This is a genomic window from Actinomadura chibensis NBRC 106107 (assembly GCF_001552135.1).
Lineage (GTDB): Bacteria > Actinomycetota > Actinomycetes > Streptosporangiales > Streptosporangiaceae > Spirillospora > Spirillospora chibensis.
The window spans coordinates 168,798-281,791 of record NZ_BCQP01000004.1 but is presented as its reverse complement, the minus strand read 5'-3'; the positions used below and the strand labels follow the sequence as shown (position 1 = coordinate 281,791).

Annotated in this window: 108 protein-coding genes and 2 riboswitches (2 of these 110 cut by a window edge); of the genes, 33 read left to right on the top strand and 75 right to left on the bottom strand. The window is 74.2% G+C overall.

Translation table 11 applies throughout. From position 1 onward, the window contains the following. The 10 genes from ACH01S_RS03165 to ACH01S_RS44270 all read right to left on the bottom strand — a co-directional run. Positions 1–43, bottom strand: partial view of a riboflavin synthase gene (locus ACH01S_RS03165; protein ID WP_067885074.1) — the start only. It extends 551 nt beyond the left edge of the window; the window shows 43 of its 594 coding nt (coding positions 1–43); the start codon lies at positions 41–43; the stop codon falls past the left edge of the window. A 73-nt stretch (positions 44–116) separates the two neighbouring features. Further along, positions 117–247, bottom strand: a riboswitch (FMN riboswitch). A 79-nt stretch (positions 248–326) separates the two neighbouring features. Further along, complete coding sequence (locus ACH01S_RS03160; protein WP_067885072.1) at positions 327–974, bottom strand: HAD-IA family hydrolase; 648 nt, start codon at positions 972–974, stop codon at positions 327–329. After that, positions 971–1,648 carry a ribulose-phosphate 3-epimerase gene (gene rpe, locus ACH01S_RS03155; RefSeq protein ID WP_067885070.1) on the bottom strand — a complete coding sequence of 226 codons (678 nt, stop codon included), beginning with the start codon at positions 1,646–1,648 and terminating at the stop codon, positions 971–973. Before rpe ends, ACH01S_RS03160 begins: the two co-directional genes overlap by 4 nt. Before the next feature lie 12 nt (positions 1,649–1,660). Then, complete coding sequence (locus ACH01S_RS03150; protein WP_067885068.1) at positions 1,661–2,608, bottom strand: phosphatase PAP2 family protein; 948 nt, start codon at positions 2,606–2,608, stop codon at positions 1,661–1,663. Positions 2,609–2,621: 13 nt separating this feature from the next. After that, positions 2,622–4,031: an RsmB/NOP family class I SAM-dependent RNA methyltransferase gene (locus tag ACH01S_RS03145; RefSeq protein ID WP_067885066.1), complete on the bottom strand. Its 1,410-nt coding sequence runs from the start codon at positions 4,029–4,031 to the stop codon at positions 2,622–2,624. Further along, the gene (gene fmt, locus ACH01S_RS03140; protein WP_067885064.1) at positions 4,031–4,957 is read right to left on the bottom strand and encodes a methionyl-tRNA formyltransferase; all 927 of its coding nucleotides are present in this window, start codon (positions 4,955–4,957) and stop codon (positions 4,031–4,033) included. Before fmt ends, ACH01S_RS03145 begins: the two co-directional genes overlap by 1 nt. Next, positions 4,958–5,503: a peptide deformylase gene (def, locus tag ACH01S_RS03135; protein WP_067885062.1), complete on the bottom strand. Its 546-nt coding sequence runs from the start codon at positions 5,501–5,503 to the stop codon at positions 4,958–4,960. A gap of 135 nt (positions 5,504–5,638) precedes the next feature. Further along, positions 5,639–7,447: a hypothetical protein gene (locus tag ACH01S_RS03130; protein WP_067885060.1), complete on the bottom strand. Its 1,809-nt coding sequence runs from the start codon at positions 7,445–7,447 to the stop codon at positions 5,639–5,641. A 16-nt stretch (positions 7,448–7,463) separates the two neighbouring features. Further along, complete coding sequence (locus ACH01S_RS03125) at positions 7,464–9,539, bottom strand: primosomal protein N' (protein ID WP_083980239.1); 2,076 nt, start codon at positions 9,537–9,539, stop codon at positions 7,464–7,466. A gap of 146 nt (positions 9,540–9,685) precedes the next feature. Then, positions 9,686–9,823: a hypothetical protein gene (locus ACH01S_RS44270; RefSeq protein WP_169809190.1), complete on the bottom strand. Its 138-nt coding sequence runs from the start codon at positions 9,821–9,823 to the stop codon at positions 9,686–9,688. Between ACH01S_RS44270 and ACH01S_RS03120 the strand changes: the two genes are divergently transcribed. Continuing rightward, on the top strand, positions 9,813–11,363 hold the full coding sequence (locus ACH01S_RS03120) for a DUF8823 domain-containing protein (RefSeq protein WP_246236750.1): 1,551 nt from the start codon (positions 9,813–9,815) through the stop codon (positions 11,361–11,363). The genes ACH01S_RS44270 and ACH01S_RS03120 overlap by 11 nt on opposite strands. Positions 11,364–11,455: 92 nt before the next feature. Here the strand turns inward: ACH01S_RS03120 and metK are convergent, their stop codons facing one another. The 13 genes from metK to pyrR all read right to left on the bottom strand — a co-directional run bounded on the left by metK (position 11,456) and on the right by pyrR (position 26,179). Next, positions 11,456–12,649, bottom strand: a complete 1,194-nt coding sequence (gene metK / locus ACH01S_RS03115) for a methionine adenosyltransferase (RefSeq protein ID WP_067885056.1) — start codon at positions 12,647–12,649, stop codon at positions 11,456–11,458. A gap of 125 nt (positions 12,650–12,774) precedes the next feature. After that, complete coding sequence (coaBC, locus tag ACH01S_RS03110) at positions 12,775–14,016, bottom strand: bifunctional phosphopantothenoylcysteine decarboxylase/phosphopantothenate--cysteine ligase CoaBC (protein ID WP_067885054.1); 1,242 nt, start codon at positions 14,014–14,016, stop codon at positions 12,775–12,777. 86 nt (positions 14,017–14,102) lie between these two features. Continuing rightward, entirely contained in the window at positions 14,103–14,357 is a 255-nt protein-coding gene (rpoZ, locus tag ACH01S_RS03105; protein ID WP_067885052.1) for a DNA-directed RNA polymerase subunit omega, read from the bottom strand. 38 nt (positions 14,358–14,395) lie between these two features. After that, positions 14,396–14,983 (bottom strand): guanylate kinase, encoded by a 588-nt coding sequence (gmk, locus tag ACH01S_RS03100; protein WP_067885293.1) that lies wholly within the window; start codon positions 14,981–14,983, stop codon positions 14,396–14,398. A 94-nt stretch (positions 14,984–15,077) separates the two neighbouring features. Beyond that, a complete protein-coding gene (gene mihF / locus ACH01S_RS03095) occupies positions 15,078–15,404 on the bottom strand; it encodes an integration host factor, actinobacterial type (RefSeq protein WP_067463056.1) in 327 nt (108 codons plus the stop codon). A gap of 755 nt (positions 15,405–16,159) precedes the next feature. Continuing rightward, a complete protein-coding gene (pyrF, locus tag ACH01S_RS03090) occupies positions 16,160–16,891 on the bottom strand; it encodes an orotidine-5'-phosphate decarboxylase (RefSeq protein WP_067885050.1) in 732 nt (243 codons plus the stop codon). Then, positions 16,888–17,868: a dihydroorotate dehydrogenase gene (locus tag ACH01S_RS03085; RefSeq protein WP_067885049.1), complete on the bottom strand. Its 981-nt coding sequence runs from the start codon at positions 17,866–17,868 to the stop codon at positions 16,888–16,890. The genes pyrF and ACH01S_RS03085 overlap by 4 nt, the downstream gene beginning before the upstream one ends. Further along, a complete protein-coding gene (locus tag ACH01S_RS03080; RefSeq protein ID WP_067885047.1) occupies positions 17,865–18,752 on the bottom strand; it encodes an iron-sulfur cluster-binding protein in 888 nt (295 codons plus the stop codon). Before ACH01S_RS03080 ends, ACH01S_RS03085 begins: the two co-directional genes overlap by 4 nt. Before the next feature lie 78 nt (positions 18,753–18,830). Continuing rightward, positions 18,831–22,220: a carbamoyl-phosphate synthase large subunit gene (gene carB, locus ACH01S_RS03075; protein ID WP_067885045.1), complete on the bottom strand. Its 3,390-nt coding sequence runs from the start codon at positions 22,218–22,220 to the stop codon at positions 18,831–18,833. Then, complete coding sequence (carA, locus tag ACH01S_RS03070; protein WP_067885043.1) at positions 22,220–23,338, bottom strand: glutamine-hydrolyzing carbamoyl-phosphate synthase small subunit; 1,119 nt, start codon at positions 23,336–23,338, stop codon at positions 22,220–22,222. The genes carB and carA overlap by 1 nt, the downstream gene beginning before the upstream one ends. Further along, positions 23,335–24,624 carry a dihydroorotase gene (locus ACH01S_RS03065; protein ID WP_067885041.1) on the bottom strand — a complete coding sequence of 430 codons (1,290 nt, stop codon included), beginning with the start codon at positions 24,622–24,624 and terminating at the stop codon, positions 23,335–23,337. The genes carA and ACH01S_RS03065 overlap by 4 nt, the downstream gene beginning before the upstream one ends. After that, the gene (locus ACH01S_RS03060) at positions 24,621–25,562 is read right to left on the bottom strand and encodes an aspartate carbamoyltransferase catalytic subunit (protein WP_067885039.1); all 942 of its coding nucleotides are present in this window, start codon (positions 25,560–25,562) and stop codon (positions 24,621–24,623) included. The genes ACH01S_RS03065 and ACH01S_RS03060 overlap by 4 nt, the downstream gene beginning before the upstream one ends. Next, positions 25,559–26,179: a bifunctional pyr operon transcriptional regulator/uracil phosphoribosyltransferase PyrR gene (pyrR, locus tag ACH01S_RS03055; RefSeq protein WP_246236748.1), complete on the bottom strand. Its 621-nt coding sequence runs from the start codon at positions 26,177–26,179 to the stop codon at positions 25,559–25,561. Before pyrR ends, ACH01S_RS03060 begins: the two co-directional genes overlap by 4 nt. A gap of 442 nt (positions 26,180–26,621) precedes the next feature. Between pyrR and bldD the strand changes: the two genes are divergently transcribed. Then, on the top strand, positions 26,622–27,116 hold the full coding sequence (bldD, locus tag ACH01S_RS03050; RefSeq protein ID WP_021597992.1) for a transcriptional regulator BldD: 495 nt from the start codon (positions 26,622–26,624) through the stop codon (positions 27,114–27,116). Here the strand turns inward: bldD and ACH01S_RS03045 are convergent. From ACH01S_RS03045 to ACH01S_RS03020, 6 genes are all read right to left on the bottom strand, one after another. Beyond that, complete coding sequence (locus ACH01S_RS03045; RefSeq protein ID WP_067885034.1) at positions 27,012–28,550, bottom strand: MFS transporter; 1,539 nt, start codon at positions 28,548–28,550, stop codon at positions 27,012–27,014. The two genes, bldD and ACH01S_RS03045, sit on opposite strands and share 105 nt — an antisense overlap. Before the next feature lie 33 nt (positions 28,551–28,583). Next, positions 28,584–29,768, bottom strand: coding sequence for a CoA transferase (locus ACH01S_RS03040; protein ID WP_067885032.1), 1,185 nt, complete (start codon positions 29,766–29,768; stop codon positions 28,584–28,586). Beyond that, the gene (locus tag ACH01S_RS03035; RefSeq protein WP_067885030.1) at positions 29,765–30,850 is read right to left on the bottom strand and encodes a Zn-dependent alcohol dehydrogenase; all 1,086 of its coding nucleotides are present in this window, start codon (positions 30,848–30,850) and stop codon (positions 29,765–29,767) included. Before ACH01S_RS03035 ends, ACH01S_RS03040 begins: the two co-directional genes overlap by 4 nt. Positions 30,851–30,873: 23 nt before the next feature. Further along, positions 30,874–32,292 (bottom strand): aldehyde dehydrogenase family protein, encoded by a 1,419-nt coding sequence (locus tag ACH01S_RS03030; protein WP_067885028.1) that lies wholly within the window; start codon positions 32,290–32,292, stop codon positions 30,874–30,876. Positions 32,293–32,669: 377 nt separating this feature from the next. Then, a complete protein-coding gene (locus ACH01S_RS03025; RefSeq protein ID WP_067885027.1) occupies positions 32,670–33,185 on the bottom strand; it encodes an SAV_6107 family HEPN domain-containing protein in 516 nt (171 codons plus the stop codon). Between the two features lie 263 nt (positions 33,186–33,448). Continuing rightward, positions 33,449–34,243 carry a L,D-transpeptidase family protein gene (locus ACH01S_RS03020; RefSeq protein WP_067885025.1) on the bottom strand — a complete coding sequence of 265 codons (795 nt, stop codon included), beginning with the start codon at positions 34,241–34,243 and terminating at the stop codon, positions 33,449–33,451. 23 nt (positions 34,244–34,266) lie between these two features. Between ACH01S_RS03020 and ACH01S_RS03015 the strand changes: the two genes are divergently transcribed. The 5 genes from ACH01S_RS03015 to ACH01S_RS02995 are packed head-to-tail and all read left to right on the top strand — an operon-like array spanning position 34,267 to position 36,969. Beyond that, positions 34,267–34,731 carry a YbaK/EbsC family protein gene (locus tag ACH01S_RS03015; RefSeq protein WP_067885023.1) on the top strand — a complete coding sequence of 155 codons (465 nt, stop codon included), beginning with the start codon at positions 34,267–34,269 and terminating at the stop codon, positions 34,729–34,731. Positions 34,732–34,745: 14 nt separating this feature from the next. Then, a complete protein-coding gene (locus ACH01S_RS03010; protein WP_067885020.1) occupies positions 34,746–35,096 on the top strand; it encodes an arsenate reductase family protein in 351 nt (116 codons plus the stop codon). A 57-nt stretch (positions 35,097–35,153) separates the two neighbouring features. Beyond that, positions 35,154–35,981, top strand: a complete 828-nt coding sequence (locus ACH01S_RS03005) for a hypothetical protein (protein ID WP_067885018.1) — start codon at positions 35,154–35,156, stop codon at positions 35,979–35,981. A 42-nt stretch (positions 35,982–36,023) separates the two neighbouring features. Next, the gene (locus ACH01S_RS03000) at positions 36,024–36,356 is read left to right on the top strand and encodes a hypothetical protein (protein WP_067885016.1); all 333 of its coding nucleotides are present in this window, start codon (positions 36,024–36,026) and stop codon (positions 36,354–36,356) included. Positions 36,357–36,366: 10 nt separating this feature from the next. Continuing rightward, on the top strand, positions 36,367–36,969 hold the full coding sequence (locus ACH01S_RS02995) for a GNAT family N-acetyltransferase (protein ID WP_067885014.1): 603 nt from the start codon (positions 36,367–36,369) through the stop codon (positions 36,967–36,969). Here the strand turns inward: ACH01S_RS02995 and metF are convergent. Further along, positions 36,906–37,841 carry a methylenetetrahydrofolate reductase [NAD(P)H] gene (gene metF, locus ACH01S_RS02990; RefSeq protein ID WP_067885012.1) on the bottom strand — a complete coding sequence of 312 codons (936 nt, stop codon included), beginning with the start codon at positions 37,839–37,841 and terminating at the stop codon, positions 36,906–36,908. The two genes, ACH01S_RS02995 and metF, sit on opposite strands and share 64 nt — an antisense overlap. A 158-nt stretch (positions 37,842–37,999) precedes the next feature. Here metF and ACH01S_RS02985 point away from each other — a divergent pair, with 158 nt between their 5' ends. After that, the gene (locus ACH01S_RS02985; protein ID WP_067885010.1) at positions 38,000–39,052 is read left to right on the top strand and encodes a polyprenyl synthetase family protein; all 1,053 of its coding nucleotides are present in this window, start codon (positions 38,000–38,002) and stop codon (positions 39,050–39,052) included. 101 nt (positions 39,053–39,153) lie between these two features. Further along, entirely contained in the window at positions 39,154–39,924 is a 771-nt protein-coding gene (locus ACH01S_RS02980; RefSeq protein ID WP_083980237.1) for a protein kinase domain-containing protein, read from the top strand. A gap of 22 nt (positions 39,925–39,946) precedes the next feature. On the opposite strand, the gene ACH01S_RS44265 is transcribed toward ACH01S_RS02980, so the two are convergent. The 4 genes from ACH01S_RS44265 to ACH01S_RS02965 all read right to left on the bottom strand — a co-directional run bounded on the left by ACH01S_RS44265 (position 39,947) and on the right by ACH01S_RS02965 (position 42,633). Next, entirely contained in the window at positions 39,947–40,108 is a 162-nt protein-coding gene (locus ACH01S_RS44265; RefSeq protein ID WP_169809194.1) for a hypothetical protein, read from the bottom strand. Between the two features lie 64 nt (positions 40,109–40,172). Then, positions 40,173–40,841, bottom strand: coding sequence for a thiamine phosphate synthase (thiE, locus tag ACH01S_RS02975; protein WP_067885008.1), 669 nt, complete (start codon positions 40,839–40,841; stop codon positions 40,173–40,175). A 127-nt stretch (positions 40,842–40,968) separates the two neighbouring features. Continuing rightward, positions 40,969–41,343, bottom strand: a complete 375-nt coding sequence (locus tag ACH01S_RS02970) for an Rv2175c family DNA-binding protein (protein WP_067885292.1) — start codon at positions 41,341–41,343, stop codon at positions 40,969–40,971. A gap of 78 nt (positions 41,344–41,421) precedes the next feature. Then, positions 41,422–42,633 (bottom strand): NAD(P)/FAD-dependent oxidoreductase, encoded by a 1,212-nt coding sequence (locus ACH01S_RS02965; RefSeq protein ID WP_067885289.1) that lies wholly within the window; start codon positions 42,631–42,633, stop codon positions 41,422–41,424. Positions 42,634–42,831: 198 nt separating this feature from the next. On the opposite strand from ACH01S_RS02965, the gene thiO reads away from it, so the two are divergent. From thiO to ACH01S_RS02935, 6 genes are all read left to right on the top strand, one after another. Then, positions 42,832–43,971 (top strand): glycine oxidase ThiO, encoded by a 1,140-nt coding sequence (thiO, locus tag ACH01S_RS02960; protein WP_067885005.1) that lies wholly within the window; start codon positions 42,832–42,834, stop codon positions 43,969–43,971. After that, positions 43,968–44,168 (top strand): sulfur carrier protein ThiS, encoded by a 201-nt coding sequence (gene thiS, locus ACH01S_RS02955; protein WP_067885003.1) that lies wholly within the window; start codon positions 43,968–43,970, stop codon positions 44,166–44,168. The genes thiO and thiS overlap by 4 nt, the downstream gene beginning before the upstream one ends. A 3-nt stretch (positions 44,169–44,171) precedes the next feature. Next, complete coding sequence (locus tag ACH01S_RS02950) at positions 44,172–44,945, top strand: thiazole synthase (RefSeq protein WP_067885001.1); 774 nt, start codon at positions 44,172–44,174, stop codon at positions 44,943–44,945. Between the two features lie 148 nt (positions 44,946–45,093). Next, positions 45,094–46,062 carry a DMT family transporter gene (locus tag ACH01S_RS02945; RefSeq protein ID WP_067884999.1) on the top strand — a complete coding sequence of 323 codons (969 nt, stop codon included), beginning with the start codon at positions 45,094–45,096 and terminating at the stop codon, positions 46,060–46,062. A gap of 36 nt (positions 46,063–46,098) precedes the next feature. After that, positions 46,099–48,051, top strand: coding sequence for a Stk1 family PASTA domain-containing Ser/Thr kinase (gene pknB / locus ACH01S_RS02940; protein ID WP_067884997.1), 1,953 nt, complete (start codon positions 46,099–46,101; stop codon positions 48,049–48,051). An 80-nt stretch (positions 48,052–48,131) separates the two neighbouring features. Continuing rightward, positions 48,132–48,995, top strand: coding sequence for a deoxyribonuclease IV (locus ACH01S_RS02935; RefSeq protein WP_067884995.1), 864 nt, complete (start codon positions 48,132–48,134; stop codon positions 48,993–48,995). 465 nt (positions 48,996–49,460) lie between these two features. Here ACH01S_RS02935 and ACH01S_RS02930 read toward each other — a convergent pair whose 3' ends face one another. The 5 genes from ACH01S_RS02930 to ACH01S_RS02910 all read right to left on the bottom strand — a co-directional run bounded on the left by ACH01S_RS02930 (position 49,461) and on the right by ACH01S_RS02910 (position 54,814). Continuing rightward, the gene (locus tag ACH01S_RS02930) at positions 49,461–51,179 is read right to left on the bottom strand and encodes a sodium:solute symporter family transporter (protein ID WP_218010124.1); all 1,719 of its coding nucleotides are present in this window, start codon (positions 51,177–51,179) and stop codon (positions 49,461–49,463) included. Continuing rightward, a complete protein-coding gene (locus ACH01S_RS02925) occupies positions 51,176–51,661 on the bottom strand; it encodes a hypothetical protein (RefSeq protein ID WP_067884993.1) in 486 nt (161 codons plus the stop codon). The genes ACH01S_RS02930 and ACH01S_RS02925 overlap by 4 nt, the downstream gene beginning before the upstream one ends. Beyond that, positions 51,658–52,461: a LytR/AlgR family response regulator transcription factor gene (locus tag ACH01S_RS02920; RefSeq protein WP_067884990.1), complete on the bottom strand. Its 804-nt coding sequence runs from the start codon at positions 52,459–52,461 to the stop codon at positions 51,658–51,660. Before ACH01S_RS02920 ends, ACH01S_RS02925 begins: the two co-directional genes overlap by 4 nt. Positions 52,462–52,536: 75 nt before the next feature. Further along, a complete protein-coding gene (locus ACH01S_RS02915; protein WP_067884988.1) occupies positions 52,537–54,081 on the bottom strand; it encodes a histidine kinase in 1,545 nt (514 codons plus the stop codon). A 109-nt stretch (positions 54,082–54,190) separates the two neighbouring features. After that, positions 54,191–54,814, bottom strand: a complete 624-nt coding sequence (locus ACH01S_RS02910; RefSeq protein ID WP_067884986.1) for a sulfite oxidase-like oxidoreductase — start codon at positions 54,812–54,814, stop codon at positions 54,191–54,193. Positions 54,815–55,096: 282 nt separating this feature from the next. Between ACH01S_RS02910 and aroF the strand changes: the two genes are divergently transcribed. The 3 genes from aroF to ACH01S_RS02895 all read left to right on the top strand — a co-directional run bounded on the left by aroF (position 55,097) and on the right by ACH01S_RS02895 (position 58,290). Next, positions 55,097–56,143, top strand: a complete 1,047-nt coding sequence (gene aroF / locus ACH01S_RS02905; protein WP_067884984.1) for a 3-deoxy-7-phosphoheptulonate synthase — start codon at positions 55,097–55,099, stop codon at positions 56,141–56,143. Positions 56,144–56,384: 241 nt separating this feature from the next. After that, the gene (locus tag ACH01S_RS02900; protein WP_067885285.1) at positions 56,385–57,350 is read left to right on the top strand and encodes a DMT family transporter; all 966 of its coding nucleotides are present in this window, start codon (positions 56,385–56,387) and stop codon (positions 57,348–57,350) included. A gap of 40 nt (positions 57,351–57,390) precedes the next feature. Next, positions 57,391–58,290 carry a DUF5954 family protein gene (locus ACH01S_RS02895; RefSeq protein ID WP_067885283.1) on the top strand — a complete coding sequence of 300 codons (900 nt, stop codon included), beginning with the start codon at positions 57,391–57,393 and terminating at the stop codon, positions 58,288–58,290. Between the two features lie 13 nt (positions 58,291–58,303). Here ACH01S_RS02895 and thiI read toward each other — a convergent pair whose 3' ends face one another. From thiI to ACH01S_RS02870, 5 genes are all read right to left on the bottom strand, one after another. Beyond that, positions 58,304–59,530: a tRNA uracil 4-sulfurtransferase ThiI gene (thiI, locus tag ACH01S_RS02890; RefSeq protein ID WP_067884982.1), complete on the bottom strand. Its 1,227-nt coding sequence runs from the start codon at positions 59,528–59,530 to the stop codon at positions 58,304–58,306. A gap of 100 nt (positions 59,531–59,630) precedes the next feature. Further along, on the bottom strand, positions 59,631–60,656 hold the full coding sequence (locus ACH01S_RS02885) for a 6-phosphofructokinase (RefSeq protein WP_067884981.1): 1,026 nt from the start codon (positions 60,654–60,656) through the stop codon (positions 59,631–59,633). A 105-nt stretch (positions 60,657–60,761) separates the two neighbouring features. Further along, the gene (locus ACH01S_RS02880; RefSeq protein WP_174564852.1) at positions 60,762–61,433 is read right to left on the bottom strand and encodes a response regulator; all 672 of its coding nucleotides are present in this window, start codon (positions 61,431–61,433) and stop codon (positions 60,762–60,764) included. A gap of 264 nt (positions 61,434–61,697) precedes the next feature. Then, positions 61,698–62,867, bottom strand: a complete 1,170-nt coding sequence (gene macS / locus ACH01S_RS02875) for a MacS family sensor histidine kinase (protein ID WP_067884976.1) — start codon at positions 62,865–62,867, stop codon at positions 61,698–61,700. An 18-nt stretch (positions 62,868–62,885) separates the two neighbouring features. Next, on the bottom strand, positions 62,886–63,620 hold the full coding sequence (locus tag ACH01S_RS02870; RefSeq protein ID WP_067884974.1) for a lysophospholipid acyltransferase family protein: 735 nt from the start codon (positions 63,618–63,620) through the stop codon (positions 62,886–62,888). A 342-nt stretch (positions 63,621–63,962) separates the two neighbouring features. Here ACH01S_RS02870 and ACH01S_RS02865 point away from each other — a divergent pair, with 342 nt between their 5' ends. Next, complete coding sequence (locus ACH01S_RS02865; protein ID WP_067884972.1) at positions 63,963–64,799, top strand: hypothetical protein; 837 nt, start codon at positions 63,963–63,965, stop codon at positions 64,797–64,799. Here ACH01S_RS02865 and ACH01S_RS02860 read toward each other — a convergent pair. The 6 genes from ACH01S_RS02860 to ACH01S_RS02835 form a co-directional block, all read right to left on the bottom strand. Then, on the bottom strand, positions 64,796–65,500 hold the full coding sequence (locus ACH01S_RS02860; RefSeq protein WP_067884970.1) for an endonuclease/exonuclease/phosphatase family protein: 705 nt from the start codon (positions 65,498–65,500) through the stop codon (positions 64,796–64,798). The two genes, ACH01S_RS02865 and ACH01S_RS02860, sit on opposite strands and share 4 nt — an antisense overlap. 16 nt (positions 65,501–65,516) lie before the next feature. Further along, positions 65,517–66,485 carry an ROK family glucokinase gene (locus tag ACH01S_RS02855; RefSeq protein ID WP_067884968.1) on the bottom strand — a complete coding sequence of 323 codons (969 nt, stop codon included), beginning with the start codon at positions 66,483–66,485 and terminating at the stop codon, positions 65,517–65,519. A 46-nt stretch (positions 66,486–66,531) separates the two neighbouring features. Further along, on the bottom strand, positions 66,532–66,876 hold the full coding sequence (locus ACH01S_RS02850; protein ID WP_067884966.1) for a hypothetical protein: 345 nt from the start codon (positions 66,874–66,876) through the stop codon (positions 66,532–66,534). 53 nt (positions 66,877–66,929) lie between these two features. Next, positions 66,930–67,364, bottom strand: coding sequence for an SRPBCC family protein (locus ACH01S_RS02845; RefSeq protein ID WP_067884964.1), 435 nt, complete (start codon positions 67,362–67,364; stop codon positions 66,930–66,932). Positions 67,365–67,424: 60 nt separating this feature from the next. Continuing rightward, positions 67,425–68,192 carry a metallophosphoesterase family protein gene (locus tag ACH01S_RS02840; RefSeq protein ID WP_067884962.1) on the bottom strand — a complete coding sequence of 256 codons (768 nt, stop codon included), beginning with the start codon at positions 68,190–68,192 and terminating at the stop codon, positions 67,425–67,427. A 71-nt stretch (positions 68,193–68,263) separates the two neighbouring features. Next, positions 68,264–68,959: a copper homeostasis protein CutC gene (locus tag ACH01S_RS02835; RefSeq protein ID WP_067884960.1), complete on the bottom strand. Its 696-nt coding sequence runs from the start codon at positions 68,957–68,959 to the stop codon at positions 68,264–68,266. A gap of 153 nt (positions 68,960–69,112) precedes the next feature. Between ACH01S_RS02835 and ACH01S_RS02830 the strand changes: the two genes are divergently transcribed. Beyond that, on the top strand, positions 69,113–70,903 hold the full coding sequence (locus ACH01S_RS02830; protein WP_067884958.1) for an AMP-dependent synthetase/ligase: 1,791 nt from the start codon (positions 69,113–69,115) through the stop codon (positions 70,901–70,903). A 10-nt stretch (positions 70,904–70,913) separates the two neighbouring features. On the opposite strand, the gene ACH01S_RS02825 is transcribed toward ACH01S_RS02830, so the two are convergent. The 7 genes from ACH01S_RS02825 to ACH01S_RS02795 form a co-directional block, all read right to left on the bottom strand. After that, positions 70,914–71,588 carry an NAD(P)H-binding protein gene (locus ACH01S_RS02825; protein ID WP_067884956.1) on the bottom strand — a complete coding sequence of 225 codons (675 nt, stop codon included), beginning with the start codon at positions 71,586–71,588 and terminating at the stop codon, positions 70,914–70,916. Between the two features lie 137 nt (positions 71,589–71,725). Next, positions 71,726–72,931 (bottom strand): DUF1996 domain-containing protein, encoded by a 1,206-nt coding sequence (locus ACH01S_RS02820; protein WP_067884954.1) that lies wholly within the window; start codon positions 72,929–72,931, stop codon positions 71,726–71,728. A gap of 35 nt (positions 72,932–72,966) precedes the next feature. Then, a complete protein-coding gene (locus ACH01S_RS02815) occupies positions 72,967–73,542 on the bottom strand; it encodes a DUF4142 domain-containing protein (protein ID WP_246236746.1) in 576 nt (191 codons plus the stop codon). A gap of 165 nt (positions 73,543–73,707) precedes the next feature. Next, positions 73,708–75,198, bottom strand: coding sequence for an NADH-quinone oxidoreductase subunit NuoF family protein (locus ACH01S_RS02810; RefSeq protein WP_067884950.1), 1,491 nt, complete (start codon positions 75,196–75,198; stop codon positions 73,708–73,710). After that, positions 75,195–76,049, bottom strand: a complete 855-nt coding sequence (locus ACH01S_RS02805; protein ID WP_148344435.1) for a ferric reductase-like transmembrane domain-containing protein — start codon at positions 76,047–76,049, stop codon at positions 75,195–75,197. The genes ACH01S_RS02810 and ACH01S_RS02805 overlap by 4 nt, the downstream gene beginning before the upstream one ends. Before the next feature lie 16 nt (positions 76,050–76,065). Continuing rightward, positions 76,066–77,946, bottom strand: a complete 1,881-nt coding sequence (locus tag ACH01S_RS02800) for a M23 family metallopeptidase (protein WP_067884946.1) — start codon at positions 77,944–77,946, stop codon at positions 76,066–76,068. 329 nt (positions 77,947–78,275) lie between these two features. Then, on the bottom strand, positions 78,276–79,817 hold the full coding sequence (locus ACH01S_RS02795) for a penicillin-binding transpeptidase domain-containing protein (protein WP_083980233.1): 1,542 nt from the start codon (positions 79,815–79,817) through the stop codon (positions 78,276–78,278). Between the two features lie 377 nt (positions 79,818–80,194). Between ACH01S_RS02795 and ACH01S_RS02790 the strand changes: the two genes are divergently transcribed. After that, complete coding sequence (locus ACH01S_RS02790; RefSeq protein WP_067884942.1) at positions 80,195–80,806, top strand: YciI family protein; 612 nt, start codon at positions 80,195–80,197, stop codon at positions 80,804–80,806. Positions 80,807–80,824: 18 nt separating this feature from the next. On the opposite strand, the gene ACH01S_RS02785 is transcribed toward ACH01S_RS02790, so the two are convergent. From ACH01S_RS02785 to ctaE, 5 genes are all read right to left on the bottom strand, one after another. Continuing rightward, the gene (locus ACH01S_RS02785) at positions 80,825–81,946 is read right to left on the bottom strand and encodes a glycosyltransferase family 4 protein (RefSeq protein ID WP_067884940.1); all 1,122 of its coding nucleotides are present in this window, start codon (positions 81,944–81,946) and stop codon (positions 80,825–80,827) included. A gap of 70 nt (positions 81,947–82,016) precedes the next feature. Further along, on the bottom strand, positions 82,017–83,645 hold the full coding sequence (gene qcrB, locus ACH01S_RS02780) for a cytochrome bc1 complex cytochrome b subunit (RefSeq protein WP_067884938.1): 1,629 nt from the start codon (positions 83,643–83,645) through the stop codon (positions 82,017–82,019). Then, positions 83,642–84,757 (bottom strand): cytochrome bc1 complex Rieske iron-sulfur subunit, encoded by a 1,116-nt coding sequence (gene qcrA / locus ACH01S_RS02775; RefSeq protein WP_067884936.1) that lies wholly within the window; start codon positions 84,755–84,757, stop codon positions 83,642–83,644. The genes qcrB and qcrA overlap by 4 nt, the downstream gene beginning before the upstream one ends. Continuing rightward, positions 84,754–85,665: a cytochrome bc1 complex diheme cytochrome c subunit gene (qcrC, locus tag ACH01S_RS02770; RefSeq protein WP_067884934.1), complete on the bottom strand. Its 912-nt coding sequence runs from the start codon at positions 85,663–85,665 to the stop codon at positions 84,754–84,756. The genes qcrA and qcrC overlap by 4 nt, the downstream gene beginning before the upstream one ends. Positions 85,666–85,715: 50 nt before the next feature. Beyond that, positions 85,716–86,372 carry an aa3-type cytochrome oxidase subunit III gene (gene ctaE / locus ACH01S_RS02765; protein WP_342787047.1) on the bottom strand — a complete coding sequence of 219 codons (657 nt, stop codon included), beginning with the start codon at positions 86,370–86,372 and terminating at the stop codon, positions 85,716–85,718. A gap of 93 nt (positions 86,373–86,465) precedes the next feature. Between ctaE and ACH01S_RS02760 the strand changes: the two genes are divergently transcribed. Both ACH01S_RS02760 and trpD read left to right on the top strand, forming a co-directional pair. Next, on the top strand, positions 86,466–86,891 hold the full coding sequence (locus ACH01S_RS02760; protein ID WP_067884932.1) for a type 2 periplasmic-binding domain-containing protein: 426 nt from the start codon (positions 86,466–86,468) through the stop codon (positions 86,889–86,891). A 23-nt stretch (positions 86,892–86,914) separates the two neighbouring features. After that, the gene (gene trpD / locus ACH01S_RS02755; protein ID WP_067884930.1) at positions 86,915–87,961 is read left to right on the top strand and encodes an anthranilate phosphoribosyltransferase; all 1,047 of its coding nucleotides are present in this window, start codon (positions 86,915–86,917) and stop codon (positions 87,959–87,961) included. 181 nt (positions 87,962–88,142) lie between these two features. On the opposite strand, the gene ACH01S_RS02750 is transcribed toward trpD, so the two are convergent. Genes ACH01S_RS02750 through ACH01S_RS02735 form a run of 4 tightly spaced genes read right to left on the bottom strand, consistent with a single transcriptional unit; the run spans position 88,143 to position 92,110 of the window. Further along, positions 88,143–88,952, bottom strand: a complete 810-nt coding sequence (locus ACH01S_RS02750) for an ABC transporter permease (RefSeq protein WP_067884928.1) — start codon at positions 88,950–88,952, stop codon at positions 88,143–88,145. Next, a complete protein-coding gene (locus ACH01S_RS02745) occupies positions 88,953–89,858 on the bottom strand; it encodes an ABC transporter permease (RefSeq protein ID WP_218010122.1) in 906 nt (301 codons plus the stop codon). Further along, on the bottom strand, positions 89,837–91,045 hold the full coding sequence (locus ACH01S_RS02740) for an ABC transporter substrate-binding protein (protein ID WP_067884924.1): 1,209 nt from the start codon (positions 91,043–91,045) through the stop codon (positions 89,837–89,839). Before ACH01S_RS02740 ends, ACH01S_RS02745 begins: the two co-directional genes overlap by 22 nt. A gap of 39 nt (positions 91,046–91,084) precedes the next feature. Further along, the gene (locus ACH01S_RS02735) at positions 91,085–92,110 is read right to left on the bottom strand and encodes an ABC transporter ATP-binding protein (RefSeq protein ID WP_067884922.1); all 1,026 of its coding nucleotides are present in this window, start codon (positions 92,108–92,110) and stop codon (positions 91,085–91,087) included. Between the two features lie 80 nt (positions 92,111–92,190). On the opposite strand from ACH01S_RS02735, the gene ACH01S_RS02730 reads away from it, so the two are divergent. Continuing rightward, the gene (locus ACH01S_RS02730) at positions 92,191–92,898 is read left to right on the top strand and encodes a FadR/GntR family transcriptional regulator (RefSeq protein ID WP_067884920.1); all 708 of its coding nucleotides are present in this window, start codon (positions 92,191–92,193) and stop codon (positions 92,896–92,898) included. Positions 92,899–92,915: 17 nt separating this feature from the next. Then, positions 92,916–93,632, top strand: a complete 717-nt coding sequence (locus ACH01S_RS02725; protein WP_067884918.1) for a cache domain-containing protein — start codon at positions 92,916–92,918, stop codon at positions 93,630–93,632. A 47-nt stretch (positions 93,633–93,679) separates the two neighbouring features. Here the strand turns inward: ACH01S_RS02725 and ACH01S_RS02720 are convergent, their stop codons facing one another. Genes ACH01S_RS02720 through ACH01S_RS02710 form a run of 3 tightly spaced genes read right to left on the bottom strand, consistent with a single transcriptional unit; the run spans position 93,680 to position 96,616 of the window. Further along, on the bottom strand, positions 93,680–93,967 hold the full coding sequence (locus ACH01S_RS02720; protein WP_067884916.1) for an Lrp/AsnC family transcriptional regulator: 288 nt from the start codon (positions 93,965–93,967) through the stop codon (positions 93,680–93,682). Between the two features lie 39 nt (positions 93,968–94,006). Continuing rightward, a complete protein-coding gene (locus ACH01S_RS02715; protein WP_067884914.1) occupies positions 94,007–94,756 on the bottom strand; it encodes a rhomboid family intramembrane serine protease in 750 nt (249 codons plus the stop codon). A gap of 45 nt (positions 94,757–94,801) precedes the next feature. Beyond that, a complete protein-coding gene (locus ACH01S_RS02710) occupies positions 94,802–96,616 on the bottom strand; it encodes a DEDD exonuclease domain-containing protein (RefSeq protein WP_067884912.1) in 1,815 nt (604 codons plus the stop codon). Positions 96,617–96,664: 48 nt separating this feature from the next. Here ACH01S_RS02710 and ACH01S_RS02705 point away from each other — a divergent pair, with 48 nt between their 5' ends. From ACH01S_RS02705 to ACH01S_RS02680, 5 genes are all read left to right on the top strand, one after another. Next, a complete protein-coding gene (locus ACH01S_RS02705) occupies positions 96,665–98,251 on the top strand; it encodes an NYN domain-containing protein (protein ID WP_246236744.1) in 1,587 nt (528 codons plus the stop codon). A gap of 324 nt (positions 98,252–98,575) precedes the next feature. Then, entirely contained in the window at positions 98,576–99,514 is a 939-nt protein-coding gene (locus tag ACH01S_RS02700) for a C40 family peptidase (protein WP_067885277.1), read from the top strand. Between the two features lie 497 nt (positions 99,515–100,011). Further along, a riboswitch (cyclic di-AMP (ydaO/yuaA leader) is annotated at positions 100,012–100,210 on the top strand. Positions 100,211–100,406: 196 nt separating this feature from the next. Next, positions 100,407–101,246: a CHAP domain-containing protein gene (locus ACH01S_RS45700; protein ID WP_067884908.1), complete on the top strand. Its 840-nt coding sequence runs from the start codon at positions 100,407–100,409 to the stop codon at positions 101,244–101,246. 39 nt (positions 101,247–101,285) lie between these two features. Beyond that, positions 101,286–102,560, top strand: coding sequence for a hypothetical protein (locus tag ACH01S_RS02685; protein ID WP_067884906.1), 1,275 nt, complete (start codon positions 101,286–101,288; stop codon positions 102,558–102,560). Beyond that, a complete protein-coding gene (locus tag ACH01S_RS02680; protein WP_083980225.1) occupies positions 102,557–103,942 on the top strand; it encodes a M48 family metallopeptidase in 1,386 nt (461 codons plus the stop codon). Before ACH01S_RS02685 ends, ACH01S_RS02680 begins: the two co-directional genes overlap by 4 nt. Positions 103,943–103,972: 30 nt before the next feature. Here ACH01S_RS02680 and ACH01S_RS02675 read toward each other — a convergent pair whose 3' ends face one another. From ACH01S_RS02675 to ctaC, 4 genes are all read right to left on the bottom strand, one after another. After that, positions 103,973–105,274 carry a L,D-transpeptidase gene (locus ACH01S_RS02675; protein ID WP_246236742.1) on the bottom strand — a complete coding sequence of 434 codons (1,302 nt, stop codon included), beginning with the start codon at positions 105,272–105,274 and terminating at the stop codon, positions 103,973–103,975. 223 nt (positions 105,275–105,497) lie between these two features. Further along, entirely contained in the window at positions 105,498–105,908 is a 411-nt protein-coding gene (locus ACH01S_RS02670) for a cytochrome c oxidase subunit 4 (protein WP_067884903.1), read from the bottom strand. A gap of 3 nt (positions 105,909–105,911) precedes the next feature. Continuing rightward, positions 105,912–107,579, bottom strand: coding sequence for an aa3-type cytochrome oxidase subunit I (gene ctaD / locus ACH01S_RS02665; RefSeq protein ID WP_067884900.1), 1,668 nt, complete (start codon positions 107,577–107,579; stop codon positions 105,912–105,914). Further along, complete coding sequence (gene ctaC, locus ACH01S_RS02660; protein WP_067884899.1) at positions 107,576–108,367, bottom strand: aa3-type cytochrome oxidase subunit II; 792 nt, start codon at positions 108,365–108,367, stop codon at positions 107,576–107,578. Before ctaC ends, ctaD begins: the two co-directional genes overlap by 4 nt. A 163-nt stretch (positions 108,368–108,530) precedes the next feature. On the opposite strand from ctaC, the gene ACH01S_RS02655 reads away from it, so the two are divergent. Beyond that, entirely contained in the window at positions 108,531–109,826 is a 1,296-nt protein-coding gene (locus ACH01S_RS02655; RefSeq protein WP_083980223.1) for a cysteine desulfurase family protein, read from the top strand. Beyond that, on the top strand, positions 109,823–110,131 hold the full coding sequence (locus tag ACH01S_RS02650) for a sulfurtransferase TusA family protein (protein ID WP_083980221.1): 309 nt from the start codon (positions 109,823–109,825) through the stop codon (positions 110,129–110,131). The genes ACH01S_RS02655 and ACH01S_RS02650 overlap by 4 nt, the downstream gene beginning before the upstream one ends. 72 nt (positions 110,132–110,203) lie before the next feature. Here the strand turns inward: ACH01S_RS02650 and ACH01S_RS02645 are convergent, their stop codons facing one another. Both ACH01S_RS02645 and ACH01S_RS02640 read right to left on the bottom strand, forming a co-directional pair. Further along, positions 110,204–111,190 (bottom strand): carbohydrate kinase family protein, encoded by a 987-nt coding sequence (locus ACH01S_RS02645; RefSeq protein WP_067885269.1) that lies wholly within the window; start codon positions 111,188–111,190, stop codon positions 110,204–110,206. 147 nt (positions 111,191–111,337) lie between these two features. After that, positions 111,338–111,700 (bottom strand): HesB/IscA family protein, encoded by a 363-nt coding sequence (locus ACH01S_RS02640; protein WP_067884897.1) that lies wholly within the window; start codon positions 111,698–111,700, stop codon positions 111,338–111,340. Positions 111,701–111,939: 239 nt separating this feature from the next. Here ACH01S_RS02640 and nadA point away from each other — a divergent pair, with 239 nt between their 5' ends. After that, on the top strand, positions 111,940–112,994 hold the 5' portion of the coding sequence (gene nadA / locus ACH01S_RS02635; RefSeq protein ID WP_067884894.1) for a quinolinate synthase NadA. Its footprint extends 100 nt past the window's final position; the window shows 1,055 of its 1,155 coding nt (coding positions 1–1,055); it begins with the start codon at positions 111,940–111,942; its stop codon lies off the right edge, out of view.

The following is a 112,994-nucleotide window of genomic DNA, read 5'->3' as shown; positions in this document are numbered from 1 at the left end:
TCGCCACGATCTCGCCGAGCTCCTCGACGATGCCGGTGAACATCTCCCGGGCCTCCCATCCAAGGCTCCGGGGAACGCACAAATGCACCGACACCACGCCCCTGGCAAGGGGCGTGCCGCGCGCTGCCTCCCATCCGGACTTTCACCGTCGGTCCCGGAGTTCCACCGGGTCAACCGGCCGATGGACTCGGCCGGGTCGCGGACTGTCACCGCCGGTTCGGAATTTCACCGACCCCGGAGCACGCTTTCATGCTTGCCAACCAGTGTGCCATGCGATGCATTCCCGCCCGGTGTGACCATCGCCACGAAACGTGGCCGGGCGTCCGCTACGCCGGTCCCGCCGGGACGACGCGCAGGCCGGACGGGGTGGCGGTCACGCGGGTCAGGTCGTCCACGATGTGGTGGGCCCCGGTCAGCGCCTCCCGGGGATGGCTGGTGAGGACCGCGACGACCGTCGCCCCGGCGGCGCGGCCCGCCGCTACGCCCGCGGGGGCGTCCTCGATCACGACGCACGCGGACGGGTCGACGCCCAGGCGCCGTGCGGCCTGGCGGTAGCCGGACGGGTCGGGTTTCCCGTCCGGGACGTCCTCGGCGGTCACCACCACCTGCGGGAGGGGCACCCCGGCCACGCCGGAGCGCACCTTCAGTTGGGCCCTGTCCATGGAGGTGACGAACGCGTAGGGCAGGCCGCTCATATTCGCTAGAAGGTCGACGGCTCCGGGCAGGGCGGTGATGCCTTCGGTGCCCTTCGCCTCCAGTTCCTCCAGGCGGGCGGTGGCGTCGGCGACCTGGTCCGCCGGGAGGAAGTCGGCCACGCGGTCGCCGGTGCGGCGTCCGTGGGCGTCGGAGAGGAACTCGTCCGGGTCGATGCCGTACTCGGCGCCCCATTCGCGGGCGGCGCGTTCGATGAGGGGCGTGGAGTCCACGAGGGTGCCGTCCACGTCGAACAGGACGGCGGCGCAGGAGAGGATCACCAGCCCGCCTTCGCGGTCGCGTCCTCGGCCTGGCCGCGCAGGCGGCGGACGGCCTCGGCCGGGTCGTCCGCGCCGTAGACGGCGCTGCCCGCGACGAACACGTCCGCGCCCGCCTCGGCGCACCGCTCGATCGTCTCCGCGCTGACGCCGCCGTCCACCTGCAGCCAGACGGGCAGGTCGCGGCCCTTGATCAGCTCGCGGGCGCGGCGGACCTTCGGCAGGACGACGTCCAGGAACTTCTGCCCGCCGAACCCGGGCTCGACCGTCATGAGGAGCAGCATGTCGATCTCGCCGAGGAGGTCGGCGAAGCCGTCCACGGGGGTGGCCGGGTTGACGCCGAGGCCCGCGCGCGCGCCCGCGGCGCGGATGGCGCGCAGGGTGCGGATCGGCGCCTTCGCCGCCTCGGCGTGGATGGTGACGCTCTTCGCCCCGGCCTCGGCGTACTCGGGGGCCCAGCGGTCCGGGTCCTCGATCATCAGATGGCAGTCGAGCGGCAGCGGGCTGTGCTTCAGCAGCGCCTGGACGACGGGCAGCCCCAGGGTGAGGTTCGGGACGAAGTGGTTGTCCATGACGTCGACGTGGACCCAGTCGGCGGAGTCGGCGATGCGCTCGACGTCCTCGGCCAGTCGGGCGAAGTCGGCGGACAGGATGCTGGGTGCGATCTGAGGTGCCATGATGCCCCGAGTCTATTGGGGCCTATCGGCGCGTTCCTCCCGCCCGCCACCGGGCCGAGTGAGTGCGGGGGCGGGCCTCGCGGCCAGTCCGAGCCGGACGAACGCCTCCGGCGCCCCCGCCGTGACCCAGAGCCCGAGCACCGCTTGGACGATGAACCCCTGGACGAGGTGGTTTCCGCCGAACAGGCTCACGATGGCGGCCCCCGCCATGCCCACGGGAACGCGCGCGACCCGGCGCCAGAGGTCTCCGCCCGGGTCGAACCAGCCTCGGGCGGCGAGCAGGGACAGCCCCGCGAGGACGCCGAAGAGGCCGCCCGCGGCCTTGGCCGATTCGACCAGGTCGAGGGGTTCGAGGTGGCCTCCCGCCGCGTGGATGGCGTGGACCCAGGCGTCCGGCCAGTGCCAGCCTTGGAGCGGCCGCAGCGCGCCCCAGGCCGCCGTCAGCAGCAGCAGGGAGATCGCCAGGGCGAGTGCGGTCTGCACGGCGAGATGACGCCGCGCCCACCACGGGACGACGATCGGCTCCAATCCGAGGGCGGCCACCAGGATGGCGAGTCCGATGGCCCACCCGCCGAGGACCTGCCCGACCGAGTGGACCCCGAGGTAGACCCGCGACACCCCGATCAGGACCACGAGGGCCGCCGCACCCGTCCAGACGTACCAGCGCCGGGTCTGGACGGCGAAGAAGCCCCAGAACACGGGTGCGTTCTGGGAATGGCCGGACGGCATCCCGAACGACGACAGCGACTCCCTGCCCTTGACCGAGGGGTCCGTCCAGTAGGGACGGGGCGCGTGGAAGACGAGCTTGAGCAACGCGTTGAGAAACGCGCCGAACAGCAAGACGACCGCGACCCGCGCGGCGAGGCGCGGGGCCGCGCACCAGAAGAGGACCACCAGCACCGGGAGATAGAACGCCGCGCTGCCCAGGAACGACATGACATGCATGAAGTCGGTCAGCACGGATCCCCCGGGGTCAGGTGCGACGTAGGAGCGCCAGGAACATCGCGTCAGTGCCGTGCCGGTGAGGCCAGAACTGCGCGTCCGGGCCGTCGCCAAGGCCGGTGAGGTCTGGGGCGATGGACGTCAGCACGGCCGGTGCGTCGAGCCGTTCGACGTCGCCGCCGCGGTCGCGCAGGACGCCGTCCACCACGGCGCGGGTCTCGGCCAGGTGGGGCGAGCAGGTGACGTAGGCGACGACGCCGCCGGGGCGGACGGCCTCCAGGGCGGCGGCGAGGAGGCCGCGCTGCAGGACGCCCAGCTCGGCGACCGCCTCCGGGCCGCGCCGCCAGCGCGCCTCCGGGCGGCGGCGGAGCGCGCCGAGGCCGGTGCAGGGCGCGTCGAGCATGACCCGGTCGAACGACGCGGGCCGCCAGGCGGGCGCGGTGCCGTCGGCGGCGACGACCCCGGCGCGGTCGTCGACGGCGCGCCGGACGAGCCCCGCGCGGTGCGGCTGGACGTCGGCCGCGAGCAGCCGGGCGTCCCGCTCGGTGGCGAGCGCCGAGAGCAGGCCCGCCTTGCCGCCCGGCCCTGCGCAGAGGTCGGCCCAGCGGGCGTCGGGTCCGTCCAGGGGCGCTTCGGTGAGGGCCAGGGCGACCATCTGGCTGGCCTCGTCCTGGACGGCGGCGCGTCCTTCCCGGACGGCGGCGAGCGCGGCCGGGTCGCCCTCGCGCAGGAGGGCGGCGTAGGGCGAGTACTGGGCGGGCTCCGCGCCCGCGTCGCGCAGCTCTTCGACGGTGGCCCGCCCGGGGCGCGCGACCAGGGTGACGCGCGGGCGGGCGTTGTCGGCGGCCAGCAGCTCGTCGATCTCGCCTTCGCCGACCGCGTCGCGCAGGGCGGAGACGATCCACTTCGGGTGGCTGTGCCGGATGGACAGGCGGGACGTCGGGTCGGCGTCGGCGGGCGCGACGATCTCCAGCCAGGAGTCCATGTCGCGGGTGGCGACCTTGCGGAGCACCGCGTTGGCGAACTTGGCCTGGCCCGGGCCGGAGACGGAGCGGGCCAGCTCGACCGCCGTCCCGACCGCCGCGTGCGGCGGGATGCGGGTGCCGAGCAGCTGGTGGGCGCCGAGGCGGAGGACGTCCAGGAGCGGGGCGTCGATGCGGCGCAGCTCGCGGTCGCTGCACAGCGCGAGCACCGCGTCGTAGGTGCCGCGGCCGCGCAGGGTGCCGTAGGTGAGTTCGGTGGCGAGGGCGGCGTCGCGTCCGGTCAGGTTCCGGTCGCGCAGCCGCGCGGGCAGCAGGAGGTTGGCGTAGGCGTCGCGGGTCTCGACGGCGCGGATCACGTCGAACGCGGTGCGGCGGACGAGGTCCTGCGGGCGCCCGGTCTTGCGGGGGCCGCCCGGCCTGCGGTTCTGGGTGTGTCGGCGATTCCGGCTCGGCGGCATCAGTGCAGCGCGTCCTTGCCGATGAGGTTGACGCCGCGGATCCAGTCGGCGGCGGCCATGCCGCGCTTGCCCTGCGGCTGGACCTCGCCGAGCGCGACGGGATGCGTGGCCGTCCCTACCAGCACCTCGTTCTTGCCTGGCAGCAGCGCCCCGGGCGACAGGGTCTCGGCGTCCGGCACCGGGCGGACCGGTCCGAGCTTGAGGCGGGTGTCGCGGAAGTTGGTCCACGCGCCGGGCGCGGGGGTGCAGGCCCGGATCAGGCGGTCGATGTGCAGGGCGGGGCTGTTCCAGTCGACGTGGCCGTCCTCCGGCGTCAGCTTCGCCGCGTGGGACACGCCCTCCGTCGGCTGGGGCCGCGGTTCCAGGACGCCCGCCTCGATCCCGTTCATCGTGTCGAGCAGCAGGCTCGCCCCGGCCTCGGCCAGGCGGCCCAGCAGGTCGCCCGTGGTGTCGGTCGGTTTGATCGGCTCGGTGAGGACGCCGTAGACCGGGCCCGTGTCGAGTCCCTCCTCGATCTGGAAGGTGGCCGCGCCGGTGACGTCGTCGCCGTGCAGGATCGCGCGCTGCACCGGGGCGGCGCCGCGCCAGGCGGGCAGCAGCGAGAAGTGCAGGTTCACCCAGCCGTGCCGGGGGATGTCGAGCGCCTCGCGGGGCAGCAGCGCCCCGTAGGCGACGACCGGGCAGCAGTCGGGCGCGATCTCGCGGAGCCGGTCGAGGAACTCCGGGTCGCGCGCCTTGGCGGGCTTGAGCACCTCGACGCCCGCCTCCGTGGCCAGGGACGCGACCGGGCTGGCGCTGAGACGGCGCCCACGGCCCGAACGCCCGTCCGGGCGGGTGACGACCGCCACCACCTCGTGCGAGGACTCCAGAAGCGCTCTGAGGGCCGGGAGGGCGGTCTCGGGGGTGCCCGCGAACACGAGCCGCATCTAGATCGCCTTCCCGAAGGTGCGGTGCGGCGACTCCTTGACGACCGGCGCCGTGTCGCCGAACCACTCGGCCTGCCTGATCGCCTTCATCGCGGCCTTGCGCTGCTCCGGGTCCATCCGGTCGATGAAGATGACGCCGTCGAGGTGGTCGGTCTCGTGCTGGACGCAGCGGGCCAGCAGGTGCGTGCCCTCCAGCGTGATCGGCTCCCCGTGCATGTTGAAGCCCTTCGCCACGGCGCGGACGGCGCGCGCGGTGGGGAACGACAGGCCGGGCAGGGACAGGCAGCCCTCGTCGTCGGTCTCCTGCTCGTCCGACAGGTCCAGGGTGGGGTTGACCACGTGCCCCAGCCGGTCGTCGACGTAGTAGGTGAACACCCGCAGGCCCACGCCGAGCTGCGGTGCGGCGAGGCCGACCCCGGGAGCGTCGATCATCGTGTCGGTGAGGTCCTTGACGAGCTGGCGCAGCTCCTTGTCGAAGTCCTTCACCGGCTCCGCGGGCGTGCGCAGCACGGGGTCGCCGAAGAGGCGGATGGGCTTGACGGCCAACGAGGACTCCGTTTCGTACGAGGTTTCCTGAGGGATTCCCGGGACGGTCTCCAGGGGACGGGACGATCCCTCCAGTTTACGGAGACGTCCCAGAGAGCTTGACACTCCGCGACCCGCTCGGCGGCACGGGACGCGTCACACCCCGCGCCGCGCCGCCTGGTGCGCGGACCGCGCCTTGTAGGCGGCGGTGCGCGCGGCCTTGGCGGTCGCCCTGTCGGGATGGTGCGCGCCCAGGGCCTCCAGTACGTCGGCCACGCCGGGATGGTCGGTGCGCCACAGCTCGTCGACCATCTCCTCCATCTCCGCTCCCGGCGGGGTGTCGGCGAGGGCCGCCTCCACCGCCTCTTCGGGTTCGGCGGTCTCCAGCATCCCGGCGACGGTGTCGACGAACACCCAGAGGTACTCCTCGCGGGCGAGCTCCCGTCCGGACGGGTCGCCGGTGGCGTTCAGCCAGAGCGCGGCGTAGGGCGATACGAGCGGATGCTCCTGCGCGGCGCGGACGACCGGGGCCGCCTCCGGGCCGATGCGGTGCAGGACGGCGGCGGCGAGGTTGCGCGCGCCGGGCCCGCCGGTCCGCATGACGTCCAGGAGGTCGGCGGCGGCGTCCTTCGGGTCGTGGCGGGCGAGCCAGCCGTCGACCTCCTCGTCGGCGGCGTCGGGCCGGTACCAGGTGAGCCCCGCGATGAGGTCGGACGCGCGGGCCTTGGCCAGTTCGCCGATGACGGGGGCGGTGAACCCGTCCGCCAGCAGCAGCTCGCGCACCGCCCACACGCCGAGCGGCGTCAGGGCCCGCCCCTCTCCGGCCTCCTCGACCACGCCCCATTCCCCGAGCGTGGCCAGTTCGAGGTGGAAGGCGTCCGTCACCAGGGCGGTCATGGCCTCCGAGTCGCCGAGGTCGTACGCCTCGTCGACGTGTTCGAGCAGGGCGCCGACGAGCGTTTCGGGCTCGGTCGGCTCCTCCTGCTCGTACAGGTGGATGAGCACGCCGGTCAGCTCGTTCTGGACGAGTTCCACCGCGTCCAGGCCGTCGGCGTAGTCGTGCCCCGGGACGACCAGCGCCTCGAACAGGGGCAGCCAGGCGGCCAGCAGGGTCGAGTCGTCACCGGAGCGGAGACCGTCCAAGGACGGACCCGGGGCGGCCCTCCCCTGCTCGGCGGCGATGACCTTCGCCTCGACGGCGGCCCACCAGAGCCTTTCGAGTTCGCCCGCGTCCTCCATCGCGCCGTGGCGGCGCGGGGTCCGCAGCCCCATGGCGAGGGCGGCGGCCTCGGCGTCGGCCTCCGTGAGCGTGTCGTGCTCGGTGAGGGCCCGCTCGCCCGTCCATTCGGCCAGGGCGAGGACGTTCTCCGTCAGCCGCGAGTGGCGCACGGCGTCGGCCAGGTCCGCCGCGGGGGCGAGCCGGACGGGCGGGACGACCAGCTCCTCCGCCTGCCGGAGGTACCCCTCCGTGCGGGCGTAGCGCTCGTCCTCCGGCAGGGCCTCGAACTCGCGGACCCACGCGTCGACCGCGTCCTGGTCGTCCAGGGAGACGCCGTCCGCCTGCATCAGCCCGCCGATGACCTCTGCGGCCGCCTGGCGCTCCTCTGTGTCGACCTCCGCGACGAGGTCGGCGAACTCGGGGCCGGTACGGTCGAGCTCCGCCGTCAGGGCGGCGGCGTCCTCCGCGGTGACGGCCCCCGTGTCGTCCAGGTAGGCGATGATCCGGCGGAGCGCCTCCAGGACCGTGGGGACGTCCTCGCGGCCGGCCACCACCGACTCGGGGAACACGCCGAGCAGCAGCTCGCGCAGTTGCTCCGGGGTCAGCGCGTCCGGGCCCGGCAGGCCCATCTCGTCCCGCACGAGCTCCAGCAGGATGCGGGTCCCCTGCTCGTCCAGCGCCTCGTCGCGCTCGTCCGCCCATCGCCGCAGGTCGCCCGCGATGGTCTCCACCCAGTTGTCGGCCACGCGAGAACCCTATTGGTCAGATCAACTCCAGGGGGTCGATCTGGACTCGTACCGTCTCCGCCGCCTTGCGCGCGCTGCGAACACCTTGAGCCTCTTTCAGCGCGCGCGCGAGGGCGGGCCCCATCGCGCGGGGGACGCGGATCAACGCGCGCTCCTTCTCAGGCGCGTCGCCCCCGCCCTGCGGCGACGACGGAACCGGCACCGGCCCGAGCACCTCGGCCCCCTCGGGCAACCTGGCATCGGCCAGGAGTTCGCGGATGGCCGCGGGGGTCGCGGTCAGCGACGCCATCCGCGCGGCGGGCGGGAAGCCCACCTGCCTGCGCTCGTCCAACTCCCGCTCGGCGTAGGTCACCGGGTCCCACCGGACGAGGGCCTGCACGGTGGGCAGCGACCCCTCGGCCGCCACCACCACCGGCCCCTGCGGGCGGACGAGCGACGCCGCGTTCATCCACCGCCGCAGCGTCTCCTCCCCCGCGCGCAGATCAGGACGCCCGAGCAGGACCCACCCGTCCAGGAGCAGCGCGGCGCGGTATCCGCCCTCGGCGGGCGGCTCCGCGCCCGGCGTCGACACCACGAGGGCCCGCTCCGGGCCCACCCGGTCGAGGACCGACTCCCGTCCGGACGTGCGCACCGGTACGCCGGGGAACGCCCTGCCCAGTTCCTCGGCCGTCCGCTTCGCGCCGACCACCATGGCCCGGAACTGGACGAACCCGCACTCGGGGCAGTGCCAGTCGCCCGCGATCCGCCCGCACCAGCGGCAGTGCGGGGCCGCGTGGGACGACGTCAGCGACAGGGGCCCCTGGCAGGCCGCGCACTGCGCGGGCGTACGGCACCGTCCGCAGGCGACGCCCGGGACGTACCCGCGCCGCGGCACCTGGACGAGGACGGGCCCCTCCTCCAGCGCCTTCCTGGCCGCCTCGAACGCGATGTTGGGCAGGCGCGCCGTGCGGGCGGCGGCGTCCCTGGCGAGCTGGGCGTCCTCCCCCACGTACCGGACGCGGGGCATGGCCGTCCGGACACGCGCCCTGTCCGCGCTCAGCGCGCGCGCCCACCCGGACTCGACGAGCAGGGTGGCGTCGGTGGTCCGGGTGAAGCCGCCTATGAGCGCCCCCGCGTCCGCCCTGTGCGCACGCAGGGCGAGGACGTCGCGCGGGTGCGGATACGGGGCGTGCGGCTCGGCGTGGACGTCGTCGCCGTCGTCCCACAGCACGACGAGCCCGAGGTCGGCGACGGGCGCGAACATCGCGGCGCGCGTCCCGACCACCGCCCGCGCCGCGCCGCGCAGGACGGCGAGCCACCTCCGGTACCGCTCCGCGGGCCCCAGCTCGGCCGTGAGCGCCACGTGGCGGCCCTCCCCCAGCTCGGCCTTCAGGGCGGCGTCCACGCGCGCCACGTCGCGTCCGTCCGCGACGACGACCAGCGCGCCGCGCCCGCCGCGCAGGGTCGTCGCGACGGCCCGCGCCACGGCGGCCGTCCAGTCCTCGCCGGGCAGGGCCGTCCAGACGGCGCGCGGCGCCCGGCCCTCGGCCAGGGCGCCGAGGAACGACGCCCCGGCCGGGTAGTCGCGCCACACGCCGACGCCGTCTCCCGGCGGCTCGAACTCGCGGGGCGCCGCCACCGGCTCGGCCTCCACCCGCGCGTGCCTCGGCGGGACGGCCAGCCGGAGCACGTCGGCGAACGTCCCCGCGTACCGGTCGGCCACCTCCCGCACCAGGGCCGCGACCTCCGGCGTCAGGACGCGCTCGGACGACGTCACCCGCTCCACGAACAGCAGCTTGCCGTCGTGGGCGCTCTCGGCGACCCGCTCCAGGACGAACCCGTCCACGAGCTGCCCCGCGAAGCGGACCCGCACCCGGCACCCGGGCACGACCTTGGCGTCCATCTCCTCGGGCACCAGGTAGTCGAACGGGCGGTCCAGGTGCGGGAGGGACATGTCCACCGCGACCCGCGCGACCGGCGACTCCCCGGCGGGACGCCGCGCCCCCTTCTTCGGCGACCGGCCCTTCGCCCCCGCTCGCGGCTTGGCCGCGGGCGCGCTCGGCAGCTCGTCCAGCCCCGGGATCAGGTCCGTTCCGCCGCCGTCCTTGGTCACCTCCCCGTCCTACCAGATCAACCCGACAGTCGACCGCGCACGCTAGGGTTGATCCGATCGACCGGGGCGCGCGTCCCGTTGGCCCATTGCCCGATTCCTTCCGCGCCCTCTCCGTCCCACGAGCCCGTGCAGGCGATGACCACAGCTCACACTCCAGACACCGCGCGCACTCCGGAGCGGACGGACGCCCAGGCCAGGCGGGGGCGGCCCCGCTCCTCGTCCCCGTTCTCCTGGAGGAGCTGGAGGAAGTGGGCGAACCCGCGCCACCCGGTGGTGGCGGCCACGGTGGCGGCGGGCGTCCTCCACCTGGTGTGGGCGCTCTACCTCGCGACCGAGGGCGGCGACCTCGCCGCGCAGGCCGCCTGGACGGACTTCGCCTGGGAGCACCCCACCTCGGCCTACAGCTTCGCCTGGTACGGGGGGATGCACCCCGCGTCCTACAGCGTCATGTCGCCCTACCTCATGGCCGTGTTCGGGATACGCACGGTCGCCGTCGTCTGCGGCACGCTCTCCGCCGCGCTGACGGGCGCGCTGCTGAAGCGGTTCCGGGCGCCCGTCGCGCTGCCCGCGTCCCTGTGGGCGGCGTTCGCGCTCTCCTGCAACTCCGCGTCCGGACGGGTCACCTTCGGCCTCGGCCTGACGTTCGCGCTGATGGCGACGATCATGGCGTTCACCCCGCGCGGCACGCCCGCCCTGCGCGCGGCGGGCATGGTCGGCCTCGGCCTGCTCGCCACGCTCGCCAGCCCGGTCGCCGGGCTGTTCCTGATGGTGCTCGCCGCCGCGCTGTTCCTCACCGGGCGGCGCCGCGCCGGGGTCTGCATCGCCGCCGGGCCGCCGATCGTCGTCGGGACGACGAGCCTGCTCTTCCCGTTCAGCGGCGTCCAGCCGATCTCGCTGACCGCGATCGTCCTGCCGTGCGTCGCCAGCGTGGTGGCCATGCTGCTCTGCGCGCCGAAGGAGTGGCGGCTGATCCGCGTCGGCGCCGGGATCTACCTGGCGGGCATCGCGCTGACCTGGCTGATCCCGTCGCCGGTCGGCAGCAACGTCGAACGCCTCTCGCTGCTGTTCGGCGGGATGTTCCTGCTGTCCGCCGTGGCGCGCGCGCAGGGCCTCATCCGGATCGGCGTGCTGTCGCTGGCGTTCATCATCACGGCGTCCTGGCAGGTCGTGAAGCCGGTCGACGACCTGATCCACACCGAGCCCGCGGCGGCGGCGGCCAGGCACGGCAGCGGCCTGTCCACCGAGCTGGTCGCGCTCGGCGCGGGCGACGCGCGCATCGAGGTCGTCCCGCTGCGCTCCCACTGGGAGGCGTCCGGCCTGGGGCGCGACTTCATCCTCGCCCGGGGATGGAACCGCCAGGTCGACGCCGAACGCCACGAGCTCTTCTACGAGGAGGGCGCGCTGACGGCCGACTCCTACCGCGAGTGGCTGGACAAGTGGGCCGTGCAGTACGTCGTCCTGCCCGAGCAGGAGGTGGACTGGTCCGCCCGGGACGAGGCCGCGCTCGTGGAGAAGGGCCAGCCGTACCTGACGGAGATCTGGAGGGACGAGCACTGGCGGCTGTTCCGCGTCCTGCGCGCGACCCCGCTGGTGGACGCCCCGGCCTCCGTCGCCAAGCTGAACGCGGGCAAGCTCGTCGTGGACATGCCGTCCAGCGGGTCCGTCCTCATGCGCGTGTCCTGGTCGCCGTGGCTCAGGGTCACGGGCGGCAAGGCGTGCCTGCGGCGCGAGGGCGACTTCGTCCGGCTGAAGGCAGACCGCCCCGGCCGCTACACCGTCGCGGCCCGCTACGGCCTCCACCGCGGCAACCACTGCGAGCCCTGACCGGGCGACCCGCACGCACGCGAAGGCCGCACGCACGCGAAGGGCCCCGGGGACCGAGTCCCCGGGGCCCTTCGCGCGATGCGTTCAGGCCGTCACAGACCGGCGGCGGAGGCGAGGTCCTTGGCGCGGTCCGTCGACTCCCACGAGAAGTCGGGCTCGGACCGGCCGAAGTGCCCGTACGCGGCGGTCTGCTGGTAGATCGGGCGGAGCAGGTCGAGGTCGCGGACGATCGCGGCCGGACGCAGGTCGAACACGTCCGCGATGGCCTTCTCGATCTTCTCCGGGGCGACGTTCTCGGTGCCGAACGTCTCCACGAACACGCCGACCGGGTGGGCCTTGCCGATGGCGTAGGCGACCTGGACCTCGGCGCGCCGGGCGAGCTGCGCGGCGACGATGTTCTTCGCGACCCACCGCATCGCGTACGCGGCGGACCGGTCGACCTTGGACGGGTCCTTGCCGGAGAACGCGCCGCCGCCGTGCCGCGCCATCCCACCGTAGGTGTCGACGATGATCTTGCGTCCGGTGAGCCCGGCGTCGCCCATCGGCCCGCCGATCTCGAACCGGCCGGTCGGGTTGACCAGCAGCCGGTAGCCCTGGGTGTCGAGGTCGAACTCGCCGAGCACCGGGTCGACGACGTGCTCCTTGACGTCCGGGGTCAGCAGCTCGCGCAGGTCGATGTCCGGGGCGTGCTGGCTGGACACGACGACGGTGTCGAGGCGGACCCCGCGGTCGCCGTCGTACTCGATCGTGACCTGCGTCTTGCCGTCCGGGCGCAGGTAGGGGACGTCGCCGCTCTTGCGCACCGCGGACAGCCGCTGCGCGAGCCGGTGCGCCAGCGTGATCGGCAGCGGCATGAGCTCGGGGGTCTCGTCGGTCGCGTAGCCGAACATGAGGCCCTGGTCGCCCGCGCCCTGCCGGTCGAGGTCGTCGACGCCCTCGCCCTCGCGGGTCTCGTAGGCGTCGTCCACGCCCTGCGCGATGTCGGGCGACTGCGCGCCGATGGACACCGACACGCCGCAGGAGTGCCCGTCGAAGCCCTTCTTGGACGAGTCGTAGCCGATCTCCAGGATCTTCTCCCGGATCACGCCCGGGATGTCCACATAGGTCTCGGTGGTGACCTCACCGGCCACATGCACCTGACCGGTCGTGATCATCGTCTCGACGGCGACCCGGCTCTTCGGGTCGTCCTTGAGCATCGAGTCGAGGATCGCGTCGCTGATCTGGTCCGCGATCTTGTCGGGGTGTCCTTCGGTGACGGACTCCGAGGTGAACAGGCGGCGAGACACGTACGTGCACTCCTTGCAGCGGCTGCTGACTGACGTCGCAGGACGGATACTTGTTCGAGTTTCGGCCCGGAGACGCCCCCGCGCCGGAATTCCCCACGCATGCTAGGGCCGCAAGTCTAGCGGGATCATCCCCGGACGCTGGCATGACCGGCCTCTTCCCCCGGAAAGAGGCGCTCGGCGACGAGGTCCCAGACGGTGTCGGCGAGCGCCTCCTTCGGACCGCGCGGGACGTCGGTCCGCGAGCCGTCCGCGCCGAGGACCACCGCCGCGTTGTCGGGCCGCCCGAAGGTCAGGTCCGCGCCGACCTGGTTGACGACGAGCAGGTCGCTGCCCTTGCGGGCGAGCTTGGCGCGGCCGTTCGCGAGCACGTCGTCGGTCTCGGCCGCGAACCCGACGACGACCCGCCCGGCACGCCGCTCGCGGCCCAGCTCGGCGAGGATGTCGGGGTTCTTGACGAGCCGGATCGGCTCCGGCTCGGCGCCGTCCGTCTTCTTGATCTTCGAGTCCCGGTACCCGGCCGGACGGAAGTCGGCGACGGCCGCCGCCATCACGACCGCGTCGGCGTCCGCCGCCGCCTCCAGCACCGCCTCGCGCATCTCCACCGCCGAGGTGACGGCCACGACCTCGGCCCCCGCCGGGTCCGGCAGGGCGACGTTGGCGGCGACGAGCGTGACGCGGGCGCCGCGGGCCACCGCCGTCCGGGCGAGGGCGTACCCCTGGAGGCCGGACGACCGGTTCCCGATGAACCTGACCGGGTCGATCGCCTCGCGGGTGCCGCCCGCCGAGACGACGACGTGCCGTCCGGCGAGGTCGCGGGGCGCGGCGCCGCGGGCGAGGACGCGCCGGGCGACCTCGAACAGCTCCGCCGGGTCGGGCAGCCGGCCCGGGCCGGTGTCCTTGCCGGTGAGCCGGCCGGACGCGGGCTCGACCACGACCGCGCCGCGGGCCCGGAGCGTCGCCACGTTCTCCCGGGTCGCCGGGTGCTCCCACATCTCGGTGTGCATCGCGGGCGCGAACACGACCGGGCACCGCGCGGTGAGCAGGGTGTTGGTGAGCAGGTCGTCCGCCAGCCCGTGCGCCGCGCGGGCGAGCAGGTCGGCGGTCGCGGGGGCGACGAACACGAGGTCGGCGCTCTGCCCCAGCCGGACGTGCGGGACGCCCTCGACGCCGTCCCACACCCGCGCCGAGACGGGGTTGCCGGACAGGGCCGCCCAGGTGGGCTCGCCGACGAACCGGAGCGCGTCCTCGGTGGGGACGACGGTGACGTCGTGCCCCGACTCGGTGAGCCGCCGGAGCAGCTCGCACACCTTGTACGCGGCGATGCCGGCGCTCACGCCGAGGACGACGCGCGGCTTACGGGAGGTCATGCCGACACTGTCGCATCGGGCGCCGGGCGGGTGCGCGCCGGGGTCGCCCGGAGGCCGCTCGGGCCCGTGCTCAGCCCTCGGTGGGCTCAGCCCTCGATGGGCTCGGCGTTCAGGAGGCCCTCGCGCGTCTCGCGCAGCGCGATCGACAGCGGCTTCTCCTGGACCTGGGTCTCGACGAGCGGGCCGACGTACTCCAGCAGGCCCTCGCCCAGCTGGGCGTAGTAGGCGTTGATCTGCCGGGCGCGCTTGGCCGCGATGCTCACGAGACCGTACTTGGTGTCGACGACCTCAAGGAGCTCGTCGACCGACGGGTTGGTGATGCCCTCACTGCTGGTTGCCACTCGGTGGCCTTCCGATAGGTCTCGCCGATGGATCTCGGCTATTGGACAGCCATCAAGGTTAGCAGCTCGTCGCACACGTCCCGCACGGACGTGTTGACCAGCGTGACGTCGAACTCCTTCTCGGCGGCGAGCTCGACGCGGGCCGCGTCCAGCCGCCGCTCGATGACGTCGGGGGGCTCGGTGCCGCGCCCGGTGAGGCGGCGGACGAGCTCCTCCCAGCTCGGCGGGGCGAGGAAGACGAGCCGCGCCTCGGGCATCGTGCCGCGGATCTGCCGGGCGCCCTGGAGGTCGATCTCCAGGAGCACGGGTTCACCGCGGCCGAGCCGCTCCTCGACGGGCCGGCGCGGGGTCCCGTAGCGGTTCCCCGCGAACTCGGCCCATTCGAGGAGCTCGCCTCCGGCGACGAGCCGGTCGAAACCGGCGTCGTCGACGAAGTGGTACTGCACACCCTCGGTCTCACCCGGGCGGGGGGCCCGGGTTGTCACCGAGACCGACAGCCACACCCGGGGGTGTGAGCGCCGGATCTCGGCGACGACCGTGCTCTTGCCGACGCCCGACGGTCCGGACAGGACCGTCAGCCGTCGCGCGAGCGGGCCTTGGGCGCTGGAGCCTTCCGACGCGACCATGGGCGCGCCGGAGTCGGGCGGGATGGAGCCGGACCCGGGTCGACCCGAGCCGGCCGCGGCGGCCTGGCCGCCGCGCCCGCCCGTGAGTCGCGCGTCAGCGGTTCGCACTTCCGCCGAACTCACGCTCCAGGGATGCGCGCTGGTTCGCGCCGAGGCCCCGCACACGGCGGGACTCGGCGATGCCCAGGCGCTCCATGATCTGCTTCGCACGGACCTTGCCCACACCGGGCAGCGATTCAAGGAGGGCCGACACCTTCATCTTTCCGATGACGTCGTCGGCCTGTCCCTCTTTGAGAACCTCGGCGAGCGAGGTTCCCCCGTGCTTGAGCTTGTTCTTAACCTCGGCCCGCTCCTTGCGAGCCTTGGCAGCCTTCTCCAAGGCTGCGGCGCGCTGTTCGGGGGTTAGGGGCGGAAGAGCCACGCCGGGTCACCTCAGGTTTCCACTCGACGGAGTCGGACGGGTTGGGAAACTAGCGAGTTCACCACCCATAAGGCAACGTGAAGTGCCGTTTAGCCCGCCACAAATTCATGAAAATCACTCCTTGGAGTGTCCTGAATACAGAGTGTACACACATCGGCCATCCCGGCGGCCCATCCCCCCGCCTTGCTGGGACTTTCGCATGATCGTGAAAATCCCCCCTATCTAACCCCATATGCGGCACTAGCTACCCTTCGACCGTTACGCTTTCACGCCCGGCGGGGGCGTTCCGCCGCGATCCCGCCGGTTCCCCCGGCCGGGCCGCGGCGCCGTCCCCGGCCGGGCCTGTGAGGTCTCCCACAAATGATCCCGACCGAGTGACGCTCGTCACGCCGTGCCGTTCCGCACGTCGCGACGGCACCTCAACTGTCATCCTCGACAACACGCCACCCGCCAAGATCGACTCCCACCCCGGAGGCCACCGCCGCCGCAGCAAGCTCCCCCCGCCCGCGCGCAGGGCACCACATGGACGCGGAACGAACGGCGTCCCGCCGGCAGGCGTCCCCGGCGCGAATCGTCGCACCGCGTGAACGAGTTCATCGTTCGGTACGTAAGTCAATGCGGATGAGTCAGATCTCCGCGCGATCTCGGTATTCGCATGCGACAAAAACCACAATGGGCGGTCTCGCGCGTCTCGGAACGCCCCCGTGAAAAGGGTGCCCCACTGCGTTAATTGGGCCGCCGGGTTCGGCGACGGGCTACCCGCGAGGGGCTGCCCGCGACTGGCCGCCCGCGGCGCGGTACACCTTGCGGAGCCGCGCCGCGATGGCGGCCGCCGCCGCGCCCGGATCCGCCGCGCCGGTGATCGGCCGCCCGATGACGAGCAGGTCGGCGCCCGCGGCGAGGGCGGCCTCGGGGGTGGCGACGCGGGCCTGGTCCTGGGTCGCGGCGCCCGCCGGGCGCACGCCGGGGGTGATGAGCGCGATGTCAGGGCCGACCTCCGCGCGGACGGCCGCGGCCTCCCGCGGCGAGCAGACCAGCGCCTGCGCGCCCGCCTCCACGGCGAGGACGGCGAGCCGCCGGACGGCGTCCGGCGCGGGCCCCGCGAGGCCGAGGGCGGCGAGGTCGGCGTCGCCGAGCGAGGTCAGCACGGTCACGGCGGCGATCTTGGTGGCCGGGGCCGCGTCCACCGCCTCGCGGATCATGGCGGGGCCCCCGGCGGCGTGCACGGTCAGGTAGTCGGGCTTCAGCCGCGCGACGGCGCGCGCGGCGCCCCGCACGGTCGCGGGGATGTCGTGCAGCTTCAGGTCGAGGAAGACCCGGACGCGGCTCGCGCCCCGGACGCTCGCGACGACGTCCGGCCCGTACCGCAGGTACAGCTCCAGGCCGACCTTGACGGTGCTGACGTGCGGGGTGACCAGGGTGGCCCAGCGGGCGGCCGTCTCCAGGTCGGGGGCGTCCAGCGCGACGGCGATGGGGGCGGCGGTCACGTTCTCTCCTTCTCGGGCTCCTCGGGGCGCACCTGCGGCGGGACGTACCCGGCGGGCTTGTGCGCGAGGCCCACCGCGTCGGCGAGGCGGTCGATGCGGCGGGCGGCGAGGGCCTCGTCCAGCTCGCGCTGGACGCGCGGGACGGCCCCCGGGTCGTGGAACACGGCCGTGCCGACGGCGACGGCGGACGCCCCGGCGAGGACGAACTCCAGCGCGTCGAGGCCGGTGGCGATGCCGCCGACGCCGATGATGGGCGTGCGCGGCAGCGCGGCGTGCACCTGGTAGACGCAGCGGACGGCGAGCGGCCGCACGGCGGGCCCGGACAGCCCGCCCGACACCCCGGTGAGGGCCGGCCGCAGCGTCTCGGTGTCGATCGCCATGGCCTCCATGGTGTTGATCAGGGTGAGGCCGTCCGCGCCCGCGTCGACGCAGGCCAGCGCGATGGTGACGATGTCGGTGACGTCCGGGGCGAGCTTGGCGAAGACCGGGACGCCGGGCCGGGCGTGGTCGCGGACGGCCCGCACCACCGACGCGGCGGCGGACGGGTGCCAGGCGAACATGCGGCCCCGGTCCTCGACGTTGGGGCAGGCGATGTTGACCTCGATCGCCGCGACCCCCGGGACGTTGCGCAGGCGGCGCGCCAGGTCGCCGTACTCCTCGACGCTGTTGCCCGCGACGGAGACGATCGTGCGGACGTCCTGCTCGATGAGCCAGGGGAGGTCGCGTTCGAGGAAGGTCTCGATGCCGGGGCCCGGCAACCCCATTGCGGTCAGAAGTCCGCTGGGGGTTTCGGTCACGCGCGGGGTGGGGCGTCCGGCGCGCGCCTGGGGCATCACGGACGTCGTGACGAACGCCCCGAGGCGGGTCAGATCGAAGAACTGGGCGAGTTCGCGTCCCGTCCCACCGCAGCCGGAGGCCGTCATGACGGCGTTGGGCAGCTCCAGGGGGCCGAGCGCGGTCCGGACCCGGTCGCTCACCGCGCGCCCCCTTCGGACAGGTTCAGGACGCGCGGCGCGCCGAGCGCGTCGAACGGGATGGTCCCGAGGTCGCCCCAGCGGACGCGGTCGCCGCGCAGGACGGGCCCGTCCGCGCAGGCCCGCACCATGCGGGTCACGCCGTCGTCGCCGTGGACGGGCAGCATGCACGTCATGCAGACGCCGATGCCGCAGGCGCCCGTGCGCTGGAGGAACTCCTCGACCGACACCTGCGAGGGGAGGCCGAAGTCGGAGGCGACCTGGGTGACGGACCGGAGCAGCGCCGTGGGCCCGCAGCCGTAGACGACGTCCGCGCCGGTCTCCTCGATGACGCGGGGCAGGACGTCGCGGACCGCGCCCCGCTCCCCGGTCGAGCCGTCCTCGGTGGCGACGGTCGCGGAGTCGCCGATGCGCTGCGCCATCCGGGAGCCGAACACCTGCTTCGCCGACGCCCCGCCGAGCACGAAGTGCACCTGGCAGCCGCGCCGCAGCAGCGTGTCGGCGAGCGCGAACACGGCCGCGCCGCCGGGCCCGCCGCCGACGAGCAGGCAGCTCACCGGGTCGCGGGGCAGCCGGAAGGGGCGGCCGAGCGGGCCGACGAGGTCGATCTGGTCGCGGGAGCGGCGCCCGGCGAGCCAGGCCGTGCCGGGCTCGGTGTCGGCGAACACGAGCTCGACGGTGCCGCCGTAGTCGGACTTGACCTCGTGGACCCCGAAGCAGCGCCGGACCAGCCGGGACGTGTGCTCCCCGCCGACGGCGAGCGCCACGAACTGGCCGGGCCTGAACCGCTCGGCGATCGCCGGGGCCACCAGCGTCATCGCGTGGTAGTCCTGCACCTGGCGGACCGTCAGCACCGTCGCCGACGTCTGCACCGGCGTGTCGGACACCCGTCACCCTCTCCTCGTCGCGTTGCGCCGGGCGGGCCGGGGGACGGAAAAGTCCGTCCCCCGGCCCGCCCGCTCGTCTCACCCCTCCGCCGGGCCCCCGTCGGCGGCTCCGCCGGCGCCCGCGTCCGGGGCGGGCGCGCCCGTGCGGCCGTGCGCGCCGCTCAGCCGCTCGGCGTGCTCCTGGAGGGAGCGGACGCCGACCTGCCCGCCGGCGACGGCCTCGATGCCCTGCACCGCGGCCGCCAGGCCCTGCACGGTCGTGACGCACGGTACGCCCCGCAGCACGGCCGCGGTACGGATCTCGTAGCCGTCGAGCCGCGGCCCGGACTGGCCGGGGCTGCCGAAGGGAGTGTTGACGATGAGGTCGACCTCGCCGTCGAGGACGCGCCGCACGATCGTGGGCTCGCCGTCCGGGCCCGGACCTTCGCTGTGCTTGCGCACGATCTTGGCACGCACGCCGTTGCGGCGCAGGACCTCCGCGGTCCCTTCCGTGGCAAGAATCTCAAAGCCCAGGTCAGCGAGCCGCTTGACGGGGAAGACCATGTGCCGTTTGTCGCGGTTGGCGACGGACACGAACACGCGCCCCTTGGTCGGCAGCGAGCCGCCGTAGGCGGCCTGCTGCGACTTGGCGAACGCGGTGCCGAACACCTCGTCGATGCCCATGACCTCGCCGGTGGAGCGCATCTCGGGCCCGAGGACGATGTCGACGCCCTGCCCGCGCTCGTTGCGGAACCGGTCGAACGGCAGGACGGCCTCCTTCACCGCGATCGGCGCGTCCAGCGGGAGGCTCCCGCCGTCGCCCGCCGCGGGCAGCATGCCCTCGGCGCGCAGCTCCGCGATCGACGCGCCCATCATGACGCGGGCGGCGGCCTTCGCGAGCGGCACGGCCGTCGCCTTCGACACGAACGGGACCGTGCGGGACGCCCGCGGGTTCGCCTCCAGCACGTAGAGGACGCCCGCCGACACCGCGTACTGGACGTTCATCAGCCCGCGCACCCCGACGCCCCGGGCGAGCGCCTCGGTCGCCTCCCGGATGCGGCGGATGTCGTCGTGCCCGAGCGTGATGGGCGGCAGGGCGCACGCCGAGTCGCCGGAGTGGATCCCGGCCTCCTCGATGTGCTCCATGACGCCGCCGAGGTACAGCTCGTCGCCGTCGAAGAGGGCGTCGACGTCGATCTCGATGGCCTCGTCCAGGAAGCGGTCGACCAGCACCGGGTGCTCCGGGCTCGCCTCCGTCGCGCGGGCCATGTACGACTCCAGCGTGACGTCGTCGTACACGATCTCCATGCCGCGCCCGCCGAGCACGTACGACGGGCGGACGAGCACCGGGTACCCGATCTCGGCGGCGATCTCGCGGGCCTCCTCGTAGGACGAGGCGGTCCCGTGCTTCGGCGCGAGCAGCCCGGCCCGGTGCAGGACGCGCCCGAACGCGCCCCGCTCCTCGGCGAGGTGGATGCTCTCCGGCGAGGTGCCGACGATCGGGACCCCGGCGTCCTTGAGCTTCTGCGCGAGGCCCAGCGGCGTCTGCCCGCCGAGCTGGACGATCACGCCCGCGACCTCGCCCGACCGCTGCTCGGCGTGGACGACCTCAAGGACGTCCTCCAGCGTCAGCGGCTCGAAGTAGAGCCGGTCGGAGGTGTCGTAGTCGGTCGAGACGGTCTCGGGGTTGCAGTTGACCATCACGGTCTCGTAGCCCGCCTCGGCGAGGGTGAACGACGCGTGGACGCACGAGTAGTCGAACTCGACGCCCTGCCCGATGCGGTTGGGCCCGCTGCCGAGGATGATGACCTTCGGCTTGGCGCCGGGCGGGACCTCGGTCTCCTCGTCGTAGGCCGAGTACAGGTAGGGCGTCCGCGCCTCGAACTCGGCGGCGCACGTGTCGACGGTCAGGTACACGGGGCGGACGCCGAGCGCGTGCCGCACCTCCCGCACGACCTCCTCCGAGAGGCCGCGCAGCTCGCCGAGCTGCGCGTCGGAGAACCCGTGCCGCTTGGCGCGCAGCAGCTTCTCCCTGGTGAGCGCGTCGTCGGAGGTGCGGATCTCCTCGGCGACCTCGTTGATCGCGGAGATCTGGTCGAGGAACCACGGGTCGATGCCCGTCGCCTCGTACACCTCCTGGAGGCTCGCCCCGGCCCAGAGGGCGCGCTGCACGTCCCTGAGCCGCCCGTCGTGCGGCCGCCTGGCGGACTCGACCAGCTCGGCGGCGTGCGCCTCGCCCGTCCAGCTGAACGACGAGCCCTTCTGCTCCAGCGACCGCAGCGCCTTCTGCAGCGCCTCGGTGAAGCACCGCCCGATGGCCATGGCCTCGCCCACGGACTTCATGTGCGTGGTGAGCGTCCCGTCCGCGCCGGGGAACTTCTCGAACGCGAACCGGGGCACCTTCACCACGACGTAGTCGAGGGTGGGCTCGAACGACGCGGGCGTCTCGCGGGTGATGTCGTTCGGGATCTCGTCCAGCGTGTAGCCGACGGCGAGCTTGGCGGCGATCTTCGCGATGGGGAACCCGGTGGCCTTGGACGCGAGCGCCGACGACCGCGACACCCGCGGGTTCATCTCGATGACGATCATCCGGCCGGTGCCGGGGTGGACGGCGAACTGGATGTTGCAGCCGCCGGTGTCGACACCGACCTCGCGGATCACGGCGATCGCGACGTCCCGCATGTTCTGGTACTCGCGGTCGGTCAGCGTCATCGCGGGCGCGACCGTGATCGAGTCGCCGGTGTGGACGCCCATCGGGTCGAGGTTCTCGATGGAGCACACGATCACCACGTTGTCGTGGCGGTCGCGCATGACCTCCAGCTCGTACTCCTTCCAGCCGAGGATCGACTCCTCAAGGAGGACCTCGCTGGTCGGGGACGCGTCGAGCCCCGCACCGGCGATGCGGCGCAGGTCGTCCTCGCCGTGCGCGAAGCCGGACCCGGCGCCGCCCATCGTGAACGACGGGCGGACGACGACCGGGTAGCCGAGCTCGCCCGCCGCGGCGAGGCAGTCCTCCATCGTGTGGCAGATCACCGACCGGGCGGACTCGGCGTTCAGGCCGTGCTCGCGCGCGACCTTGGCGACGACCTCCTTGAACCTCTCGCGGTTCTCCCCGGCCTGGATCGCGTCCACGTCGGCGCCGATCAGCTCGACCTCGTACTCGGCGAGCACGCCCGCCTCGTAGAGCGCGATGGCGGTGTTCAGGGCCGTCTGGCCGCCGAGCGTCGGCAGCAGCGCGTCCGGCCGCTCCCGCGCGATGATCTTCTCGACGGCCTCCGGGGTGATCGGCTCGACATAGGTGGCGTCGGCGAACTCCGGGTCCGTCATGATCGTCGCGGGGTTGCTGTTGACCAGCGTCACCCGCAGGCCCTCGGCCTTCAGCACCCGGCACGCCTGGGTGCCGGAGTAGTCGAACTCGCACGCCTGCCCGATGACGATCGGCCCGGAGCCGATGACCAGGACGGAGTTCAGGTCTTCGCGGCGCGGCATTACCTCGGCCCCTCCATCAGCTCGCGGAACCGGTCGAACAGGCCGGACGCGTCGTGCGGCCCGGCCGCGGCCTCCGGGTGGTACTGGACGCTGAACGCCGGGCGTTCGAGGAGCCGCAGCCCCTCCACGCACCCGTCGTTCAGGTTGACGTGGGTGACCTCGGCCGGGCCGTAGGGCGTGTCGAACGGGCCGTCCGTGGGCGCGTCCACGGCGAAGCCGTGGTTGTGCGCGGACACGTCGACCCTGCCGGTCGCCCGGTCCTGGACGGGCTGGTTGATGCCCCGGTGGCCGAACCTCAGCTTGTAGGTGCCGAGGCCGAGCGCTCGGCCGAAGATCTGGTTGCCGAAGCAGATGCCGAAGAACGGGGTCCCGGCGTCGAGGACGCCTCTGAGCGCGTCCACCGCGTACCCGGCGGCGGCGGGGTCGCCGGGGCCGTTGGAGAAGAACACGCCGTCCGGGTCGAGCGCGAGGACGTCCTCGGCCGTGCTCGTCGCGGGCAGGACGTGCACCTCGCAGCCGCGCTCGGACATCCGGTACGGCGTCATCGCCTTGATGCCGAGGTCGACGGCGGCGACCGTGAAGCGCTTCGTGCCCTTCGCGCGGACGACGTACCGCTCCTTGGTGGAGACGTCCCGCGCGAGGTCGGCGCCCTCCATGGACGGGCTCCGCCGCACCCGTTCGAGCAGGGCGTCCTCGCCGGGCGCGACGGCCGCCGTCCCGCTGAAGATGGCGGCGCGCATCGCGCCCTTGTCGCGCAGGTGCCGCGTCAGCGCGCGGGTGCCGGGGATCGCGATGCCGACGACGCCCTGGTCGCGCAGCGCCGACCCCAGCGAGCCGGTGGCCCGCCAGTTGGACGCGACCCGCGCGGGCTCGCGCACCACGTACCCGGCGACCTGGATGCGGCCCGACTCGGGGTCCTCGTCGTTGACGCCGGTGTTGCCGATGTGCGGGGACGTCATCGCGACGATCTGGCGCGCGTACGACGGGTCGGTGAGCGTCTCCTGGTAGCCGGTCATCCCGGTGTTGAAGACCATCTCGCCGAAGGTCTCGCCCTCGGCCCCGTACGGCGTCCCGCGGAACACCCTGCCGTCTTCCAGTACGAGCAGTGCAGGGTTCATTGGAGCTTCCCCTCAAGGACGGTCGGCTTGCCGCGCAGGAACGTCGCGACGACCCGTCCGGGCAGCTCCAGCCCCGCGAACGGGGTGTTGCGGCTCTTGGACGTCAGCGCCGACGGGTCCACCGCGCGGCGCGGCGACAGGTCGTACAGCGTGATGTTGGCGGGCGACCCGGCCTCCAGCGGGCGGCCCTGCCCGGAGAGGCGCCCGATCCGCGCCGGGCGGGCGGACATCCGGTCGGCGACCCCGGCCCAGTCGAGCAGCCCCGTCTCGACCATGGCCTCCTGCACGACCGGCAGCGCGGTCTCCAGGCCGACCATGCCCATCGCGGCGACGGCCCACTCGGTCTCCTTCGCCTCCACCGGGTGGGGGGCGTGGTCGGTGGCGACGCAGTCGATCGTCCCGTCGGCGAGGGCGCCGCGGAGCGCCTCGACGTCGGCGGCGGTGCGCAGCGGCGGGTTCACCTTGAAGATCGGGTCGTAGGTTCCGGCCCTTGTGTCGTCCAGCAGCAGGTGGTGCGGGGTGACCTCGGCGGTCACCGGGCAGCCCTTGCCCTTCGCCCAGCGGAGGATCTCCACCGAGCCCGCCGTGGAGACGTGGCAGACGTGCAGCCGCGACCCGACGTGCTGGGCGAGCAGGACGTCCCGCGCGATGATCGCCTCCTCGGCGACGGCGGGCCAGCCGCGCAGCCCGAGCGCGGCCGACATCTCGCCCTCGTTCATCTGCGCGCCCTCGGTGAGCCGCGGCTCCTGCGCGTGCTGCGCGACGACGCCGTCGAACGCCTTCACGTACTCGAGGGCCCGGCGCATGATGACCGCGTCCGACACGCAGTGCCCGTCGTCGGAGAAGACCCGGACGCGGGCGGCGGAGTCGGCCATCGCGCCGAGCTCGGCGAGCTGCTCCCCCGCGATGCCCCGGGTGACCGCGCCCACCGGCTGGACGTCGCAGTACCCGGCCTCGCGGCCGAGCCGCCACACCTGCTCGACCACGCCCGCCGTGTCGGCGACGGGGTCGGTGTTGGCCATCGCGTGGACGGCCGTGTACCCGCCGACGGCGGCGGCCTTCGTCCCGGACTCGACGGTCTCGGCGTCCTCGCGGCCGGGCTCGCGCAGGTGGGTGTGCAGGTCGACCAGGCCGGGCAGGGCGACCAGCCCGGCGGCGTCGACGACCTGCGCCCCCGACTCGGCGAGGCCGGTGCCGACCTCGGCGATCGCGCCGTCGCGCACGAGGATGTCGGCGGCCGCGCCGCCGAGGATCCGCGCGCCCTTGATCAGGTACGTCCGGCTCACTGGGAGACCTCCTTGCCGATGGCGGGCTCGGACCCGCCGAGCAGCAGGTACAGGACGGCCATGCGCGCGCTGACGCCGTTCGCGACCTGCTCGACGATCGTCGAGCGGACCGAGTCGGCGACCTCCGCGGCGATCTCCACGCCCCGGTTCATCGGGCCGGGGTGCATGACGATGGCGTGGTCGGGGAGCTGCGCCATGCGCTCGGCGTCCAGCCCGTAGCGGCGGCTGTACTCGCGCACGGACGGGAAGTACGCCGCGTTCATCCGCTCCTGCTGGACGCGGAGCATCATGATGACGTCGCTCTTCGGGATCACGCCGTCGAGGTCGTAGGAGACCGAGCACGGCCAGGACCCGATCGCCACCGGGAGCAGCGTCGGCGGCGCGACGACGGTGACGTCCGCGCCGAGCGTGTGGAGCAGCAGGACGTTGGATCGTGCCACCCGGCTGTGCAGGACGTCGCCGACGATCGTGACCCTGCGCCCCTCCAGGTCGCCGAGCCGCTTGCGCATCGTGAACGCGTCGAGGAGCGCCTGGGTGGGGTGCTCGTGGGTGCCGTCGCCCGCGTTGACCACGCTGCCCTGGACCCAGCCCGCCAGCCGGTGCGGCGCGCCGGACGCGCCGTGCCGGACGACGACGCCGTCCGCGCCCATCGCCTCCAGGGTGAGCGCGGTGTCCTTCAGGCTCTCGCCCTTGGACACGCTCGACCCCTTGGCGGAGAAGTTGATCACGTCGGCGGACAGCCGCTTGGCCGCCGCCTCGAACGAGATGCGGGTGCGGGTCGAGTCCTCGAAGAAGAGGTTCACGACCGTCCGGCCGCGCAGCGTCGGCAGCTTCTTGATCGACCGGCCCGCGATCTGCGCGAGCTCCTCGGCCGTGTCGAGGACGAGGAGCGCGTCGTCGCGGCTCAGGTCGGCGGCGGAGATCAGATGGCGGTTCACCGGGCGCCTCCCGTCCGTGCGGCGGTGCTCGCGGACGTGCTCGCGGGGCTCGCGGGGGCGCTCGCGGGCGGCACCGGGCCGAGCAGCACCTCGTCGCGGCCGTCGTTCTCCTCCAGCAGGACCTTCACGGTCTCCCGCATGGAGGTGGGCAGGTTCTTGCCGACGTAGTCGGCGCGGATCGGCAGCTGCCGGTGGCCCCGGTCGACCAGCACGGCGAGCTGGACGGCGCGCGGCCTGCCGAGGTCGTTCAGGGCGTCCAGCGCGGCGCGCACCGTCCGCCCGGAGAACAGGACGTCGTCGACGAGGACGACGACCCGGTCGTCGATCCCCTCCGGCGGCACCTCGGTGCGGCCGAGCGCGCGGGCCGGGCGCATCCGCAGGTCGTCCCGGTACATGGTCACGTCGAGCGAGCCCCAGGGCACCGGGCGGCCCTCGACCTCGCGCAGCGCCCCGGCGAGCCGCTCGGCGAGCGTCACGCCGCGGGTCTGGATGCCGAGCAGCAGGACGTCGTGGCCGCCCTTGGTCCGCTCGAGGATCTCGTGTGCGATCCGGGTCAGCGCGCGTCTGATGTCGGGACCCTCCAGAACGGCCTTGGGCCGGGGGTCACCGTCCGCCACGCGCGCCACCGCCCGGCGTTCCGGGCTGGAGGCAGCATTCACCGCCTGAACCTCCTTTCCCGCCTCACGGGACGGGTCTTAAAGGACGTCATGTCCCTGACACGGTAGCAGTCGGCCCGCGCTGCCCCGCACCCGGACCGCTCAACGTCTTCCCAGGTGAGAGGGGTCACATCGGAGGACTTTCGAAACCGGGGAACGGACCCGGCGACGGCCCGGACCGCCTGACCCGCCGGGCTTGCGGGCGATCCGTGCGCCGCGGTCGAAGTCCTGCGGATTCGACCGCTTTTTTCCAATCGGCTTGACCTGTGGGCTTCCCCGTTTTACCGTCACTGTCCGTAACCATCCCCGGGGGCCACTCCTGAGGCCGAGGCTTCGAGAATCGGCTCCCCTCCGGCGCCAGCCGGAGTCCGACGACGATGAAAGTGAGCCTGGGGGCCGCGAAATGCCGTCTGAATACGCTAAGGCTCTCGGCGCGCGCCTGCGCGCCATCCGCACCCAGCAGGGCCTGTCCCTGCACGGTGTGGAGGAGAAGTCACGTGGCCGCTGGAAGGCCGTCGTCGTGGGTTCGTACGAGCGGGGCGACCGCGCCGTCACCGTTCAGAAGCTGGCCGAGCTCGCCGATTTCTACGGCGTGCCGGTTTCCGAGTTGCTGCCCGGCGGAGCCGCGCCGAGCCCGCTCGGGCCTACACCCAAGCTCGTGATCGATCTAGAGCGGTTGCAGCAGCTTCCGAAAGACAAGGCCGGTCCTCTCGCCCGCTACGCCGCGACGATTCAGAGCCAGCGGGGCGACTACAACGGAAAGGTCCTGTCCATTCGTCAGGAAGACCTGCGTTCACTCGCGGTCATCTATGACAAGTCCCCGACCGAGCTGACCGAAGAGCTGATCGGCTGGGGCGTCCTCGACCCGGAGGCGCGCCGCGCCGTCGAGTCGTTCTGATCCGCACGCACCATCGGGACGGGGTCCGGCCTCCCGCCGGGCCCCGTTTCGCTTGCCCGCCCCGGGCCCGCGGCGCCCCCGCCGCCCGCGGCGCGGCGCGAGCAGCGCCAGCGGGACCACGGCGGCCGTCACGGCGGCGCTCACCGCGAACCCGGCCGTGTACCCGGCGTCCCCGGGGACGCCCGCGACGACGACCGCGCTGATCTGCGTCCCGAGCGACGCGCCGACCGTCCGGACGAGCGTGTTGATCCCGGTCGCCACGCCCGTCTCCCCGGCCGGGACGGCCGCGACCACGAGGTTCGCGACCGCCGCGTAGGCGAAGCCGAGCCCGATCCCCCGGGCCAGGCCGCCGACGTAGAGCTGCCACATCGCCGCGTGCTGGACGGCGACGAACGCGTAGCCGAGGCCCGTCGTCAGCGCGCCGCCGAGCAGGACCGTCCGGGAGCCGAACCGCCGGTCGAGCAGGCCCGCCGTCATCCCCGCGAGCGTCATGCCGACGCTCGCGGGCAGTTGCAGCAGGGCGGCCTGCGTGGCCGTCCCGCCGAACCCGTAGCCGGTGCCCGCCGGGAGCTGGACGAGCAGCGGGAACAGCAGCCCGCCCGCCATCAGCGCGTACCCCGACAGCAGCGACGCGGCGTTCGCCGTCCACACCCCGCGGACGCGCATCAGCCGCAGGTCGACCAGCGGCGCCCGCACCCGCCCCTCCACCCACAGCCACGCGCCGAGCGTGGCCGCCGACAGCGCGAGCAGCCCGAGGACGCCGGGCGACGTCCAGCCCCAGTCCATCCCCTGGGTGAGCGCGGTGAGCGCGGCGACGAGCCAGGCCGCGAACAGCGCGGCGCCGTACCAGTCGACCTTGGCGGCCTTGCGGGGCGCCGCGTGTGGAACGATCCACCAGGCCAGCGCCACACCCGGCGCGAGCCCGGCGACCGGCACCCAGAGCAGCCAGCGCCAGCCGAGCAGGTCGATGATCGGCCCGGCGAGGCACCAGGAGACGGCGCCGCCGAGCCCCAGCATGGACGACATGAGCCCGATCGCCGAGGCCGTCCTGGCGGGCGGGACGACGTCCCGGATGATCGTGTACGCGAGCGGGAAGACGCCGCCGCCGATCCCGCTGAGGGCGCGTCCGGCCAGCATCACCGGAACCGTCGTCGCGACCGCCGCGACGACCATGCCCGCGACGGAGACCAGCAGCACCGCGAGCAGCACGCGCCGGGGGCCGTGCAGGTCGCCGAGGCGTCCGACGACGGGCGTCGCGACGGCGGCGGAGAGCGTCATCGCGGTCAGCGACCACGCCGCCCCGGCGGGGGTCGTGCGCAGGCCGTCCTGGATCTGCGGGAGCGCGGGCGTCACGACGGCCATCGACAGCGAGTACGCCATCACGCCGAGGAACGCGAGCAGCGGCACGAGCCCGCGAACGCCGCCCGCCGCCACCGGCCCCTCCCTTAGTTCGCCTACCTAACTATCTCATACGGCGGCGATCGTCCCGCCGGCGCGCAGGGCCTCGACGCGCCGCGGGGACAGGGAGAGGACGTCGCGGAGCACTTCCTCGGTGTGTTCGCCCAGCGCGGGGGCAGGACTCGGTGGCGTGGACGCGCCGCCGAACAGCAGCGGCGAGCCCGGGGCGAAGTGCCTGCCTATGCCGGGCTGGTCGAGCAGGGCCATCAGGGGTTCGTTGTCGAGTCCGTCTTTGACTTCCGCCAGGTCCCTGTAGCGGGACCACAGGACGGACGTCCCGCGCAGGCCGTCCTCGACCTCCGCGCAGGTGCGGGACGCGAACCAGGGCGCGAGGACGCCGCCGAGCGCCTCGCGGCAGGCGAAGCGGTCCCCGGCGCGGCGGAAGTCGGCGTCCAGGGCCCGTTCCAGCGCGGCGGCCACCTCGCCGAGCCCGGTCGCCGCCACCAGGTCGCGCCAGTGGCGGGGCGTCAGCGTGACGACCATGACGCGTCCGTCGGCGGTGGCGAAGTCGCGGCCGAAGTCGCCGAACAGGGCGTTGCCCAGCCGGGGGCGCGGCGCGCCGAGCTGCGCCTCCGCGAGGTAGCCGAGGTTCCCGGCCGTGGCGAGCGCGACGTCGCGCAGCGCGACCCGGACGCTCCGCCCCTCCCCCGTGCGCAGCCGGTGCCGCTCGGCGGCCAGCAGCCCGACCGCCGTGTACAGGCCGCAGGCCACGTCCCAGATGGGCAGGACGTGGTTGACCGGGGTGTCGTGGTCGGCCGGGCCCGTGATGGACGGGAACCCCATCGCGGCGTTGACGGTGTAGTCGACCGCGTTGGCGCCGTCCCTGCGTCCCAGCAGCTGGACGTGGATCAGATCCGGCCGCCTCTTCCGGAGCGCCTCGTAGGTGAGCCCGTCGCGCGGCGGCGCGTTGGTCAGGACGACACCGGCCTCCGCGGCGAGGGCGGCGGCGAGGTCGCGCCCGTCCGGGGAGCGGAGGTCGAGCGTGACCGACCGCTTCCCCTTGTTGAGCCCCGCCCAGTACAGGCTGCGCCCGGACGGGGCCAGCGGGTGGCGGTCGATGTCGGGGCCGCCGCCCACCTGGTCGACGCGGATCACGTCCGCGCCGAGCTGGGCGAGCGTCATCCCGCCGAGCGGCGCGGCGACGAAGCTGGACAGCTCGACCACGCGCAGCCCGGCGAGGGGGCCCGCCGTCATGGGCCGATCTCGATGAGGGAGCGCGCGCCCCGGCCGTCCCGCATCCGGTCGAACGCGGCGGGGACGCCGTCCAGGCCGATGCGGTGCGTGACGAGGGTGGCCAGGTCGAGCCGTCCCGCCTCGATCTCGCGCACCAGCAGGGGCACGTCCCTGTCGGGGACGGACGACCCGTACACCGAACTCGTCAGCCGCCGGTTGAAGTGGAACAGCTCCAGCGCGTTGAACGTCACGGAGTCGTCGCGGGCGCCGACGCCGACGACCGTGCACTGCCCGCCCCTGCGCACCGACTGCCACGCCGTCCGGATCAGGTCGGCCTTGCCCACGCACTCGAAGGCGTGGTCGGCGCCGCGTCCGCCGGTCAGCGCGCGGACCTGTTTCGCCAGTTTCGGGTCGCTCTCCAGGTAGTGCGTCGCGCCCGCCGCCCTGGCGAGGCCCTCCTTCCCGGCGCCCCGGTCGACGGCGATGATCGTCGCGGCCCCGGCGAGGCGGGCGCCCATGACGGCCGAGAGCCCGATCCCGCCGAGCCCGACGACCAGCACCGACTGCCCCGCGCGGACGCCCGCCGTGCCGCGGACGGCGCCGATGCCCGTCAGCACCGCGCACCCGAGCAGCGCGCTCAGGTCGAGCGGCGCGGACGCGGGCAGCGGCACCACGGACCGCTCGGCGACGACCAGCTCCTCGGCGAACCCGCCGACGCCCATGCAGGCGTGGAGCGCGGCGCCGTCCAGCGTGGCGCCGGACGGCGGGCTCACCGCCCCCTCCGCCGCGCTGCACAGCCACGGCTCGCCCTCTTCGCAGAACCAGCACTCGCCGCACGCGGCGGCCCAGTTCAGGACGACGCGGTCGCCGGGGCGGACGCGGGTGACGGCCGCGCCGACCTCGGCGACCGTCCCGGCCGCCTCGTGCCCGAGGACGAGCGGGAACGCGGGCGCCAGCGTCCCGTTCACCATCGACAGGTCGGAGTGGCACACCCCGGCCGCCGCCACCCGGACCCTCACGTCCCCGGGCCCGACCGGGGGCAGTTCGATCTCGCAGACCTGCGGCGGGACGTCCGGCCCCGTGGCGACGACGGCCTTGACCATGGATGCCTCTCCTCGGCTGGGGGTCAGAGCTGGATGGACTTGGTCTCGAGGAACTCGTCCAGGCCGTACCGGCCCAGCTCGCGCCCGAGCCCGGACTGCTTGTACCCGCCGAACGGCGCGAGCAGGTTGTAGGCGCCGCCGTTCACGTCGATGGAGCCCGTCCTGACCTGGCGGGCGAACGCGAGCGCCCGGTCCTGGTCGGCGGACCACACGGCGCCCGCGAGCCCGTAGCGGGAGTTGTTCGCGATCTGGAGGGCCTCGTCGTCGTCGCGGAACGGGATGACCGAGAGGACCGGGCCGAAGATCTCCTCCTGCGCGACCGTCGCGTCCTGGTCGACGTCGGCGAGCACGGTCGGCGCGATGTAGTGGCCGCGGTCGAAGCCGTCCGGCGTGGCCGTCCCGCCGGTGACGACGCGCGCGCCCTCGGCGACGCCGGTGTCGATGAAGCCGCGGACCCGTTCGAGCTGGGTCTTGGACACGAGCGGCCCGAGCCGGGTGGACGGGTCGAGCGGGTCGCCCGGGGCGAATCCCTCGGCGGTGCCCTTCACGAGGTCGAGGGCCTGCTCGTAGAGGTCCTGGTGGACGAGCATCCGCGTCCAGGCGGTGCAGGTCTGGCCGCCGTTGATGTAGGCGTTGGCGACGCCGACCTTCACCGCGGTCTTCAGGTCGGCGTCGTCCAGGATCACGTTGGCGGACTTGCCGCCGAGCTCCAGCGCGACCTTCTTGATCGTCTTCGCGGCCAGCTCGGCGACCCGGGACCCGGCCCGCACCGAGCCGGTGAACGACACCATGTCGACCTCGGGATGGGCGGCGAGCGCCTCCCCGACGACCGGCCCGTACCCGGGGACGAGGTTGACGACGCCCGCCGGGATCCCCGCCTCGTGGACGGCGTCCATCAGCAGGTAGGACGCCAGCGGCGCGACCTCGCTCGGCTTGATCACGATCGTGCAGCCGGCCGCTAGCGCGGGCGCCAGCTTGCAGGTGATCTGGTGCAGCGGGTAGTTCCACGGCGTGATCGCGGCGACGACCCCGGCCGGTTCCCGGACCACCAGCGAGTTGCCGACCCGCTCCTCCGGCAGGCCCGCGGCGATCATCTCGGCGTACGACCCGACGACGTTCTGCGGCAGCCCCGCCTGGACGCGGGTCGCGAGGCGCATGGGGCTGCCGACCTCGCTCGCGATCGTCCTCGCGATGTCGTCGGCGCGGGCCGCGAGGGCGTCCCGGAGCCGTCCGAGGTACTCGGCGCGCTCGGCGTAGGACGTCGCCGACCAGGCGGGCAGCGCGGCGCGGGCGGCGCGCACGGCCCGGTCGGCGTCCTCGGCCGTCCCCTCCGGGACGGTGCCGAGCGTCTCCTCGGTGGCGGGGTTCTCGACGGCGATGACACCGCCGCCCTGCGGGCTCGTCCAGGCTCCATCGATGTAGAGGGCGTCTCGATCGTGCACGGCGTCTCCTCGGGGCTCGGAGGATCTACGGAGTCGGCACGCCGGTCCGGCGGCACTACCGCCCCCGACGGTATGCTCCCGCCCTCCCCCGCCCAGGACCGGGGTCCCACCCACGACACCCCGACACCCGACGCCCAACACCACCCCCAACCGCCGACACGCCGAACGCGCGCCCCACCCCTGCCCCAGCCCCGAGCCGCAGCACTTCCACCCCCACCGGATCGCGCCGGTGGGGGTGGCTCGGGGGGCGGCCGTCGCCGGGGCGATCGGTCTCGGCGGTGGGGGCCGGGGCCGCCGCCGGTGGTGAGCTCGGCGGGACGGGCGCCCCGGCCCCCGGGTGCGGCCGGCCCGGGGAGGGGGACGGCCGCCGGGAGGGGTCAGCCGGCCTCGGGGACGGGCAGCGTCGGCTGGCTGGTGACGCCGAGGGTGTCCTCGACGAGGGTGACGAAGACCTCGGCGTCGTGCAGCAGCTCGTCGGCCTCGCGCGCGGTGGCGGCGCGCGGCAGGCCCGCCTCGGCGGCGGCGCGCTTGTCGGCGCCGGCGGCGAAGAAGGCGGCCCACTCGCGCAGCGCGGGCTCCGCCTCGGGCAGCAGCACCCACACGCTGCGCGGGCGCCCGCGCCGGTGGGTCTCCAGGGGTTCCTTGGACGCCAGCACCGCGGCCGCCGCGCGCAGCGCGGCCAGGTGGGCGCAGACGTAGCGGACGGCGGGCGAGGTCGCCTCGGCCGCCTCCGCGAGGCCCATGCGGGCGGCGTGCAACTGGCCGGCGGCGGTGTGCGCCGGGCGGGGGGCGGGCAGCGGACGGTGGCGCGGGCTCGGCGGCGGCGCGGACGCCGCGGCCGAGTGGATCTGCGCGGCCGGGTGGGCCCCGCGCGCGGTCATCGTTCCGGACATGGTCTGCCTCCTTCCGGGGCTCGGGCCGGCCGGGCGGAGAGCTTCCCCTCACTCCGCCCGGCCGTCCGTCCCGCCGGAGCACCGCATGCCCCGGCGGGGACGTCGCCCTGGCGCGGGCCGCGAGTCCCGCGCCACGTCGAACATAAGTTCGACGCATTCCCAGTAAAGCGCCCAGTCGGCGATTCGTCAACGTGTTCGAACGTGTGTCGTGTCCCGCAGGTCAGCGGGCTTGACACCAGGGGGACAGGCGGGTCGGACAGTCCTCAGGAAGGCCGTCTGACGTGCACCGGAACGTTCGTCCCGAGGATGCCGGGGAGGTACTCGGCGATGTGCATCGGCATCCGGACGCACCCGTGCGAGGCGGGGTAGTCGGGCACGTCCAGGGCGCCGTGGAAGGCGATGCCGCCGTTGAAGTAGATGGGGTTGTAGAGCCGCCCCAGCGGCGAGGTCTCCCAGCCGGAGGCGCGGCGCCCGGTCCGGAAGTCGCCGGTGCCGGTCGTGGCGTAGCGGCAGCGCGGGACCTTGGCGCCCCGGTCCTTCGCGCAGTAGTACTCCCCCGAGCCGGACGAGATGTGCGAGATGAGGCGCGGCGCGCCGTCCTTGTACAGGACGAGGTACTGCCGCCGGAGGTCGACGTCCACCCGGTTCTTCTCGCGCTTCTTCGCCATCGGACGCGGTTCCTTGGGCGCGTCCAGCGCCCTCCAGAACGCGGCGGTCAGCGTGCTCTTCTGCTTGAGCCGGTTGACGCCCTGGAACGCCCACACCGCCATCTGCGTGGACACCCCGTACTTCCCGTCCACTTTCCCCGGGTCGTAGTGGAGTTCCTTCAGGCGGCGCTGCAGCGCCTCGACGTCGGCCCCCTTCGCGCCCGGCTTCAGCTTGCGATGCGTGGGCGTGGGCGTCGGGGTAGGAGTCCGGCCGGGCCCCGCGGGCTTCGAGGACGGTGAGACCTTCGGCGGCGGAGGCGCCGCCTCATCCGTCCCGTTGCACGCCGTCAGCAGGACGGCCCCGGCCACCAGAACCGCGGTCTTCCGCACGTCGATCGCTCTCCCTCGCATGAGGCGACCTTAAAGTGCTACCCATGCATCCGAATGCCGAAATCGTCGCAAAGGCCCTGCTGGACCAGGGCGCGACCGGAGCCATCGTCGAACTGCCCGACTCGGCGCGGACCGCGCAGGCCGCCGCCGAGCAGCTCGGCTGCGAGGTGGGCGCGATCGCCAACAGCCTGGTGTTCGACGCGGACGGGGCGCCCCTCCTCGTCATGACGAGCGGCGCGCACCGGGTCGACACGGCCAAGGTCGCGGCGCTGGTGGGGGCGGCGAAGGTCAGGCGGGCGACGCCCGAGTTCGTCCGGGAGGCGACCGGGCAGCCGATCGGCGGCGTGGCCCCGCTCGGCCACCCCGCGCCGATCCGTACCCTCGTGGACGTCTGGCTGGAGAGGTACGACCGGGTCTGGGCGGCGGGCGGGCATCCGCACACCGTCTTCCCGACCTCCTACGAGGAACTGCTGCGGATCACCGGGGGCGACCCGGCCGAGGTGGAGTGACGAGAATGGCTGACATGGAGATCTGGCACAACCCCCGCTGCTCGAAGAGCCGCGCCGCGAAGGCCGCGCTGGACGAGGCGGGCGTCGAGTACACCGAGCGCCGCTACCTGGACGACCCGCCCACGGCGGAGGAGTTCGACGCCGTCCTCACCCGGATCGGCGCCGAGCCCTGGGAGGTCGCGCGCCTGAACGAGCCGGTCGCCAAGGAGCTCGGCCTCAAGGACCTCGACCGCGACCGGGCCCGGTGGATCGAGGTCATGGTGGCGAACCCGGTGCTGATCCAGCGGCCGATCGTCCTCGCCGGGGACGCCGCCGTCGTGGCGCGCGACGAGGCGTCCGTGCGCAAAGCCCTCGACAGCCGCTGAACGGGGTGTGATTCTGGGGAGTCGAGCAACGCCGAACGGTGACTTCCGGGAGGGGCGATGACGGCGCAGATGCGCACCGGCCCGGGCGCCCGCGACCCCCAGTTCCGGGGGATCGACCCGCCCGCGCTCGACCGGGTGATCAGGCAGCTCCAGGACGCGCAGAACGCGATCCAGGGCTGGCTGAACGGGCACCGCCCCCCGCCGGGGGTCTCGACGGCCGGGTACCGGCAGGCGGACGAGGTCGCGCGGTGGGCCGCCGAGCAGCTCGAAATGCTGACGCGGCGCTACAACTACGCGGTCACGCACCCGTCCCCGGGCGGCGGGGTGGACGCGCCGCCCGCGCCCGCCCCCGCGCCGACGCCGGGGACCCGGACGCCGCGGCCGACGAAGCCGCCGAAGGCGGTCGAGCCGCCGCGCGGGCCGTCCCCGCGGACGACGCCGCGCGGCGCCGGGGACATCGGCAACTTCCCCGACCGCAAGGCCGCCACCAGGGCCGCGAGGACCGACGCGCTGGCCGTGGTCGCCTCGATCCGGGACGGCCGGGCCGTCCCCGACCCGGTGTGGCGGCATCTGAAGGCCAACGCCGACGACCCCGACTACACCGCGGCGCTGTACGAGCGCCTCGGCCCGGCGGGCGCGGCCGGCCTGCTGGCGGCGGCGCACGGCGACGAGGCGAAGGTGCGGGCCGTCCAGGAGGCGCTCGGCGTGTCCAGCCACCACATGACCATGGACGCGCGCTGGCTGCGCGCGTTCCTCGCCGAGGCCGACCGGGCGGGGGTGCGTCCGGTCGCCGTCCAGGTGCTGGCCGGGGCCGACCTGAGCCCGCGGGCGCGGGAGGCGCTCGCCCGGATCGGCCCGCGCCCGACCGCCGCCGACGTCGCCTGAGCCCCTGGACGTGCCGTCCGAGCCCCTGGATGTGAGGTCGCCATGGCCGCTCCGCCGCCCCCCGGAAGCCTTCCGCCGCCGCTGACCGGCGCGGCGGCCGCGCGGCTGTCCCCGGACGAGCGTCCGAATCCGGACTACGAGCGCCTCTACCGCGCGTACGCCGACGCCTACGGCGGCATCGACCGGCTCCGCGGCGCGCTCGACCCGCCGGTGCGGACCCTGGGCGGGACGGACGCCTGGCTGGGCCCGGAGGCGCGCGAGTGGGGCGGGCGGCTCGACGCCGAGCGCGGGACGCTGAAGAAGGCCGCCGACCGCATCCTCTGGGACATCTACGACCGGCTTTCCGCCACGCAGCGGACGGTCGCCCGGGTCTAGTCTCTGTCGGGTGAGGGACCTGAAGCTGCGCGAGATCGACGAACGCGCCTTCCTACGCAGGCTCGGCCCCATGCTGGACGTGTACGCCGCCGCGATGGCCCCGCCGAGGGAGCAGCTTCCGGGACGCCACACCATCATGGAGCGGCACGCCGCCCACCCGGGGTTCCGGGCGTTCGTGGTCGAGCGGCGCGGCGCGCTGCCCGTGCTGGCGGGCGGCGTCCACGGGTTCGCGTACGGGTTCCGCGGGGCGCCCGGCCAGTGGTGGCACGACGTCGTCTACCGCGCGCTCGCCGACCGCGGCGGCCCCGAGCACGCGGAGTCCTGGCTGGAGGACGCGTTCGAGGTCGCCGAGCTGCACGTCCATCCGGACGCCCAGGGCCGGGGCTTCGGCCGGGCGCTGCTGAACGCGCTGTGCGAGGGGCGGCCGGAGCGGACGGTCGTGCTGTCCACGCTGGAGCGGCGGCCGGACACGCCCGCCCGCACGCTGTACCGGTCCGTCGGCATGGTCGACCTGCTGACGGACTTCGAGTTCCCCGGCGGCGGGCCCCGCTACGCGGTCATGGGCGGGACGCTGCCCCTCGCGCCGTACCCGGCCCCGTCGACCAGGGAGTAGACCTCGCGGGTCGCCGTCGACTTGTTGAAGGTGATGAAGTGGATGCCGGGCGCGTCCTGGTCGAGCAGCTCGCGGCACAGCTCGGCGGCGTGCTCGATGCCGAGGCGGCGGACCGCCTCCGGGTCGCCGGCGACGGCCTCGAACCGGGCCCGCACCTCGGGCGGGAACGGCGCGCCGGACAGCTGCTCGGACCGCTCGATCGTGCTGAGCTGCGTGACCGGCATGATGCCCGGCAGGATCGGCACGTCGCAGCCCGCGGCGGCGACGCGGTCGCGGAGCCGGAAGTAGTCGTCGGCGCGGAAGAACATCTGCGTGATCGCGTAGTCGGCGCCCGCGCGGCACTTCTCGACGAAGTAGCGGGTGTCGCTGTCGATGTCGGCCGAGCGGGGGTGCTTGTAGGGGAACGCGGCGACGCCGACGCAGAAGTCGCCGTAGGACCGGATCATCCGGACGAGGTCGGCGGCGTACTCGACGCCCTCCGGGTGCCTGACCCACTCCCCCATCGGGTCGCCGGGCGGGTCGCCGCGCAGCGCGAGGACGTTGCGGACGCCCGCGGCGGCGAACCGCCCGATGAGGTTGCGCAGCTCGGCCTGCGAGTGGTTCACGGCGGTGAAGTGCGCGACGGGGGTGAGCGTGGTGTCGGTCGCGATCCGCTCGACGATGTCGACGGTCTTGTCGCGGGTGCCGCCGCCCGCGCCGTAGGTCACGGACACGAACGTCGGGTGCAGCGACTCCAGCTCGCGGATCGCGCGCCACAGGTTCCGCGCGCCCTTGTCGGTCTTCGGCGGGAAGAACTCGAACGAGAACGACCGGCCGCCCGAGGCCAGCAGCTCGCGGACGGTCGGCGGACGTTCTGGGCGCAGGCGTGGCATTCCCCAAGCCTACAGAAACCGCCGGGCGGCCCCCGCCCCTCCGATACGGGTGACCCTCCCCACACCCCACGGGCGTTATGTCCACATTTCTGAAGATTTAGTGACATCTCACGTTTTCGGCGGACGGTTGAATCCGCCCAGGTGGATACGATCTCGGCATGTCGACCAGCCGCATCCGCAGGGAGGTCGACGAGGCGCTCCTGGCCTTCGTCGACCGGCAGCGCCCGGCCCTCCTCCGGATCAGCAGTGACCTCGCGCCCCTGATGTCCGCCCTGGACGCCCTGCTCAGCGGGGGTAAGCGGCTCCGTCCGGCGTTCTGCTACTGGGGCTGGCGCGCGGCGGGCGGCCCGGACGGCCCGGACATCGTGGCCGCCGCCGCGTCCCTGGAGCTGCTGCAGGCGAGCGCCCTGATCCACGACGACGTGATGGACTCCAGCGACACGCGGCGGGGGCAGCCGTCCGTCCACCGCAGGTTCGAGGCGCTGCACCGCGCGCAGTCCTGGCCGGGCGACGGGGCGGCGTTCGGCGGCGGCGCCGCGATCCTGCTCGGCGACCTGTGCCTCGCCTGGTCCAGCGAGATGTTCGAGACCTGCGGCCTCGCCGCCGCGGACCGCTGCCGCGGCCGGTCGGTCTACGACCTGATGCGCACCGAGGTCATGTGCGGCCAGTACCTCGACATGCTGGAGGGGACGCGCGGCGAGGCGAGCGTCAGCACGGCGCTGCGCGTGGTCGAGTACAAGAGCGCCAAGTACACGATCGAGCGTCCGCTGCACCTCGGCGCGGCCCTCGCCGGGGCCCGGCCCGACGTGATCGCCGCGCTCGCCTCCTACGGCCTGCCGCTCGGCATCGCGTTCCAGCTCCGCGACGACGTCCTCGGCGTGTTCGGCGACCCCGCCGAGACCGGCAAGCCCGCGGGCGACGACCTGCGCGAGGGCAAGCGGACCGTGCTGATCGCCCTCACCCTGGAACGCGCCTCGGCCGCGCAGGCGGCGGCGCTGCGGCGCCGCCTCGGCGACTCCGCCCTCGACCACCCCGGCGTGGACGAGCTGCGCGCGATCATCCAGGACACCGGCGGCCTCACCGCCTGCGAGGCGATGATCGAGCGCTACCTCGGCGAGGCCGAGAAGGCCCTGGAGGCCGCCCCCATCACCGCCGAGGCGCACGAGGCCCTCTCCGCCCTGGCCGTGGCCGCGACCACGCGCGTCACCTGACGCCCGGGCGCGGAAGATTCGGGTTCCGTACTCGAACGTTCCACTGACAGGGTACAAATTAGGGAGATCTTCGTCCGTCCCCGCCGAGTCGGAGAAATCCAGTGCCGCACGACACCTCCCGCGGGAGGACGAACGCCGGGCGTCCGCGCGACGCCCGTCCGGCGCGCCCCGGCGGCGCGGCCCGGGCCCCGCATCCCGGCCGCGCGGGCAAGGCGGCGCGTCCGGCGCAGGGACGTCCCGCGAGCGGCGCCCACGTCGTCGGGCGGGGCGCCAAGGGCCCCCGCCTGCAGCAGGTCGTCGACGATCGCGGCCCCCTGCCCCCGCCGCAGCTCCGCAAGGTCGCGACGCGGACGGCGGCGGCGCTCGCCGCGCTGCACCGCGCCGGGGCCGTGCACCGCGACCTCCGGCCCGGCAACGTCCTGCTCGGCCCGGACGGCGCCAAGGTCGTCGACGCCCGCGACCCGGACGCGCCGGGCGGGTCGCCCGCCTACCTGGCCCCCGAGCAGATCGAGGACGAGCCGGTCGGCCCGCCCGCCGACGTCTTCGCCTGGGGCGCGACCATGGTGTTCGCCGCGACGGGGCGCCCGCCGTTCGGCGCCGGGCCGAGCAGCGCGGCGGTGATGCGGCGCGTCACGACCCGGCCGCCCGACCTCGGCGGGCTGGACGGCCCGCTGCGCGACCTCGTCGCCCGCTGCCTGGACAAGAACCCCGCCGCGCGGCCGACCGCCGCGCAACTCGTCCGCGCGCTGCGCGAGGGGCACGGGCCCGCGCCGAAGCCGCGCCCGACCCGCATCCCGCGCTACCGCTGGCGGATGATGGTGGCGCTCGCCGCGGTCGTCGTGTCCGGCTTCGCGCTCGGCATGCTCTTCTGAGACCGGCCGTCCGGTCCGGGGCTCACCAGTGCGGCGGGCGGTCCTCCAGGAGGCGGTCGTCGTCGCCCCCGCCGGAGCGCCACTCGCCCCAGCCGGTGTCGGTGTCGTCGGAGGTCTGGTCGGGCAGGATCTCCAGGTCGTCGTCCAGCTCGACCGGCCGCTCGTCGTCGGGTCCCACGCTCATGATCTCCATTGTGGGCGATCGCGGACCGGGCCGCACTGTGATCCGGGTCAAACCATGACAAGGGTCAGGGCGCGAGACGGCGTGCGAACTCCGCCGCCGCGGCGCCCGGATCGGCCGCCTCGGTGATGGCCCGGACGACCACGACGCGGCTCGCGCCCGCCGCGCGGACCTCGTCGAGGTTGCCGAGGTCGATCCCGCCGATCGCGAACCACGGCCGGGTCGGACGGCGCTCGGCGACGTGCTTCACGAGCGGCAGGCCGGGGGCCGGGCGGCCCGGCTTGGTCGGGGTCGGCCACACCGGGCCCGCGCAGAGGTAGTCGACGCCCGGCTCGGCGGCGGCCGCGGCCGCCTGCCCGTCCGAGTGGGTGGACCGGCCGATCAGCGGGTCGCCGCCGACGATCTCGCGGGCGGCGGGGACGGGCAGGTCGTCCTGGCCGAGGTGCAGCACGTCGGCGCGGACGGCGTGCGCCACGTCCGCCCGGTCGTTCACGGCGAGCAGCGCGCCGTGCCGCTCGCACGCGTCCCGGAAGACCTCCAGGTACGCGATCTCCTGCCGGGCCTCCAGGCCCTTCTGCCGGAGCTGGACGATGTCGACGCCGCCCGCGAGGACCGCGTCGAGGAAGTCGGGCAGGTCGCCCTGCCGCTCGCGGGCGTCGGTGCAGAGGTAGAGGCGGGCCCGGCCGAGGCGGGCGCGGAGCGCGACGGCGCGCTCGCCGGGGAGATGCCTGGACACGTCGGCCCTTCCGTGAGGTGGCGGGGCCGCGCGGAGGTTCCGCGCGACCCCGCGATCGTGTCACGTGCGCGGCGTCCGGCCGGTCGCGGGCCCCGCCCTGGCGGCTCCGCGGCCCGGGACCGCCGGTCTAGAAGGCCATCGCCTGGGCGCGGCGGCGGACCTCGGTCCCCCGGTTCTCGGTGAGCGCGTCCACGGGCGTGCCGGGCAGGGTGTCGTCGGCGGTGAACAGCCAGCGGATCGTCTCGACGTCGTCGAACCCCGCGTCCGACAGGAGCGTCAGCGTGCCGGGCAGGCCCTTGATCACCTGGCCGTCCTTGATGAACGCGGCGGGCACCTGGGGCTCGCCCTCCCGGCGCACGGCGAGCAGGCGGTGCTCGCTGATGAGCTGCTTGATCCGGTTGGGCTTGATCCCGAGTCGCGCGGCGGCCTCCTTGAGGGAGAGCCACTCGCCCGCGAGGGCGTCGGTCCGGGGGTCCAGTGCGCTGTCAACGGTTGCGTGCATCTGCGTCACGCCCCCTTGCTACCACGCCTTCGGAAGAATCAAACCCCCTGGACAACCGTAACGTCTGCCCAGGATGGGCTAGGCGCGCACCGCCTGCCGGACGGGGACGTCCGGGTCGGCCAGCGCGTCCGGGTCGACGGGCGTCCCGGCCGCGATCACACGCCGCGCCTGGACGAGGTCGCGCGGCCGGTCCACGGTGAGGACGGCGTCGAGCCGGTCGCCGGTCAGCCACGCCAGCGTCCACTTCCGGCCGGACGGGTCGCCGCGCCGCACCGTCCGCTCGGACGCCGCGTGGCTGCCCGCGTACTGCACCATGCGCCCGAACTGCTCCGACCAGAAATAGGGGGCGGTGTCGTACACGGCGTCCTCGCCGAGGAGGGACGCGGCGGCCACCTCCGGGGCGTTGAGGGCGACGTCCCAGTGCTCGACGAGGAGCCGCCGCCCGTACCGGGCCGACCACCAGGCGGCGCAGTCGCCGACGGCCACGACGTCCGGGCGGAGCGAGCCGGGCTCCTCCGTCCCCGCGTAGGCGCGGAACGAGCCGTCGGTGACGACGCCGCGCTCCACCAGCAGGCCGGAGCCGTCCAGCCAGGACAGGTCGGGGCGGACGCCGATCCCGGTGACGACCTCGTCCGCGTCGATCCGGGCGCCGCCCGCGAGGACCAGCCCGCGGTCCCCGACCTCCGCGACCTTGACCCCGGTGCGCAGCTCGACGCCCGCCTCGGCGTACCAGGGGGCGGTGTGCACGCCCGCCTCGGGGCCGAGCGCGCCCGCGAGCGGGGCGTCCGCGGCCTCGACGACGGTGACCTCGCAGCCCTTCTTGGCGGCGGCGGTGGCGACCTCCGCGCCGATCCAGCCCGCGCCGACGATCACGATGCGGGCGCCCGCGACGAGCCGGGAGCGCAGGTCGCGGGCCTGGTCGATGGTGCGCAGGACGTGCTGCGGCCCGTCCCCCGGCAGCGTGACCGGGACGGCCCCGGTCGCGATCACCAGCCCGTCGAACGGCAGGTCGCCCGCCGTGGACGCCACGGCGCCGCCGCGCTCATCGAGGCGCAGGCCGGTGGCGCGCTCGCCGAGCAGCAGGTCGACGCGCAGGGCGTCCCAGTCGGCGTCGACCGTCGTGTCGTCGGAGTCCCCGGCGAGGACGGCCTTGGACAGCGGCGGCCGGTCGTAGGGCAGGTGCCGCTCCGCCGAGACGAGCGTCAGCGCGCCCCCGTACCCCCGGCTCCGCAGCGACTCCACGGCGCGCACCCCGGCGAGACCACCGCCGACGACGATGACCCTCTCCATGACGGTCACCCTAACGGGCGCCGCTAAAGAGCTGGACGCCTGTCCAGACACATGCACATCTACGGAGGGACGTAAGGTAGGAACCAGCTAAAACGGCACAGAGCGCGGGAGTCCGGTGCGACCGGGCTGAGAGGGCGGCTGGAACGGGCCGCCGACCGCCACGACCTGATCCGGATCATGCCGGCGAAGGGAGCGCGCATGGAGATCGTGATCGTCGGGGCCGGGGTCGTCGGCCTCGCCACCGCCTGGCGGGCCGCCGCGGGCGGCGCGGCCGTCACGCTGGTCGACCCCGAGCCCGCGAGCGGGGCGTCGGCGGTCGCCGCGGGGATGCTCACCCCGGTCAGCGAGCTGACCTACGGCGAGGAGCCGCTGCTGCGGCTCGGCCTCGCGTCCCGCGACCGGTACGGCGCGTTCGTCGCCGAGCTGGAGGACCTGACCGGCCTCGACACCGGGTACCGCACGGACGGGATCATCGAGGTCGCGTTCGACGCCGACGACCTCGGCCACCTGGACGACCTGCGCCGCTTCCAGGAGAGCCTCGGCATCCCCGTCGAGGCGCTGACCGGCCGCGAGTGCCGCCGCGCGGAGCCGATGCTCGCGCCCGGCGTGCGCGGCGGCCTGCTCGCCCCCGAGGACGGCTCGATCGACCCGCGCCGGCTCACCCCCGCGCTGCTCGCGGCGGCCGAGCGGGCCGGGGCGCGGCTCGTCCGGCGGCGCGCGGCCGGGCTCCTCGTCGAGCGCGACGCCGCCGCCGGGGTCCGGCTCGACGACGGGACGGAGCTGCGCGCCGACCGCGTCCTGCTGGCGGCGGGCCCCTGGTCGGGCGACCTCGACGGGCTGCCGCCCGGGACCGTTCCACCCGTCCGCCCGGTGAAGGGGCAGGTGATCCGGCTCCGCGCGCGGACGCCGTTCATCTCCCGCTCCACCCGGGGCATCGTGAAGGGCTCGTCGGTCTACCTCGTGCCCCGCGCGGACGGCGAGGTCGTCGTCGGCGCCACCCAGGAGGAGCTGGGCTTCGACACCCGCGTCACGGCGGGCGGGCTGTGGGAGCTGCTGCGCGACGCCCGCGAGCTGCTCCCCGGCATCACCGAGCTGGAGTTCGCCGAGGTGTCGGCGGGGCTGCGCCCCGGCTCCCCGGACAACGCGCCGGTGATGGGCCCGACCGCGCTGCCCGGCCTGTACGTCGGCACCGGGCACTTCCGCAACGGCGTGCTGCTCACCCCGGTCAGCGCCGACATCCTGGCCGCGACGCTGCTGGACGCCCCCGTCCCGGACGTCGCCGCCCCGTTCTCACCCGACCGCTTCTCCTCCGAGCTCTCCCCCGAGGTGCCCTCATGAAGGTGATCGTCAACGGCGAGCCGCGCGACCTGCCGGACGGCGCGAGCGTGGCCGAGGTCGTCGCGTCCGTGACGGCCGCCGGGGCCGGCGTCGCCGCCGCGCTGAACGGCGAGGTCGTCCGCCGCTCGGAGTGGGAGACGACCCCCCTGCGCGACGACGACCGGCTCGAAGTGCTCACAGCGGTACAGGGAGGTTGAGGGGTGGAGGACGACAGGCTCGTCATCGCGGGCGAGGAGCTGGGCTCCCGGCTGATCATGGGGACCGGGGGCGCGCCGAGCATGAGCGCGCTGCGCGCGGCGCTCGCCGCGTCCGGGACGGAGCTGACCACCGTCGCGATGCGGCGCGTCGACCCGTCCGCGCGGGGCTCGGTGCTCGACGTCCTGTCCGAGTGCGGGATCCGGGTGCTGCCGAACACGGCGGGCTGCTTCACGGCGGGCGAGGCCGTCCTCACCGCGAAGCTCGCCCGCGAGGCGCTCGGCACGGCGTGGGTCAAGCTGGAGGTGATCGCGGACGAGCACACCCTGCTGCCCGATCCGATCGAGCTGGTCGAGGCCGCCGAGCAGCTCGTCGCGGACGGGTTCGTCGTCCTGCCCTACACCAACGACGACCCCGTCCTCGCGCGGCGGCTGGAGCAGATCGGGTGCGCGGCGGTGATGCCGCTCGGCTCGCCGATCGGGTCCGGCCTCGGCATCCGCAACCCGCACAACATCGAGCTGATCGTCGAGCGGGCGGGCGTCCCGGTCATCCTGGACGCGGGGCTCGGCACGGCGTCCGACGCGGCCCTGGCGATGGAGCTCGGCTGCGACGCGGTCCTGCTCGCGACGGCCGTCACCCGCGCGCGGCGGCCGGAGCGGATGGCGGCGGCGATGCGGCACGCCGTGGAGGCCGGACGGCTCGCGCGGCTCGCCGGACGCATCCCGAAGCGCCGCTACGCGCAGGCGTCCTCCCCGTTCGAGGGCATCGCGACCTCGTAGCAACGCTAAAGACTCGGTTACAGCAATATTCGCTGGACCTGAACAGTGGACGGACGCAGACTGGGGCCGTCCACCCCGGGTCCGCGTGCCGCAACCTGGCGCGTCCCTTCGGTGTTCATGGAAACGTCCCAAACCTAAGGTGCGTGACATGCAGCACGAGAACCCCCGCTCGGGCGGGCTCGCCATCGCCGCGGCCGCGGTCACGGTCGTCCTCTGGGCCTCCGCCTTCGTCTCGATCCGCAGCGCGGGCGCCGAGTACAGCCCGGGCGCCCTCGCCCTCGGCCGCCTCCTCGCCGGGACGGTCGTCCTCGGCGCGCTGCTCCTCGTCCGGCGCGAGGGGCTCCCGCCCAGGCAGGCGTGGCCCGGCATCGTCACCGCGGGCGTCCTGTGGTTCGGCGCGTACATGGTCGCGCTGAACTGGGGCGAGCAGCTCGTGGACGCCGGGACCGCCGCGCTCGTCGTCAACATCGGCCCGATCCTGATCGCCCTGCTCGGCGGCTGGCTGCTGAAGGAGGGCCTGTCGTCGCGCCTGCTGGCGGGCCTCGCGGTGTCGTTCGCTGGCGCCGCCGTGGTCGGGCTGTCGATGTCCGGGGAGGGGAGCTCGTCGGTCGGCGGCGTGCTGCTCTGCGTCGCCGCCGCCGTGACGTACGCGGCGGGGGTCGTCAGCCAGAAGCCCGCGCTGCGGCACGCCTCGGCGCTGCAGTTCGCCACGTTCGGCTGCGCGATCGGCGCGCTCGCCACGCTGCCGTTCGCCGGGCAGCTCGTCTCCGAGGCGGCGGACGCCCCGGCGAGCGCCACCCTCAACGTCGTCTACCTCGGCGTCTTCCCCACCGCGATCGCGTTCACGACCTGGGGGTACGCGCTGGCCCGGACGTCCGCCGGGAAGATGGGCGCCACCACCTACGCCGTGCCCGCGATCGTCGTGTTCATGTCGTGGCTGTTCCTCGGCGAGGTCCCCGGGCTCCTCACGCTCGGCGGCGGGCTGCTGTGCCTCGGCGGGGTGGCCGTGTCGCGCAGCACCCGGCCGCTGCGGCGGCGCGCCCCGGTGGACCCGTCCGCCCCGCCCGTCCCACCGGGGACGGACCCCGGGCTCGTCGATGCTCATACTCGCGACTGATGAGACCACGTCTGACCGGGCCGTAAACTCGCACCGATGGACGCGACGGGTGCCGATCCCCTCGTCGGGCGGGTGCTCGACGGGCGCTACCGCATTGAGTCCCGCGTCGCGCGGGGCGGCATGGCCACGGTCTACGTGGCCCGCGACATCCGGCTCGACCGCGTGGTCGCGATCAAGATCATGCACGCCGGGCTCGCCGCCGACGAGGACTTCGTCGCCCGTTTCATCGGCGAGGCCAAGGCCGCCGCCGCGCTGTCGCACCCGAACGTCGTCGCCGTCTACGACCAGCGCACCGACGGCGAGCACGTCTTCCTCGTGATGGAGTACGTCGCCGGGCACACGCTCCGCGACGCGCTGAGCTCGCTCGGCCGGCTCGGCCCGCGCGCCGCGCTGGAGATCATGCAGCCGGTGCTCGCCGCGCTCGGCGCCGCGCACCGGGCCGGGCTCGTGCACCGCGACGTCAAGCCCGAGAACGTCCTGATCACCGAGGACGGGCAGGTCAAGGTCGCCGACTTCGGGCTCGCCCGGGCCGAGACGGCGAGCAAGATGACCAAGACCGGCGTGATCATCGGGACGGTCGGCTACCTCGCCCCCGAGCAGGTCATGACCGGCGACGCCGACGTCCGCTCCGACGTGTACGCGGCCGGGGTGATGCTGTTCGAGCTGCTCACCGGACGCCTCCCGCACCAGGGCGACACGCCGCTCGCCGTCGCCTACAAGCACGTCAACGAGACCGTCCCGGCGCCGTCGAGCGTCGTCCCCGGCATCCCGCTCCGGGTCGACGAGCTGGTCACGGACGCCACGAGCCACGACCCGTCCCGCCGCCCGCAGGACGCCAACCAGTACCTCGCCGAGGTGGCCGAGGTGTTCGGCGGGCTGCCGCGCGACATCGACCGGCGGATCGAGGAGGCGTCCCGCACCGAGACCAGCGTGCTGGAGGCCCCGCCGCCGGTCGGCCCGCCCGCGGGGCCGCCCGCGGGGCACACGGCCGTCCTCGACGCCGCCACGCTGCCGCGCGAGTACGCCCCCGCCGCCGAGCGGACCCGCGCCGACCGCGCGATCGGCGCGCTGACCGGCCGGTACGTCCTGGTCGTGCTCGGCACGATCGCGGCGATCACGCTGGGCTGGGCGGTGTGGTACCAGACGTCCGGGCAGTACGAGCACGTCCCGTCGTCCATCATCGGGATGAAGCTCACCGACGCCCGCGACCGGCTGGAGAGCTCCGGCCTGAAGGTCCGCACCGCGAAGGCCGTGTACGACGACCGCGTCCACAAGGGCGACGTGGTGAAGGCCGACCCGCCCGCCGGGGCGCGGATCGCCAGCGGCGAGACGGTGACGCTGACGCCGTCCCGGGGCATCACGCCGCGCAAGGTCCCGGACGTGTCCGGCAAGTCCCTCCCCGAGGCGAAGCAGACCCTGGAGGACGAGGGCTTCAAGGTCGGGCGGACGAGCAGCACGCCGTCCCAGACCGTCGAGCGGGACAGGGTCATCGGCACCGACCCGGAGGCGGGCGAGCGCCGCTCCCCGGACGAGCCGGTCGGCGTCATCCTGTCCACCGGCATGTCGATGCCCGGCCTGATCGGCCAGAACGGCGACACCGCCGCCAACCGGCTCCGCTCCATGGGCCTGAACGTCAAGGTCGAGAAGAAGAAGGTCGACGGGAAGCCGTCCAACACCGTGGTCGAGCAGGACCCGGCCGAGGGCGAGGGCGTCTCCCGGGGCGACGACGTCACGCTCGTCGTCAACAAGCGCGACTGCCTCGTCGACGCGGGCCCGTTCCAGTTCGGCTGCGACGACGACGAGGGGGACCAGAACATCCCCGTCCCCGACCTGACCGGCCGCCGCGTCGACGACGCGAAGAAGGCCCTTGAGGACTCCGGCTTCCGCGTCACCGTGACGGGCTTCGGCGGCGACAACGTCCGCTTCCAGTCGCCGCGCGGCGGCGAGGCCCCGCGCGGGTCCACCGTCACGATCGTCCGGGGGCCGTGAGCGGTCCTTGGACGGGGCCGTGAGCGGGGCCGCGGACGGGGCCGTGAGCGGGCGCGGCGAGCGGATAGGCTGAACCCGCCATGACCTCACCCACCGCCCCTCCCACCAGCCCCGTCGGGGGCCACGTGCCCGTGGCGGGCGGCCTCGCCACCGGCGGCCTGAAGTACGCGGCCGACATCGGCGCCGAGGCGATCCAGGTGTTCGTCGCCAACCCGCGCGGCTGGGCGCAGCCCGCGGGCAAGCCCGCCGAGGACGAGAAGCTGCGCGCCCGCGTCGACGTCCCCGTGTACGTGCACACGCCGTACCTGGTCAACGTCGGCTCGCCGAACCCGGAGACGCTGGCGAAGTCGCTCGCGAGCATCCGGCACTCGCTCCTGCGGGGGCGGGCGATCGGCGCGCGGGGCGTCGTCGTCCACACCGGCTCGTCGGTGACGCAGACCTACGACGCGGCCATGGCGCAGGTGCACGAGCACGTCCTGCCCCTGCTGGACGAGATCCCCGACGACGGCCCCGACCTCCTCCTCGAACCGATGGCGGGCCAGAACAACATGCTTTGCGCCAGGGTCCAGGAGCTCGGCCCGTTCTTCGAGCGGCTGGAGCACCATCCGAAACTCGGCGTGTGCTTCGACACCTGCCACGCGTTCGCGGCGGGCCACGACCTGGCCGCGCCCGGCGGCGTCAAGGACACGATCGACGCCCTGGTCGCCACCGTGGGCGACGGGCGCCTGAAGCTGGTCCACGCCAACGACTCCAAGGACCCCTGCGCCTCCGGCCGGGACCGCCACGAGAACATCGGCGCCGGGCACATCGGCGAGGCCGCGTTCGGGGAGCTGTTCCGCCACCCGGCGACGGCGGGCGTCCCGTTCCTGATCGAGACGCCGGGACGGGCGCCGGAGCCGCACGGCAAGGACGTCGCGACCCTGAAGCGCCTCCGCGACCAGTGACCCGCCAGGTCCAGGGCTCGGGGGTCCGGGGCTCGGGGGGCCGGGGGGAAAGCGGACTCAGGCGCCGCCGGACAACCCCCCGACTGTCCGACGACGCCTGAGCCACAGGTCGCCGGATCCCACCCCCCCGGTACGGGATCCAGCGACGCACGATCCGGCGTTTCGACTGGCGTTGGCCGGATCTCCGGGTTTGCTCTTGTGGGAGGTTCGCGCCGGGCGCGGCGGCCGCCGGCCGCTCGTCCCGCCGCCCGCCCTCCGGGAGCGGTGCCGCTTGTGGTGCCACTGAGAACTCTAGAGGTGTGGTGCCACCGGTCCGTACAGCGAAAACCCAGCCCTCGGTAAGCGGTCGGTAGTCAGAGATATGCGTAGCGTAGTCGCGCGACGAGTGGTCGGCGGGACGGGACGAACGGTCGTTGGGAACGGTCCACCGCGGGCGTCGCGCGCCGGTCGAGGAATCATGGGCGGTCAGCGGGCGAGCGCGTCCTCGGGCAGGTGGAGGCGCATCATCGCCCGTCCGGCGCGGCGCGGGACGCGGCCCCGGGTCAGCAGCGAGACGCCGACCATGACGGCGAAGGCCAGCGGCGCGGCGACGACGGCGGGCTCGCCGAGGAGGGCGCCCGGCCAGCCCGTCCAGGAGCCGCCGAGGACGCGGACGAGCCCGGCGGCGGCGGCGAGCCCGCCGCCGGTGAGGAGCCCGGCGGCGGCCCCGGCGGCGGTGAGCCCGCGCCACCAGATGCCGAGGACGAGCAGCGGGCACAGCGAGCACGCCGACACGCACAGCGCGGTCGTGACCAGCGCCGCGGCGCCCAGCGGCGCGGCGAGCGGCAGCAGCGCGAGCGGGACGGCGAGCGCCACCGCGACCCCGCCCCGGAACGCCGTGACGCCGCTGCGGCGGCGGGAGCACTGCGAGATCGTCCCGGCGAGGGCGACGACGATCCCGCAGGACGTGGAGATGAACGCGGCGAACGCCCCGGCGGCGACGAGGCCGGTGAGCAGCGCGCCCGCGGGTCCGGGCAGCATGCTGCGCGGCAGCGCGAGGAGGGTCGCGTCGGTGTCGCCGGTCATCAGCAGCTCGGGCGCGTAGAGGCGGCCGAGCGCCGCGTACAGGACGGGGAACACCGAGAACAGCGTGAGCAGGACGGGCACGAACGCGGCGGTGCGCCGGGCGGCGGCCCCGCAGGCGCTCGTGTAGAAGCGCATCAGGATGTGCGGCAGCCCCATCGTGCCGAGCAGGATGCCGAGCAGCGCCGAGTAGGTGCGGAAGAGGCCGTGCTCCTCGCCGCGCGCGAACGGGGTGGACCAGGTGGCGCCGTCCTGGACGGGCAGCCGCTCGGCGTGCGGCGTCGCCGCGCCCGCCGGGAAGACGATCTCGGTGCCGCCGCCGACGCGGTGCCGGCCCGGCGCGAGCGGCACCGGGCCGCCGTCGCGGGGGACGCCGTCGACGCTTCCGCGCGCGGAAACGGTCACGGCGGCGGGCACGGTGACCGCGGCGTCGGCGGCGACGCGGACCCGCGTGACGTGCTCGAAGCGCGGCGGCGCGCCGGCCAGCGGGTCGGGGGCGCCGTCCAGCCGCCACATCGCGGCGAGCGCCACCGCGGGCACCGCGACCGCGACGAGCTTCACCCAGAACTGGACGGCCTGGACGGCGGTGATGCTCCGCGTCCCGCCCGAGGCGACGAGGACCACCGCGACCGCGACGACGACGGCGGGGCCCGCCCAGCCGGGTGCGCCGGTCAGCACCCGCAGCGTGAGGGCCGCGCCCTGGAACTGCGGCAGCAGGTAGAACCAGCCGACGCAGCAGACGCAGCCGGTGACGATCCGCCGGACGGTCCGGGACCCGAGCCGCCATTCGGCGAAGTCCGACACGGTGTAGGCGCCGGACCGGCGCAGCGGCGCGGTGACGAACGCGAGCAGCAGCACGTACGCGGCGGTCGCGGCGATGGGCAGCCACAGCATGTCGGCGCCGTAGGCGAGGACGAGCCCGGCGGTGCCGAGGTAGGCGGCGGCGGACAGGTACTCCCCGCTCACCGCGGACGCGTTCCACCACGGGGTGACGCCGCGGGACGCGCCGAGGAAGTCGGCGGCGGTGCGGGCCCGGCGGCGGCCCCGCACGCCGAACGCGGCGGTCAGCCCGAGCGCCGCGAGCAGCGCGACCGGCGCCGCCGCGGCGGCGACCCCGCTCACCGGCCCCCCGCCGCCCCGCGCCCGGCCGACCCACGCTTTCCCGTCCCGCGCGTGAGCGCGGCGGTCGCGGTGACGGTCGCGCGTTCGGCGCGTTCGGCGCGCTTCAACTGCCAGAGGGCGGTGGCGACCCAGAGGGGCTGGAGGCCCGCCGCGAGGACGGTCCACCACACCGGCACGCCGTCCGCGCGGGCCCGCGCCACGGCCGGGACCAGCGCGAGCAGCGCGGGCAGCCCCGCCACCGCGGCGAGGACGACCGCGCCGGTCCGCAGGGCGATCCCGAGCTGGACGCGGATCAGCGCCCGCGTCTCGGCGGGCCCCGGGACGGTATGGGGCGGGTCGGGATCCGGCGGCTCGCCGCCGGAGTCGTCCGGGTCGGCGCCGGACCGGTCGGCGCCGGACGGACCGGGCCCCGGCCCGCCGGAGGGCCTGCGCTCGCGCGGCGCGGCCGTCGCGGCGCGCGCCGCCCGCCGGTCGCCGGTCATCGCCGGTCACCGCCCCCGGCGCCGCCGCGGGCGCCGCCGTCGGCGGCGTCCGGGTGGTGGAACTTGCGGACGAGCCGGTCCCGCACCTCGCGGGTGTGCCGGCGGCTGACCTGCAGCAGCTCGTCCCCGATCTGGACGGCGGCGCGGCCCCCGTCGAACCGCACCTCGGTGATGTGCGCGGACGCGACGAGCGTGCTGCGGTGGATGCGGATGAACCCGGCCGCCTCCCACCGCTTGGTCAGCGCCGACAGCGGCATCCGGACGAGGTACCCGCCGTCGGCCGTGTGCAGCCGGACGTAGTCGCCCTGCGCCTCGACGTGCGTGACCGCGCGCCGGGACACGAGCCGGGTGCGGCCGCCGAGCTCGACGGGGATCATCTCGTCCTCGGGGTCGCGCGCGTCCCCGCCGCGCGGACCGGCCCGTTCGACGGCCCCCGCCACCCGCCGCACGGACTCGGCGAGCCGCTCGGGCCGGACGGGCTTCAGCAGGTAGTCGAGCGCCCCGAGCTCGAACGCGGTGACGGCGCAGTCGTCGTGCGCGGTCACGAAGACGACGTGCGGGGGCGCGGCGAATCCGGTGAGGAGGCGGGTGAAGTCGAGCCCGTCGAGGCCGGGCATGCGGATGTCCATGAAGACGGCGTCGAGGCGCTCGCCGTCGACCAGCATCCGGCTCAGGTCGCGCAGCGCGGACGAGGCGTCCCCCGCGCAGCCGACCCGTCCGACCCGCGGATCCCGGCGGAGCAGGTAGGTCAGTTCCTCCAGCGCGGGGCGTTCGTCGTCGACGGCCAGGACGTGCAGCATGAGGGCGACTTTGCCGCGATTACCGTCTGTCCGCAATCGGTTCCGAAAAGTGAGTGCCGTGCGGCGGGGCGCTCATCAGTCCGGAAACACTCCGGGGCGGTACTTCGGGACGCGTAAATTTACCTTCGTCCCGGCGCCGAGCGCGGTCTCGACGGTGAGCCCGTACTCGTCCCCGTAGACCTGTCGCAGCCGCTCGTCGACGTTGGCGAGTCCGATGCCCGCGCCGCCGCCCGCGCCGCCCCCGCCGCGCCGCCGCGCCCGGGTCGCGACGCTCCCCCAGCCGGTCGGCCCGGCCCCGCCGAGCGGCGCGGAAAGGATCTCCTGGAGGCGCTCGGGGTCCATGCCGACGCCGTCGTCCTCGACGCTGATCGCGGCCTCGGCGCCGGAGTCGCGCGCGACGATCGAGACGTGGAACGCGTCGGCGCGGCCCGCCATGCCGTGCCGGACGGCGTTCTCGACCAGCGGCTGCAGCGCGAGGAACGGCACCGCGACGGGCAGCACCTCGGGCGCGACGTCCACCCGGAACCGCAGCCGGTCGCCGAACCTCGCCCGCTCCAGCAGCAGGTAGCGGTCGATGGAGCGCAGCTCGTCGGCGAGCGTCGTGAAGTCGCGCGGGTCGCGGAACGAGTAGCGGGCGAAGTCGGCGAAGTCGAGCAGCAGCTCGCGGGCGCGCGACGGGTCGGTGCGGACGAACGAGGCGATCGTGGTCAGCGAGTTGTAGACGAAGTGCGGCGAGATCTGCGCGCGCAGCGCCCGCATCTCGGCCTCGGCGAGCCGGAGCCGGGCGCCGTCCAGCCCGGCGAGCTCCAGCTGGCCGGTGACCAGCCGGGCCGCCTCGCCGACCGCCCGGACCCGCGCGGTCGACGCGTTCCGCCAGTACGCGGTCAGCGCGCCCTCGACGCGTCCCTCGACGGTGAGCGGGGCGACCATCGCGACCCGCGCGGGGCAGCGCGGGTCCGGGCAGCCGAGCAGCTCCGGGGCGATCACCCGCGGCCGTCCGGTGGCGAGGACGGGCAGGGCGTGCCGGACGGCGTCCGCCGCGTGCGCGCCGCGGGCCGCGCCGTCCCAGGCCAGCAGCCGGGGCGCCTCGCGGACCCGGCCCGGCCCGGCGGCCTCGTCCAGGTCGTCGTCCAAGTCGTCCAGGTCGTCGTTCTCGTCCGGCGGCAGGACGGCGACCAGCGCGACGGCCTCGGCGCCGAGCAGGGCGCGCAGCGGGCGGGCGGCCTTGCGCGCCGCCTCCTCGGTCAGGCCGGCGCGCAGGGCCGGGGACGCGCGCGACAGCAGGTGCAGGCTCGCGAACGCGGCGGGCTCGGCCGGACCGGGCGGCGCGCCGCCCGGCGCCAGGCCCGGTGGCGGGCCCGGTGACAGGCGGTGCGGCAGGCGGTGCGGCAGACGGGGCGGCAGGCACCGCGACAAGCGCCGCGACAGGCGCCATGGCAGGCGGGGCGGCAGGCGCCGCCGCGCGGGCGGCCGCGCCCGGAACGGCCCCCGGCGCGGCCACGGCACCGCCGGGGACGGCCGCACCCGCCGGGACAGCCGGCCGCGCAGCGCGCACGCCCCCGCGGTGGCGCCGGAGGCCGCGGCGCACGCCACGACGTCCGCGACGGACGGTAGGAACATGACAACGTACGGTAACGCCTGGCGTCCGCGCGGGCCCGTGTGTTGGCCATTTACGAAGGTCTCGGATGTGTCGCATACGCCCAAGGCGCGCGCGATCCGGGGCGGGCCGTCACAGCGGCGGCGACTCGCCCTCGTCCTCCTGGTAGGAGTAGCGCTGCTCGCGCCAGGGGTCGGCCACGTTGTGGTAGCCGCGCTCCTCCCAGAAGCCGCGCCGGTCCTTGACCAGGTACTCGACGCCCCGGACCCACTTCACGCTCTTCCACGCGTACAGGTGCGGGACGACGACCCGAAGCGGGAACCCGTGGTCGGGGGTGAGCCGCTCGCCGTCGCGGTGGGTGGCGAACATCGTCCCGTCGGCGAGGAAGTCGGTCATCCGGATGTTGGCGCTGTAGCCGTACTCGGCCCAGACCATCACGTGGGTCACGTCCGGGGCGGGCGGGGCCAGCTCGACGACCGCCGAGCACGGGACGCCCTGCCACTCGTTGTCCGGGATGGTGAACTTCGTGACGCAGTGGAAGTCGGCGACGGCGGACGCCTTCGGGAGGGCGTCGAACTCGTCCCACGTCCAGCGGTGCTGCCCGCCGGACTCCGTCGCGCCGAAGACGCGGAAGTCCCAGTCCTTGGGCCGGAACTTCGGCACCGGCCCGTAGTGCAGGACGGGCCAGCCCCGGGGGACGTACTGGCCGGGCGGCAGTTCGCGTGGCGTCGGCGTGGGCCGATCGGGGTGGGACATGACGCGGCCATCCTGCCATCCGGCGTGAGCTGAGCCATATTCGGGGTGGGCTCCCGCCGCACGCCGCGACTTCGGCTACGCTGAGTCCGTGCGCAGCATCGTCTATTTCTTTTGGTACGACCGGCCCGGGAGGCTGGTCTGCCAGACGCTGCGCTGACAGACCACAGAAGGCGAGAGCCCCGGGCCGCATCGGCCCGGGGCTTTCGTCGTCCCAGGGGCCGTTCGCGGGACCCGCCAGGGCACCGGGCGCGCAACCCGGCGAATAAGGAGAGGCAGCACACCATGGTCGTCGTCATGGCCCCGGAGGCCAGCCAAGCGGATGTCAACGCCGTCGTCGCGCTCGTCGAGACGGCGGGCGGCGAGGCGTTCGTCAGCCGCGGCGTGGAGCGGACCATCGTCGGGCTCGTGGGCGACGTCCAGCAGTTCGGCACGCTGAACCTGCGCGGGATGCGCGGCGTCAGCGACGTCGTCCGGATCTCGGCCCCCTACAAGCTGGTCAGCCGGGAGAACCACGCCGAGCGGTCGGTCGTGCGGGTCGGCGGGGTGCCGGTCGGCCCCGGCACGATGACGCTGATCGCCGGGCCGTGCGCGGTGGAGACGCCCGAGCAGACCCTCGGCGCCGCGCAGATGGCGCGGGCGGCCGGGGCGACGCTGCTGCGCGGCGGCGCGTTCAAGCCGCGGACGTCCCCGTACGCGTTCCAGGGCCTCGGCGAGTCGGGCCTGCGGATCCTCGCCGACGTGCGGGCCGAGACGGGCATGCCGATCGTGACCGAGGTGGTGGACGCGGGCGACGTCGAGCTCGTCGCGTCCTACGCGGACATGCTGCAGATCGGCACCCGCAACGCGCAGAACTTCGCGCTGCTGCAGGCGGCGGGCGAGGCGGGCAAGCCGGTGATGCTGAAGCGCGGCATGAACGGGACGATCGAGGAGTGGCTGATGGCCGCCGAGTACGTCGCGCAGCGCGGCAACCTCGACATCGTCCTGTGCGAGCGCGGCATCCGCACGTTCGAGAAGGCGACCCGCAACACGCTCGACATCTCCGCGGTCCCGGTGGCGCAGCGCCTCTCCCACCTGCCGGTGATCGTGGACCCGTCGCACTCGGGCGGCAGCCGCGACCTCGTCCTGCCGCTGACCAGGGCGGCGATCGCGGTCGGCGCGGACGGCGTGATCATCGACGTCCACCCGCACCCGGAGACCGCGCTCTGCGACGGCCCCCAGGCGCTCGTGGACGGCGACCTCCGCGAGCTGGCGAAGCTCGTCCGCGACCTGCCGCCGATGGTCGGCCGGACGCTCACCCCGGCCGCGGACCCGGACGCCGTCCCGGCCTGACCCGCCGCCGTCCCGGCCTGACCCGCCGCCGCGCCGGTCGGCTATCGTGCACGCGTGGAGTACTGGACCCCGAACTGCGGACCGCCCCGCTCCTGACGGGGCGCGGCCGACGCACTCGCGCGCACTGAGACCCGGCCCGGCGCGGCCCGCGCCCGGCCGCGTTCTTCCGTGCCCCGAATCCGGATGATCGTCTCCGTCCGATTCGAGCTCGGGAGCCTTCCTCGTGTCCCAGCGCTGGTCCATGTCCGTATCCACGTCCGCCCGCCGCTCCGCCATCGGCCGTCCCTCGCCCCGCGCGGGCGGGCGCGCCGACATCCTGCTCGCGGCGTCCCTCTGGGGGACGACCGGGACCGTCCGCACCTTCGCGGGCGGGTCGTCCGCCCTGTCGGTCGCGGCCGTCCGCATCATCATCGGCGGGCTGGTCCTGCTCGCCGCCGCCGCGTTCACCCGGCGCGGCGCGGGGCTGCGACGGCTGCTCCGCGTCCGCCGCAACCTGCCGCTGATCGGCGTCGGCGCGGTCGCGATCGCCGTCTACCAGACGGCGTTCTTCGCCGCCGCCGGGCGGACCGGCGTCGCGGTCGCCACGGTCGTCACGATCGGGAGCGCGCCCGCGTTCACCGGCGTGCTCGGCGTCGCGGCCCGGCGGTCCGCGCCGACCGGCCGGTGGGCGCTGTCGACGGCCGGGGCCGTCACCGGCTGCGCGCTGCTCGTCGGCGGCGGGCAGGACGCGGGCGCCGAGCCGGCCGGCATCGGGCTGTCGCTGCTGTCCGGGCTGTCGTACGCGGTGTACGCGACGATCGCGTCCGACCTGATCACGCGGGGCGAGGACGACCGGGCCGTCGCGGGGGCGCTGTTCGCGGCGGCGGCCGTCCCGCTCGTCCCGGTGCTGGCCGTCGCGCCCGCGGGCTGGGCGCTGACCTGGTCCGGCGGCCTGATCGCTCTTTACCTCGGCGTGCTCACCACGGGCGGCGGCTATCTGCTGTTCGCGCGCGGCCTGCGCACGACGCCCGCCACGACCGCGACGACGCTGACGCTCGCGGAGCCCGCGGTCGCCGCCGTGCTCGGCACGGCCCTGCTCGGCGAGCGGCTCGGCGGCCCCGCGCTCGCCGGGCTCGCGCTGCTGGCCGCGAGCCTCGTGGTGCTCGTCGCGCCGGTCCGGCGGCGGACGGGGGGCGGTCGCGCACAGGGCGGTAACGAATTGGTCTGAACCATTGGCCGCCGAGGGCGCGGCGAGGATGATGTCCCGCATGACTACGGGCGATGGTGACGCCGGGGGGCGGCTGTTCCCGGAGGATCTGGACGGCGTCGACCCCGTCGCGGCGGTCGTGCTGGCGGACGCCCGCCGCGCCCTGTCCGCCTACCCGGAGCTGGTCGTCGTCGGCGCGCTGTTCACGGCCGCCGAACAGGTCCGGGACGGCTGGCAGGTGGTGTGCCAGTGCGATCCGCTGCCGCAGGGCGCGCGCGAGCTGCTGGCCGTCCACCTGGAGGAACGGGCGGCGGCCGGCGCGCCGGACAGCGCCGGGCTGCGCGCCGCCGCGCGGCGGCTGCAGGACGAGCCGGTCGACGAGGTGGCGGCGGGCGGGCGGCGGTTCCGGATCGTGCGGATCGAGCAGCTCGTCCGCACCGGCCCGGACGGCCCCGAGCCGCCCCGCCCGACCGACCTCGACGAGCCGCCCGCCGGCGGGCGCGGGACGCAGGTCCGGCCCTACGACTTCCTGGCCGAGGACGGCCCCGGCGCCGACTTCGCGATGACCGAGCTGCTGTGCCAGGTGCTGGACGCGGCCGCCGCGGCGGGCGGCGAGCCGTCCGGCGCGTACCTCACCCCGGTCGCGCTGGCGCCCGCGTTCACGGTCGCCGAGCGGACCGAGCGGCGGTGGCGCCCGGTCGGGCGGCTGCACGACGCCCCGCGGCAGGCCCGCGACGCGCTGGTCACCTACTTCCGGCACGTGGTGCCCGCGGTGGAGAGCCCGGGCGCGACGGACGTGGCGCAGTTCGCCGAGGCGGCCGAGCTGATGGCCGACGACACGCGCCGCAACGGCATCGCCGTCGCCGGGCGCCGGTTCCGGATCGTCCGCGTCGAGCGGATCACGCTGCTCGGCCCGGACGGCCCCGAGCCGCCGCGCCCCACCGACTTCGACGCCCGCTGAGCGCCCCGGCCGCCTAGGAGTCGCCGTAGACGGGGCGGTGCTCCTGGACCGAGTCGGCGAGCTGGTCGGCCAGCTCCCCCACGTCGAGGCGCTTCTCGATCTGCCGCAGGTCGTCGATCTTGGCCTTGGTCTCGGCGCGGCGCGGCGCGAGCATGGTGCAGCAGTCCTCGTCCGGCAGCTCGGAGATCGACAGGGTGCTGATCCGGCGGGCCTGGTCCATGATCTCGACCTTGTCCATGCCGACGAGCGGGCGCAGGATCGGCAGCTCGACGGCGTCGTCCAGCGCGGTGAGGTTCGCGAGCGTCTGGCTGGACACCTGGCCGAGCGCGTCGCCGGTGATCAGCGCGCCGCCGCGCAGCCGCTTGGCGAGCACCTCGCCGGTGCGCAGCATCAGCCGGCGCTGCGCGATCACGGCGAGCCGGTCGGCGCCGGACGACTTGATCTGCTGCTGCGCCTTGCCGAACGGGACGACGAACAGCCGCGACCCGCCCTGGAACCGGTCCAGCTCGCGGACCAGCGCGTACGCCTTGTAGATCGACTCGGGCCCGGTGAAGGGCATGCCGGAGAAGTGCAGGTAGTCGACGCGCAGGCCGCGCCGCATCATCCGGTACGCGGCGACCGGCGAGTCGATCCCGCCGGACATCAGCACGAGCGCCCGGCCGCTCATCCCGACGGGCAGCCCGCCCTGGCCGGGCAGGCCGCCTGAGTAGACGAACACCTCGTCGCGGTCGACCTCGATCGACAGCGTGTGGTCGGGGTCCTTGAGCTTGACGGGCTGGCCGTACTTGTCGGCGACGAGCGCGCCGATGTGCCGGTCGAGCTCGGTGGAGGTCATCGGGAACCGCTTGTCGCGGCGCCGGGACCGGACGGCGAACGTGCCGGCGCGGCCGTCCATCAGCTCCAGGGCGGCGCGCTCGACGCTGGCGAGGTCCTTGCCGACCCGCCAGGCGCGGTGCGCCCAGACGATCCCCATCACGTCGGTGATCCGCTGCGCGATCCGGCCCATCGTGGCGAGGTCGGCATCGTGCTTGCGGACGATGAACACGCCGTGGCGGCGGACGACGTCCACCCGGGCGATCGGGCGGACGGCCTGCCGCACGTTGTCGGCGAGGCGGCGCTCGAACAGCTCGCGGTTCTTGCCCTTGAGGACGACCTCGCCCAGCTTGAGCAGCACGCACGGCTCGCCGTCGACCGGCGACTGCTCCCGGACGTCCGCGGGCGCGGTGTCGAGCGTGGTCATGCGTGATCCTCCCGGCGGGAACAGGTCAAGGACGGGTCTCCAGTGTGGCCCAGAGAGACCAACATCGCGACCGCGTACGGCTGTTCCCGCCATGGGAGGGTCAGCCGAAGAAGACCTCGGCCTCGGAGTAGCGCTCCAGCGGGACGGTCTTCAGCTCCTTGGTCGCCTCGTCCAGCCCGACCCGGACGATCGAGGTGCCCTGGAGCGCGACCATCCTGCCGTAGTCGCCGTCCTTGACCGCGTCGATCGCCTGGAGGCCGAAGCGGGTGGCGAGGACGCGGTCGAACGCCGTCGGGGTGCCGCCGCGCTGGATGTGCCCGAGCACGGTGGCGCGGGCCTCCTTGCCGGTGCGCTTCTCGATCTCGTCGGCGAGGGCCTGGCCGATGCCGCCGAGCCGGACGTGCCCGAACGAGTCGCGCTCCTTGGTCTGGAGCTGCATCTGCCCGTCGACCGGGTGCGCGCCCTCGGACACGACGATGATCGGCGCGTAGCGGGTCTTGAACCGGCTCTCCACGTACTGGCAGACCTTCTCGATGTCGAAGGGCCGCTCGGGGATCAGGATGACGTTGGCGCCCGCGGCCATCCCGACGTGCAGCGCGATCCAGCCCGCGTGCCGCCCCATGACCTCGCAGATCAGCGCGCGGTGGTGGCTCTCGGCGGTGGTGTGCAGCCGGTCGACGGCCTCCATGCCGATGTTCACCGCGGTGTCGAACCCGAAGGTGTAGTCGGTGGCGTTGAGGTCGTTGTCGATCGTCTTCGGGACGCCGACGACGTTGACGCCGTTGGCGTACAGCTCGCGGGCGACGCCGAGGGTGTCCTCGCCGCCGATGGCGATCAGCGCGTCCACGCCGAGCCCGGCGAGGTTGTCCTTGATCCGCTCGATGCCGCCCTCGACCTTGACCGGGTTCGTCCGGGACGAGCCGAGGATCGTCCCGCCGCGGGGCAGGATGCCGCGCACGGCCTGGACGTCGAGCGCCACGGTGTCGCCTTCGAGGGGGCCGCGCCAGCCCGCCCGGAAGCCCACGAACTCGTAGCCGTAGACCTGGACGCCCTTGCGCACGACCGCGCGGATCACCGCGTTCAGGCCGGGGCAGTCGCCGCCCCCGGTCAGCACTCCGACGCGCATGCCGTCTCCTTGTCCCGCCACCGGGCTCCTCCCTCGATCCACATGGTCAGACTAGCCGTCCGCGCACGGCGGAACGCGGCATTCACCGGGGCGACCGGCGTGCCGTCATTGGTCTAGACCATAGCCGTTCGGCGGGCGCCCGGCGTCCCGATCGAGCCCTTTCTCGATGGCGTACCGGACGAGCTCGACGCGGTTGTGGAGCTGGAGCTTGCGCAGGGTGTTCTGCACGTGGTTCTGCACCGTCCGATGGGACAGCACGAGCCGCTCCGCGATCTGCCGGTAGGTCAGCCCCTTCGCGACGAGGCGCAGCACCTCGGTCTCGCGGTCGGTGAGGCGGGGCGCGCCGTCGGCGGCGGGCGCGGGCCCGGCGGCGAGGCGGCGGTACTCGCCGAGGACGAGCCCGGCGAGCCCCGGCGTGAACACGGCGTCGCCCTCGCCGGTGCGGCGGACGGCGTCGAGGAACTCCTCCCGCGCGGCGGACTTGAGCAGGTAGCCGGTCGCGCCCGCCTTGACCGCGTCGAGGACGTCCTGCTGCTCCCCGCTCGCCGACAGCACCAGCACCCGGACCGGCGGGTCGGCGGCCGCCAGGCGCCGGGTCACCTCGACGCCGCTGACGTCGGGGAGCTGGAGGTCGACGACGGCGACCTGCGGGCGCGCGGCGGCGGCGACGCGGACGGCGGCCCGCCCCTCCCCCGCGGTCGCGACGACCTCGTGCCCGGCCTCGGCGAGGTCGCGGGCGACGGCCTCGCGCCACATGGGGTGGTCGTCCACGACCATGACCCGGAGAGGAGCCTCGCTCACGCCCCCGGCCCTTTCCGGGGGGCGACCCGCAGACCCCCGAAGGGGTGTCGCCGTGGTCCTCGCTTCGCTGCGGTCATGGCAGCAATCCCCTCCTGGGGGACGACCCCCAGACCCCCGAAGGGGTGCGCCATGATCTTCGCCTCGCTGCGGTCATGGCAGCAGTCCCCTTCTGGGGGGCGACCCCCAGACCCCCGAAGGGGTGCGCCATGATCCTCGCTTCGCTGCGGTCATGGCGCCACCCTAGCCGCGGGGCACGGTCATCTCGATCTCCGTGCCCTGGCCCGGGGCGGACGCGATCGCCACCGTCCCGCCGAGGTCGCGGATCCGGCCCCGGATGGACTGGGCGACGCCGAGCCGCCCGCCCGCCGCGGCCTCGTCCAGCCGCCCGGCGGGGATGCCGGGGCCGTCGTCGCGGACGCTGACCGCCACCTCGCCGGGGCCGTCCTCCAGCAGGACCCAGGCGCGGGCGCCGGGGCCGCAGTGGCGGCGGACGTTGTCCAGCGCCGCCGCGACCGCCGCCGCCACCTCCCGCGCGGCGTGCGCGGGCAGCCGGACCTCCGTCGCGGGCGTGGACACGGTCACGGACGCCGACGCGTGCGCGGTCAGCAGCGGGCGCAGGTCGGCGTCGGCCACGGCGTCCCCGCCCGCCTCCCGGACCGGGTTCGCGCCGATCAGGGACCGCAGCGCCGCCTCCTGCTCGCCCGCCAGCCGGCCGAGCTCGGCCGCCTCGCCGCCGAGCTCCCCGCCGCGCCGCCGCACCATCGCGAGCACCTGGAGCACCGAGTCGTGGATGCCGCGGGCGAGCCGCTCCCGCTCCCGGGTCGCCGACTCCAGCTCCACCGCCCGCGCGAGCCGCGCCTCGGCGTCCAGGGCCAGCCGGACGACGTGCCCCACCACGAGGCCCGCGAAGACCAGCAGGACGATGCCGTTGAACGTCCGCGAGCCCATCCCGCCCGTCGTCCCGGCGATGGCGTGGACCAGCAGGTTCGCGGCGGCGAGCACCAGCGCGGCGAGCACGCCGACCCGGCGCCCGCCCGCCACCGCCCACGCCAGCACCGGCGCCGCCACCCACGACACCGGCAGCGTCGGGCGCCCCGCCTGGATGTTCGGCACCGTCTCCACCCACGCGGTCGCGAGCAGGCACCCGGCCGCCACCGCGAGGTCGGCGGCCAGCAGTGGCCAGCCCCGCCGGTCCCACCCCCGCCGCCGCGGGTCGGCGTAGGCGTGGACGGCGTACGCCGTCCACGCGGCCATGACGCCGAGCACCGCCCAGCCCGCGGCCGGACGGGCGTACCCGCCGAAGTTCATGGCGATCACGACCGCCGCGTACCCGAGCGCGAGGACGCGGTAGACCGCCACGGCCCGCCACAGCGCGGCCTCCAGCCCGAGCCCCGGCTCGCCGCCGCTCATCCCCGCCCGGCTCCGCCGCTAGCCCCGGTCGCTGAGGCCGCCGTCGTCGTCGACCGGCACGACCGTCTTCCCGGCCAGCTCCGCCTTCACCTCGGCGGCGTACCGGTCGACGTACTCCTGCCCGGACAGCTCCCGGATCGCCTGCATGATCTCGTCGGTGATCTGCCGCAGGACCTCCCGGTCGTCCTCCCGGCCGTAGTAGCGGGAGAAGTCCATCGGCTCGCCGAACCGCACCCCGGGCCGCACCCCGAGCCGCGGCAGGGTCCGGCCGGGCGGCATCAGCCGGTGCGTGTTGATCATCGCCATCGGGATCACCGGGACCCGCGACTTCAGCGCCAGCCGCGCCACCCCCGTCTTGCCCCGGTACAGCCGCTCGTCGGGCGCGCGGGTGCCCTCCGGGTAGATGCCGAGCAGCTTGCCCTCCGCGAGGATGCGCAGCCCCGTCTGCAGCGCGGCCTCGGAGGCGGAGCCGCCCGTCCGGTCCACCGGCACGACGCCGACCCCGGTGAAGAAGCCCTTGCTGATCAGACCCTTCAGGCCCTTGCCGGTGAAGTACTCGCCCTTGCCGATGAAGAAGATCGGGCGCAGCAGCGGCAGCGGCCCGAAGAAGTGGTCGGCGAACGACAGGTGGTTGCTGACGAGCAGCGCCGGGCCCCGCTTCGGGACGTTCCGCGTCCCCCGGTTCCGCGGCCACCATCCGAGGTAGAGGAAGGGGGAGAGAACGACCCTGAGCAGGATCCAGAACCAGAGCATGCGGGGACCTTCCTCGGACCGGGCGCCTCCGGGGCGGCGCGTCCGGCCCCTGGCAGACGGGATGATGGGACATCCTCCCACTCCGCGTCCCGCCCTTCTACCGGCCGGTACGCGGGCGTCGCCGGGTCCCGGGAATGAACGTAGGGTTTGATGCGTCAATCTCAATCGGGTGCGCCGCGGGGCTTGTCCCGGGCCGCGCAGCGAATACCGTGGGACACACGTTTTCAGGGTGTCCGGACGGGCCGCCGCGGGCGGCGCGGCCGGACGCACATGTCGATGGGGAGCGGAGGCCGTCATGCCGAGGCTGTCGGCCACGCCGGAGTGCCCGAAGGAGCCGGCCCCGTGAATCGCCGTGGCAATGGACTGTCAGCGGACGCCTACGCCCCACTGGTCGACCTCGCCCCGCACCTGGCCGACGCGATGCTCGCGGCCCTGCGCGAGGCCGGGGTGGCGGCCTACGCGTCCTCGCCGTCCGATCTCGCCGACCTGGCCGAGCTCGCCGAGCCCGCCGGCGAGGGCGTCTCCGGCGACCTGCTCGACCGGCTCTACGTCGACGTCGACATGAAGCCCGCCGCCGAGGGCATCCTGCGCGCCCACCTCGCCCGGCTGCGCGACGCGTCCGCCCGCGGCCCGGAGGAGCCGTCCGAGCGCCCCGAGGCCGACGTCGACGTCGCCGCGCCCCGCGACGCCGAGGGCGGCGCCGCCCCCGCCAAGGACGCGGGCGACGTCGCCGAGCGCGACGAGGACGCCATCTGGGCCGAGATCGTCGCGGGCTTCGACTCCACCCCCGACGGCGACGACGTCCCCTGGCCGGACGAGGAGAACGTCCGCGAGCCCGCCGAGCCGCCCCGCGAGGGCGACGACCGCACCGGCCGCCTCCCCCGCGCCCGCGTCATCAAGGCCGCCGAGCCCCCGGACTTCCCGCCCGACGCCGACGACGACGCCCACTACGTCCCGCCGCCTCCCCCGCCGCTGCCGAGCGCCGACCCGCTGACCAAGGGCGCCTGGATCGCCCTCATCGGCGGCCCGCTCTACCTCCTCGTCACCGTCATCCTCGACTGGGAGGTCCCCGGCTGGGCCGCCTTCCTCGCCGTCGCCGCCTTCATCGGCGGCTTCGTCACCCTCGTCCTCCGCATGGGCGACGAACCAAGAGACCCCGACGACGGAGCTGTCGTCTAGGGAAGCTCCAGTTCCGCCAGGAGGGGGCGGTGGTCCGTCGCCTCTGGGTAGAGGGTCGTCAGGGTCGGGTCGGCCGTGGGGACGCCGCAGCCGGTGATCCGGATGTCCGGGTCGGTGAAGACGGCGTCTATGCGGCGGGTCGGGTTCCGGGAGGAGAACGTCAGCTCCTCGCCGGACGGGGCGGTGGCGTAGGCGTCCTGGAAGCGGTCGGTGAGGAGGGTCCAGGACGGGCCGCCCGGCTCCTCGTTGACGTCGCCCGCGAGGACCACCGGGGCGCGGTGGCGGGCGCGGGCGCGGTCCAGGTGGGCGAGGATCTCGCGGACGTGGCGCAGGCGCGGCCCGTCCCGCAGGTCCAGGTGCGTGCTGGCGGCGATGACGCGCGCGCCGTCCACGTCCAGGACGGCGATCGCGAGGGCGCGGCGGTGCAGGTCCGGGTCCGGGGTGAGCAGGTGGAACTCGCGGGCCACGCGGCGGACGCGCGGCGCGGCGAGGACGGCGAGCCCGCAGGCCCGCCGTCCCGCCGCGACGCCCATGCCGGACGCGCGGGCCAGCCCGCGGCGCTTCAGCCACCACGTGCCGAAGCGCGGAACCTCCTGGAGGCACAGGACGTCCGGGGCGAGCCCGCGGACGACCCGGGTCAGCGCCGCCGGGTCGTCGCGCAGCGACCGGATGTTATAGCTCAGGAGGCGGAGCGGGGTCACCTCAGACCGCCCCCGGTCAGACGGGGACGTCCTCGCGCGGGCGGACGCGGGCCAGGTCGGCGGCGCCGACGATGCCCGCGGCCGAGCCGAGCTCGGCGATGCGGATGTCGGGCAGCGGGCGGTGGCCGCGGCCGGTCAGCGCGTCCTCGAACGCGGCGCGGATCGGGTCGAGGAGGAGGTCGCCCGCGTCGGAGAGGCCGCCGCCGATGATGAACGCGCCCGGGTCGAGGATCGCGCTGAGGTCGGCGAGCCCCTGGCCCGCCCAGTGCGCGATGGTGCGGAAGCACTCCAGCGCCGCCTTGTCGCCCTCGCGGGCCGCCTGCGACACCTCGGGGCCGCTGATGCCCTCCGGGCGGCCGTCGCCGAGTTCGAGGAGGCGCCCGGCCATCGCGGGCGCGACCCGCGCGAGGTCGCGGGCCTCGTGGACGAGGGCGTTGCCGCTGGCGTACTGCTCCCAGCAGCCGCGGTTGCCGCAGCCGCAGCGGCGGCCGTCCGGGACGACCCGGAAGTGCCCCATCTCGGCGCCGATGCCGAAGCGGCCCCGGTACAGCTCGCCGTTGATGATGATGCCGCCGCCGATGCCGGTGCCGAGCGCGACCAGGACGAGGAAGTTCTCGCCGCGCCCCGCGCCGAACCTCGCCTCGCCCCACGCGGTGGCGTTGCCGTCGTTCTCCACGACGACGGGCAGCCCGACCAGGCTCTCCACCTTCTCCTTGATCGGCTCCTCCCGCCAGGCGAGGTTCGGCGCGAACAGCACGGTGGAGCGGGACTCGTCGACGAAGCCGGCGGTGCCGAGCCCGACCGCCGTCACCTCCTCGAACTTGCCCTTGAGCAGGTCGACGACCTCGGCGATGGTCTCGGCGGTCTCCTTGGGGTTCGTCGACGGAGTCGGCCGGCGGACCTTCTCCAGGATGGTCCCGCGGTGGTCGACGACCCCGGCGGCGACCTTCGTGCCGCCCACATCAACGCCGATGGTCAGGGCCATGTACGCTTCCTCCTCCTCGCGCGCCCCGGATGGAGCCCGTACCGCACTACCCGATGTCGATGGGTCCGCCGCCGGTGGCGGCGGACCACGGCTCGCCCGTCTCGGGACGTCCCGACCGCTCGGACGTACCCGCCCGCGCCTGCTCCGACGCCTCCGCGGGGCCGTCCCGGCCGCCCGGGGAGGGACGGTCGAACGCCGCCGCCACGTCCAGCGCGGCGGCGAGCAGCGACCGCCCGGCGTCCCGCAGGTGCCCGGCGGCGCTCGCCCAGGGCTCCGCGCCCGGCCCGCGGGCGCCGTCGGGGGCGGTGCCGGGGCCGCCGCCGACCCGCTTGATCAGCGCGTCGACCAGTCTGGCGGCCTCGGTGAGGGCGTCGCCCGGGTGCTCGCTCATGGGTCCATCTTCCATCCGTCGTCGGCGTGAACGGTATCGCCTCCGTGACGTGCTCAGCTTTCTACGTGGCGCTTGAGGCCCTTGAGCGCGGAGTCGATGATGCGCTTCTCGCCCTTGCGCTTGACCATGCCGATCAGCGGGATGCGGACGTCGACCGCGAGCTCGTAGGTCACCTCGGTCGCGCCGTCCCGCTCGGCGAGGCTGTAGGAGCCGCGCAGGCCGGTGACGACCGAGCCGGGCTCGACCAGCGTCCAGGTGACGCGGTCGTCGTCCTCCCAGGCGTACTCCAGGCCGACGGTGTCGCTGAACGGGCCGCCGTCGAAGGTGAGGCGGGCGCGGGACGCGCGGCCGTCGGCGCCGGTGTCCTGGACGGCGAACCCGCGGATGCCGCTCGCCCACCGCGGGTACTCCTCCAGGTCGGCGATCACCGCCATGACCTCGGCCTTCCCGGCCTTGATCGTGATGGAGGAGCTCGTGCGGTCAGCCATCTGCGTCTCCCTCCGGGTCGCTGAGCCCGTCCGGGCCCGTCTGGTAGAGCAAAGTATCTTTCACACCGTGAGGACGTACGGCACGCCGCGGGCGCGGAAGTGCCCGACGTTCACGCATTCGGTCCGGCCGATACGCGTCCGGGCGGCGAGGGGCTGGTGGACGTGCCCGAACAGCGCGTAGCGCGGCTGCGTCCGGCGGATCGCGTCGAGGACCGCCTCGCTGCCCCGCTCGAACCGGCGCGCCACCGTGTCGTACAGCAGTTCCGGGACGGCGGGCGGGATGTGGGTGCACAGCACGTCCACGGCGCCGACGGCCTCGACCTTGGCGGCGTAGGCGTCGTCGTCCAGCTCGTAGGGGGTGCGGTACTCGGTGCGCAGGCCGCCGCCGACGAACCCGAACCGCAGGCCGCCGATCTCCGCGGTCTCGCCGTCCAGGACGCGGTGCCCCTCCCGCAGGTGCGGCGCCCACATGCGCGGGACGTCGACGTTCCCGTAGGTGAGGTAGGCCGGGGACGGCATCGCCGCGAACAGCTCGGCGTACTGCCGGTCGACGGCGCGCTCGATGTGCGGCCACGGCTCGCCGCCCAGCGACGCCCACAGGCCACGGGAGAACTCGCGGGCCTCGGCGAAGCGCTTCGCGGTCCGCAGCGCGATGAACCGGTCGGCGTTCTCCTGCCCGAACAGCTCGGCGAAGATGCCCTGCCCGTGGTCCTGGTAGTCGACGAAGAGGATCAGGTCGCCGAGGCAGACGAGCGCGTCGGCACCGTCCGCGGCGCCCGCCAGCGCGTCCGCGCGGCCGTGCACGTCGCTCACCACATGGATCCTCATGAACCGACTCTAATGGCGCGGTTCGCCCGCGGTGACGGACGGGTCCGGGCCGTGTCCGGGCCGTGCGAGGGTCAGCCCGCGGCGGCCGAGACGAGGGCGCGCCACTCGCCGACCAGGGCGGGGTCGACCGGGGCGTCCCAGGCGCCGTCCGGGCGGACGGCGGTGCCGACGTGGAACGCGGTGACGCCCGCGGCGGCGAGGGCCGCGACGTGCTTGCGGCGCAGCCCGCCCCCGGCCATGATCATCCCGGCCGCGTCCGGGTCGTCGGCGGCGCGCCGGACGAGGACGTCCATCCCGGCGTCCACGCCGCGCGGGGACCCGGCGGTGAGCACGGTGTCGAGCGCGCCGCCGAGGCCGCGCACGACGTCCCAGGCGTGCGCCGGGTCGGCGGCGTGGTCGATCGCGCGGTGGAACGTCCAGGGCAGCGGGGCGGCGTCGGCGGCGAGCTTGCCGGTCGCGCCCGCGTCGACGTGCCCGGAGGAGTCGAGGAAGCCGAGGACGAACCCGTCCGCGCCCTGCTCGGCGAGGCCCGCGGCGGCCCGCCGGAGCCGGTCGAGCTCGCGGCCGGACGTGCGGAACCCGGCGTTGGCGCGCAGCATCACCCGCATCGGCAGCGTGGTGACGGCGCGGATCGCGGCGACGACGTCGGGGTCGGGGGTGAGCCCGTCCGCGGCCATGTCGGCGACGACCTCGATCCGGTCGGCGCCGCCGTCCTGCGCGGCGCGCGCGTCCTCGGCGGTCAGCGCGATCACTTCGAGCAGCGACATGGTTGCTCCCCCCGGAACCCATGGCCGGTGTGCGTCCCGCCCAGCGTAGACGGCCCGGCCCGGCTACCCGTGGGTATCATTCGACTTCGGAGAAGGCGCCGACTTCCCCGCCGACCTCCACGCCACCCCGTACGCCGACAACAGGAGCAGGCAGTGCGCGAGTTCAGCGTCCCCGCGATGGTGCAGGTCCCCGACTCCGCCACCCTGACCGACACGCCGTTCGACCGGGCGGCGAAGGAGCCCGGCACGATCGTCGCGCGCCGCCGGAGCGGGGACGCCTGGCGCGCCGTCACCGCCGCCGAGTTCGCGGCCGAGGCGTCCGCCGTCGCCAAGGGCCTCGTCGCGGCGGGGATCGAGCCGGGCGACCGGGTCGCGCTGCTGTCCCGGACCCGCTACGAGTGGACGATCCTCGACTACGCGGTCTGGACGGCCGGCGCGGTCTCCGTGCCGATCTACGAGACGTCGTCCGCCGAGCAGATCGAGTGGATCGCGGGCGACTCCGGCGCGAAGGCCGTGTTCGCCGAGACCGACGCGCACGTCGCGCTGGTCGAGGAGGTCCGCGGGCGGCTGCCCGGCCTCGCGCACGTGTGGGGCATCGACGCGGGCGGCGTGGACGAGGTCGTCCGGCTCGGCGCGGAGGTCGGCGACGGGGCCGTCGAGGACCGCCGCCGCTCCCGCGCGGCCGCCGACGTCGCCACGCTCGTCTACACCTCCGGGACGACCGGGCGCCCGAAGGGCTGCGAGCTCACCCACGGGAACCTCGTCGCGACGGCCCGCAACGCGGTGCGCGGCGCGATCGCCGAGGTCGCCGTCGACGGCAGCTCGACGCTGCTGTTCCTGCCGCTGGCGCACGTGTTCGCGCGGCTGATCCAGGTCGCCACGGTCGAGGGCGGGATCGTCCTCGGGCACAGCGACGTCCCGAACCTGCTGCCCGACCTCGCCTCGTTCCGGCCGACGTTCCTGCTGGCCGTCCCCCGGGTGTTCGAGAAGGTCTACAACGGCGCCGAGCAGAAGGCCGCCGCCGAGGGCAAGGGGAAGATCTTCAAGGCGGCGGCGGAGACGGCGGTCGCCTACAGCCGGGCGCTGGAGGCGGGGCGTCCCGGCCTCGCGCTCAAGGCCAAGCACAAGCTGTTCGACGTGCTCGTCTACGGCAAGCTGCGGGCGGCGGTCGGCGGGAACGTGCGGTACGCGGTGTCGGGGGGCGCGGCGCTCGGCGAGCGGCTCGGGCACTTCTTCCGCGGCGTCGGCATCACGATCCTGGAGGGCTACGGCCTCACCGAGACGACCGCCCCGGCCAGCGTCAACCGGCCCACCGCGATCAAGATCGGGACGGTCGGCCAGCCGATCCCCGGCGTGGACGTCCGCATCGCCGACGACGGGGAGGTCCTCGTCCGGGGCGTCAACGTCATGCGCGGCTACTGGAACAACGAAGACGCCACCAAGGAGGCCCTGGAGGACGGCTGGTTCCACACCGGCGACCTCGGCTCCCTCGACGCGGACGGCTTCCTGAAGATCACCGGCCGGAAGAAGGAGATCCTCGTGACCGCGGCGGGCAAGAACGTCGCGCCCGCCCCGCTGGAGGACAGGCTCCGCGCCCACCCGCTGGTCAGCCAGTGCCTCGTGGTCGGGGACGGCCGCAAGTTCATCGGCGCGCTCGTCACGCTCGACGAGGAGGCGCTCGGCCCGTGGAAGGAGCGGCACGGCAAGCCCGCCTCGATGACCCTGGACGAGCTGCGCCGCGACCCCGACCTGATCGCCGAGATCGACGGGGCGGTCGCGGCGGCCAACGCCTCGGTCAGCCACGCCGAGGCGATCAAGAAGTACGCGGTCCTCGGGGTCGACTTCACCGAGGAGGCCGGGCACCTCACGCCGAGCCTCAAGGTCAAGCGCAACGTCGTGATGAAGGACTTCGCCGCCGACGTCGACGGCCTCTACACGTCGTAGGCTCCCGGGGTCAGGCGCCGAGGGCGGGGCGGAGCGCGGCGACCGCGTCCTCGATCCGGGTCGGGCCGTTCAGCAGGTCGAGCGTCCGGCGGCGGACGTCGTCGGCGTCGAGCAGCGCCACGATCACCGCCGCCACGTCGCCGCGGGTCACCACGTCGCGCCCGGCGGGCGGCTCCGCGAGCGTGACGAGCCCGGTGGGCGGGTCGTCGGTGAGCCGCCCGGGGCGCAGGATCAGCCAGTCGAGCGCGTCGCGGCGGCGCAGGTCGTCCTCGGCCTCGCCCTTGGCGCGGATGTAGGCGGCCCAGACGTCGTCGCGGCCCGGGGCGGGCGGCTCGCCCGCGCCCATCGCGGAGATCTGCACGAAGCCGCGCACGCCCGCGCGCTCGGCGGCGTCCGCCATCAGCACCGACGCGCCGCGGTCGACGGTGTCCTTGCGGGCGGCGCCGCTGCCGGGCCCGGCGCCCGCGGCGAACACGACCGCGTCCGCGCCGGTCGCGTGCTCGGCGACCTCGCCGGCGTCGGCCGTCTCCAGGTCGCACACGACCGGGACGGCGCCCGCGTCCCGCACGTCCCCCGCGTGGGCGGGGTTGCGGACGATGCTCCGCACCGCGTCCCCGCGCGCCGCCAGCAGCCGGGAGAGCCGCAGCGCGATCTTGCCGTGCCCGCCCGCGATCACGATGTCCATACCGCGATCGTAGGGACCCCGGCGCCCCCGCGTCGCGCCGACGCGGCCGGTGCGGGCGCCGCCGCGACCACCGGCGGCGCCCGCGCCGGCCGCGCATACCGGGTCGCCCCCGGACGGTCCGGGCCTCCCGGACGCGCTCAGCGGCGGCGGCCGGAGTTGATCGCGGTGACGGCCTGCCGCATCAGCCGCTGCCCCATCACGTTGATGAAGTCGCCGTGGTCGGTCACCGGGTCGTGCCCCTGCTCGGGGAACGAGTCGAGCGCGAACGCCAGCGCCCGCGCGGGCACCCGGTAGCTGAGCGTCATCCGCAACTGCGGGATGGCGACCGTCCCCTGCGGGCACTGGCCCGTCCTCTTGTCGGCGAAGGAGACGTGCGTGCGGTGGTTGGCGCTGTCGGTGTTCTGACCGTCCCAGCAGCCCGCGAAGTTCAGCACGCGCAGCACCTGGCTGCCGCGCGGGCAGAGCGGGTACTTGTCGGTGAAGCCCCGGCTCTGGAACCCGCTGCACGACCACAGCGCGTTCGCGTTGGCGAGTCCGTTCGTCGCGGACTTCGCGTCGCCGGTCGCCATCCGCAGGAACTGCGGCATCGCCCGCACCTTCGCGCGCGCGTTCCCGAGGAACTGGAGCTTCACCGAGGACGGCTCGACGACGCTGCCGACGTTCCCGTCGATCTTGCTCTGCCCGGCGCGCTCGGAGTCGTCCTGGCCCGAGCGCAGCCGCAGCACCGGCCAGAAGTACGTCGACTTGTCGCCGTTGGTGCAGGTCGTCCCGGCGGCGGCGAGGGTCTCGTCGGTGGAGAACGCGTCGGTGTCGAGGTTGCCGACGTAGTCGTGGATGTGGTGCGCGCCGTTCACGACGCCGGGCGCGGCGACGACGTTGTCCGGGTTGCTGTGCGCCTGGCCCTCGTTCGTCCCGCAGTTGACCGAGAACACGCCGGTCGACCCGCCCCGGGAGGCGCGCGGCGTCTGCACGCGCGGGGCCCGCCGGATGTCGACGAACTGGTCGCGGCGCGGCCCCTGCTTCACCTGGCTCCGCGCGGGCGGCGGCGCGCCGCCCGCCTGCCCGCCCCCGCCTGGGTCCTGAGGGGGCGCGGACGGGTCGGCGGACGGGTCCGCCGGAGGGTCGGCGGACGGATCGGCCGACGGGTCCGCGGACGGGTCGGCGGGCGGCCCGGCCGACGGGTCGGCGGGCGGCTCCGCGGACGGGGCGGCCGTCAGCCGCCCCGGCCCCTGGAGGGTCCGGCCCTGCTGCGCGAGCGCGGTCCCGGCCGCCGCCTGGCTCACCGCCGTGGCGAGGGCGACCGCCGGGATGAGCGCGGCGAAGACCTTTTTCTTATGTCCCATGGAAAGGTGCTCCCTTTTGCGGGGTGGGAAAGATGTCAGTGCAGGGCGCGCCTGGGTACCAGGCCGGTGCTCTCCAGCAGTGACATGTGCGTGTTGACGAATTTCAGGCACCGCTCGGCGAACGCGCGGATCTCGGTGTTCTCGCTCTGCGCGCGGACCTTCGCGATGACCGTGAAGACCTGCCCGTGCGCGGCGCGCAGCCGCAGCACGAACGTCTTGTCGAAATCGATCCCGTATTTGCCGGACATCTCCCGCAGCCAGCTCTTCTGGCTCCCGTTCGGCTCGCTCGGCAAGAGCACGCCGAGCCGCTGCGCGGTGGCGCGGGTGTCGGCGTCCAGCTGCAGGTGCTGCTGGTTGATGATCTCGCCGACCTCCCGCACGCGGGGCGTCGCCGCCCGCTGCTGGGCCTGCTGACCTGCGGGCATCTCCCACAGGCCCGCCTGCCGCACCTTGACGAGCAACTGCCGGTCCAGGGTGCTCAGCGGCCCCCAGCGCGTCTTCACGGTGCCGCCCAGGTTGTTGGCCGCGCTGCTCGCCGTCACCCCGTTCGGGTTCATGACGACCGCGAAGGCCGCCGCGACGGCGGCCGCGGCGAGCACGACCAGAACCACGCGTCCCCGGCCGGCGCGCGGGCGCGAGCGCGTTTCGGCGATTCCGTAGGATTTCCTCAAGGGAAATTCTTCCTCCTTCCGAGGACCTCTCGACGGACACGGCGCGGGTTCGGCCTCCAATACGCACCGCACCGGTTCCGGGGTTCACTCCCCCCGCGCTTTTTCTCAGACTCCTCCGACCACGCGCAGCGCCAGTGCCGGGCACATCGCGACGGCCTTCTGCACGTCCTTCTCCAGCCACGCCGGAACGTCCGTGCCGAGCACCACGGGGAAGCCGTGCCGGTCGAGCTGGATCAGCTCCGGGACGAGGTAGGCGCACAGCCCGTGCCCGTCGCAGCGGCTCCAGTCGATCGCGACCCGCACCTCCGTGCCGTCCGGCACCGGCAGCGGCAGCACCCCGTAGGTCGACAGGCCGCAGCCGCCGCCCCAGCGGTGCGCGTCGATGTCCGCGCCGAACGCCTCCATCGCGGACAGGACGAACCGGGCCGTCCCGTCCGGGTGGGTGCAGGCGCCCCGGCCGCGCCCGACGCCCGCGGCGCGGCGGACGTCCTCGACCGTCCCGGCCCCCTCGGTAAGCGCGTTCAGCGACCGGACGACGTCGGGCAGCCCGAGCCGGCACGGCCCGCACTGCCCGGCGGACTGCGCGGCCATGTACGCGGCGATCCGGGTGACCTCGCCGAGCGGGCAGGTGCCCCGGGTGAGCGGCAGGATGATGCCGGCGCCGACCGTCCCGCCGACGCGGCGCATCCCCGCGCGCGACAGGACGGCGCGCGACACCCCGGCCGCGTCGAGCCACATCCCGTGGTAGCCGCCGACGAGGACGCCCGGCGACGGGTCCGCCCCGCACTGGTCGAGGACGGCGGGCAGCGGCGTGCCGAGCGGCGCCTCCACGACCTGCGTGCCGCCGACGGTGAGCAGGGTGGTGCCGGGCTCGTCCTCGGTCCCGGCCGAGGCGTACAGGTCGGGGCCGAGCGACACCAGCACGGCGAGCTGCGCGAACGTCTCGGTGTTGGACAGCAGCGTCGGGCAGCCGTCCACCCCGGACTCCGACGCGCGGACCTTCACCCCCGGCGGGATCGGCGTCTCCCCGTTGATCGCGCGGACCACCGCGCCGCTCTCCCCGGAGATGAACCGCTCGGTCAGCCGGACGATCCGGGCCGGCATCCGCCGCTCGCTGATCGCCGCGCGGACCGAGCGGGCGGCCTCGTCGTCCTCGACCGCGACCACGATCCGCTGCGTGCCGAGCGCGGACGCCGCGATCTGCGCCCCGTCGAGGACGAGGTGCGGCGCCCGGCCGAGCAGCACCTTGTCCTTGGCGCTGCCGGGCTCGCCCTCGGCGCCGTTCACCACGACGACGACGTCCTCGGCGGAGCCGCGCGAGTCGCTCTTCTCGCCGGGCAGCAGCGGCGGCGGGTCGGTCGTCGGGTACTTCACCCGCGCCGCCACGGCCATCAGCTTGCGGGCGAACGGGAACCCCGCGCCGCCGCGCCCGCGCAGGTCGACCTGCTCCGCCATGCGGACGAGGTCGTCCAGGTCGGGGGCGCGGAGCCGGCCGTGCACGGCGAGGTGCCGGTCGAGGTCCAGCCGGTCGAACCGGTCGAACCCGAGCGTCAGCCGGGGCCCGCCGATCCCGGAGACCGTGACGGCCCGGCTCATCGCGGGACCTCGGCGTCACCGCCGCCCGCCAGGGGCATCCCCCTCGGGTCGGAGACGGTGCCGCGCGGGTCGGAGAAGTCGCCCGCCGCGCGGGCGCGGGCCATCGCGGCGGCGCGCCCCTCCTCGTGGTCGCGGGCGGCCATGGCGCGCCGGTCCCGGGCGCGGCCCGCGCCGTCCGGGCGGCCGTACGCGCCGAACCCCTCGCCCGCGACCCGCACGTCCCGCGGCTTCACCACCACGATCAGCCGGGTGATCAGCGCCAGCACGACGAAGACCACGCTCATCACGTAGGAGAGCACGACCCACGGCGCGGCGGGCCGCCCGGTGATCAGCCCGTGCACGATCGCCATCGGCCACGCGACGTAGGCGAGCACGTGCGTCGAGCGCCACACCCACGCCTTGCCGCGGAACGCGAACCGGGCCCGCAGCATCCCGGTGATCACCACGAGCACCAGCAGGTCCGCGGCGACCGTGCCGATCCCGATCGGCCCCGCCGACGGGACGACCGCCTGCGCGGGCACCGCGAGCCCCGCCATGACCTTCACCGTCACGTGCGCGACCAGCATCGCCGTCGCGACCACGGCGGACGCCCGGTGCAGCGCCTGCGCGAGCACCCGGTGCCGGATCTTCAGGATCAGCCGCTCGGTCGCCAGCAGCCCGCTCATCACGGCCGTCGTGTAGGCGACGAGCGCGAACACGCCCGCGTAGAAGTTGAGGAAGTACTGCACGTTCGCGACCGCGACGGCGCCCTGCGGGGTCGCCGAACCGGCCAGCACCAGCACGGCGCCGACGAGCACCACGCGCAGCACCCAGCCGGGCACCGCGGGATCATCACTGTTGCGGATACGCACCGCTCCTGCTCCTCTTCTAGTTGGCCCCGGCCGCCGGGTCGGCGGCCGGTCCCGCGCCGCCCTTCGGCTCGGCGCCGGGGGTCGGCGGGGCCGGCGGCGGGTCGTCCTCGGCCGGGGGGACCGGTCCGAGGTTGGCGAGCAGCGCCCCCGGCAGCACCTGGAGGACGCCGCGCTCGGCGAAGCCGAGGAGGGGCTTGGCCCGCTCCCGGAACGTCCAGCCGCCGAGCCGCGCGCCGTCCAGCGGGACCGGTCCGAGCGCGCGGCGCACGCCGAACGCGACGTCGGCGTCGGGCGCGGCGGCCCCGCCGCACGGCCGGTCGGTGCCGGTGCGGCCGAGCGGCGCGCCCTGCCGCACGGCGGCGCCGTCGCCGGGCTTCGGCCCGGTCCGCAGGTGGTAGTAGGTGGTGGCGACGCCGCTCGGGTGGATCACGACGGCCATGGCGCGTCCGGCGGAGTCGGCGCAGAACCGGTAGAGGCGCCCGGCGCCCGCGGCGAGGACGCGGCCGTCCCCGCCCGCGAACGCCAGCGACCCGAGCGGGCGCGCGGACCCGGTGTCGTCGGCGGTCGTCATCGACCACGAGTCGCCGACCTTCCACGGCAGCATCAGCCTGTCGCCGGTCCGCGTCCCGTTGACGAGCGCGGTGGCCTGCTGCGCGGTGAGCGCCGCGTACCGGCGCAGGGCGGCCGTCTCGGCGGCGGGCATGACGCCGGGCGGGGCCGTCCTGAGCAGGCCGTCGAAGACGCGGGCGCCGGAGAGGCCGACCTGCCACTCGCGTCCCGTCCAGCGGGCGGCGTAGAAGGCGACCTCGGGGTTCGCGGTGCTCGTGTCGGGGACGGGGATCGCGGTCGTCCCGAGCACCCAGGTCCTGTCCGCGCTCGTGTGGGTGGCGCCGACGACCGGGGCGGCGGTGGGCGCCGCGCCGTACGCCTGCCGGGCGGCGGCGCCGCGCTGCGCCAGCGTCAGCTCGCGCACCCGCGCGGCGAGGACCTTCAGGTCGGGCGCGGCGGGCGTCGCGGGCGTCCCGTTCTGCCCGGGCCGCGGCGACTGCCGGGGCGGCCGGGCCGGGACGCCGCCGCGCCGCGCCGGGGGGATCGCGCGCTGCGAGCCGACCGTGCCGGACGCGTCGCCGACCGGCGCGCCGTCCAGCAGCGCGCGTTCGGCGATGCCGAGCAGGGACAGCCCGACGGCGGTGGACAGCACGATCGCGCCGATCCCCATCCGGTCGGCGGGCCGCCTCCCGCGCCGCGGCCTCGCCTTCGGGCCGGGCCGCGCCGCCGCCGTCCGGCGGGCGGGCCGTCCGGGGGCGGGCTGCGCGGAGCGGGCCCGCCGCTCTTGCGTCCAGCGTTCGGGCCGCCGCCGGGAGCGTCCGCGCTGGGGGAACTCGCGGGAACGGTCCGGCCGGGGGCCCGCGCCCGCGGCGCGCGCGTCGAACGCGGCGGCGGGCCGGGCCCTCGGCGGGGCGGGAGGCGGCGTGGGCGGTGACGGGGGCTGGGGCTGGGGCGTGCGGGCGTCGAAGCGCCGCGTCCCGGCGCCGCCGCCGGACGGGGGGCGGTTGCGCGCGCCGAACCGGTCGTCGGACGGCTCACCCGGCCCCGCGCCCGGCGCCGGGCCGGGCCAGGGGGTGCGCGGCCGGTCCTCGTCACGCGCCTGCCGGCCGCGCCCGCGCTGCTCGTGCCGTTTGATGTCGCGCCGGGTCGGCTCGCGGCGCGCCGACCTCCGGCCGCGCTCGGACCAGTCCGGCTGCTCGGACCACCAGGACCCCTCGGGCCACTGCGGCTCCTCCGACCGGGGCCCCCGCGGGGGCTCGGGTCTCGACGAGGGGCGCGCGGGCGTCTCCGCCCACGGTGAAGCATGCGTGTTCCGCCGGGACGCATGCCCGAAATCGCGTCGCGCCATGCCCTCTCCTGTGGAGGAGGCGGAGGGCTCGGCGAACGCCGGTCGGCTCCGGGCCGCCCGGCTCGTCGCCTGGCGGCCGTCCCGCTGAGACATGGGGGGCGGCGGCTCGGGAGCCCGCTCGCTCCCACCGCTTTCCCCGCGGCGGGTTCCGGGGAACCCGCCCGATCACTCCGGGAGCATACGCCCCCGGAGCCACCCGGGTGCCGGTTGGAGCGAAAAACCGTGCGGACGCCGTCCCGCGGCCGTTCGGCCCTCATCAGCGGTACGCGCGGGCGCCGCGGCGCGTTCACCGGTCCGGCGGCGAATTTCGGACGGCCGGCGAAGGACGGTCAGTGGAGGGCGGTCAGGAAGCGGGCGGCGAGCGGCGCGGCGACCTTCGGGCCGGAGCCGCCCATCTCGACGAACACCGCGAAGGCGAGGCCGTCGCGGAAGCCGATGAACCAGGCGTGCGGGGGGCCGTCGGCGATCTCGGCGGTGCCGGTCTTGCCGGACGTCCCGTCCGGGAGCCCCGCGCCGGCCGCCGTGCCGCCCGTGACGACCGCCCGCATCATCGCGCGGAGCGCGGCCGTCCCCGGGACCGGGCGCGGCGCGGGCACCGCTCCCCCGCCCGCGCGGACGAGGTCCGGCGCCAGCAGCCGGGGGGAGCGCCACGAGCCGTCCGCCACGGCGGCGGCGACCGACGCCATCAGCAGCGGGCTCGCGAGGACGCGGCCCTGCCCGATCGCCGCCTCCGCCAGCTCCGCGCCGCTGCGCGGGTCGGGGAAGCCGCCGTCCGCGGCGTCGGCGCCCGGCGTGATCCGCGTGCCGAACCCGAAGCGGCGGGCGGACGCCGCGAGCTTCGCCGGGCCGAGCCGCTCGACCGCGAGCCGCGCGAACGTGGTGTTGCAGGACGCGGCGAACGCGTCCCGCAGCGTCGTCCGGCCGAGCGCGTGCCCCTCGTCGTTGCGGATCGTGCGCTGCGCCGTGACCGTCGAGGCCGGGCAGTCGGCGCCGGTCCCGGCGTCCGCGCCGGCCGCGACGAGCGCGCCCGCCGTCACCACCTTGAACGTCGAGCCGGGCGGGTAGCCGCCGACGAAGGCGCCGAGCCCGCCGAGGCCGTCCGCCACGGCGGCGATCTCGCCGCTGGACGGCCGGACGGCCACGATCGCCGCCCGCCCCGGCGCGCCCGCCACCGCCTTCTCCGCCGCCGCCTGCACCCGGGGGTCCAGCGTCGTCCGGACCTTGCGGCCCTTCGCGGTCCCGAACAGCTTCACGCGCTGCGGCGGGCCGTCGCCGTCGCGCAGGACGACCGCCGACACGACCCGCTCCTCCTCGCCGCCCAGCCGGGACGTGACCCCCTCCAGGTAGGGGGCGAGCCGGCCCTCGTCCGGGAGGGAGCGCCCGGCGCGGTCGGTCAGCGTCACGGCGGGGACGCGCACCTGGCCCATCGTCCAGTGCCCGGCGCCCTTCAGCCCCGGGTAGAGCGTCGCGGGCGTCCACAGGACGCGCCACCGGCCGTCCACCCGGCCGAGCCGCAGCTCCGACGGGAACGCCCAGGTCCCGTGCCCGGCGAGCGACCGGCTGACGGTGAAGGCGGCGCGCGCGGCGTCCGGGCCCGACCGGACGACCGGGCGCGGCTCCAGCGCGATCGAGGTGACCGCCAGCCCGATCGACAGCGCCCGGTGCTGCGCGGCGAAGTCCGCGGGCGGGTCGGCGGCGAGGTCGCGCATCTCGTCCAGGTCGCCCTTGCTCCACGCCGCGAAGTAGCGCGCGGCGACGCGCTCGGCGGTGTCGTGGTCGCGCCGCCTGCGTAACGCCCAGCCCGCCACGAGCCCCGTCGTCAGCACCACCGCCAGCACGACGGCCAGCACCTTCACACCCCGAGACCGCACCCGTCCGCCTCCGCTCGCCCGCCGCCGCCCGTCCGGACATTGATCATGTCAGTGTCCGAACGTTCCATGCATGCACCGCGTTGCCCTATTTCGTTCGTGGCCGGACCTGGAAGGCGGCTTAGCGCGGCATCATCGGCCCCTTAAACGCTCGTTAACGGGGACGCCGCACGTCGCGGACGGGCCTAGCGTCGCAGACGGCAGCGGCCGCGGACGGGAGCGGCGGGCGGCGCCCGGAACACGGCGATCACCGGGACAGGGATCATTCCGGGCGTCCCCGGCGCGAGCGTCCGCGGCCGGGCTCCGGCGCGAGGACTCCGCCGACCGGCGCGGGGGCGGGGTCCTCGGGCCGGACCGGGCCTCGCTAAGATCCCTGCGACGTGGAGTACTTCTTCTACTGCCGCGACAGGCCGGGCACGTTCCCGCTCCGGATGGAGCTCGCCGAGGCCCACTGGACGTTCATGGACCGCTACGCCGACGAGCTGATCGCGCGCGGCCCGACGTTCGGCGCCGACGGCGAGACGGTGACGGGCAGCATGCACATCGCCGACCTCCCCGGCCCGGCCGCCGCCCGCGAGTTCGCGTTCGAGGAGCCGAACTACAAGGCGGGCGTGTACGACGACGTCCTCATCCGCCGCTGGAGGAACGTCCTCGGCCGGACGATGTGGCAGTTCGCCACGGCGGTCCCCGGCTACGAGCGCTTCCTCGTCATCGCGCACGGCGTCATCGCGCACGGCGCGGCGGCCGCGTCCGGCGACGACAAGCTCGCGGAGGCGCAGCACCGCTACCTCGACGGCCTCTACGGCGACCGGCTGATCGCCTACGGCCCGCTGCTGTCCGACGACGGCGCCGACCGGACGGGCACCGTCCTCCTCGTCGAGCTGCCGGACCGCGCCGCCGCCGAGACCCTCATGGACGGCGACCCGTACGCCCGGAACGGCCGCTACGAGGACGTCGAGATCCACGCCTGGGAGTTCGGCGGCCGCCGGTAGCGCGCCGCGGGACGCCCGTCAGTCGAGCAGTTTCGCGAGCCGGGCCGCTTGGGTCTCCCAGCGCCAGTCGCGCTCGACCCAGGCGCGTCCCCGCTCCCCCATCCGGCGGGCGCGCCCGGCGTCGGCGAGCAGGCCGCCGACCGCCTCCGCGATGCGCGACGCCGACCGCCCCGGCACGACCAGGCCCGTCTCCCCGTCCAGGACGGCGTCGGGCGCGCCTCCCGAGTCGCCCGCCACCACCGGCAGCCCCGTCGCCGACGCCTCCAGGTAGACGATCCCGAGGCCCTCGACGTCCAGGCCGCGGCGGCGGGTCCGGCACGGCATCGCGAACACGTCGCCCGCGTCGTAGTGGGCGGGCAGCTCCTCCCACGGGACGCCGCCGGTGAACACGACGGAGCCGGCCACGCCGCACGACGCGGCGAGCCGCTCCAGGTCGGCGCGGTACGGGCCGCCGCCGACGAGCAGCAGCGCCGCGTCCGGCACCATCCGCTGGACGCGCGGCCAGGCGCGGATCAGCGCGTCCTGCCCCTTGCGCGGCACCAGCCGGGACACGCACACCGCCACCGGGCGTCCCGCCAGCCCGTGCCGCGCCCGGATCTCGTCGCCGCCCGCGCCGGGGCGGAACGCCTGCTCGTCGACGCCGGGGGCGAGCCGGGCCATCCGGGCCGCCGCGTCCGGCGACAGCACCCGCGCCATCCGGGACCGCGTGTACTCGCCGAGGTAGGTGAGGACGTCCGTGTCGTCCCCGATGCGGGCGAGGAGGCGGCGCGCCACCGGCAGCGCCGCCCAGCCCGCCTCGTGCCCGTGCGTGATCCCGACGAGCCGCTCGGCCCCGTGCCGCCGCAGCGCCGGGGCGAGCAGGCCGAGCGGCGCGGCCGCGCCGAACACCACCGAGTCGCAGCCCTCCGCGCGCATGATCTCCGCCGCGCGGCGCCGCACCCCCGGCTCCGGCAGCATCAGCGACCCCGGATGCCGGACGACGGGGAACGGCTGCGCCGCGTCGAACGCGGCGTCCCCCTTCCACGCCGGGGCGTACACGACCACCGAGCCGGGCGGCCGCCGCGCGGCGAGCCCGTGCACGAACGCCTGGATCCCGCCCGGCCGGGGCGGGAAGTCGTTGGTGACGAAGAGCGTCCTCATCGCGGGCCAGCATACGTACGCCGAAGGCCCGGCGCCGCCATCGCGGCGCCGGGCCTCCGTGAGCTCCGGATCAGTGCTTGACCTGCTCCGACCCGCTCTCGATCGCCTTCTGGTCGCCGTGGCCGTGCTCGTGCTCCTCGACGGGGATGTCGTCGAAGGTCCACGCGCGGTTCAGCCGCGAGCGCAGATGCCCGATCGGGCCCTTGCTGCCGGGCGCCGGGATGCCCTTGGCGTCCCGCGCGGGCGCCTCCGGGCGGGCGTTCTCCTTGGAGAGGATGACGAGCTTCTCCTCCTCGCGCGGCGCCTCGTGCCGCTCGGAGAACCTGCCCTCCGGCGACATGAGGATGACGCCGGACTCCACGCCGTGCCCGATCGTGTCGGCGTCCTTGCGCTGGAGGCCCAGGCAGATCCGCTTCGTCACGATGAACGCGATCAGCGGCCCGAGGAAGACCGTCACCCGGAAGAACCAGGTCGTCGCGAACAGCGAGACGTGGAACCGCTCCGCGAGGACGTCGTTGGCGCCCGCGAGCCACAGCAGCCCGTAGAACGTGACGGCCGCCATGCCGGTCGCGGTGCGGACCGGGGCGTTGCGCGGCCGCGTGTTCACGTGGTGCTGCCGCTTGTCGCCGGTCACCCACGCCTCGACGAACGGCCACGCCGCCGCGCCGCCGAACACGATGCCGAGCGGCACCGCCGCCGGGATCAGCACGTTCAGGCTGAGCGTGTGGCCCCAGGCGGTGATCTCCCAGTTCGGCATGATGCGCAGGGCGCCTTCGAGCGGCCCCATGTACCAGTCCGGCTGGGACCCGGACGAGATCGCGCCCGGGTCGTAGGGGCCGAACAGCCAGATCGGGTTGATCTGCGCGAACGCGCCGAGCAGCGCCACGACGCCGAACGTGAACAGGAAGTACGCGCCGGTCTTCGCCATGAACACCGGGTAGAACGGGTAGCCGTACACCTGCTGCTCGGTCTGGTTCTTGACCGGCATCGCGGTGTGCTTCTGATGCCACATGATCATCATGTGCGCGGTGACCATGCCGAGGATCAGCGCCGGGATCAGCAGGATGTGCAGCATGTACAGGCGGGGCACGATGTCCTGGCCGGGGAACTCGCCGCCGAACAGGAACATGTAGATGTAGGTGCCGACCAGCGGGATCGACTCCGCCACGCCCTGCGTGATGCGCAGCCCGGTGCCGGACAGCAGGTCGTCCGGCAGCGAGTAGCCGAACAGGCCCTCCAGCATGCCGAGCGTGAACATGCCGATGCCGATCAGCCAGTTCAGCTCGCGCGGCTTGCGGTACGCGCCGGTGAAGAACACCCGCAGCATGTGCGCCAGGATCGACGCCATGAACAGGATCGCGGCCCAGTGGTGGATCTGCCGCATGAGCAGCCCGCCGCGGACGTCGAAGCTGATGTGCAGCGTCGAGTCGTAGGCCTCGGACATCTTCACGCCCTGCAGCTTCGTGTACGACCCGTCGTACACGACCTCCGCCATGCTCGGCTTGAACCAGAGCGTCAGGAACGTCCCGGTCAGCAGCAGGATGATGAAGGAGTACAGGGCGATCTCGCCCAGCATGAACGACCAGTGGTCCGGGAAGACCTTCTTGACGTTCCGCCTGAAGAAGCTCGTGGAGCCGAGGCGCTCGTCGATGAAGCCGAGCGTCCCCTCGATGGCCTTCGGAGGTGTCGCCTGACTCATCCGCGCTCCCAGAAGCTCGGGCCGACCGGCTCGTGATAGTCGCTGGTCGCGACGAGGTACCCGTCCTCCACGGCCAGCGGAAGCTGCGGCAGCGGCCGCGCCGCCGGGCCGAAGATGACCTTGGCGGCGTCGGTGGCGTCGAACGTGGACTGGTGGCACGGGCACAGGATGTGGTGCGTCGTCTGCTCGTACAGCGCGGCCGGGCAGCCGACGTGCGTGCAGACCTTCGAGTACGCCACGATGCCGTTGACGTGCCAGTTCTCACGTCCCTTGGCGGGCTTGAACTTGTCCGGCGGGACGTTGATGAGGATGGTGACCGCCTTGGCGTTCTGCGTCAGCACCTGCTCCTCGGGCACCTCCTCCTCGATGCCCTCCGGCAGGACGGTGATCATCCCGCCGGGCGAGGAGAAGTCGCTGACCCGCAGCGGCTTGTTGGTGCCGTCCACCACCAGGCGGACGCCCTTCTTGCCCTCGGCCTGCGCCTTCTTGACCGCCTCGCCCCAGTAGGTGTGGCGGAGCCGCTTCTCCGGCAGCGGGCCGAGGTCGCGCAGCAGGACGAGCGGCGCCAGCCCGAGCGGCGCGGCGGCGAGCAGCAGCGTGCGGCGCAGCAGCGGCCGCTTGGTGATGCCGCTGTCCTCGGCGCCCTCCATGAAGTCCTGCGCGAACGCCGCCCTGGACTCCTCGTCGGCGGCCAGCTCGTGCCGCTCCTGGACGATCGGCTTGCTGGTCATCAGCCGGCGGACCCAGATCGTCACGCCGACGGCCATCGCGAGGAACGACAGCGCCATCGTCCCGCCGAGCCAGAAGTTGGACTCGCGGGCGCGCAGCACGCCGTGCATGCCGCCGTCGCGGCCGCTCCAGCCGATGAAGTAGGCGATGAACGTCACGCTGGCCGCGAACGCGACCAGGAAGAACGTCGCGACGATCCGCTCCGCCCGCTTCATCGACGCCTCGTCGAGCTGCTCGCCCACGCCCGCGGGCGCCGAGATGTCGTCCTCGGCGAGCAGCGCCTTCTCCCGCGCCGGGGACGGCGTGCCGATGACGCGCTCGCGGCGGCGGCCGTCCTCGCCCGGGCCCGGTGCGCCCTCGGTCTCGTTCTTGTCGTCGCTCATGACTTCTTCAGCTTCTTCGGCTTCTTCGCGGTGATCCACATGGCGGCCAGCACCAGCAGGCCGATCCCGATCAGCCAGCCGGCGAGGCCCTCGCTCACCGGGCCGATGCGGCCGAGGCCGTTCCCGCCCGGGTTCGGCTCCTCACGCGTCTTGACCAGGTAGGAGATGATCGCCTGCTTGTCCTGCGGCGTGAGCGTCGTGTCGTTGAAGACCGGCATCGCCTGCGGGCCGGTCAGCATCGCCTCGTACATCTGGGTGGGCGTGACGTCGTCCCCCGACAGCGGGGGCGCGTACTTGCCGCCGGTCAGCGCGCCGCCCTGGCCGGTGAAGTTGTGGCACTGGGCGCAGTTGGTGCGGAACAGCTTGCCGCCGAGCGCGACGTCGCCCTTGTCCGGGTCGACCGCGGAGGCCGGGGGGACCTCGGGCCCGCCGCCGAGCGAGGCGATCCAGGCGCGCAGGTCGGCCAGGTTCTTCTCGGCCTGGGCCTTCTGCTTCTCCGCGGCCTCGCGCTTCTCCGGCTCCTCGAAGTCGGTCTTGATCGAGGTGTTGAAGTCGGGGATCGGCTCCTTGCGCGGAATCTGCGCGCCAGGGTTCATCGCGGGCATGCGGCCCGTGCTGACCTGGAAGTCGACCGACGCCGCGCCGACGCCGATGAGGCTCGGCGCGATCGGGTTGCCCTTGGCGTCCTTCGTGCCCTCGGCGTTCAGCCCGTGGCAGCTCGCGCAGTTCTTGTTGAACAGCTGTTGGCCGTGCTTCAGGTCCTGCGCGGCCTGGGCGCTGCTCTGCGCCTCGGCCCGGTCACTCCGCGGCGAGAAGCCGGCGTAGACCACGCCGATCGCCGCCAGGGCCGCCAGCACGACGGCGTAGCCCGCCCACGGGCGCCGTCGCCATGCGGTGATCCTTTTCACGGAAATCCCCGTTCGGGTCATGTCTTGGGTGGGTCAGGGTGGTCGGGCTGTCACATGTCGAGCAGGTAGACGGCCGAGAACAGGCCGATCCAGACGATGTCGACGAAGTGCCAGTAGTAGGACACGACGATCGCGCTCGTCGCCTGCTCGTGCGTCCACCGCTTCGCCGCGAAGGTGCGGCCGAGGATGAACAGGAAGGCGATGAGGCCGCCGATGACGTGCAGGCCGTGGAAGCCGGTCGCAAGGTAGAAGATCGAGCCGTAGGCCGAGGACGAGAAGGTCAGCCCGTCCTTGGTCACGAGGTTGAAGTACTCGTAACCCTGCCCCGCGACGAAGTAGGCGCCCATGAGGAACGAGAGGACGTACCACTCGCGCAGCCCCCAGCGGCGGAAGTTCAGCAGGCCGCCGTCGCGCCCGACCTTGCCCGCCTCCGCCTTGAAGACGCCCATCTGGCAGGTCACGGAGGACAGCACCAGGATCGTCGTGTTGACCGACGACAGCGGCAGGTCGAGCGGGGCGCCCGGCCACGCGTCGTGCCCGGACTGGCCGATCGTCACAGAGCGGATCGTGAAGAACATCGCGAACAGCGCCGCGAAGAACATCAGCTCGGACGACAGCCAAACGATCGTCCCCACGCTGACCAAATTGGGACGGTTCGCCCGTGCGTGAGGTGTTGTCTCTATCGCGGAAGCTGTCACGGGCAGCATTATTGCGCCCCCATCCAGTGAGTGACGCATGACCCCCCTACAAGGGTTCCCGCGCGTGTCCCGCGCGCCCGTGACCCGGTACCCTTCACGTCCATGAGCAGCACCGCCCCGGAGAGCCCGATGAAGGTCCTCGTCTACAGCGACGACGCGAACACCCGCGCCCAGATCCGGCTGGCGATCGGCCGCCGTCCGGCCGCCGACCTGCCCAAGGTCGAGTTCGTCGAGCGGGCGACCCAGCCCGCCGTGGTGGAGACGCTCGACCAGGGCGGGATCGACGTCCTCGTGGTGGACGGCGAGGCCCAGCCCGCGGGCGGCCTCGGCGTGTGCCGGCAGGCCAAGGACGAGGTGTACGACTGCCCGCCGGTCCTCGCGATCATCGGCCGCCGCGACGACGGCTGGCTCGCGACCTGGTCCCGGGCGGACGCCGTGGTGAGCCTCCCGCTCGACCCGATGGCCGTCGCGAACGCGCTCGCCGGGCTGATGCGGCAGCGCCTGGAGACCCGCCTCCCCGCCCTGTAGGGCGCCCGAGAGAACGGCACGACATGGACGCGCGCACCACCTGGCCGGCGCTGCTCAACGCGCTGGTCGCCGGAGACTCGCTGACCAGCGAGGAGACCTCCTGGGCGATGAACGCCATCATGTCCGGGGAGGCCACGGACGTGCAGATCGCGGGCTTCGCGGTCGGGCTGCGCGCCAAGGGCGAGACGGTCGAGGAGGTCACCGGCCTCGCCGAGGGCATGATGGACAACGCCACGCCCATCGACGTCCCCGGCCCCATCGCCGACCTCGTCGGGACGGGCGGCGACCGCGCCCACACCGTCAACGTGTCCACGATGGCCGCCGTGGTGGCCGCGGCGGCGGGCGTCCGGGTGGTGAAGCACGGCAACCGGGCCGCCTCGTCCTCCTGCGGCGCGGCCGACCTGCTGGAGCACCTCGGCGTCGCGATCGACCTGCCGCCCGAGTCGACCGCGCGGATCGCCGCGGAGATCGGCATCACCTTCTGCTTCGCGCCGCTGTACCACCCGGCGCTGAAGTACGCCTCCCGCACGCGGAGCGAGCTCGGCACCCCGACGGTGTTCAACTTCCTCGGCCCGCTGACGAACCCGGCGCGTCCCGGCGCGCAGGCGGTCGGGGTGTTCCACCCGCGGATGGCGGGCGTCATGGCGGGCGTGTTCGCCGCGCGCGGCTGCTCGTCCCTGGTGTTCCGCGGCGACGACGGCCTGGACGAGCTGACCACGACCGGCACGTCCACGGTGTGGGTGGTCCGCGACGGGACGGCGACCGAGACCACGTTCGACCCGGCCGCCCTGGGGATCCCCCCGGCGCGCCCGGACGACCTGCGCGGCGCCGACGCGACGTTCAACGGCCGCGTCGCCCGCGAGACGTTCGCGGGGCGGCCGGGCCCCGTCCGCGACATGGTCCTGCTGAACGCCGCCGCCCTGATCGTCGCCTACGAGGGCGCCCCCGCCCCCGCCGACCTGACCGACGCCCTCGCCGCCGCCAACGCCCGCGCCGCCGAGGCCGTCGACTCCGGCGCCGCCACCACCCTCCTCGACCGCTGGGTGGAAATCTCCCAGCGCTTGCGCTAGCCCAGGGGGGCGACCCCCTGGAACCCCCGTTGCGGCGCAGGCGATCCTCACGCCGCCGTTTCGGTCTGTCTTGCCTGTGCGGGCGTGTGGGGCGTCGCTGCGGTCGCCTGCGCCGTCGGGTCGTGCGGCCGGAGGGCGTGACCGCCCTCCGGCCGCACGACCCGTGGCCTTGGCCGGTGTCCTAGGTGATGTTGCGGGAGGCGCTGGAGAGACGCTGGGCCAGGTAGATCGGGATTATCGACAGCACGATCAGTGCCGCGGCCAGGACGTTGACCACTGGGGCCTGGTTGGGGCGGAAGAGGTTGTTGAAGATCCAGATCGGGAGGGTCTCGGCGCCGGGCCCGGCGGTGAACGTGGTCACGATGATCTCGTCGAAGGACAGCGCGAAGGACAGCAGCGCGCCCGCGAACAGGGCCGAGCGCAGGGCGGGGAACGTCACGTACCAGAACGTCTGGAAGGTGTCGGCGCCGAGGTCGGCGGACGCCTCCTCCAGGTTGGTCCCGGTGCGCCGCAGCCGGGCGAGGACGTTGTTGTAGATCGTCACGACGCAGAACGTGGCGTGCCCGACGATGACGGTGAACAGGCCGAGCCCGATCCCGAGCGGCTTCAGCACGACCTGGAAGGCGTTGCTGAGCGCGATCCCGGTGACGATGCCGGGCAGCGCGATCGGCAGGACGACGACGAGCGACACGGCCTCGCGTCCGAAGAACCGGTGCCGGGCCACGGCGAACGCGGCGAGGGTGCCGAGGACGAGCGCGGCGGCGGTGGCCCCGACGCCCGCCTTGACGCTGGTGAGGACGGCCCGCCGGGCGCCCTCGTTGTCCATGGCCTGCGTCCACCAGCGTCCGGTGAACCCGGACGGCGGCCACCCGAACGCCCGGTCGGCGTTCACGGAGTTGATCAGCACGACCAGCAGCGGCACGTAGATCACGGCGAGGCCGAGGCCCATGAGGACGCGCAGCGCGGTCCGCGCGGCGGGCGAGAAGGTCATCTAGAGCTCCCTGAGCGCGCCGGTGCGGCGGGCCGCGGCGAGGTAGCCGAGCATCACCACGACCGGGACCGTCGCGACGGCGGCGGCGAACGGCAGGTTGTTGGCGGCGCCGATGTTGTCGTAGACGACGTTGCCGAGCAGCTGCCGCCGCCCGCCGACGATCTTCACGGTGATGTAGTCGCCGAGCGACAGCGAGAACGTGAAGATCGAGCCCGCCACCAGCGCCGGGAACGCCAGCGGCAGGACGACGGAGCGGAGCGTGCGCAGCGGCCGGGCGCCGAGGTCGCCGGAGGCGTCCAGCAGCGAGTCCGGGAGCCGCTCCAGCCCGGTGTAGACGGGCAGGATCATGTACGGCAGCCACAGGTAGGCGAGGACGACCACGGTCGCGGTGAGCCCGTAGCCGGGGCCGGACAGCCCGAGCGGCCGCAGCGCCTCGTCGACCAGCCCGCCCTCCGCCAGCATGACCCGCCACGCGTACGCCTTGACGAGGTAGGCGGCCCACAGCGGCGCCAGGATCGCGATCACCAGGTACGGCCGGTACCGGGGCTTCGCGACCTTGGCCATGTAGAGCGCCATCGGGACGCCGACCAGCGCGTCGATCACGGTGACGGCGGCGGCGACGCCGAGGCTGCGGAGCGCGACCGTCCGGTAGACGGGCTCGTCCAGCAGGGTCTGGAAGTTCGCGAGCGTGAACCGCCGGACGACCTCGCCGGTGAAGACGTCCGTCGTCCAGAACGCCGTCAGGAAGATCGCGGCGAGCGCGGCGAGGTACCCGGCGACCAGCCAGGCGAGCGGCGCCGACAGCAGCAGCGTCAGCCGCAGCCGGGGACGGCGGTGCAGCAGGGCCGCCGCCCGGCGCCGGAGCACCGGGCGGCGGCCCGGGGTCAGCCCTTGATCGTCGTCCACGCCTGGGTCCACTTGGAGTAGTCGACGCACTTGACGTCCTTGCGGCCGTCGAGGCACTGCGCGATCGGGGTCGTCCAGAAGTGCACCTTCGAGAAGTAGGTCTCGTCGGTGGCGTGGAAGGTGTCGCAGAACTTCTTGTCCGAGGTCTCCGCGCACGCCTTGGCGTTGGCGGGCGCCTCACCGAACCACTCGGCGACCTGCGCGTTCGCCTTGGGCGACACGATCCAGTCCATCCACTTGTAGGCGCAGTTCGGGTGCTTGGCCTTGGCCCCGACCATCCACGTGTCGGACCAGCCGGTGGAGCCCTCCTTCGGCAGCGCCACCTTCACCGGCGCCTTCTCCGCCTCGGCGAGGTTCGCGATGACCTGCCAGGTCGTCCCGAGGACGGAGTCGCCGCTCTTGAACGCCTGGACCTCCTTCGTGTAGTCCGACCAGTACTCCCCCACCAGCCCGCGCTGCGTCTTCAGGAGCCCGACCGCCGCGTCGAACTGCTTCTGGTCGAGCGCGTACGGGTTCTTGATGCCGAGCTCCGGCCGCGCCGACATCAGGTACAGCGCGGCGTCCGCGATGTAGATCGGCGAGTCGTAGGCCGTGACCTTGCCCTTGTACGGGGAGTTCCCGTCGAACACCGCCCCCCACGAGTCCGGCGCGGCCTTCACCTTGTCGGTGCGCCACATGAGCAGGTTCGCGCCGCGCCCGTGCGGGATGCCGTAGGGGACGCCGTTCACCGAGTTCCACGGCTTCGCCTTCAGCCCGGCGAACACGTCGGCGTAGTTCGGGACGAGCTTCGTGTTGACGGGCGCGACCGTGCCGGAGGCGATCAGCCGCAGCGAGGCGTCGCCGGAGGCGGAGACCGCGTCGTACTCGCCGGTCCGCATCAGCGTCACCATCTCGTCGGACGTCCCGGCGACCTTGGTGTTGACCTTGCAGCCGGTCTGCTTCTCGAACGGGGTGACCCAGTCGACCTTCGGGTCGTTGGAGCCGTCCTCGGCGTACCCGGCCCAGGCGACCAGGTTGACCTGGCCCTCGCCCTGCCCGAGCGACTGCCGCATCGGCACCTTCGGGACGGTGAAGCCGCCCTGCCCGGCGCCCGTCGCCTTGTCGCCCGAGTCGCCGCCGCAGGCGGCGGCCGCCAGCCCGATCGCGAGCGTCGCCGCGGCGGCGATCGCCGTGCGCGTGGACCACATGGGGGGGTCTCCTTATGTCTCGGGGGTTGGGAGTCGTGCTCAGGAAGCGGGCGCGGCGGGCGCCGGGTCGGAGGGGACGCGGAACTCGTGCGCCGCCTCCCAGCCGATCCGGACGCGGGCGCCGCGGTGGCGCGTCACGTCCATGGACGAGGTCCGCAGGTTCTGCTGGAGCGCCACGACCCGGTCCCCCGAGTCCAGGTCGATGACGAACCGGGTGACCGCGCCCGCGTAGACGACCTCGGCGACCGTGCCGAGCGCGTGCCGGTCCCCGCCGCGCGGACCGGGGAGGTCGTCCCCGATCTCGACGTGGAGCTTCTCCGGGCGCACGCAGACGTCCCCGACGCGGTTGGACGTCCCGACGAAGCCCGCCACGAACCCGGTGGCCGGACGCTCGTACACCTCGGCGGGCGTCCCGACCTGCTGCACCCGGCCCCGGTCGAGGACGGCGACCCGGTCGCTCAGGGTCAGCGCCTCCTCCTGGTCGTGGGTCACGAACACGAAGGTGATCCCGGCCCGGCGCTGGATGCTCTTCAGCTCGACCTGCATCTCCTCGCGCAGCTTCAGGTCGAGCGCGCCGAGCGGCTCGTCGAGCAGCAGCACCCGCGGCTCGTTGACCAGCGCGCGGGCCAGCGCGACCCGCTGCCGCTGGCCGCCGGACAGCTCGCCCGGACGGCGCCGCTCCAGGCCGTCCAGGCGGACGCTGCGCAGCGCCTCAAGCGCCCGCTCCCGGCGCGCCGCCCGCGGCACCCGCCGCACCTTCAGGCCGTACTCGACGTTGCGGAGCACGTCCAGGTGCGGGAAGAGCGCGTAGTCCTGGAAGACGGTGTTGACGTCGCGGTCGAACGGGGCGAGGCCCGTCACGTCCGCGCCGCCGAGCTCCACCGTCCCGGCCGTCGGCCGCTCGAAGCCCGCGATCAGCCGCAGGATGGTCGTCTTGCCCGACCCGGACGGGCCGAGCATGGAGAAGAACTCGCCGTCCCCGATGTCGAGGTCGACGCCCGCCACCGCCTCGACGGCGCCGAAGGTCTTGCGCAGATCGCGGATCCTCACCGCTGCTTCCGGCATGAACAGAAAACATATGGATTCATAAGTTTCAGTTCAAGTGATGTTCCGGTATCACTGTGTGAACACCGGGAAGGGGGCCCATGGAGAACGCGCACCTGGTCGTGTTCGCCCCGGTCGACAACACCGCGCGGGTGCACGCGGTCGTGCGGCGGCTCGGCGACGCGATCGCGCTCGGGCTCCTCGACGACGGCGAGCAGCTGCCGAGCGAGACCGACTTGGCCGCACATCTCGGTGTATCAACGGTCACACTACGCGAAGCGCTGATGGCCTTGCGTCAGCAGGGGCTCATCGAGACCCGGCGGGGGCGCGGCGGCGGCAGCTTCGTCCGCGCCCCGGCCAGGCCGTTCGACCTCGACGAGCGGCTGCGTCCGCTCAGCGCGGAAGAGCTCCGCGACCTCGGCGACCACTACGCCGCGATCGCCGGGGCCGCCGCGCGGCTCGCCGCCGCCCGGTCGCTGCCGGACGACGTCCGCAGGCTGCGCCGCTCGCTGGAAGAGATGGCCGCCGGGGCCCGGCTGTGCCGCCTGGACGGACGGCTCCACCTGGACGTCGCGGCGGCGTCCCAGTCCGTGCGGCTCACCCGCGAGGAGATCCGGCTCCAGGCCGAGATCGGGCCGCTGGTCTGGGCCGTGCACGACCTGCCCGACCGGCGCGCCGCCGTGGCCGCCGAGCACGCCGGGATCGTCGACGCCATCGAGCGCGGCGACGACGCCGCCGCCCGCGATGTAGCTGAAAGTCACGTCCTGAATGCGGTACAACGTCTGATTGAACGACGGCTCGAACTCTGACTCCCGAGGGGGACCCCATGCCCGCCGAGCCCCCGGCCGCCGTGGACGGTCCCCCCGCCGCCCGCGCGGCGGCCGCCCGCGTGCGCGCCACCCTGGACGGCGTCTTCGAGGCGGTGGCGCAGGTCCGCGACGCGGCGGGCCGGTGCCTGGAGGACGTCCGCCGCGCCGGGCGCGCCCCCGTCCGCGCCGACCTCGCCGCGCTGCGCCCCCTGCTGTTCGCCCGGCTCGGCCCGCTGATCTGCGGCCTCGGCTTCATCGCCGCGCCCGAGCTGCTCGCCGACGCCGCCTGGTACCTGGAGTGGTGGCAGACCGGGCCCGCCGGGCGGCCGTCCCAGCTCCTGCGCGACCTCGACCCCGAGAGCAGCGTCCTCGCCGACTACACGCGCTGGGAGTGGTTCACCGGCCCGGCGGGCGGCGCCGAGCGGACCGTGTGCGGCCCCTACGTCGACTACCTGTGCAGCGACGAGTACGTCCTTACGCTGTCGGCGCCGGTGCTCGTCGGCGGGACGTTCGCGGGCGTCGCCGCCGCCGACGTGTACGCGCGCACGTTCGAGAACGAGATCGTCCCGGCCCTGCGCGAGATCCCCGCGCCCGCGTTCGTCGTGAACGCGCCCGGCCGGGTGATGGCGTCCAACACGGCGAGCTGGCCGCCCGGCGCCGTCTACCGGGGCGCCCCCGGCTTCGCCGCCCGCCCCTGCGGCGACCTCTCCCTGTCAGTGGTGACGGCGAGCTAGCCGTGCCTTTGTGGGGGGACGACCCCCCACACCCCCCGGCAAGGGCTTTAGTCGGCGTCCGGGAGACCGAGGGCGAACGCCTGCTCCAGGTCGTGCTGGGAGTAGGTGCGGAACGCGATGTGCGTCTCCGTGCCGACGATGCCGGGGATCTTGTTGATGCGGCCCGGGATGATGTCGTTCAGGTCCTCGTTGCGCCGCACCCGGACCATCGCCATGAGGTCGTGGTCGCCGGTGATGGAGTAGACCTCGCTGACGCCGTCCAGGGCGGCGATCGTCTCGGCCACCTCGTGGATGCGCGCGACGTCGGCCTTGACGAACACGATCGCAGTGACCACTGCACCCCTCCCCTGAAGCCTTGGACGTCCCGACCCTATCTAGCCGCGGCTCAGCGCGGCGAGGCGGCGGGCGGGCCCCGCGCGGCGCGCGAGCAGCGCGAACGCCACCCCGGCCAGGAAGCCGTAGATGTGCGCCGTGTAGGCCACGTTGCTCTTGTCGTCGCCGAGCGACAGCCACTGCAGGACGAACCAGTACCCGAGCACCACCCAGACCGGCAGCCGCACCACGATGACCGGCGGCACCCAGCTCACGATCCGCCCGCGCGGGTTGAGGATGACGTAGGCGCCCATCACCCCCGCGATCGCGCCGGACGCGCCGATGAGCGGGACGGTCGAGTCCGGCGAGGTCCAAGCGAACCCGTAGACGGCGACGAGCCCGAAGAACAGGTAGCTGAGCAGGTAGCGGAGGCGCCCGAGCCGGTCCTCGACGCCCATCCCGACGACGAACAGCGCGACCAGGTTGCCGAGCAGGTGCAGCGCGCCGGAGTGCAGGAACATCGAGGTGAACGCCGACGTCCAGGGCGCCTTGCGGAAGCCCGCGGGCCCGCACTGGCGGACGATGTCGGCGGGCAGCGGCTGCTGGTCGCCGCTCGTCAGCTCCTTCGGGACGGCGCCGTACTCGTAGGTGAAGTGCGCCGCCTCGCACTCGCGGACGTGGTCGCGCCCGTACCAGGCGGCGAAGTTCGACATCGGGGTGAGCAGGAACACCACCACGTTGGCCGCCACCAGCAGGTACGTCACCCACGGGACGCGGCGGGCCGGCTGGCTGTCGTAGAGAGGCAGGGCCATGCGGGGTCGTCGTCCTCTCCGAGCGCCGGGATTCCACGGGTCACCCTAACGTCGCCCGCCCCGCCCCCGGGACGTCTCCTGTGGCTCGTAAGCCCGGTCATAAGCGCGGTCGATCCATTCGCGGAGGCCCTCGGCGCCGTGCGCGGGGCACGTCCAGGGGCCGTCGACCTCGACGAGCCGGACGCCGGGCAGGTCGAGCCAGCGCAGCACGCACTCCATCTCCTCGGCGGTGGCCCCGGCGGACGGCGGCGCGCCGAGCGCGACGCCGCCGGGCGCCTCGCCGGACGGCGGGAACACCGTCTCGGCGGTGGCGATGAGCGCGTCGACGTAGGGCCTCGGCTGGGCGTGGGGCGGAACGGTCCCGGCGGCGGCGAGCCGCCCGTAGCGGACCACCGCCAGCTCCCAGCCGCCGTCGAACGCGGGCCGCGCCGCGACCAGCTCGGGCAGCCGGGCCAGCGCGGCGAGCCGCTGCCCGCGCGCGGCGGCGCGGACGAACGCGGCGAGCCGGTCGCGCTGGGCGGCGGCCTCCTCGTAGCGCTGCTCGGCGGCCAGCCGGTCGATGCGCACCCGCGCGGCGGCGACGACGGGGCGGACGTCGCCCGCCATGACGGCGCGGGCCGTCCCGACGTGGACGGCGTAGGCGTCGGCGGACTCGCGCCCGTCGCAGGGCGCGCCGCACCGGCCGAGCTCGGCGAGCGCGCACGCCCGCGCCCTGCCGCTCTCGATCACCCGCAGCGTCAGCCGCTGGGTGCACTGCCGCAGCGGGACGGCCTCGTGCAGCGCGGCCCGCGCCTCCTCGGCCTGCCGCCGCGACGAGATCGGCCCGAGGTAGCGCGCCCCGTCGGCGCGGCACTCGCGGACGATCGACAGCCGCGGGAACGGCTCGACGGTGAGCTTCAGCCAGATCGCCCGCTCGGGGAACTTGGACCGGCGGTTGTAGCGCGGCTTGTGCTCGGCGATCAGCCGCAGCTCGCGGACCTCGGCCTCCAGGCCGGTGGCGCACACGATCGTCCGGACGTTCTCGGCGATGCCGACCATCTCCCGGACCCGCCAGCGCGTCTCGGACCCGGTGAAGTAGCTGCGCACCCGCGACCGCAGGTCGCCGCTCTTGCCGACGTAGAGGACCTCGCCGGAGGCGTCCTCGAACAGGTACACGCCGGGCGTGCTCGGGACGTCGTCGGCGAGGTGCCGCTTGCGGCGCTGCTCGGGCGTCGGCGCCTTGGCGAAGCCGCGCATCTCCTCCAGCGAGGTGACGCCGAACGAGCCGATCCGCTCGATCAGCCCGTGCAGGACGTCGACGGTGGCGCGCGCGTCGGCGAGCGCGCGGTGCGTCGGCTCGTTCGGGGTGCGGAAGAACCGGGCGAGCGTGCCGAGCTTGCAGTTGGGCACCTCGTCCTTGGACAGGACGCGGCGCGCGAGGTCGACGGTGTCGACGACGGGGAACGCGGGCCAGGCGTACCCGTGCTCGGCGCACGCGGCCTTGAGGAAGCCGATGTCGAACGGCGCGTTGTGCGCGACGAGCACGCAGCCCCGCGCGAACTCCAGGAACGCGGGCAGCACCGCCTCGATCCGCGGCGCGGCCGTCACCATCGCGGTGGTGATGCCGGTCAGCGCGGTGATGAACGGCGGGACGGGCCCGCCGGGGTCGACCAGCGTGCCGAGCTCGCCGAGCTCCTCGCCCGCGCGCACCTTCACCGCGCCGATCTCGGTGATGGCCGAGTCGGCGACCGAGCCGCCGGTGGTCTCCAGGTCGACCACCACGAAGGTGACCCCGGAGAGGGGGGTGCCGAGGTCGTCCAGCGTTCCCTGGACGCCGCCCGCGGGGACTTCGGCGCCCCGGACACCGTGCGCAGCCGTCATGTGCGCGACCGTAGAGGACCCCACCGACAGAAGCCGGGGCCGCTAGGGTTGTGGGGCGCCGGAGCGTCCCGCCGGGCCGGGGGGCCGCGGGACCGCACGGGGGCCGCGCGCGGTTCGTCCGATCACGCGTCCGCCCTGGTTAGGGCGCGGACGGCTCGGGAAGACACAGCCCACCGGCGGCGAAAGCCCGGAAGGAGCGGGATCATCGACAGCGGCCCCGAAGCGACCCCCGGCGGCGAGGCCCCCGCGCGGCGCGCCGAGCACGAGCGAGGCCCGGCGGAGGCGTGCCCCGCCGGACGGGCGGACGACTCGCGCGCCCCGGGCGGCGAGCGCCTCGGCCGGCCGCTGCCCGAGGCCGTCCGGCAGTCGGTGGTGGAGGTCGCCGCCGACGTGATCGGCGGGCTCCCGGCCGACGACGTCCCCGCGCCGCTGCGCCCGTTCGCGCGGTTCGAGCGGCGCAAGCGCGCGAAGCTCGCGGGCCAGCACATCGCGGCGGCGCTGGAGAAGGACGCGGCGTTCCGCGGCCGCGTCGTCGAGCCGCTGCGCCGGTCGCAGGCCGCGCTGGTGGAGGCCGTCGAGGGCGGGGACGTGCCGCCCGCCGCCGACCCCGTCCGCGTCGCGGCGCTGGCCTACCTGCTGCGCCCCGCCGGCTGGACCGGGCTCGTCGAGTCCGCGCGGGCCGAGCTGGAACGCTCCGCCTCCGCCTCGGAGGAGGAGGCCGCCGAGCGCCGCGTCGCCGCGCTGAAGGAGGAGCTGGCCGCCGCCCGCGCGGGCCGCTCCGCCGACGCCGACCGGCTGCGCGCCGAGCTGCGCGACGCCAAGGCCGAGGTGGCCGACCTGCGCCGCAAGCTGCACGACGCGCGGACCCGGTTCCGGGCGGCCGAGGAGCGCGCGGACGCGGTCGCCGCGGAGGCCGAGCGCAAGCTCGCCGCGGCGCGCGAGTCGACCGCGGCGGCCGAGAAGGAGCTGCGCAGGCTGCGCGCCCGCGCGGCGCAGGCCGAGGCCGCCGCCGAGGCGGCCAAGCGGGCGGCGCGGGAGGGCCGCAACGTCGACGACGTCCGGCTGCGGATGCTGCTCGACACGCTGGTGGACGCGGCGCAGGGCGTCCGGCGGGAGCTGGCGCTGCCGTCGACGATCGACCGTCCGGCGGACGTGGTCGGCGGCCTCGAACCGGACCGGCAGGCGCACCGCGCGCTGCCGGGACGCGCGCTGTCCGACGGCGACCCCCAGTTGCTCGACCGCCTGCTGACGCTGCCCCGGGTGCACCTCGTGGTGGACGGCTACAACGTCACCAAGACGGGGTACGGGGAGCTGCCGCTGGCCGACCAGCGCACCCGGCTGCTGTCCGGGCTCGGCGGCCTCGCCGCGCAGACCCGCGCCGAGGTGACGTGCGTGTTCGACGGCGCCGAGCTGGACGCGCCGGTCGCGATCGCCGCGCCGCGCGGCGTCCGGGTGCTGTTCAGCCGTCCGGGCCAGACCGCCGACGAGCTGATCGGCGACCTCGTGCGGGCGGAGCCGCCGGGACGCGCCGTGGTGGTCGTGTCGTCCGACCGGGAGGTGGCCGACGCCGCCCGCCGCGCCGGGTCGCGGCCGTGCCCGTCCACGTTGCTGCTGCGCCGCCTCGGGCGCTCCTAGCGGCGGCCGGGCCGCGGCACGGGACGGACGGCTGCGGACCGCCCATAAGGTGCCCATAAGGCTGCGATAAGGGACGCTTCGCACCTCGTGATCATGAGGTCACAAATAGTGGACGATCCACGCAAATGTCAATTGAACTGCGACGAATCGGTTGTGACGGGTGTTGCCCCTCGCTAATGTCGTCCGCTGACGTCGTGGACGAGAGGGGCGAAACCGATCGTGGCCAATGATCTCATCGGGGCACCGGCGCACCGGCGTGACCGGAGCGGGGGCACGGCGGGCGGGAGAGCGTCCCGCCGCCTGGCGGCGGTGGTCTGCCTGACCGTGACCGCCTCCCTGGCCTACCCCCCGGTGCTGGCGCACGCCGAGCCCAAGCCGACCAGGGCGCAGGTGCAGAAGAAGCTCGACCAGCTCAACGAGCAGATGGACCACAAGGTCGAGCAGTTCAACCAACTCAACGAGAAGCTGAAGATCGCCAAGAAGAAGTACGAGAGCGCGAAGAAGTCGAGCGCGCAGGAGCAGGCGGCCTTCGAGGAGCAGCGCTCCAAGATCGCTCAGATGGCGGCCACCGCCTACAAGAACGGCGACTCGGCGGACGTGACCGGCTTCGTGGGCAGCAAGGACCCGCAGGCCATCCTCGACCAGGCGGCCGTCTTCTCGCACCTGTCGCACGAGCGCAACTCCCAGCTCACCCAGTTCCTCGCCACCGCGCAGCGGCTCCGCCGCGAGGAGGCGCAGGCGAAGGCCGCGTTCGACGACGTGAACGCCAAGACCAAGGAGCTGCGGGACAAGAAGCGCAAGCTCCAGCTTGAGGTCAACAAGCAGAAGAAGCTCCTGGCGAAGCTCGGCGGCGGCGGGTCGTCGTCGGGCGGCGGCGGCATCGGCGGCACCTACAACGGCCCGGCCAGCGGCCCGGCGCGGCTGGCGCTCAACTTCGCCTTCGCGCAGCGGGGCAAGCCGTACGGCTGGGGCGACACCGGCCCGAACTCCTACGACTGCTCCGGCCTGACGATGAAGGCGTGGGCGGCGGCGGGCGTCAACATCACCCGCACCACCAACTCCCAGTGGGCCGCGACGAAGCGGGTCGCCAAGTCCGACCTCCAGCCGGGCGACCTCGTGTTCTTCAGCGGGCTCAGCCACGTCGGCATGTACGTGGGCAACGGCCAGATGATCCACGCGCCGAGCACCGGCAAGACCGTGACGGTCGTGAACATCACCTCGGGCTACTACCTGAGCAACTACTACGGCGCCGGGCGCCCCTGACACGCGGCGGCTCCGCCCCGGCGCGGGGCGGCTCCGCGGAGCGACACCGACAACGGACCAGGCTTGACCTGGTCCGTTGTTGATTTTGTAGGGGTTTGCCTTCTCTTGGGGCTTTGGTACCTTGTACCCCATTCACGGCGCCCGCCAGGCGCCATGGCCCCCGCGACGCCCCCCAGGCGCCGCGACCGCACGCGGCGCTCGCGCCCGCGTGCCGGCGGTGCGAGCCACGCGCCGCCTCCCCCCGGCGGCGCGCTCCACGCGCCGTCCGCGCGGCGCCCTCCGCGGCGCCGCACCGGTCTGCACGCAGACCGCGACCCCCCTCCCGCCGCTCGCGCGCCTCACGCGAGCATGGCGCTGAGCGCGCCGCCGCGGCGGACCCGAGGGGTCGGGCGAGGACGGTCCCCGGCGACGGGCCGCCGTCCGCCCGCACATCAGGCGCCGCTCGTTCGCACGCGGGAGACAGGTCCCGCGCCGGGCCCCATCTCGCCCCCAGGATCGCAGCGGCAGCGCCGAGTCCGCCCAGCGCGGAACCGGGGACCCACGTCCGCCGGAGTCCGGGACACCCTCCCGGACGGGCATTCCGGCACCGGGGTGAATCGGCAGGACTCTCCCGCACGTCCGGTGGGAGCCCGCCGTAGGGCCACTTCCACGCCCGAACCCGTCAGCTAACCCGGTAGGCGTCTTGGAAGAAGAGGAGTGAGACCCGCAGCGTGACCCTGGGGCGTGGCCGCCACCGCGCGGCCGCGCCCTCCCTTTCCCCTGCCCTCTCGCTGTGACCATCCCCGTGCTCCGCGCGGCGCCCCCGCTCGCCGGAGTCCCCGTCCGTCCCGGCGCGCCGCCGACCCAGGCGTCCCGGCCCGGCGGACGGACCGGAAGCCGAGGAGATCCCCCCGTGCCAGGCGCGCACCGCAAGAAGACCTCCGGACGGCACCGCAAGCCGTCCCCCCTCCCCCTGACCTGGCGGACGACCGGCGGCGCGATCGCCGGAGCCGCCGTGCTCGGCGCCGCCGCGGCGACCGCGCAGGCGTCCGTCCCGCCGTTCGGCGGCGCGGCCCCGGCGAGCGTCACGGCCGCCGGCGCGACCGGAGGCGAGAACGGGCGGACGGCGTCGTCCGAGACGTCCCGGTCGTCCGCCGCCACCAAGAGGGAACGTTCCAAGCCGCGGCCCGAAGCGCCGCCGAGCGGCCGCCCGCAACGGGACGAGCCGAAGCCGCAGGCGTCCGAGAAGGCATCCGAGCAGGAGCGGCCGACGGCGGCCGAGGCCATCGCGCTCGCCCGCTCGCAGGTCGGCGTCGCGGAGGACGCGGGCGGCGAGACCAAGTTCCAGAAGTGGTACATGGGCACGTCCCGCGCGCGGGAGACGCTCGCCCGCGACGGCGGCTCCCTCGACGGCTACGGCGACGCGAACTGGTGCGACATGTTCATCTCCTGGGTCGGCGAGCGGCTCGGCTTCACCGACGAGATGGGCAGCGACGCGTGGACCGTCGCCCACGCCCGCTGGTTCCAGCAGAACGGCCGCTGGGGCACCGAGCCCAGGCCCGGCGCGATCGTCTTCTACGCCTGGAGCGGCGGCAAGGACAGCTCCGACATCCGGCACGTCGGCATGGTGGTCAAGAAGGTGGACGACGACACCATCGAGGCCGTCGAGGGGAACACCGGCAACGCCGTCCGGGTGAAGACGCGCTCGTCCGACGACATCGTCGGCTACGGATACCCCGCCTACCGGTCATGACCGCGACCTCCCGGCCGGACGCTGCATAGGATCACGCGCATGGAGGACGGACCCGACCCCGGCGGCGGGGCACCCGTGCAGCGCCGCCGGGCGCTCGCGCTCGGCGCGGGCGGGGCCGCCGCGCTGCTCGCGGGCGGCGGCGGCCTGCTCGGCGCCCGCTCCGGCCGGCACGCGGCGCCGCGCGCCCACGCCGACGGCGCGGCCCGCTCGTTCGCCCCCGCCGACGCGGCGGCCGTCCTCGCGGCCCGCGCCGCCGCCGTGCGGACCGGCGACCGCACGGCCTTCATGGCGACGGTCGCGTCCGCGCCCGCCGCGTTCCAGGACGTCCAGTCCCGCATGTACGGCAACCTCCGCAGGCTCCCCCTGGACGGCTGGCGCGAACGCGTCACCGGGGTCGAGGCCGTGGACGACGCGGCGGGCGTCGCGGTCGTCCGCGTCGAGGTCCGGTACCGGCTGCGCGGCTTCGACCGCGGCGACGTGGCCCGCACCCGCCGCCTGTCGCTCGCCCCGCGCCCCGGCGGCTGGACGGTCGTCGGCGACGGCTCCTCCCACGGCTTCCGCGACGACGCCGAGATCTGGGACGGCGGCCCGCTCACGGTCGTCAAGGGGCGCGCGTCGCTCGTGGTGGGCGACGCCACCGGGCTCGCCGACATCGCCCGCCGCCTCGACGCCGCCGTCCCGGTGGTCAGCGGCGTCGTCGGCAAGGGGTGGGCGCAGCGGGTCGTCGCGCTGGTCCCGGCGGACGCGGCGCTCGCGTCCGCGCTGGCCGGGCCCGGGCAGAGCCTCGGCCAGATCGCGGCGCTCGCGACGGCCGCGCCGTCCCCGGGCGGCGGGCGCGGCGAGGACCGGGTCGTCATCTCCCCCGGCACGTTCGGCCGGCTGAACCGGCTCGGCCGCGGCGTCGTGCTCACCCACGAGCTGACCCACGTCGCGACCGGCGGCGCCAGCGACCGCACGACCCCGCTGTGGCTGATCGAGGGCTTCGCCGACTACGTCGGCTACCGGGACGCGAGGATCGGCGTCCGCGCGGCGGCGGGCGAGCTGCGCCGCGACGTCGCCGCCGGGCGCGTCCCGGCGGCGCTGCCCGCCGCCGCAGCGTTCGCCGGGGGCTCCGCGCGGCTGTCCCAGGCGTACCAGGAGTCCTGGCTCGCCTGCCGGTTGATCGCGGACCGGTACGGTGAGGGCACGCTCGTGCAGCTCTACCGGACGGCCGGGCGCGTCCCGGAGGCGACCGCGCTGCGCGACGTGCTGGGCCTCGACCGGGCCCGGTTCACCGTGCTGTGGCGCGACTATCTGAAGAGGGAGCTCACATGAGCGAGGAGGTGGACGAGGAGCGGGCCGCCACGGCCGACCGGGACTCCGGCGGCGCCGCGCGCACGCCCCGGGTCGCCGCCGGGATCGCGGCGGCGGTGCTGTTCGCGGCGCTCGCGACCGTCCTCGCGCTGACCACGCCGTGGAACCCGCTGCCCGGCGACGTCCCCGGCGGGCAGGTGCGGCCCGACCCGGCGCTCGACTTCTCCCCCGCCGAGATCGCCCGCTCCCGGGCGTTCGACTCGGCCCTCAACCCGCCCGCCTACGCGGGGCTCGCCACCGGGCTCGTCCTGGTCCTCGTGCTCGGCCTCACCCCGCTCGGGGCGCGCTTCATCGGCTGGGTCACCGCCCGCACCCGCCGGTGGCCCCTCCGCGTCGCCGTCGCGTCCGTCGCGCTGACGACGCTGCTGCGCGCCGCCGGGCTCCCGTTCGACGTCTGGCGCGAGTCGGTGCTGCGCCGGTACGGGCTGTCCACGCAGGGCTGGGCCCCGTGGCTCGGCGACCAGCTCAAGTCCCTCGCCGTCGCCTGGGTCATCTACACGGTCGCCCTGCTCCTGCTGTACGCGGTGACGCGCCGCTTCCCCCGCTACTGGTGGACGGGCGCCGCCGCGGGCGGCTTCCTGCTGGTCGTCCTCGTGTCGTTCATCTACCCGATCGCCGTCGAGCCGGTGTTCAACAAGTTCCACCCGCTGCCCCGGGGGCAGTTGCGCGACGACCTGCTCGCGATGGCGAAGCGGGACGGCGTGCCCGTCGAGGACGTCCTCGTCGCCGACGCGTCCCGCCGGACGACGTCGCTGAACGCCTACGTGTCCGGGTTCGGCTCGACGCGCCGGATCGTCCTCTACGACACGCTGCTGAAGTCGCCGCGCCCGCAGGTCGAGTCGATCGTCGGGCACGAGCTCGGCCACGCCAAGCGCGACGACGTCCTGTGGGGGACGCTCGTCGGCGCGCTCGGCGTGTCCGGCGCCATGTGCCTGCTGTACCTCCTGACGACCTCCCCGCGCCTGCTGAGGCGCGCCGGGGTCGGCCCGGAGCCGGGCCCCGGCCGCGCGGGCGGGGCGGCCGACCCGCGCTCCATCGCGCTCGTCCTCGCGCTGGTCGCGGCCGGGACGCAGCTCGGCGCGCCCGTCCAGAACCTCGTCAGCCGGCGGATCGAGGCGCGGGCGGACGCGCACGCCCTCGGCCTCACCCGCGACCCGTCGACGTTCGTGTCGATGCAGCACGCGCTGTCGGTGCGCAACATCTCCGACCTCAGCCCGGACGCGATGGAGTACCTGCTGTGGATGACCCACCCCTCGGGTCCCGACAGGATCGCCATGGCCCGCGACTGGGCGCGCATGCACCGCGTCCCGGAACCGCCGCCGCTGCGCCCGCCGCCGAGCTAGGCGGCCCGCCCGCGGCGGGCGCGGCGGGCGTCAGTTGCCCTCGGCCCGCTGCTTCTCGGCCTGCCGCTTCGCGTCCCGCTCCCGCTGCTGCTTCTGGACGGACAGCGTCGCGGCGTCCAGGTGCGGGGCGGTCGACACCGAACGCCCCGTGGCGCTGCCCTTCACCCACTCGTTCCAGCCGATCTGCCAGTAGCCCCAGCCGTTCTCCGGTTCGAGCTCGCGGCTCGTCCCCGTCACCGTCACCGGGTCGCCGCGCAGGGACATCTTGTAGAACCACGCGGCGTTGGACGGGCTGATGTTGATGCAGCCGTGGCTGACGTTCTCGCTGCCCTGGGCGCCCACCGACCACGGCGCGCTGTGCACGTACTCGCCGCTGTCGGAGATCTGCACCGCCTTGTACACGGTCAGGCTGTAGTAGCCCGCGCTGCCCGGCCCGACGCCCATCCAGCCGGACGTCATGACGGTCGGGTCCTGCTTGTCCATCGTCAGGTGGACGCCGTTGGTGGTGGTGAACATGCGGGCCCCGCCCTTGCCCATGCTGGTCGGAATGGTGCGGGCCTTCTTCCCGTTGATCTTCACCACCATCTTGTGGCTGTCCTCGCCCGCCGTGGACACGTGCGAGTCGCCGATCTTGAACGCCAGCGCGGTGTTCTTCCCCCCGTACACGTCCCCGCCGGTCCGGACGCCGCTGAGATGGGCCTGGAACGTCACCCTGGTCTGCGCGGGCCAGAACTGCCTCGGCCGGAACACGACCTCCTTGTCGCCGAACCAGCGCCAGGCGCCCTCGACGGTCTTGTCCGACCGCACCTCCAGGGCCTCCTCGACGGCCCTGCGGTCCTGCACCGCGCGGTCGAAGTGCACGATGATCGGCATGCCGACCCCGACCGTCTCCCTGTTGAACGGCGCCTCGATCTTCACGGCGTTCGTCTTCGCCACCGTCGCGGCGGTGAACCGGTCGGTGACCGTCCGGGTCCTGCCGTCCTTGCCGATCGCCGTGGCGTCGACGGTGTAGGTCGCGCCGGGCTCCAGCGTCCACCGCGACCGCCACCGCGTCCGGTCGGCGCTCAGGTCGCCCTCCATCGGCGCGGCGCCGCCGGACACCGTCACGTTCTCGATCGTCCCCTTGCTCGCGTGGACGGCGATGGGGCTGTCCGGACGCAGCGCCGCCCCGCCCCCGCCGCTCGCAGGCGACAACGTCAGCTTCACGGCGTCGGCGCCGTCCGGCCCGCCCGAGCAGGCCGCCGCCCCGGCCGCCATGACCGCCATCGTGCCCGCCCCGGCGAGCACCGCGACGGCCCGCCGTCCCCGGTCTCCCGGTCCTGAGCCACTCACCCGCATGTGGTCCCCCCGGTCGTCCACCTGGGCGATCGGTCCGCCTGCCAGCCCGGTCGCTGGGAACGGCGCCCAGTATGTGAAAAGGCCGGTACCCGCTAAAAAGCGGACACCGGCCCTCGATGGGGTTCTTTTACCGATCAGTGAACCATTCTCATCCGGCCGCCCCCAAACCCGGTCATCTCAGGGCCTAACGCGGGGGAATGGGATGGACGAAATGGACTCAGTGCGCGAAATGCCCCCGGTAGTACTCGAAGACGAGACCGATCGTCGACAGCAGCGCGGCGGCGACCCCGAGGATCACCAGCCACCAGCCGAACACGATGCCGAGCGCCACCGCCGCCGCCGACAGCCCGACGAACAGCGGCCACCAGCTGTGCGGGCTGAAGAAGCCCAGCTCGCCCGCCGCGTCCGCGATGTCGCCCTCGGGGTCGTCCTCGTAGAGGGGCCCGCCGTTGGCGCGTTCGAGCCGCCGGACGGTGAAGTGCACGTAGAACCCGATGAGCCCGGCGAGCCCGACCGCGAGGGCCAGCGCCGTCGTGCCCGTCCAGTCCTTCGACCAGAGCCAGTACACGACGTCGGTGGCGAGGAAGAACAGCGCGGACCCGTAGAACATGAACGCCTGGACGCGCATCGCCTACTCCCCCTTCGCCCCGGCCAGCTCGCCCTGCGCGCCCACGTGCGGGTGGTGCAGGTCGAACGCGGGCCGCTCGGAACGGATCTTCGGAATCGAGTTGAAGTTGTGCCGCGGCGGCGGGCACGACGTCGCCCACTCCAGCGAGGCGCCGTAGCCCCACGGGTCGTCGACCTCGACCCGCTTGCCGCGCTTCCACGTGATGTACACGTTGTAGAAGAACGGCAGCATGGACGCGCCGAGGACGAACGAGAAGATGCTCGACACCTCGTTCAGCCCGTGGAACTCGCTGGCGTAGTCGGCGTACCGGCGCGGCATGCCCGCCGCGCCCAGCCAGTGCTGGACGAGGAACGTGCCGTGGAAGCCGATGAACAGCAGCCAGAAGTGGACCTTGCCCAGGGTGTCGTTCAGCATCTTGCCGGTCCACTTCGGCCACCAGAAGTAGAAGCCCGCGAACATCGCGAACACCACGGTGCCGAACACGACGTAGTGGAAGTGCGCCACCACGAAGTAGGAGTCGGAGAGCTGGAAGTCCATCGGCGGCGACGCGAGGATGACGCCGGTGAGGCCGCCGAACAGGAACGTCACGAGGAAGCCCAGCGCCCACAGCATCGGCGACTCGAACGTCAGCTGCCCTCGCCAGATCGTCCCCACCCAGTTGAAGAACTTCACCCCCGTGGGCACGGCGATGAGGAACGACATGAAGGAGAAGAACGGAAGAAGCACCTGGCCGGTGACGAACATGTGGTGCGCCCACACCGTGATGGACAGGCCGGTGATGCTGATGGTCGCGAACACCAGTCCGATGTAGCCGAAGACGGGCTTGCGGCTGAACACCGGGAGGATCTCGGTCACGATGCCGAAGAAGGGCAACGCGATGATGTAGACCTCCGGATGCCCGAAGAACCAGAACAGGTGCTGCCAGAGCAGCGCGCCGCCGTGCGCGGCGTCGAAGATGTGCGCGCCGAGCTTGCGGTCGGCCTCCAGCGCCAGCAGCGCCGCGGCGAGGACCGGGAACGCGATCAGCACGAGGATGGACGTCAGCAGGACGTTCCACGTGAAGATCGGCATCCGGAACATGGTCATGCCGGGCGCCCGCATGCACAGGACCGTGGTGATGAAGTTGACGGCGCCCATGATGGTGCCGAACCCGGACATCGCGAGGCCCATCACCCACATGTCGCCGCCGATGCCCGGCGAGCGGACGGCGTCCGACAGCGGGGCGTAGGCGAACCAGCCGAAGCTGGCCGCGCCGCCCGGCGTCAGGAAGCCCGCGATGACGATGAGGCTGCCGAACAGGAACAGCCAGTACGCCAGCATGTTCAGCCGGGGGAACGCCACGTCGGGCGCGCCGATCTGCAGCGGCATGATGACGTTGGTGAAGCCCGCGAACAGCGGCGTCGCGAACATCAGCAGCATGATCGTGCCGTGCATGGTGAACAGCTGGTTGAACTGCTCGTTGCTGACGACCTGCAGGCCCGGCTTGAACAGCTCGGCGCGCATCACCAGCGCGAGGACGCCGCCGAACAGGAACATGAAGAACGACGTGATCAGGTAGAGGTAGCCGATCACCTTGTGGTCGGTGGACGACAGCCAGGACGCGAGGATGCGGCCCTTGCTCGTCCGCGGCGCGGCGACCGACGCGCTCGGTGCGTGACTGGTGGCCGTCACTGGGCACCTCCCGCGGCCAGAGCGGCCTTCGAATCGGCGATGAACTTGGCGTACTGGTCGGGAGTCACGACCTTGAGCTGGAACAGCATCCGGCTGTGGTCGACGCCGCAGAGCTCGGCGCAGCGGCCCTCATAGACGCCGGTCTTGTTCGCGGTGAACTCGAACTCGTTGGTGTAGCCCGGCATGACGTCCTTCTTGTAGATCAGCGCCGGGACCCAGAACGAGTGGATGACGTCGTTGGAGTGGAGCCGGACGCGGACCGTCTTGCCCGTGGGGATCGTCATCACCGGCTTGGCGGGGGCCGGGCCGTTCGGCGCGACCGGCTGCCCGACGACGCGCGCGGCGAGCTTCTCCTGCCCCGCGGCGTCCTTCTCCTTGTAGTCGAACTGCCAGCTCCACTGGAAGCCCGTCACGTCGACGGTCACCGCGGGATTGTCGGTGGTCTTCTCGACGAAGTTCTCGTCCCGCGCGGTGAAGTAGAACAGGACCGCGATGATGACGAACGGGACCGCCGTGTACAGGATCTCGATCGGCATGTTGTAGCGGACCTGCGGCGGCAGGTCGTTGGAGCGCTTGCGGTGGAACAGCACCGCCCAGATGATCAGGCCCCAGACGACGCCCCCGACCGCGAACGCCGCGATCCAGGAGCCCTGCCACAGGTGGAGCATGCGCTCGCCCTGCACGCTGATCGGCTCGGGCAGGCCGAGGCGGCTGCCGCTGCACGCGGTCGCGGTCGACGCCAGCAGCACCAGCGCGCCGGCGCTCTTCAATGCGCGGCGACTGCGCACAGGCGTACGCCGCTCCCTAGAGCGGGTCGGACTCACGGAATGCCTTCCCCACGGATGAAAGCCCGGGCTGCCGGGCGGAGAGATCAGTTGTCACACGTGTGGTGGACACACTAGCGCGAGGGGCGCCGCAACCCCCGATCGGGTGCCCGGTTAGTGTTTCCGCGTGGCCGAACCGAGCACGCCCGGCGTCCACCGCGACGCCGCCCATCCGGGCGCCGCCCGTTTCGGCGCCTATTTCGACGCCGCCTCGACCGAGCCGCCGCACCCGGCGGGCCGGGCGGCGCTGCTGGAGGCGCTCGACGCGGGCTGGGCCGACCCGGCCCGGCTGTACGGGACGGCCCGCGGCGCCCGCGTCCTCCTCGACCGGGCCCGCGCCCGGACGGCCGGGGTCCTCGGCGCGCGGGCGGACGAGGTGTCGTTCACCTCGTCCGGCACCCAGGCGGTGCACCTGGCGGTCCTCGGGGGGCTCCGGGCGCGCCGCCGGACCGGGCGGCATCTCGTCGTGTCCGCGGTGGAGCACTCCAGCGTCCTGCACGCGGCGGAGGCGCACGAGCGCGAGGGCGGCGAGGTGACGGTCGTCGGCGTCGACGGGACCGGCCGCGCCGACCCGGCGGAGTTCGCCGCCGCGCTGCGCCCGGACACCGCGCTCGCCTGCCTCCAGTCCGCCAACCACGAGGTCGGGACCGTCCAGCCGGTGGCGGAGGTCGCGGAAGTGTGCCAGGACGCGGGGGTCCCGCTGTTCGTGGACGCCGCGCAGTCCCTCGGCCGGGCGGACGTCCCGGACGGCTGGTCGCTGCTCGCGGGCAGCGCGCACAAGTGGGGCGGGCCCGCGGGGGTCGGGGTGCTCGCCGTCCGCAAGGGCGTCCGGTGGCGGTCGCCGCTGCCGGACGACGAGCGGGAGCGGCGCCGCGTCCCCGGGTTCGAGAACGTCCCCGCCGTCGTCGCGGCGGCCGCCGCGCTGGAGGCGTACCGGGCGGAGATGGAGGCGGAGGCGCCGCGCCTGTCCGCGCTCGTCGACCGGATCCGCGCCGAGGTCCCCCGGACGGTCCCCGACGTCCAGGTGGTGGGCGACCCGGTGCGGCGGCTGCCGCACCTGGTCACGTTCTCGTGCCTCTACGTGGAGGGCGAGGCTCTGCTGACCGAACTGGACAGGCTGGGTTTCGCCGTTTCGTCCGGAAGCTCGTGCACGGCGGATACGCTGCGTCCCAGTCACGTGCTGGAGGCGATGGGAGTGATTACCCATGGGAACGTGCGGGTATCGCTGCCGCGTGACGTCCGCGCGGACGACGTGGACCGGTTCCTCGCCGCCCTTCCGGACGTCGTCGCCCGGCTCCGCCGGACGACGCTGAACGACCCGACGCCGAACGCACCGGCGCCGGGTGGCCCGGCTCCGGGCGACCCGGCGGCGGACGGCTCGGACCCGAGCACCTTCGAGACAGGGAGGCGGTCGCGCCCATGAGGTTCAGAGGCCGCGCCAAGAACGGGGCCGCGCCGGGCGCCCCGCCGCCGCCCGCCGAAGCGTCGCCGGGCCCGCCGCCGGTGCTCGTCATCGACGCCCTCGGCCGCAAGTGCCCGATCCCGATCATCATGCTGGCGGAGCGGATCCGGGAGGTGCCGGTCGGGCAGGTCGTGGCCGTCCTCGCCGACGACGCCGCCGCCCGGACCGACGTCCCGGCCTGGTGCCGCATGAAGTCGCAGGACTTCGTCTGGGAGGAGACGCTCCAGCAGGGCGGCTGGGGCTTCCACATCCGCCGCACGTACTGAGCCCGAAACACCTGCTGAGCCCGAAAGAAGAGGGGCCGCGCCGTCCGGCGCGGCCCCTCTTCATGTCGCGGCCTACGGGTTGGGGCAGGCGATGTGCGGCTCGATCTCCGCGGCGGCGGACGCGCCGTAGGCGGCGGTGAACCGGTCGAGGAACGCGCGGCGGCCGAGCGTGTACTCCTGCGGCCCGGCGGCTTCGAGCGCGTGCGCGGCGATGGCGTTGCCGACCTGGGCGGCGCGTTCGAGCGGCAGCCCCCACGCGGTCGCCGACAGGAACCCGGCGCGGAACGCGTCGCCGACGCCGGTCGGGTCGGCGACGTCGGTGACCGGGACGCAGGGCACGTGCAGCCCCGGCTCGCCCTCGCGGTCGATGACGACGCCCTTCGCGCCGAGCGTGGTGACGCGGACGCCGACGCGGGACAGGATCTCCTCGCTCGTCCAGCCGGTCTTCTCCTCGGCGAGGGCCTTCTCGTACTCGTTGCTGAACAGGTACGCGGCGCCGTCGATGAGGCGGCGGACGTCGGCGCCCTCCATCCGGGCGAGCTGCTGGGACGGGTCGGCGGCGAACGGCAGCCCGCGGCCGCGGCACTCGTCGGTGTGCCGCAGCATCGCCTCGGGGTCGTTGGGGCTGATCACGACGAGGTCGAGCCCGCCGACGCGGTCGGCGACCGGCCGCAGCTCGATCGAGCGGGCCTCGCTCATCGCGCCCGCGTAGAACGTGGCGATCTGGTTCTGGTCCTGGTCGGTGGTGCACAGGAACCGGGCGGTGTGGTGGATCTCCGACACGTGCACGGACGCCGTGTCGACCGCGTGCCGTTCGAGCCAGGAGCGGTAGTCGGCGAAGTCGTCGCCGACGGAGCCGACGAGGATCGACTCCTTGCCGAGGCTCCCCATCCCGAAGCAGATGTTGGCGGCGATCCCGCCGCGGCGGATCTCCAGCTCGTCCACCAGGAAGGACAGCGACACCCGGTCCAGCTGGTCGGGGATGAACTGGTCGGTGAACTTCCCGGGGAAGGTCATCAGATGGTCGGTCGCGATGGAACCGGTCACGGCGATGCGCACGGCGTCGCTCTCCTCGTGGTGGTCGTCGAACAGTACTCCCCATCGCACCACACGTCGCGGCCGGTGCGCAGCCCGGCGCCCGAACGGGGCGGCGCCGGACCCGTGGCCCGGCGCCGCCCCGCCCGGGGCTCGCCCAGTCGGGCTCGCTCAGTTGAAGGAGTCGCCGCAGGCGCAGGAACCCGACGCGTTCGGGTTGTCGATCGTGAAGCCCTGCTTCTCGATCGAGTCGACGAAGTCGATGGTGGCGCCGGTCAGGTACGGGGCGCTCATCCGGTCGACGCGCACGTCGAGGCCGTTGAAGTCCTGGACGAGGTCGCCGTCCATCTCCCGCTCGTCGAAGAAGAGCTGGTAGATCAGGCCGGAGCAGCCGCCCGGCTGCACGGCGACACGCAGCGCAAGGTCGTCGCGGCCCTCCTGCGCGAGCAGGCCCCTGGCCTTCTCGGCGGCGGCGTCGGTGAGGACGACGCCCTGCTGCGTGGTCTCCTGCGTGGTCTCGCCTGAAACCGTCATGTGTTCAGCTCCCGGGTCTCGCTGCGCCGCACGCTGCGGCGGACTGTCGCTTGTCCTCCAGGACGTCGTCGCACGCCCCTTCCCGTAGGACAACGTACCTCGCTACAAGGCCATTCCGCTTCTCGCCCGCGTCTAACGCCCTGGAACGGTGCGGTCTACGTCACACGCCGGTACGTCCGGGGATGTGCCATCATTAGTCGTCAAAGCGACGATAAGCCCTCGCCGCGAAGGGAGAGGCCGTGACCACCCCAGTGCGTGACCTTCCTCTGCTGCTGCTCGGCAGCGGATCCGACCCGGCCAGCGAGCGCGGCGTGGACTGTCCCGGCGAGCTGCCGCCCGCCTCCGACCCGGCGCTGGTCGAGCGCGCCCGCGCCGCCAAGGCCGCCCTCGGCGACCGGGTGTTCGTGCTCGGCCACCACTACCAGCGCGACGAGGTCATCCAGTTCGCCGACGTCACCGGCGACTCGTTCAAGCTCGCGCAGAAGGCGGCGGCGCGTCCCGAGGCCGACTACATCATGTTCTGCGGCGTGCACTTCATGGCCGAGTCCGCCGACATCCTGACCGCCGCCCACCAGCGGGTGATCCTGCCCGACCTCGGCGCGGGCTGCTCGATGGCGGACATGGCGACGTTCGACCAGGTCGAGGAGTGCTGGGAGGTCCTGGAGGACGCGGGCGTCGCCGACGACGTCGTCCCGGTGACCTACATGAACTCCTCCGCCGACATCAAGGGCTTCGTCGGGCGGCACGGCGGCGTGGTGTGCACGTCGTCCAACGCCAAGCGCGCCCTGGACTGGGCGTACTCCAAGGGCAAGAAGGTCCTGTTCCTGCCCGACCAGCACCTCGGGCGCAACACCGCCGTCCTGGAGATGGGCTTCTCGCTGGACGACTGCGTCGTCTACAGCCCGCACCGCCGCGACGGCGGCCTGACGCCGGGCCGGATCCGGGACGCGAGGATGATCCTCTGGCGGGGGCACTGCTCGGTGCACGGCCGGTTCACCAGGGAGTCGGTGGACGACGTCCGGGCCCGCGTCCCCGGCGTGAACGTCCTGGTGCACCCCGAGTGCAGGCACGAGGTCGTCACGGCGGCGGACCAGATCGGCTCGACCGAGTACATCATCAAGGCGATCGAGGCCGCCGAGCCCGGGTCGTCCTGGGCGGTCGGGACGGAGCTGAACCTCGTCCGGCGGCTGGCGAACGCCCACCCGGACAAGAACGTGATGTTCCTCGACAAGACCGTCTGCTACTGCTCGACGATGAACCGCATCGACCTGCCGCACCTCGTCCTGTCGCTGGA

Bases quoted from the DNA above. Each gene is read 5' to 3' on its own strand.
- ACH01S_RS44265 (WP_169809194.1), bottom strand. From the start codon at position 40,108: ATGAGCGTGGGACCCGACGACGAGCGGCCGGTCGAGCTGGACGACGAC.
- ACH01S_RS02845 (WP_067884964.1), bottom strand. From the start codon at position 67,364: ATGGCTGACCGCACGAGCTCCTCCATCACGATCAAGGCCGGGAAGGCC.
- metF (WP_067885012.1), bottom strand. From the start codon at position 37,841: ATGCCACGCCTGCGCCCAGAACGTCCGCCGACCGTCCGCGAGCTGCTG.
- ACH01S_RS02970 (WP_067885292.1), bottom strand. From the start codon at position 41,343: ATGCACGCAACCGTTGACAGCGCACTGGACCCCCGGACCGACGCCCTC.
- macS (WP_067884976.1), bottom strand. From the start codon at position 62,867: ATGAGCGGCGGCGAGCCGGGGCTCGGGCTGGAGGCCGCGCTGTGGCGG.
- thiI (WP_067884982.1), bottom strand. From the start codon at position 59,530: ATGACCACGCTCGACACCGCGCCCGCGGACGTCCGGGAGCAGTCGCCG.
- ACH01S_RS02685 (WP_067884906.1), top strand. From the start codon at position 101,286: ATGGAGGACGGACCCGACCCCGGCGGCGGGGCACCCGTGCAGCGCCGC.
- thiS (WP_067885003.1), top strand. From the start codon at position 43,968: ATGAAGGTGATCGTCAACGGCGAGCCGCGCGACCTGCCGGACGGCGCG.
- ACH01S_RS02965 (WP_067885289.1), bottom strand. From the start codon at position 42,633: ATGGAGAGGGTCATCGTCGTCGGCGGTGGTCTCGCCGGGGTGCGCGCC.
- ACH01S_RS02885 (WP_067884981.1), bottom strand. From the start codon at position 60,656: ATGCGCGTCGGAGTGCTGACCGGGGGCGGCGACTGCCCCGGCCTGAAC.
- pknB (WP_067884997.1), top strand. From the start codon at position 46,099: ATGGACGCGACGGGTGCCGATCCCCTCGTCGGGCGGGTGCTCGACGGG.
- ACH01S_RS02900 (WP_067885285.1), top strand. From the start codon at position 56,385: ATGTCCGTATCCACGTCCGCCCGCCGCTCCGCCATCGGCCGTCCCTCG.
- rpe (WP_067885070.1), bottom strand. From the start codon at position 1,648: ATGGCACCTCAGATCGCACCCAGCATCCTGTCCGCCGACTTCGCCCGA.
- carB (WP_067885045.1), bottom strand. From the start codon at position 22,220: ATGCCGCGCCGCGAAGACCTGAACTCCGTCCTGGTCATCGGCTCCGGG.
- gmk (WP_067885293.1), bottom strand. From the start codon at position 14,983: ATGGTCGCGTCGGAAGGCTCCAGCGCCCAAGGCCCGCTCGCGCGACGG.
- ACH01S_RS02785 (WP_067884940.1), bottom strand. From the start codon at position 81,946: ATGAGGACGCTCTTCGTCACCAACGACTTCCCGCCCCGGCCGGGCGGG.
- ACH01S_RS02735 (WP_067884922.1), bottom strand. From the start codon at position 92,110: ATGCCGGAAGCAGCGGTGAGGATCCGCGATCTGCGCAAGACCTTCGGC.
- ACH01S_RS02825 (WP_067884956.1), bottom strand. From the start codon at position 71,588: ATGGACATCGTGATCGCGGGCGGGCACGGCAAGATCGCGCTGCGGCTC.
- ACH01S_RS02935 (WP_067884995.1), top strand. From the start codon at position 48,132: ATGACCTCACCCACCGCCCCTCCCACCAGCCCCGTCGGGGGCCACGTG.
- ACH01S_RS02670 (WP_067884903.1), bottom strand. From the start codon at position 105,908: ATGCGCGTCCAGGCGTTCATGTTCTACGGGTCCGCGCTGTTCTTCCTC.
- fmt (WP_067885064.1), bottom strand. From the start codon at position 4,957: ATGCGGCTCGTGTTCGCGGGCACCCCCGAGACCGCCCTCCCGGCCCTC.
- ACH01S_RS02740 (WP_067884924.1), bottom strand. From the start codon at position 91,045: ATGTGGTCCACGCGCACGGCGATCGCCGCCGCGGCGACGCTCGCGATC.
- ACH01S_RS02730 (WP_067884920.1), top strand. From the start codon at position 92,191: ATGGAGAACGCGCACCTGGTCGTGTTCGCCCCGGTCGACAACACCGCG.
- ACH01S_RS02750 (WP_067884928.1), bottom strand. From the start codon at position 88,952: ATGACCTTCTCGCCCGCCGCGCGGACCGCGCTGCGCGTCCTCATGGGC.
- ACH01S_RS03005 (WP_067885018.1), top strand. From the start codon at position 35,154: ATGACGGCGCAGATGCGCACCGGCCCGGGCGCCCGCGACCCCCAGTTC.
- thiO (WP_067885005.1), top strand. From the start codon at position 42,832: ATGGAGATCGTGATCGTCGGGGCCGGGGTCGTCGGCCTCGCCACCGCC.
- ACH01S_RS02710 (WP_067884912.1), bottom strand. From the start codon at position 96,616: ATGACGGCTGCGCACGGTGTCCGGGGCGCCGAAGTCCCCGCGGGCGGC.
- ACH01S_RS02760 (WP_067884932.1), top strand. From the start codon at position 86,466: ATGAGCAGCACCGCCCCGGAGAGCCCGATGAAGGTCCTCGTCTACAGC.
- ACH01S_RS02640 (WP_067884897.1), bottom strand. From the start codon at position 111,700: ATGACGGTTTCAGGCGAGACCACGCAGGAGACCACGCAGCAGGGCGTC.
- ACH01S_RS02725 (WP_067884918.1), top strand. From the start codon at position 92,916: ATGCCCGCCGAGCCCCCGGCCGCCGTGGACGGTCCCCCCGCCGCCCGC.
- ACH01S_RS03000 (WP_067885016.1), top strand. From the start codon at position 36,024: ATGGCCGCTCCGCCGCCCCCCGGAAGCCTTCCGCCGCCGCTGACCGGC.
- qcrB (WP_067884938.1), bottom strand. From the start codon at position 83,645: ATGAGTCAGGCGACACCTCCGAAGGCCATCGAGGGGACGCTCGGCTTC.
- ACH01S_RS03145 (WP_067885066.1), bottom strand. From the start codon at position 4,031: ATGCCGCCGAGCCGGAATCGCCGACACACCCAGAACCGCAGGCCGGGC.
- ACH01S_RS02910 (WP_067884986.1), bottom strand. From the start codon at position 54,814: ATGTCCCACCCCGATCGGCCCACGCCGACGCCACGCGAACTGCCGCCC.
- ACH01S_RS03040 (WP_067885032.1), bottom strand. From the start codon at position 29,768: ATGACGGCGGGCCCCCTCGCCGGGCTGCGCGTGGTCGAGCTGTCCAGC.
- coaBC (WP_067885054.1), bottom strand. From the start codon at position 14,016: ATGACCTCCCGTAAGCCGCGCGTCGTCCTCGGCGTGAGCGCCGGCATC.
- ACH01S_RS03010 (WP_067885020.1), top strand. From the start codon at position 34,746: ATGGAGATCTGGCACAACCCCCGCTGCTCGAAGAGCCGCGCCGCGAAG.
- bldD (WP_021597992.1), top strand. From the start codon at position 26,622: ATGCCGTCTGAATACGCTAAGGCTCTCGGCGCGCGCCTGCGCGCCATC.
- ACH01S_RS02925 (WP_067884993.1), bottom strand. From the start codon at position 51,661: ATGACCGGCGACCGGCGGGCGGCGCGCGCCGCGACGGCCGCGCCGCGC.
- ctaE (WP_342787047.1), bottom strand. From the start codon at position 86,372: ATGCTGCCCGTGACAGCTTCCGCGATAGAGACAACACCTCACGCACGG.
- ACH01S_RS02840 (WP_067884962.1), bottom strand. From the start codon at position 68,192: ATGAGGATCCATGTGGTGAGCGACGTGCACGGCCGCGCGGACGCGCTG.
- ACH01S_RS02820 (WP_067884954.1), bottom strand. From the start codon at position 72,931: ATGGGACATAAGAAAAAGGTCTTCGCCGCGCTCATCCCGGCGGTCGCC.
- ACH01S_RS02870 (WP_067884974.1), bottom strand. From the start codon at position 63,620: ATGCTCTGGTTCTGGATCCTGCTCAGGGTCGTTCTCTCCCCCTTCCTC.
- ACH01S_RS02800 (WP_067884946.1), bottom strand. From the start codon at position 77,946: ATGGCGCGACGCGATTTCGGGCATGCGTCCCGGCGGAACACGCATGCT.
- carA (WP_067885043.1), bottom strand. From the start codon at position 23,338: ATGAACCCTGCACTGCTCGTACTGGAAGACGGCAGGGTGTTCCGCGGG.
- ACH01S_RS02810 (WP_067884950.1), bottom strand. From the start codon at position 75,198: ATGAGCCGGGCCGTCACGGTCTCCGGGATCGGCGGGCCCCGGCTGACG.
- ACH01S_RS02945 (WP_067884999.1), top strand. From the start codon at position 45,094: ATGCAGCACGAGAACCCCCGCTCGGGCGGGCTCGCCATCGCCGCGGCC.
- ACH01S_RS03020 (WP_067885025.1), bottom strand. From the start codon at position 34,243: ATGCGAGGGAGAGCGATCGACGTGCGGAAGACCGCGGTTCTGGTGGCC.
- ACH01S_RS02895 (WP_067885283.1), top strand. From the start codon at position 57,391: ATGACTACGGGCGATGGTGACGCCGGGGGGCGGCTGTTCCCGGAGGAT.
- ACH01S_RS02915 (WP_067884988.1), bottom strand. From the start codon at position 54,081: ATGTTCCTACCGTCCGTCGCGGACGTCGTGGCGTGCGCCGCGGCCTCC.
- aroF (WP_067884984.1), top strand. From the start codon at position 55,097: ATGGTCGTCGTCATGGCCCCGGAGGCCAGCCAAGCGGATGTCAACGCC.
- ACH01S_RS02855 (WP_067884968.1), bottom strand. From the start codon at position 66,485: ATGGCCCTGACCATCGGCGTTGATGTGGGCGGCACGAAGGTCGCCGCC.
- ACH01S_RS02985 (WP_067885010.1), top strand. From the start codon at position 38,000: ATGTCGACCAGCCGCATCCGCAGGGAGGTCGACGAGGCGCTCCTGGCC.
- qcrA (WP_067884936.1), bottom strand. From the start codon at position 84,757: ATGAGCGACGACAAGAACGAGACCGAGGGCGCACCGGGCCCGGGCGAG.
- ACH01S_RS02835 (WP_067884960.1), bottom strand. From the start codon at position 68,959: ATGTCGCTGCTCGAAGTGATCGCGCTGACCGCCGAGGACGCGCGCGCC.
- trpD (WP_067884930.1), top strand. From the start codon at position 86,915: ATGGACGCGCGCACCACCTGGCCGGCGCTGCTCAACGCGCTGGTCGCC.
- ACH01S_RS03035 (WP_067885030.1), bottom strand. From the start codon at position 30,850: ATGGTCAAGGCCGTCGTCGCCACGGGGCCGGACGTCCCGCCGCAGGTC.
- ACH01S_RS02880 (WP_174564852.1), bottom strand. From the start codon at position 61,433: ATGGTCGTGGACGACCACCCCATGTGGCGCGAGGCCGTCGCCCGCGAC.
- ACH01S_RS02680 (WP_083980225.1), top strand. From the start codon at position 102,557: ATGAGCGAGGAGGTGGACGAGGAGCGGGCCGCCACGGCCGACCGGGAC.
- ACH01S_RS02650 (WP_083980221.1), top strand. From the start codon at position 109,823: ATGAGGTTCAGAGGCCGCGCCAAGAACGGGGCCGCGCCGGGCGCCCCG.
- ACH01S_RS03025 (WP_067885027.1), bottom strand. From the start codon at position 33,185: ATGTCCGGAACGATGACCGCGCGCGGGGCCCACCCGGCCGCGCAGATC.
- ACH01S_RS02850 (WP_067884966.1), bottom strand. From the start codon at position 66,876: ATGAGCGAGCACCCGGGCGACGCCCTCACCGAGGCCGCCAGACTGGTC.
- ACH01S_RS02715 (WP_067884914.1), bottom strand. From the start codon at position 94,756: ATGGCCCTGCCTCTCTACGACAGCCAGCCGGCCCGCCGCGTCCCGTGG.
- ACH01S_RS02920 (WP_067884990.1), bottom strand. From the start codon at position 52,461: ATGCTGCACGTCCTGGCCGTCGACGACGAACGCCCCGCGCTGGAGGAA.
- ACH01S_RS03015 (WP_067885023.1), top strand. From the start codon at position 34,267: ATGCATCCGAATGCCGAAATCGTCGCAAAGGCCCTGCTGGACCAGGGC.